The organism is Streptococcus plurextorum DSM 22810 (assembly GCF_000423745.1).
GTDB lineage: Bacteria > Bacillota > Bacilli > Lactobacillales > Streptococcaceae > Streptococcus > Streptococcus plurextorum.
Genome location: NZ_AUIO01000008.1, coordinates 1 through 91,467 on the forward strand (window position 1 = coordinate 1; position 91,467 = coordinate 91,467).

General features: G+C 40.7%; 84 protein-coding genes and 2 pseudogenes. 63 read left to right on the forward strand and 23 right to left on the reverse strand.

Annotated elements, in window-relative coordinates; translation table 11 throughout:
- Nucleotides 1–603, forward strand: a 603-nt coding sequence (locus tag G575_RS0106715; RefSeq protein ID WP_027972060.1) for a DeoR/GlpR family DNA-binding transcription regulator, incomplete at its 5' end; no start/stop codon positions are given.
- Nucleotides 604–684: 81 nt separating this feature from the next.
- Nucleotides 685–1,455, forward strand: a pseudogene (gene lacD, locus G575_RS11260) (tagatose-bisphosphate aldolase); the annotation flags it as partial.
- Between the two features lie 84 nt (nt 1,456–1,539).
- Here lacD and G575_RS0106725 read toward each other — a convergent pair.
- From G575_RS0106725 to G575_RS0106750, 6 genes are all read right to left on the reverse strand, one after another.
- Nucleotides 1,540–2,295, reverse strand: coding sequence for a helix-turn-helix domain-containing protein (locus tag G575_RS0106725; protein ID WP_027972061.1), 756 nt, complete (start codon nt 2,293–2,295; stop codon nt 1,540–1,542).
- A 105-nt stretch (nt 2,296–2,400) separates the two neighbouring features.
- Nucleotides 2,401–3,042, reverse strand: a complete 642-nt coding sequence (gene bglS / locus G575_RS0106730; RefSeq protein WP_027972062.1) for a beta-glucanase — start codon at nt 3,040–3,042, stop codon at nt 2,401–2,403.
- 21 nt (nt 3,043–3,063) lie between these two features.
- Nucleotides 3,064–4,338: a beta-glucanase gene (gene bglS, locus G575_RS12590; protein WP_027972063.1), complete on the reverse strand. Its 1,275-nt coding sequence runs from the start codon at nt 4,336–4,338 to the stop codon at nt 3,064–3,066.
- Nucleotides 4,339–4,373: 35 nt separating this feature from the next.
- Nucleotides 4,374–5,219, reverse strand: coding sequence for a carbohydrate ABC transporter permease (locus G575_RS0106740; RefSeq protein WP_027972064.1), 846 nt, complete (start codon nt 5,217–5,219; stop codon nt 4,374–4,376).
- 11 nt (nt 5,220–5,230) lie between these two features.
- Entirely contained in the window at nt 5,231–6,172 is a 942-nt protein-coding gene (locus G575_RS0106745; RefSeq protein ID WP_027972065.1) for a carbohydrate ABC transporter permease, read from the reverse strand.
- A 51-nt stretch (nt 6,173–6,223) separates the two neighbouring features.
- A complete protein-coding gene (locus tag G575_RS0106750; RefSeq protein WP_027972066.1) occupies nt 6,224–7,600 on the reverse strand; it encodes an ABC transporter substrate-binding protein in 1,377 nt (458 codons plus the stop codon).
- Nucleotides 7,601–7,974: 374 nt separating this feature from the next.
- On the opposite strand from G575_RS0106750, the gene G575_RS0106760 reads away from it, so the two are divergent.
- The 4 genes from G575_RS0106760 to G575_RS11265 all read left to right on the forward strand — a co-directional run bounded on the left by G575_RS0106760 (nt 7,975) and on the right by G575_RS11265 (nt 15,610).
- A complete protein-coding gene (locus tag G575_RS0106760) occupies nt 7,975–10,674 on the forward strand; it encodes a GH36-type glycosyl hydrolase domain-containing protein (RefSeq protein ID WP_027972067.1) in 2,700 nt (899 codons plus the stop codon).
- A gap of 12 nt (nt 10,675–10,686) precedes the next feature.
- Nucleotides 10,687–13,098 (forward strand): glycoside hydrolase family 94 protein, encoded by a 2,412-nt coding sequence (locus tag G575_RS0106765; RefSeq protein ID WP_027972068.1) that lies wholly within the window; start codon nt 10,687–10,689, stop codon nt 13,096–13,098.
- Nucleotides 13,099–13,116: 18 nt separating this feature from the next.
- Entirely contained in the window at nt 13,117–14,556 is a 1,440-nt protein-coding gene (locus G575_RS0106770; protein WP_027972069.1) for a 6-phospho-beta-glucosidase, read from the forward strand.
- Nucleotides 14,557–14,671: 115 nt separating this feature from the next.
- The gene (locus G575_RS11265) at nt 14,672–15,610 is read left to right on the forward strand and encodes an ROK family protein (RefSeq protein WP_051176970.1); all 939 of its coding nucleotides are present in this window, start codon (nt 14,672–14,674) and stop codon (nt 15,608–15,610) included.
- A 721-nt stretch (nt 15,611–16,331) separates the two neighbouring features.
- On the opposite strand, the gene G575_RS0106785 is transcribed toward G575_RS11265, so the two are convergent.
- The 7 genes from G575_RS0106785 to G575_RS0106815 all read right to left on the reverse strand — a co-directional run bounded on the left by G575_RS0106785 (nt 16,332) and on the right by G575_RS0106815 (nt 21,371).
- The gene (locus tag G575_RS0106785; protein WP_027972070.1) at nt 16,332–17,597 is read right to left on the reverse strand and encodes a tyrosine-type recombinase/integrase; all 1,266 of its coding nucleotides are present in this window, start codon (nt 17,595–17,597) and stop codon (nt 16,332–16,334) included.
- An 88-nt stretch (nt 17,598–17,685) separates the two neighbouring features.
- Nucleotides 17,686–17,934, reverse strand: coding sequence for a MerR family transcriptional regulator (locus G575_RS0106790; RefSeq protein ID WP_024408500.1), 249 nt, complete (start codon nt 17,932–17,934; stop codon nt 17,686–17,688).
- Complete coding sequence (locus tag G575_RS0106795; RefSeq protein ID WP_027972071.1) at nt 17,927–18,532, reverse strand: replication protein; 606 nt, start codon at nt 18,530–18,532, stop codon at nt 17,927–17,929. Before G575_RS0106795 ends, G575_RS0106790 begins: the two co-directional genes overlap by 8 nt.
- 206 nt (nt 18,533–18,738) lie before the next feature.
- Nucleotides 18,739–19,344, reverse strand: coding sequence for a DUF502 domain-containing protein (locus G575_RS0106800; RefSeq protein ID WP_027972072.1), 606 nt, complete (start codon nt 19,342–19,344; stop codon nt 18,739–18,741).
- The gene (locus G575_RS0106805) at nt 19,341–20,441 is read right to left on the reverse strand and encodes a P-loop NTPase family protein (RefSeq protein WP_027972073.1); all 1,101 of its coding nucleotides are present in this window, start codon (nt 20,439–20,441) and stop codon (nt 19,341–19,343) included. Before G575_RS0106805 ends, G575_RS0106800 begins: the two co-directional genes overlap by 4 nt.
- Nucleotides 20,441–20,761, reverse strand: coding sequence for a hypothetical protein (locus G575_RS0106810; RefSeq protein WP_027972074.1), 321 nt, complete (start codon nt 20,759–20,761; stop codon nt 20,441–20,443). The genes G575_RS0106805 and G575_RS0106810 overlap by 1 nt, the downstream gene beginning before the upstream one ends.
- Before the next feature lie 181 nt (nt 20,762–20,942).
- Nucleotides 20,943–21,371: an RNA polymerase sigma factor gene (locus G575_RS0106815; protein WP_027972075.1), complete on the reverse strand. Its 429-nt coding sequence runs from the start codon at nt 21,369–21,371 to the stop codon at nt 20,943–20,945.
- Between the two features lie 310 nt (nt 21,372–21,681).
- Here G575_RS0106815 and G575_RS0106820 point away from each other — a divergent pair, with 310 nt between their 5' ends.
- The 3 genes from G575_RS0106820 to G575_RS0106830 all read left to right on the forward strand — a co-directional run bounded on the left by G575_RS0106820 (nt 21,682) and on the right by G575_RS0106830 (nt 24,975).
- Nucleotides 21,682–22,839 (forward strand): hypothetical protein, encoded by a 1,158-nt coding sequence (locus G575_RS0106820; RefSeq protein WP_027972076.1) that lies wholly within the window; start codon nt 21,682–21,684, stop codon nt 22,837–22,839.
- 76 nt (nt 22,840–22,915) lie between these two features.
- A complete protein-coding gene (locus G575_RS0106825; protein WP_027972077.1) occupies nt 22,916–23,665 on the forward strand; it encodes an ABC transporter ATP-binding protein in 750 nt (249 codons plus the stop codon).
- Nucleotides 23,659–24,975: an FtsX-like permease family protein gene (locus G575_RS0106830; RefSeq protein ID WP_027972078.1), complete on the forward strand. Its 1,317-nt coding sequence runs from the start codon at nt 23,659–23,661 to the stop codon at nt 24,973–24,975. The genes G575_RS0106825 and G575_RS0106830 overlap by 7 nt, the downstream gene beginning before the upstream one ends.
- 285 nt (nt 24,976–25,260) lie before the next feature.
- Here the strand turns inward: G575_RS0106830 and rpmG are convergent, their stop codons facing one another.
- The gene (gene rpmG, locus G575_RS0106835; protein WP_002262412.1) at nt 25,261–25,410 is read right to left on the reverse strand and encodes a 50S ribosomal protein L33; all 150 of its coding nucleotides are present in this window, start codon (nt 25,408–25,410) and stop codon (nt 25,261–25,263) included.
- Between the two features lie 15 nt (nt 25,411–25,425).
- Complete coding sequence (gene rpmF / locus G575_RS0106840) at nt 25,426–25,602, reverse strand: 50S ribosomal protein L32 (protein ID WP_027972079.1); 177 nt, start codon at nt 25,600–25,602, stop codon at nt 25,426–25,428.
- A 233-nt stretch (nt 25,603–25,835) separates the two neighbouring features.
- On the opposite strand from rpmF, the gene G575_RS0106845 reads away from it, so the two are divergent.
- Nucleotides 25,836–26,951 carry a vitamin B12 independent methionine synthase gene (locus tag G575_RS0106845; RefSeq protein WP_027972080.1) on the forward strand — a complete coding sequence of 372 codons (1,116 nt, stop codon included), beginning with the start codon at nt 25,836–25,838 and terminating at the stop codon, nt 26,949–26,951.
- 57 nt (nt 26,952–27,008) lie between these two features.
- Here the strand turns inward: G575_RS0106845 and G575_RS0106850 are convergent, their stop codons facing one another.
- Complete coding sequence (locus G575_RS0106850) at nt 27,009–27,908, reverse strand: MurR/RpiR family transcriptional regulator (RefSeq protein WP_027972081.1); 900 nt, start codon at nt 27,906–27,908, stop codon at nt 27,009–27,011.
- A gap of 180 nt (nt 27,909–28,088) precedes the next feature.
- On the opposite strand from G575_RS0106850, the gene G575_RS0106855 reads away from it, so the two are divergent.
- From G575_RS0106855 to G575_RS0106920, 14 genes are all read left to right on the forward strand, one after another.
- The gene (locus G575_RS0106855) at nt 28,089–29,453 is read left to right on the forward strand and encodes a PTS transporter subunit EIIC (protein ID WP_027972082.1); all 1,365 of its coding nucleotides are present in this window, start codon (nt 28,089–28,091) and stop codon (nt 29,451–29,453) included.
- A 46-nt stretch (nt 29,454–29,499) separates the two neighbouring features.
- Nucleotides 29,500–30,924: a 6-phospho-beta-glucosidase gene (locus G575_RS0106860; protein ID WP_027972083.1), complete on the forward strand. Its 1,425-nt coding sequence runs from the start codon at nt 29,500–29,502 to the stop codon at nt 30,922–30,924.
- 72 nt (nt 30,925–30,996) lie between these two features.
- A complete protein-coding gene (hisS, locus tag G575_RS0106865) occupies nt 30,997–32,271 on the forward strand; it encodes a histidine--tRNA ligase (protein WP_027972084.1) in 1,275 nt (424 codons plus the stop codon).
- A gap of 80 nt (nt 32,272–32,351) precedes the next feature.
- On the forward strand, nt 32,352–32,792 hold the full coding sequence (locus G575_RS0106870; protein ID WP_027972085.1) for a low molecular weight protein-tyrosine-phosphatase: 441 nt from the start codon (nt 32,352–32,354) through the stop codon (nt 32,790–32,792).
- Nucleotides 32,773–33,189: an MORN repeat-containing protein gene (locus tag G575_RS0106875; protein ID WP_051176972.1), complete on the forward strand. Its 417-nt coding sequence runs from the start codon at nt 32,773–32,775 to the stop codon at nt 33,187–33,189. Before G575_RS0106870 ends, G575_RS0106875 begins: the two co-directional genes overlap by 20 nt.
- Nucleotides 33,186–34,961 carry an acyltransferase family protein gene (locus tag G575_RS0106880; RefSeq protein WP_027972087.1) on the forward strand — a complete coding sequence of 592 codons (1,776 nt, stop codon included), beginning with the start codon at nt 33,186–33,188 and terminating at the stop codon, nt 34,959–34,961. The genes G575_RS0106875 and G575_RS0106880 overlap by 4 nt, the downstream gene beginning before the upstream one ends.
- A gap of 124 nt (nt 34,962–35,085) precedes the next feature.
- Nucleotides 35,086–36,837 carry an aspartate--tRNA ligase gene (aspS, locus tag G575_RS0106885; RefSeq protein WP_037622814.1) on the forward strand — a complete coding sequence of 584 codons (1,752 nt, stop codon included), beginning with the start codon at nt 35,086–35,088 and terminating at the stop codon, nt 36,835–36,837.
- The gene (locus G575_RS0106890; RefSeq protein ID WP_027972089.1) at nt 36,830–37,771 is read left to right on the forward strand and encodes a YitT family protein; all 942 of its coding nucleotides are present in this window, start codon (nt 36,830–36,832) and stop codon (nt 37,769–37,771) included. The genes aspS and G575_RS0106890 overlap by 8 nt, the downstream gene beginning before the upstream one ends.
- 25 nt (nt 37,772–37,796) lie before the next feature.
- Nucleotides 37,797–38,672, forward strand: coding sequence for a YitT family protein (locus tag G575_RS0106895; protein ID WP_027972090.1), 876 nt, complete (start codon nt 37,797–37,799; stop codon nt 38,670–38,672).
- Nucleotides 38,673–38,690: 18 nt separating this feature from the next.
- Nucleotides 38,691–39,566, forward strand: coding sequence for a YitT family protein (locus tag G575_RS0106900; protein WP_027972091.1), 876 nt, complete (start codon nt 38,691–38,693; stop codon nt 39,564–39,566).
- A 245-nt stretch (nt 39,567–39,811) separates the two neighbouring features.
- Entirely contained in the window at nt 39,812–41,200 is a 1,389-nt protein-coding gene (abc-f, locus tag G575_RS0106905; RefSeq protein ID WP_027972092.1) for a ribosomal protection-like ABC-F family protein, read from the forward strand.
- A 204-nt stretch (nt 41,201–41,404) separates the two neighbouring features.
- Nucleotides 41,405–42,868, forward strand: coding sequence for an ABC transporter permease (locus G575_RS0106910; protein WP_027972093.1), 1,464 nt, complete (start codon nt 41,405–41,407; stop codon nt 42,866–42,868).
- Nucleotides 42,869–42,890: 22 nt separating this feature from the next.
- Nucleotides 42,891–43,565 carry an ABC transporter ATP-binding protein gene (locus G575_RS0106915; protein WP_027972094.1) on the forward strand — a complete coding sequence of 225 codons (675 nt, stop codon included), beginning with the start codon at nt 42,891–42,893 and terminating at the stop codon, nt 43,563–43,565.
- Entirely contained in the window at nt 43,558–45,126 is a 1,569-nt protein-coding gene (locus tag G575_RS0106920) for a PASTA domain-containing protein (protein WP_027972095.1), read from the forward strand. The genes G575_RS0106915 and G575_RS0106920 overlap by 8 nt, the downstream gene beginning before the upstream one ends.
- 240 nt (nt 45,127–45,366) lie before the next feature.
- Here the strand turns inward: G575_RS0106920 and G575_RS0106925 are convergent, their stop codons facing one another.
- A complete protein-coding gene (locus G575_RS0106925) occupies nt 45,367–48,651 on the reverse strand; it encodes a DUF6359 domain-containing protein (protein ID WP_027972096.1) in 3,285 nt (1,094 codons plus the stop codon).
- A gap of 425 nt (nt 48,652–49,076) precedes the next feature.
- Here G575_RS0106925 and G575_RS0106930 point away from each other — a divergent pair, with 425 nt between their 5' ends.
- Both G575_RS0106930 and G575_RS0106935 read left to right on the forward strand, forming a co-directional pair.
- A complete protein-coding gene (locus tag G575_RS0106930; RefSeq protein ID WP_027972097.1) occupies nt 49,077–49,778 on the forward strand; it encodes an ABC transporter ATP-binding protein in 702 nt (233 codons plus the stop codon).
- 8 nt (nt 49,779–49,786) lie between these two features.
- Complete coding sequence (locus G575_RS0106935) at nt 49,787–53,110, forward strand: FtsX-like permease family protein (RefSeq protein ID WP_037622817.1); 3,324 nt, start codon at nt 49,787–49,789, stop codon at nt 53,108–53,110.
- A 254-nt stretch (nt 53,111–53,364) separates the two neighbouring features.
- On the opposite strand, the gene argS is transcribed toward G575_RS0106935, so the two are convergent.
- Nucleotides 53,365–55,056 (reverse strand): arginine--tRNA ligase, encoded by a 1,692-nt coding sequence (gene argS / locus G575_RS0106940; protein WP_027972099.1) that lies wholly within the window; start codon nt 55,054–55,056, stop codon nt 53,365–53,367.
- Nucleotides 55,057–55,223: 167 nt separating this feature from the next.
- On the opposite strand from argS, the gene argR reads away from it, so the two are divergent.
- From argR to nrdG, 32 genes and pseudogenes are all read left to right on the forward strand, one after another.
- Complete coding sequence (argR, locus tag G575_RS0106945) at nt 55,224–55,658, forward strand: arginine repressor (RefSeq protein WP_027972100.1); 435 nt, start codon at nt 55,224–55,226, stop codon at nt 55,656–55,658.
- 10 nt (nt 55,659–55,668) lie between these two features.
- Nucleotides 55,669–58,209, forward strand: a complete 2,541-nt coding sequence (gene mutS, locus G575_RS0106950; RefSeq protein WP_027972101.1) for a DNA mismatch repair protein MutS — start codon at nt 55,669–55,671, stop codon at nt 58,207–58,209.
- 381 nt (nt 58,210–58,590) lie between these two features.
- On the forward strand, nt 58,591–59,034 hold the full coding sequence (locus G575_RS0106960; protein ID WP_027972103.1) for a LytTR family DNA-binding domain-containing protein: 444 nt from the start codon (nt 58,591–58,593) through the stop codon (nt 59,032–59,034).
- Nucleotides 59,031–59,474 carry a DUF3021 domain-containing protein gene (locus G575_RS0106965; RefSeq protein WP_027972104.1) on the forward strand — a complete coding sequence of 148 codons (444 nt, stop codon included), beginning with the start codon at nt 59,031–59,033 and terminating at the stop codon, nt 59,472–59,474. Before G575_RS0106960 ends, G575_RS0106965 begins: the two co-directional genes overlap by 4 nt.
- Nucleotides 59,475–59,547: 73 nt before the next feature.
- Nucleotides 59,548–61,479, forward strand: a complete 1,932-nt coding sequence (gene mutL, locus G575_RS0106970; RefSeq protein WP_027972105.1) for a DNA mismatch repair endonuclease MutL — start codon at nt 59,548–59,550, stop codon at nt 61,477–61,479.
- Nucleotides 61,480–61,548: 69 nt separating this feature from the next.
- Nucleotides 61,549–61,728 (forward strand): hypothetical protein, encoded by a 180-nt coding sequence (locus G575_RS0106975; protein WP_027972106.1) that lies wholly within the window; start codon nt 61,549–61,551, stop codon nt 61,726–61,728.
- Nucleotides 61,725–62,960 (forward strand): MDR family MFS transporter, encoded by a 1,236-nt coding sequence (locus tag G575_RS0106980; RefSeq protein WP_027972107.1) that lies wholly within the window; start codon nt 61,725–61,727, stop codon nt 62,958–62,960. The genes G575_RS0106975 and G575_RS0106980 overlap by 4 nt, the downstream gene beginning before the upstream one ends.
- A gap of 14 nt (nt 62,961–62,974) precedes the next feature.
- Nucleotides 62,975–63,742 carry an elongation factor Tu gene (locus G575_RS0106985; RefSeq protein ID WP_027972108.1) on the forward strand — a complete coding sequence of 256 codons (768 nt, stop codon included), beginning with the start codon at nt 62,975–62,977 and terminating at the stop codon, nt 63,740–63,742.
- Nucleotides 63,723–64,394 (forward strand): CPBP family intramembrane glutamic endopeptidase, encoded by a 672-nt coding sequence (locus G575_RS11660; protein WP_051176976.1) that lies wholly within the window; start codon nt 63,723–63,725, stop codon nt 64,392–64,394. The genes G575_RS0106985 and G575_RS11660 overlap by 20 nt, the downstream gene beginning before the upstream one ends.
- 12 nt (nt 64,395–64,406) lie before the next feature.
- A complete protein-coding gene (gene ruvA / locus G575_RS0106995) occupies nt 64,407–64,997 on the forward strand; it encodes a Holliday junction branch migration protein RuvA (RefSeq protein WP_027972109.1) in 591 nt (196 codons plus the stop codon).
- Nucleotides 64,998–65,004: 7 nt separating this feature from the next.
- Nucleotides 65,005–65,565, forward strand: a complete 561-nt coding sequence (locus G575_RS0107000; RefSeq protein WP_027972110.1) for a DNA-3-methyladenine glycosylase I — start codon at nt 65,005–65,007, stop codon at nt 65,563–65,565.
- Between the two features lie 115 nt (nt 65,566–65,680).
- Nucleotides 65,681–67,195: a glycosyltransferase family 39 protein gene (locus tag G575_RS0107005; RefSeq protein WP_051176977.1), complete on the forward strand. Its 1,515-nt coding sequence runs from the start codon at nt 65,681–65,683 to the stop codon at nt 67,193–67,195.
- A gap of 1 nt (nt 67,196) precedes the next feature.
- Entirely contained in the window at nt 67,197–68,120 is a 924-nt protein-coding gene (locus G575_RS0107010) for a glycosyltransferase family 2 protein (protein WP_027972112.1), read from the forward strand.
- Nucleotides 68,121–69,368: 1,248 nt separating this feature from the next.
- Complete coding sequence (gene relB, locus G575_RS0107020) at nt 69,369–69,656, forward strand: type II toxin-antitoxin system RelB/ParD family antitoxin (RefSeq protein WP_027972113.1); 288 nt, start codon at nt 69,369–69,371, stop codon at nt 69,654–69,656.
- Nucleotides 69,646–69,882, forward strand: a complete 237-nt coding sequence (locus G575_RS11280; RefSeq protein WP_051176980.1) for a hypothetical protein — start codon at nt 69,646–69,648, stop codon at nt 69,880–69,882. Before relB ends, G575_RS11280 begins: the two co-directional genes overlap by 11 nt.
- 111 nt (nt 69,883–69,993) lie before the next feature.
- Nucleotides 69,994–70,731: a response regulator transcription factor gene (locus G575_RS0107030; protein ID WP_027972114.1), complete on the forward strand. Its 738-nt coding sequence runs from the start codon at nt 69,994–69,996 to the stop codon at nt 70,729–70,731.
- Nucleotide 70,732: 1 nt separating this feature from the next.
- The gene (locus G575_RS0107035) at nt 70,733–72,076 is read left to right on the forward strand and encodes a sensor histidine kinase (RefSeq protein WP_027972115.1); all 1,344 of its coding nucleotides are present in this window, start codon (nt 70,733–70,735) and stop codon (nt 72,074–72,076) included.
- A 377-nt stretch (nt 72,077–72,453) separates the two neighbouring features.
- On the forward strand, nt 72,454–72,633 hold the full coding sequence (locus G575_RS12170) for a hypothetical protein (RefSeq protein WP_156874729.1): 180 nt from the start codon (nt 72,454–72,456) through the stop codon (nt 72,631–72,633).
- A gap of 21 nt (nt 72,634–72,654) precedes the next feature.
- The gene (locus G575_RS11935; RefSeq protein WP_083958875.1) at nt 72,655–72,828 is read left to right on the forward strand and encodes a class IIb bacteriocin, lactobin A/cerein 7B family; all 174 of its coding nucleotides are present in this window, start codon (nt 72,655–72,657) and stop codon (nt 72,826–72,828) included.
- A gap of 291 nt (nt 72,829–73,119) precedes the next feature.
- Nucleotides 73,120–73,780 (forward strand): annotated as a pseudogene (locus tag G575_RS11940) (nicotinamide-nucleotide amidohydrolase family protein).
- A 31-nt stretch (nt 73,781–73,811) separates the two neighbouring features.
- Nucleotides 73,812–74,963 carry a recombinase RecA gene (recA, locus tag G575_RS0107055; RefSeq protein ID WP_027972118.1) on the forward strand — a complete coding sequence of 384 codons (1,152 nt, stop codon included), beginning with the start codon at nt 73,812–73,814 and terminating at the stop codon, nt 74,961–74,963.
- A 116-nt stretch (nt 74,964–75,079) separates the two neighbouring features.
- Nucleotides 75,080–75,478, forward strand: a complete 399-nt coding sequence (spx, locus tag G575_RS0107060) for a transcriptional regulator Spx (RefSeq protein WP_027972119.1) — start codon at nt 75,080–75,082, stop codon at nt 75,476–75,478.
- Between the two features lie 118 nt (nt 75,479–75,596).
- Nucleotides 75,597–75,866: an IreB family regulatory phosphoprotein gene (locus G575_RS0107065; protein ID WP_027972120.1), complete on the forward strand. Its 270-nt coding sequence runs from the start codon at nt 75,597–75,599 to the stop codon at nt 75,864–75,866.
- A complete protein-coding gene (ruvX, locus tag G575_RS0107070; protein WP_027972121.1) occupies nt 75,863–76,282 on the forward strand; it encodes a Holliday junction resolvase RuvX in 420 nt (139 codons plus the stop codon). Before G575_RS0107065 ends, ruvX begins: the two co-directional genes overlap by 4 nt.
- 37 nt (nt 76,283–76,319) lie before the next feature.
- Nucleotides 76,320–76,625, forward strand: a complete 306-nt coding sequence (locus tag G575_RS0107075) for a DUF1292 domain-containing protein (RefSeq protein WP_027972122.1) — start codon at nt 76,320–76,322, stop codon at nt 76,623–76,625.
- A 245-nt stretch (nt 76,626–76,870) separates the two neighbouring features.
- Complete coding sequence (locus G575_RS0107085; RefSeq protein WP_051176983.1) at nt 76,871–78,475, forward strand: glycosyltransferase family protein; 1,605 nt, start codon at nt 76,871–76,873, stop codon at nt 78,473–78,475.
- A 113-nt stretch (nt 78,476–78,588) separates the two neighbouring features.
- On the forward strand, nt 78,589–80,730 hold the full coding sequence (gene nrdD, locus G575_RS0107090; protein WP_037622821.1) for an anaerobic ribonucleoside-triphosphate reductase: 2,142 nt from the start codon (nt 78,589–78,591) through the stop codon (nt 80,728–80,730).
- Nucleotides 80,731–80,746: 16 nt separating this feature from the next.
- Nucleotides 80,747–81,196 (forward strand): GNAT family N-acetyltransferase, encoded by a 450-nt coding sequence (locus tag G575_RS0107095; protein ID WP_027972125.1) that lies wholly within the window; start codon nt 80,747–80,749, stop codon nt 81,194–81,196.
- Nucleotides 81,197–81,201: 5 nt separating this feature from the next.
- On the forward strand, nt 81,202–81,342 hold the full coding sequence (locus G575_RS12175) for a hypothetical protein (RefSeq protein ID WP_156874730.1): 141 nt from the start codon (nt 81,202–81,204) through the stop codon (nt 81,340–81,342).
- 15 nt (nt 81,343–81,357) lie between these two features.
- Nucleotides 81,358–82,290: a DUF4299 family protein gene (locus G575_RS0107105; protein WP_027972126.1), complete on the forward strand. Its 933-nt coding sequence runs from the start codon at nt 81,358–81,360 to the stop codon at nt 82,288–82,290.
- A 56-nt stretch (nt 82,291–82,346) separates the two neighbouring features.
- Nucleotides 82,347–82,877 (forward strand): GNAT family N-acetyltransferase, encoded by a 531-nt coding sequence (locus tag G575_RS11285; protein ID WP_037622823.1) that lies wholly within the window; start codon nt 82,347–82,349, stop codon nt 82,875–82,877.
- 120 nt (nt 82,878–82,997) lie between these two features.
- On the forward strand, nt 82,998–83,597 hold the full coding sequence (gene nrdG / locus G575_RS0107115; protein WP_027972127.1) for an anaerobic ribonucleoside-triphosphate reductase activating protein: 600 nt from the start codon (nt 82,998–83,000) through the stop codon (nt 83,595–83,597).
- A gap of 20 nt (nt 83,598–83,617) precedes the next feature.
- On the opposite strand, the gene yaaA is transcribed toward nrdG, so the two are convergent.
- The 5 genes from yaaA to rnhC all read right to left on the reverse strand — a co-directional run bounded on the left by yaaA (nt 83,618) and on the right by rnhC (nt 89,248).
- Nucleotides 83,618–84,343 (reverse strand): peroxide stress protein YaaA, encoded by a 726-nt coding sequence (yaaA, locus tag G575_RS0107120; protein WP_027972128.1) that lies wholly within the window; start codon nt 84,341–84,343, stop codon nt 83,618–83,620.
- Between the two features lie 51 nt (nt 84,344–84,394).
- The gene (zupT, locus tag G575_RS0107125) at nt 84,395–85,189 is read right to left on the reverse strand and encodes a zinc transporter ZupT (protein ID WP_027972129.1); all 795 of its coding nucleotides are present in this window, start codon (nt 85,187–85,189) and stop codon (nt 84,395–84,397) included.
- 71 nt (nt 85,190–85,260) lie between these two features.
- Entirely contained in the window at nt 85,261–87,672 is a 2,412-nt protein-coding gene (gene recD2, locus G575_RS0107130; protein WP_027972130.1) for an SF1B family DNA helicase RecD2, read from the reverse strand.
- Between the two features lie 44 nt (nt 87,673–87,716).
- Nucleotides 87,717–88,313, reverse strand: a complete 597-nt coding sequence (lepB, locus tag G575_RS0107135) for a signal peptidase I (RefSeq protein WP_027972131.1) — start codon at nt 88,311–88,313, stop codon at nt 87,717–87,719.
- 38 nt (nt 88,314–88,351) lie between these two features.
- The gene (rnhC, locus tag G575_RS0107140; RefSeq protein WP_027972132.1) at nt 88,352–89,248 is read right to left on the reverse strand and encodes a ribonuclease HIII; all 897 of its coding nucleotides are present in this window, start codon (nt 89,246–89,248) and stop codon (nt 88,352–88,354) included.
- An 85-nt stretch (nt 89,249–89,333) separates the two neighbouring features.
- Between rnhC and zapA the strand changes: the two genes are divergently transcribed.
- The 5 genes from zapA to G575_RS0107165 all read left to right on the forward strand — a co-directional run bounded on the left by zapA (nt 89,334) and on the right by G575_RS0107165 (nt 91,398).
- A complete protein-coding gene (gene zapA, locus G575_RS0107145; protein ID WP_027972133.1) occupies nt 89,334–89,651 on the forward strand; it encodes a cell division protein ZapA in 318 nt (105 codons plus the stop codon).
- Nucleotides 89,652–90,194 carry a CvpA family protein gene (locus tag G575_RS0107150; protein ID WP_027972134.1) on the forward strand — a complete coding sequence of 181 codons (543 nt, stop codon included), beginning with the start codon at nt 89,652–89,654 and terminating at the stop codon, nt 90,192–90,194.
- A 238-nt stretch (nt 90,195–90,432) separates the two neighbouring features.
- Nucleotides 90,433–90,825 carry a DUF1310 family protein gene (locus tag G575_RS0107155; protein WP_027972135.1) on the forward strand — a complete coding sequence of 131 codons (393 nt, stop codon included), beginning with the start codon at nt 90,433–90,435 and terminating at the stop codon, nt 90,823–90,825.
- A gap of 4 nt (nt 90,826–90,829) precedes the next feature.
- On the forward strand, nt 90,830–90,973 hold the full coding sequence (locus G575_RS12180; protein ID WP_156874731.1) for a hypothetical protein: 144 nt from the start codon (nt 90,830–90,832) through the stop codon (nt 90,971–90,973).
- Between the two features lie 26 nt (nt 90,974–90,999).
- A complete protein-coding gene (locus G575_RS0107165; RefSeq protein WP_027972136.1) occupies nt 91,000–91,398 on the forward strand; it encodes a DUF1310 family protein in 399 nt (132 codons plus the stop codon).
- Nucleotides 91,399–91,467: the final 69 nt, after the last annotated feature.

Below are 91,467 nucleotides of genomic sequence, written 5' to 3' on the forward strand. Positions count from 1 at the left end.
GCTAGAAGTAATAAGGCTTTTCAATATCGGGAATATTCCCATTCTGAGAAACACATTCAGAATAAGGAAGCCAAGCAAGAGATAGCAGAAAGGGCTGCACAACTGATAGAAGATGGAGACACGGTGTTCTTAGGTCCAGGAACAACAGTGGCCTTTTTGGCTGAGGCCATTAAAAATCCTCGCCTAACAGTCATCACAAACTGTATGCCTGTTTTTACCATCCTATCTCAAAAGAAGACCGAGGAGTTTCAAGTCTTTCTTCTGGGGGGAGAATATCGCCAAGTGACAGAATCTTTTGTAGGAGAAATTACCAATACTAGTTTAGAAAAAATGCGATTCAGCAAGATTTTCTTTTCATGTAACGGACTTAAGGGAACTGATGTTATGACCTCTACCCTAGCTGAAGCCTATACGCAAAATATTGCCATTAAACATTCTTTAGAAAAATATCTACTGCTGGATGCCTCGAAAATTGGAAAAGATGATTTCACTTCCTTTTGTGATTTGAATGATGTAACTGCTCTAGTGACCGATATGACTGCAAAGGATGAAAATTACCAATCATTACATAACCACATTGAAATCATTTCTACAAAATCATAATGTTATAAAAACCAACAGCTAAATGTTGGTTTTTTGTTTGTATGCAAAAAAATAAAACAAAACATGTTGACTTTTCTGTAAGATCCTGAATTTGGTTTGCCAGCTTCGCGCGCCCGTGACGAACAGTGCAGTTTGCTTTTGGCTTATGAAAAAACTGGCTATGATACCAGCTCTACTAGTCGCTTATCAGATTGCCTAGTAGAGTGGTCTGTAAAACGACTAAAAGAAGAAGGGGCAGATGCGATTAAGTTTCTACTCTACTATGACGTTGATGGTGATCCATACGTCAATCTTCAAAAACATGCCTATATTGAACGCTTAGGTTCAGAATGTCAGGCAGAAGGTTTGCCATTCTTCTTAGAAATTTTGAGCTATGATGAAACGATTGAAGACAATGCCAGTGTGGAATTTGCAAAAGTCAAACCTCGAAAAGTAAATGAGGCTATGAAAGTATTTTCGGATGAACGTTTTGGAGTGGATGTTCTCAAGGTAGAAGTACCTGTGAACATGAATTTTGTAGAAGGCTTTGGAACAGGGGAAGTCGTCTATACAAAAGAAGAAGCAGCTGAATATTTCCGTCAACAAGAAGCATCCACTAACTTGCCCTATATTTATCTAAGTGCAGGTGTTTCTGCTAAACTCTTCCAAGATACTCTGGTGTTTGCTCATGAAGCAGGTGCAAAATTTAACGGTGTTCTCTGTGGTCGTGCGACGTGGGCGGGTGTTGTGCCAGTCTATATTGAACAAGGTGAAGAAGCTGCGCGTGAATGGTTACGTACTGTTGGTCGTGAAAATATCGAGGGACTTGATGCAGTTTTGTCTCAAACAGCAACTTCTTGGCTAGAAAAATAATTGAAAAAATAACCATTTTCTTAAAAGAAATGGTTTACATTTTCTGAGAATATGCAAAGAATTTCATGTTGAATTAGTGCTTTCTCAATCCGTTGGCCTCTTCCACTCCACCTGATAATGGCTATCTTGATATTTTTTCGGTGTCATGCCAACAACAGCCTTAAACTGCTGGATAAAGTGACTTTGGGAAGAAAAAGAAAGATAGTTGGCAATGTCAATCATAGACTGTGAGCTAAATTGTAATAAATCTTTAGCCACTTCTATCTTTTTATCACGTACATAGGTGCTTAAAGGGACCCCTACTTCTTTTTTGAAGAGGCGAGAAAGGTAGCTGGCTGATACGCCAAGCTCAATCGCCAGTTCCTCCACGGTAATTTTTTCTTTAATATGACTATAGATGTAATCCTTACAGGTTGCGATATGGCGCGAAGTAATGTCTTCTTGCAATTTTTTACGCATTCTTTCAGTATAGTCAATTACCATTTCATCGTGTAAACTTTGAATATCTTCTACTGTATGAAGATCATCTAATTTTTGGATGTAAAAATCACTAAGACGAAAAGATTGTTCCATTTCCATGCCATTTTGACCACATAGTCGTGTTATCATGGCTGTCGTAATGACAAAATGGTATTTCATATTGGTCACAGGATTGCGGGATAGTCGCCCGACACCTTCATTATCCATAAATCGTTCCTGTTCACAATTTCTCCTAACCACTTCGATATCACCGGTAGATACTGCTTGATAGAAAAGGTATTCTTCAGATAATGGTCGATGCATTAATTCATCTAAATCATCGTTAATATCAAACAGTTTCCACTTTTCCCTTTGATGCATGCCATCACCTTCCTTCTTACGATAGTGAAAACACTCTCATTTTATCATAGTTTAAGTTATTTGAAAACATTAAAAAGAAAAGCTTCCTAACGAAGCTTTTCAATGTTATTGGCGGGTATATTGAATCCAGTCGTAGATGGCTGATAGTGGCGTTTCTCCATCATAAGGTCCCAACCAGTCATCAACACCAATTCCAGGCCAAACATTCATCATAATTTTACCGGGAGTCTGTGGGATATCTTGAGTGGCTGTATAAATTGCTTTCCCATCAACATACCAAGTAATATAATCTTTTTGCCAATCAAACCCATAAGTATGGAAGGATTTCGAAGCATCAAATCCAAGATTATAGAGATATTCATGCTTTCCTACCCCATCTGTAAAATAGTTAAACTGAACTTGGTTGGTGTCCTTACCAAGAAATTCGATATCAATCTCGTCCCAAGGGTTGCCATCGCTTGGCCCTGTATAAGTAAAGAATGATGACACGACTCCTGAGTTTTTTATCGGTTTCATACAAACTTGATAATAACCATAGTGGAAAAAGTCTCTGGTGCGCCACTCACCTCCTGTGTAGGCTCCTGAGGCATCCTGATCGATTTTCAAGGACAAAATCCCATCTTGAAAAAGGACATTTTCTGGTTCAAATCGGCAATCAAACATGTGACCATTTGATCCCGTTCTAAGTTCCATGGTCTTCTCATTGTAGGCTTCAAAATGCGTCTTGAACTGCTTTTTATCTTCCATAGGTTCACTTTCTAGTGGTAATTAATGGTGATTTTTGCGAAGTGGCAACAGTACCAAACCTGCTACTAGGGACAGGAATCCTAGGATGGTCAAGCTAGCATTTTCCTTTGTTCCTGTTTTTGGAAGAGTAGCTACTGCGCCTTGTGTTGTCGGTGTCTTGTCTGTTACAGGAGACTTTTTATCTGACTTGTCAGTATTAGCTTCTGGTTTTCTTTCAGGGTTCTTGTCGTTGTCAACAGGTGATTCAACGTCTGAGGTCTCTCTTCCTTTGTCATCTACAACTGGTGGCGTATTCGGTGTTTCAGTGCCTTTGTCATCTACAACTGGTGGTTGCTCAAGAGTCACTGGTTCTGTTGCTGTATAGCGCATCCAATCATAACTTGCTACAAGCGGTGTTTTCCCATCAAATGCTTGCAACCAATCATCTACACCGGTTCCTGGCCATGCATTCATCATGATTCTACCAGGGGTCACTGGGATATTGTCAGTGGCTGTGTGCACCGCTTTGCCATCGACATACCAAGTAATGTAGTCTTTTTGCCAGTCAAAAGCATAGGTGTGGAAAGCTTCAGAAGCATCGAAACCTAAATCGTACACATATTCATGCTCGCCATGACCATTTGTGAAATAGTTGAATTGAATCTTGGTGGTATCTTTTCCTAGAAACTCAATGTCAACTTCATCCCAAGGATTGTTGTCGCTTGGTCCTGTGTAAGTAAAGAAGGAGCTAACTGTTCCAGGATTCTTAATCGGTTTCATGCTGACTTCGTAGGTTCCATAGTGGAAGAAGTCTTGGGTACGCCATTCACCAGAAATAAATTCCACTGGTGCATTCACATCTGTCCCTTGATCCAGAGTCAGAGTCATCACCCCATTTTCAATCTTGACCTTGTCCGGTTTCCAAACAGCTCCGAAAGGATTGCCATTCCACCAGTCAGCTTTGGCCATAGTCCTTTCATCAAAAGAGTCAAAATTAGTGCTATACTCTGTGGCGAGAGCTGGCGCTATTTCTTCTACCGTCTCAGCTGAGACTGCTTCTGTGACTTCGGTTGTTGATTCAACGTCACCTGCTGTTGTTTCGCTTGGAGCAGCTTGGACGGGTTCAGTAATTTCTGTGCTGTCAGGTGTTGCCGCCTGGTTTTCTGTTGGAAGAGTTTCAGCCGGTGTTTCCCTTGTCTCGCTTGTCGCCACTGTCTGAGGCGTAGAATCTTCTGCTGAAACAACTACGGCACCTGCGTGCAGGCTACAAATGGTAGCTGTTGCGCAAAGCCATTTTAAAACTGTTTTCTTTGACATAAAAACCTCGCTTAAAAAATTTTTTGATAACAAGATTATTCTTTAACACCACCGAGGGTAACACCTGCAATGATGTATTTTGAAAGAAGGAGATAAACAATGATAATTGGGACGATTGCCACCAAGATCATGGTGTAGATTTTCCCCATATCAAAGTTCATGTAGTCAGCACCACGCAAAGTGGCAACCAAGATTGGCACGGTCATCTTGCTCTTAGATTGAATAACCAAGGCTGGAATGAAGTAGTTATTCCAAGAACCGACAAAAGTAAAGATAGCTTGTACGGCAATGGCTGGCTTCATAAGTGGCAAGACGATGGTGTTGAAAGTTCTAAATTCACCCGCCCCATCAATTCGAGCAGCATCCACCATAGAAAGGGGTAGGGAGGACTGCATATAACTATACATGAAGTAGAAAACTGCTGGGGAGGCGATGGATGGGATAATCATTGGCAGAAGGGTATCGTACATGCCCATTTGTGTAATCAGTCGCAAGAACCCCATAGAAGTAACTTGAGTAGGCATGACGAGGATTGCCATAATAAAGGCAAAGGCAATTTTTTTGAGTTTAAAATCGTAAACGTATAAACCATAAGCTGTTAGGGCTGAAAAATAGGTACAGATAGCTGCTGTCGCCCCAGAAACTAAGAGACTGTTAAAAATGCCTCGAAACATTGGAAAGGTTCCATCGTTGGCAACCTTTTTCAGATTGTCAAAAAGATGGGTACCTGGTAAAGCTGAGAAACCCCTCTGCAATTCTGCGTGAGAATGGGTAGCATTGATAATCAAAATGTAAAAGAAGAAAAGGCACATAAATGACAGAGTTATGAGTACAAAATGTGCCACAAGACGCCTGATGCGGTTTTGTGCATTTGTTGACATGTGCTGACCTCCTATGCCTTTTTAGCCTTGTGTTTTATTTTTTCTCGTCCCGCTTTGATTTCGTTGTTGGTCATCTTATAGACAAACCAGCATAGAATAGCGCTGACGATAAAGAGATAGACTGATAATGCTCCTGCCATACCGTAGTTCTTGCTCTTTAGGTGATTGTTTAAAAACATGATAAGGGTTGTCGATGTTCGGTCTGGTGCTCCTTGACCATTGGTCAAGATTTGTGGGACATCAAACATCTGCAAGCCACCAATGATTGAGGTGATAAGGGTATAAGCAAGGATTGGACGAATCATTGGAAGGGTAATATAGAAGAAACGTTGACGACTGTTGCATCCATCTATCTCTGCTGCTTCAAAAATATCCGGACTAATTCCCATGATGGCCGCCATTAGCATGATGGTACTGTTTCCAAACCACATGAGGAAGTTCATAACTGCAACCAGCGAGCGTGTCCCAAGCGCTGTCCCCATAAAGTCAACTGGCTCCTTGAACCAACCCAAAGATGTCATGATTGAGTTGATTGGTCCATTTGTTGAGAAAAGGGTAAAGAAGAGCATGGCAAAAGCTGACGCCATAATCAGGTTTGGCAGATAAATAATGACCTTGTAGATTCCTTGTCCCCGTAGCTTCAATCGAGCATCCACAAACCAGTTAGCTAGTAAAAGCGCAATCCCAATCTGAGGAATAAAGCCCATCAGCCACATAATCATCGTATTTCCAGCATATTTTAAAAGGTCTGAATCTAAGAGTGCCTTATAATTGGCTAAACCAATAAAATTTGGCCCGATTTCTCTAATCCCAGATCGATAATATTCATAAAAACTATAGCGAATGGTTTCAACCAGAGGGATAAAGGAAAAGATAAAGAAAGTTGCAAAGAAAGGTAAGATGAAAAGATATCCCCATTTCCCGTAATTAATACGTTTACGTTTTTGTTTCATTCTATTACTCCTTCAATAGATCTGCGGTGCTATCACACACCGCAGTTTCTTTTAGTCTGGCCATTTCACTTCCGTGATTTCTGGGTAGCGTTCTTTAATGGCAATTTCAAAGTTTTCTTTTGCTTTTTCAAAACTTACTTTATCTTGTAGGTAATCGTTGAAGCTGTTTTGAATCAATTCAACACTACCTTGGTCATAGGCTGATAGCGGTGCAATCTTGATGTTCTCAGCAACTGGTGCAAAATATTCAAAGGCATTTTGGCCACCCAGGAAGTCTGATTTAAAGTTATCCTCTTTAGCAGCTTCTTGCATGCCTGATTGAGTATTGGTGAAGTCAAGATAGTCTTTTGAGATCTTCAAGAGGTTTTCTTTTTCACCAGTTAAGGCCATGATGATGTCCTTGACGTGTTTTGGATTGTCTGTACCAACAGCTCCGTGGATGTAAGAACCGCCCCAGTTGTATTCTTGTGGAGGAGTTGTTACTGCCCATGAGCCTTCAGCACCATCCCAGTTTGGTTTCAAGACAAAATCAATACCCCAAGCAGGGAAAAGGAAAGCGAAGGTCTTAGATTGTGATCCCATTTCCTTATTCCACTCGTCTGTCCATTGACCCTTGACAGTCTTCGTAAAGTAGCCTGCGTCTAGCCATTCTTTGGAATCTTTTACCCATTTCATAATCTCTGGTCCAACGTTAAGTGTTGTTTCACCTGCTTTTACCCAAGGGTTTTTAATGCTATTACCATAGAGGCGGAAAGTGTCTGCTGGAGAGGCGAAGATTGTGTATCCTTTGTCTTTTAGGACTTTTGCAGTTTCTTTTGCACTTGCCCAATCGCCAACCTTTTTACCAACTTCGGCTGGATCATCTGTTCCAAACACTGCCTTGGCAATGTCGCGACGATAAACGATAACACCTGGAGTTGTTTGCCATGTCGAACCACGTTGAACCCCATCTTCGTCAGAAGCCGTAACTTTTGTAAAGCTATACTGGTCAGCCAAATCCTTGTCTGGATCAATACCCAGCTCTTTCAAAGGAATAGCTGCGCCAGCTTCTTTTGAAGAATATTTATTGACATAGTCGGTCTCTGACAAGAAAATATCAACCTTACTATCTGCGTCTGCTGACTCTTGGTTAATCAGGGCTTCGTCGAGTTTTTGTTGATAAACACCATCTTGGTTAGGATTAACGATCCAATGAATTTCTGTACCATCTTTCAGCGTTGTTACTGTACCATCTTTGGATGTTTCTTTCACTTCTGGATAAACAGCTTCTACACGTTGACGGAACTCATCGTTCCAAGAATAGACGTTGATGACTTTACCTTCTTCAACATTAGCCACCGAAGATTCTTTTTTTGAATCTGATGAGCATCCAGCTAGAACACTCGCGGCTAAAGCCACAACAGCGAAAGCGCTTACTTTTTTGTTCATAATAAACAGTCTCCTTGATCTCTGGGAGAACTCCCTGAGTTATTTTTTACACTTATACTATAACAACTCTGGCAAAACTGTTATATTACTTTTTTTAACAAAATATCATATTTTTGACTAGAGTTTTATTTTTTATTATTTTGAATCAAAAAAATCTTTTAAATATTATTCTAAAGAATCCACTTTATATTAAGGAATAAATAGCCTCTTCTTCCTTACCTATAACTTTAAAAATACTGCCTACTATCTTAATGAATGACTTATACGCCTCAATAGATGTCATTATTATGATATTTTGTTCTCCTTTATTGTTTTTTTTTCTAAAAAGTTACTTTACAATTACTAGTTGTATCACAAGTATCAAGGAGGTTTTTATGAAAACGCTAACATTTATTGGTGGACAGGGCGACTTTACCATTCAGCAACCTGAAAATTACAGCGCCCTTTACTTTCCACTTGCCTCTGAAGTTGGCCTTAAAAGTGCTATCACTCCCTTTCTAGGAGGAGATGCCAAGATAGACCAAGAACATTTCTTACTGGAACCTGTTAGTGTAGATAATCTTCACAATAACCGATCAACACGCAACTTCTGGATAAAAACCGAAGATGGAACATTATCCTCTGCGACGGGAGTATCTGCCGCCCAAGAAGCACAACGCTTTGGTTCTCGACAAGAAGAGAGCCAGTTGACAGCAGGCTTTATGTGGCAACAAATAAAACGAAAGTTGAATGATGGCAATCTCTCTACAACTATAACATCATTTATTCCCGCTGATGAAAATGTAGAGATTATGCTGGTTAGTGTGAAAAATATAGCTGAAAAAGCACAAAATTTGACCGCTACAGCAGCCATCCCGATTTTTGGTCGGAGTGCCGATAATATTCGAGATCACCGAAATGTCACTTCTATGCTCCATCGCATCAAGACTGATCGAGATGGTGTCTATGTTACTCCAACCATGTCGTTTGACGAACGTGGACATCGCCTCAATCATCATACTTATTATGTACTAGGGTTTGGAGAGGATAACGACAAGCCCCAGACTTTCTATCCAACAGTAGAATCTTTTATTGGTGAAGGTGGGTCTCTCACCCAGCCAAGAACATTACTGGAGGGAAGCAAGGGGCAAGATGCTGGATATGCCGTTGATGGACGTGAGGCCATGGGAGCATTTAGTTTCGAACCCTTTACTCTAGAAGCTGGACAAAGTAAAACCTTTGTCATCCTTATGGGGATTAGCGAGACTAAAGCTGATATTCAGCATATTCGAGATAAGTTTCATACCCTTTCTGATGTTCATAACAGCTTAGATGAAACCAAACAATACTGGCAAGAGAAATTAACCGTCGGTTTTAAAACAGGTGACAACTCATTTGATCAGTTTATGAAGTGGGTGTGCTTCCAGCCATTTCTGAGACGTATTTTTGGCTGTTCCTTCCTACCACACCATGACTATGGTCGCGGCGGCCGTGGTTGGCGAGACCTATGGCAGGATTGCTTATCGCTCCTTCTGATGGAACCTGATAAGGTTGGTCAGATGATTGTCAACAATTTCAAAGGGGTTCGCCTTGATGGCACCAATGCTACTATCATCGGTGAAGGTGATGGTCAATTTATTGCCGACCGCAATGGTATCAGTCGTGTTTGGATGGATCATGCTCTCTGGCCCCTCATGACAACAAAACTCTACATCGACCAAACGGGAGATATTGATATCTTAACGAAGTCGGTCTCTTACTTTAAGGATGCCCATGTTAGGAGGGGAGGTGGTCTTGATGATTTATGGGATGAAGCCTATGGCAACGAACAAAGAACTACTAATGGCGATGTTTATGCTGGAAGCCTTTTGGAGCACTTATTAATTCAGCACTTAACTGGCTTTTACGAAGTCGGTCAACACAATATCTATCGTCTTCGTGGAGCTGACTGGAATGACGCTCTTGATATGGCGAATGAAAATGGTGAGACTGTGGCCTTTACAGCTGCCTATGCTGGAAACTTACTTGATTTAGCCTCTCTGATCCAACAGCTCGAAAAACTTTCTGATCTTAAATCCATCGAATTGTTAGCCGAGGTGGGACTTCTTTTGAAAAAAGATTCTGATATTTATGATCAGGTCACTCGAAAGCATCAAATTTTAGATCTCTACACAAAGAGTTGTCAGCATGATGTGAGTGGTCATAAAGTGAGTCTACCTTTATCTGAAATAGCTATCAATCTCATTCAGAAAGCCAACTGGCTGCGGCATTTCCTACAAAATAATGAGTGGGTTGATATAGATGATAAGAACGGTTGGTACAATAGCTACTATGACAATCACGGCAAACAGACAGATGGACCTCATTCCAACGGAATGCGGATGATGTTGACAGGACAAGTCTTTAGTATCATGAGTCATGTTGCTACAGATAGTCAGATTAAGAAAATAATCCACAGTGCTGATCAGTTGCTCTATCGTAAAGAGGTTGGAGGCTACCGTCTCAATACTGATTTTAAGGAAGTTAAGATGGACTTGGGACGCATGTTTGGCTTTGCCTATGGCGAAAAGGAAAATGGAGCTGTCTTTTCTCATATGACTGTCATGTATGCCAATGCTCTCTACAAACGTGGCTTTGTCAAGGAAGGGTGGAAAGCTTTGAAGTCCTTAGCTGATACTAGTTTAGACTTTAATACCAGCCATATCTTCCCTGGTATCCCTGAATATTTCCGAACCGATGGTCGTGGTGTTTACCACTATCTAACAGGTGCTGCCAGTTGGTATATGCTAACCATGGTCACAGAAGTTTTTGGTATTCGTGGTAAATTAGGAGACCTCATCTTTTACCCTAAATTAACTGCTGACCAGTTCGACGATAAGGGCACCGCTACTATTCAGACTACCTTTGCAGGTAAACGCTTTGTTGTTACCTATCTCAATCCGTCCGATAAGGATTTTGGTCGTTACATTATCAAACAAGCAACTTATAAGGGAGAAAATCTCCCTATTGCGGATGATGCCTATGTCTACTTTTCGAAAGAAAAACTCCAACAACTTGATGACTCCCTTCATCAAATTGTCATTACTTTACAATAGAGGAATAATATTATGAAATACGGTTACTTTGATGATATCAATCGCGAATATGTCATTGACAGACCTGATACACCCACTCCTTGGGTCAACTACCTAGGTTCTCCAGAGTACGGGGCAATCATCTCTAACAATGCAGGTGGTTATAGCTTTGCGAAATCTGGAGCAAACGGTCGTATCCTACGTTATATTTTCAATAATTTTGACCAACCCGGTCGCTACATTTACCTCCGTGATAATGATAGCAAAGACTTCTGGTCAGCTTCTTGGCAACCTGTCGGAAAAGACGTAAAAGATTATCTCAGTAAGTGCCACCACGGACTTGGCTACACTAAAATGGTAGCAGATTATGCCGGCATTCATTCAGAAGCCACTTACTATGTCCCAAAGGGAAAGAGTTACGAAGTTTGGGCTGTTGAAGTCACTAATACTTCCGCACAAACCCGTCATCTGACCTTAACTGGTTATGCTGAATTTACCAACCATAGCAATTACGAGCAAGATTTGGTCAATCTCCAATATTCGCTTTTCATCTCGAGAACTCAATTTCAAGATAATCGTGTCGTACAACAAATTCACGGGAACCTCAATACCTTGGAAGAAGATGAACAAATCGATGAAAAGAATGTTACCGAACGTTTCTTTGGTTTAGCCGGAAATCCTGTCTCTTCTTATTGCGGAGATAAAAAAGCTTTTCTAGGCACTTACAACGGTTATGACAAACCTGTTGGCGTAACAACTGGTGACTTGGGAAACATTGATAATTATAATGAAAACGCCTGTGGTGCTCTCGCTAGCCAGATAACACTTGCTCCTGATGAAAGTAAAATGCTAGTCTTTATTTTAGGAGAAAAAAGCTCTCAAGAAGCTAGTCTCATTATCAAAAACTACGAAAAAGCAAAAGAAGCTGTAATAGCTGAAATTGATGACCTTCGTGCTGAATGGCAAGGACGCCTAGAAAGTCTGCAAGTCAAAACGCCTAGTCCCGTCTTTGATACCATGATTAACACCTGGAATGCCTATAACTGCTACATGACTTTTATTTGGTCACGTGCTGCCTCTCTTATTTACTGCGGGCTTAGAAATGGCTATGGTTATCGTGACACCGTGCAAGACATCCAAGGAATTATCCATTTAGCCCCTGAAATGGCAGCTGATAAAATCCGTTTCATGCTGTCTGCCCAAGTCGATAACGGTGGAGGCCTTCCACTCGTCAAATTTACCCATAACCCTGGACATGAGGATACCCCCGATGACGCTTCTTATGTCCAAGAAACGGGGCACCCAGCCTATCGTGCAGATGATGCTCTCTGGCTCTTCCCAACCATTTACAAATATATCACGGAATCTGGTCATATGGATTTCTTGGATGAAGTCATTCCTTATGCCAATAAGGGACAAGCTACTGTCTATGAACACCTCAAAGCTGCTATTCAGTTTTCAATGAATCACTTAGGTCCCCATGGCATGCCTGCAGGGCTCCATGCCGACTGGAACGATTGCTTGCGCTTAGGTGCCAAAGGCGAATCATCATTTGTCGCCTTGCAATATTACTACGCATTGAGCCTTTTAAAGATTTTTGCAACCCACAAAAAAGATGAGGATTATTTAGACTTTCTTGAGACTGAACAAGAGGCTATGAGACAAAAGATCCAAGAGCTCTGCTGGGATGAAGACCGTTTCATTCGTGGTTATACCGAGGCCGGAGAACGTATTGGAGAGCGCAATGCTCCTGAAGCCAGCATGTGGCTCAACCCTCAAAGCTGGGCTGTTATTAGTGGTCTGGCCGATAATGCTCAGGCTGACTTGGCTATGGATAACGTTTTTAATCAACTCAATACCAAATACGGGGCTATTCTGATGAACCCACCTTATCATAAGCATGCCTTTGAAGGAGCTTTAGCGGTTATTTATAACCAAGGAAACAAGGAAAATGCTGGAGTGTTTTCACAATCTCAAGGCTGGCTGATCCTCGCAGAAGCTTTGCGTGGAAACGGAGACCGTGCTTTTACCTACTTTATGGAAAATGCTCCAGCAGCCCAAAATGAGGAAGCAGACATCCGTCAATTAGAGCCATACTGCTATGGACAATTTACTGAAGGACCAGCCAGCCCACATCACGGACGATCACATGTTCATTGGCTAACCGGGACCGCTTCAACTGTCATGGTAGGATGTGTAGAGGGCATCCTAGGTCTTCGACCAGATCTCGGTGGCTTACGGTTAGCTCCTGCCATTCCAAAAGAGTGGGATCACTTCTCTATGGATAAGATTTTCCGTGGTAAAACCCTCCATATTACTGTAGAAAATCCCGAACATAAAGAATCTGGCTTTACAAAGCTTATACTCAATGGTACTGAGTTAGCAGACGCTTACTTACCAGATGAACTCCTTAAAGTTGAAAATACTATTACTCTCATACTATAACGAAAGTGAGGCTATCACATGACAACTTATCCTGAATTTCCTAAAGGTTTTCTTTGGGGCGGTGCTACTGCTGCCAACCAATTAGAAGGGGCTTATGATGTCGATGGACGGGGACTAGCTAATGTCGATGTCGTCCCAATCGGAAAAGATCGCTTTTCTATCATTACCGGTCAGAAAAAAATGTATCATTTTGAAGACGGATACCTCTATCCAGCGAAAGAAGCTATCGACTTCTACCATCACTATAAGGAAGATATCGCCTTGTTTGCTGAGATGGGATTTAAAACCTATCGGATGTCTATCGCTTGGTCCCGTATTTTCCCAAAAGGCGACGAGTTAGAACCAAATGAGTCAGGCCTTCAATTTTACGAAAACGTCTTTAAAGAACTACACAAATACAACATCGAACCTCTCGTTACCATCACTCACTTCGATTGTCCCATGTATTTAATCGAGCACTATGGTGGTTGGCGTAATCGTCAATTGATCGACTTTTACAAACGCCTGGTAACGACCCTTTTTACCCGCTATAAAGGCTTAGTGAAGTACTGGCTAACCTTTAATGAAATCAATATGATTCTCCACGCTCCATTTATGGGCGCAGGCCTCTATATTGAAGAGGGTGAAGACGCCAATCAGGTCAAATACCAGGCAGCCCATCACGAGCTAGTCGCATCTGCCCTAGCAACAAAAATTGCCCATGACATTGACTCGGAAAATAAGGTTGGCTGTATGCTAGCTACAGGTCCTTTTTATCCAAACACCTGCAATCCTAATGATGTTTGGGCTGGCCTTCAAGAAGACCGTGAAAATTACTTCTTTATTGATGTTCAAGCTAGGGGAGAGTATCCCAACTATGCTAAAAAGAAATTTGAGCGCCTCGGACTAACCATAGACATGACAGACGAGGATTTGAAACTGCTAAAAGACAATACTGTTGACTTCGTTTCTTTCTCTTATTATTCCAGCCGTGTGGTGTCAGCTGACCCGAAAAATCTAGATAAAACGGAAGGCAACGTCTTTGCCTCTGTTAAAAACCCTTACCTCTCAGCATCTGAATGGGGCTGGCAAATCGATCCTCTAGGACTTCGTATCACACTCAACACCATCTGGGATCGCTACCAGAAACCGATGTTTATTGTCGAAAACGGACTTGGTGCTGTTGATACTCCCGATGAAAATGGCTATGTTGAGGACGATTACCGTATTGACTACCTTAGAGACCATATCATTGCGATGAATCAGGCTATCAATGAAGATGGCGTGGAACTCATAGGGTACACCACTTGGGGATGTATAGACCTTGTTGCGGCTAGTACAGGGGAAATGTCTAAGCGCTACGGCTTCATCTACGTAGATCGTAATAACGACGGTACAGGAAGTTTTAAGAGAAGCAAAAAGAAATCCTTCAACTGGTACAAGAAAGTCATTGCCACTAATGGTAGCGACGTTGACTAGACGCCAATAAAATGAAAGTAAAACCGTTATAACATTGTTGAGGGATAAGACTTTAACTGGTGCTACCTTCTATAGCATCAGTTAAAGTCCCCTTATTGCGGTTAGAGTATCTGATATGAAACATTATTTAGCTATTGATGTGGGGGGGACACATATTAAATATGCCCTCATGCAAGAAGATGGTGCTATTATCTCCTCTGATAAAACGGTTACCCCTAAGCGTTCTTTGGAGGCCTTTTTAACGAGCCTTTTTGACATTATCACACCTTATCAAGAAGAACTTTCTGGGGTCGCCTTTAGTGTTCCAGGAAAGGTTGATACTCATACAGGAACCATTTACTTTGGAGGAGCTCTCACCTATTTGGATCGACTTTGTTTAAAACAAGTCATACAAGAACGTTATAATCTACCAGCAAGTGTTCAAAATGATGCCAAGGCTGCTGCTTTGGCTGAACTCTGGCTAGGAAGTCTTAAAGGGGTATCTGACGCTGCTGTTATCGTACTTGGAACCGGTGTCGGGGGTGGCATTATCCTTGACGGACAGTTGCGTATGGGCCCTCACTTCCAGGCTGGGGAACTTAGCCTATCTGTTTTGGAAGCTAGTAAACCTGAAGTTGAAAAAATGGTGGGGTTCATCGGTTCAGCTGTTCTGATGATTGAAAAAGTTAATCAAGCCATTGGGCATCCAGACCTTAAAGATGGTCAGACAGCTTTTCAGGCTATTTCAAAAGGGGATACACGCGCTTTACCTATTTTTCAGACCTACTGCCGTCAGATTGCCTACCTCATCTTGAACCTCCAAGCTTTCTTAGACCTTTCAACTTATGCCATTGGCGGAGGAATCAGTTCACAGCCACTGTTAATCGAAGAGATTAATCGTCAATTCTCAAAGGTTATCGAAGGCTCACCCCTTCTTAGTATGAATGTAGCTGATTTGGCTATCATTCCAACCCACTTCGGTAATGATGCCAACCTTTACGGCGCTCTTTATCAGTTTTTAGAAGAGCACAACAACTTATCAACTGACAAAACAGTATCAATAACAGATAAATAGTTGCTCTCGTAAAGTGAATCTGTTAAAATTTGCCCCTCCAAACAAGCCACTAAAGAACGCCCCAGCTATGCTAAGGCGTTCTTTAATATGCCATTTTGGGTAGTTTCAGAGTTTACATAGTTCAAAAAACATGTATTTATTGGTAATTTTTCTCGTTTATATGAATTTGCTTGATAGCAAATCTAGTGTATCACTGCCATTTGCTATAGATTCATTTATAAAAAATGAGACTGATGAAAAGGTTTTGAAGAAGATGTTTTTTGCAATAAATACAAAATTTCTAAACTTAAAATGTCAAACGTCCTTTTCGGTTATAAAAGATAATTTAAAATATATTGATTCAAAAGTTAGTCAAGTTATTATAGAAAGTCCTCTGTTGAAAAGTGAATGTTATGACAGACTTTCTAAAGAAGTTATTTAGATTTTAAAACCCACTGACTTTAATCAGCCAGTGGGTTTTATTACTTATCCGAATCAAAAACTTATTTCAAAAAAGGTAGTGAAAAAGGTAGTGATTCGACTGATTTGTACTGCAATGTAATGAAAGTTCATCTTTCAAAAATCGCTTAAAATCAAGGTTTCTACCGTCTATTGACGTGTAGTGAATCCCTATTTCACCTCAGTAAAGGTTAAGTATTATCTATTTTAGCTGTTAGAAACGTTTATATATCAACGTTTTTGTAATGTTCCTTAGTAAAAGGTAGAGTGAATGGTAGAGTAGTTATTGCGTTAGTTCAGCAATCTTATCAAGATAAATACCCACAGCTTCTAACTTTCGTTGAGGTGCTAATTCAGCGTAAGTATCCATTGTGGTTGAAATTGATTTATGTCCCATTCTGACTTGGAGTTCTTTCCAGTTTGCACCAGCATTAAGCAACATTGAAGCATGAGTGTGTCGGAATAAATGGAAACCATAATCTGGTAATCCTAGACCTGCTAATCTATTCTTGAGAGTTGTTCGCTCGTTTCTATCACACATATAGTTTCCGTATATTGTTGGGAAAATCAATTTTGTTTCAGGTCTATTGTGTAATTTAAGATATTCGTTCATTTCATTGTGAAAATCTCGAAGTTCTTCAAGTATAGATAAAGGAACTGGAATAGAGCGATTGCCTGCATCGGTTTTTGGAGTTGCTTTACAGATGACTTTCCCTTTTGTTCCAGTCTTTTTGTTAGCGGTTTTCCAAAGTAATGTTTTGTTGACACCAATAGAGGATTCTTCAAAGTTCAAATCATCAATTGTCAATGCCAGTAACTCATTTATACGCAAGGCTGAAGCTAAGAGTGTGTTACAAATCAACTTAAACCGTCGATTGGCTCTACTGTTATCTAAACTTTCAAGATAATTAAGCCACCTAGCGAGACTATCATCATGTAAAACCATGATACGTTGCTTGCTAGACTTGGGCTTGGGTGGAATCTTGATAGTGTTGACAGGGTTAGAGGTCAGACCATAGTTAGTAATGCCATAGTCAAAAATATCTTTCAACTTATGGATGACAGCACCGAAATCTTTTGCACATCCCTTATTTGCACGCTTCACACCAGATTCAACTGATTTTTTTGATTTCTTTGCTAGGTCATTTAACCATAGCTGAATATCGGCAGATTCAATTTTATCTGGTTTGTAATCTCCGAATTTAGGAATAATATAATTATCTAGGTAGCCCCTTACCCTATTTAATGTATTGTGTGAACTAACCCAAGTTTGATAAGCTTGAAACCAAGCTTCGGCTAAATCTTCCAGCGTATTAATAGGCACATTCTCTTTTCGAGTAAATCCATTTCTTTCAAATTCTAAGCGAGCTTGAATAACTTCTCTATCAAGTTGCTTAAGTGTTTTTGCAGTAATAGTTGTTGTGACTTGTTTGCCAGTTTTAACATCTTTACCAAGAAATGCTCCTTTTAGCGTATATGAAATGGATTTATCTTTTTTGATTTTTTTAATGACTTTTTTGCCATTATGGATAATTGTTTCAGTTTCCATATTTGCCTTTCTTCAGGATATTGAAGCAGGCTAAAATAGTTACCACTCTTTCTTTTAGATAATACTATTTTAGCACAAAACTTCAACATTAGGAGTTCAAGAAGTCAATAACATCGTCTAATAAATAGAAGACGGTTCGAGTTCCCTCTATAGGAGGTTCTAATCTTTTTAATCCTTTTTGTTCCCAAGTTTTTAGTGTGTTTGGAGAGATATTTAGTTGTCTTAGCAATTCTCGTTGCTGAATTATCTTTAGTGGTCTGCTCTGTTCTTTGATTTGAATGAGCTTGATAAGTGTTTGCAATAACTGTTCAATTTGTTCTAACTTTTCGTTATTCATCGTTGTCTTTCTCCTCTGTATTGGCAGTCTGTAACCGATTTGGATTATGCCGTCGTGAATCTAAATACTTAGCAAAGAAATAGGTACGTTCAATAATGAGTCCTAACAAATTTGTATTGTTTGCTCGTGCATACCAAACTAACTCTTCAAATTCGGTAAAGTCGTTTTCTTCGATAATATCAACCACTTCATGAATAAAATCTGAGGTTTTCACTTCCATTAAGAATTTATCCAAATCAAAGCCACAACCAACTTCAATATCTTCGATACTATAGGGGGTCTTCTCTGGATTCTCAGCATGTGTAAAATAGTCAAATAAACCTGTTGGAGACATAACAACCTCGACATGTGCTGGACCGTTTAGTTTATCGCTGATGATATTTGATACTTGGGAATAACTTTTTAGTGAATCAAAGAAGAATGCACCGTGTTTGTGTGATTTTTTGAACTCTCCTGTTTGTCTGTTCACATCTTTGTTGTGCCAAGGGCTAAGGATAAATGGAATATGGAGTTCTTCCAAGATGTTTAAATAATCCTCAGGCGCACTCTCTTCGTAGAATAAGAAAGTCCACTTTGAGGAGCGTTGTTCTTTTGCCATAGGCAATTACCTCGCTTTGCTATATCTTTTCTATATATAGGAGATTTTGGGTATACTTTTCGGAATTTTTTGGACAAAATTTGTGATTATTGATTATTGAGCTATTGGGGGTCGTAGTAACCCCAAGAGCTCATGGTTGAATAGAACATAATAAAAAAAGGGGGGGCTGTTTGGCTCTTGCTAATGCAAGCCACAGCCCCCAAAGATTAACGTTTTTTACCAATGAACCATAATTGATTGCGGACTCGAATAGGAGATGAGAAATAGTAATCAGTATGCTGACTAGCAATTTCCTCTTTTAATAGTGCTTCCATATCCTTTAGAATTTTTTGTCCCTGTTGGTCTCTTGGAACTTTGATGAAGATAGTGACAGAATCAGTCTGAATATCAACCATACATTTACGGACAGCTCGATTAAATCCGTTGTTTACAGGGGTTGATGTTGGTACAGTCTGATGTTCAGGACTTGTTACTTTCTGTACTTTTTCACGTTGAAATAAGAAATTTCTAAGAGAAAAAGTATGATAAACAGATTTCACATAGTTCATAAGTGTGTCTGTTTTCCACCGTTTGACAATTTCTATTCCAATCAATACTAAGGATAAGGACAAGCAAATGAGAGCTAGTCCGTAACTAATAGAACTGATTTTATCAGTAATAGTCATGACAGTCTCCAACTTGAACAGAGTATTGGTATTCAATTGAATAGATAGACTATTGAAAAGCCAACCGAACAAATACAAGATAGGAGCGATGAGAAGCAGATTCAGAATGAAATTGAAACTTCTCATGAAATAGGTTTTAGTTGTCATAGGATACCTCGTTTAGTGTAGTAAGTTGGGCAGAGCAGAGGCAGAACCTGATAGGGGTGTTCATTATCAATAACTTGAATGATACCTGTACCATGTCCAGTTGGAATAACAATCCCTTCAGGGTCTAAGTCAGGAAATAAAAATTGGGTGGTTTTCTGATTTATATTTCCAATTTGTAATAGTACGTTTACTTGTTCCCTTACTGATATGGGAATCGTATTGTGGTCAAAACGTTGGCTAACTAAGAAGAGATGAATTTTAGTTGCTCTCCCTAACAAGGCAATTTGTGAGAGCAAGGAGAAAAAGGCTTCTTTGATGTTCTTATTGACTCCCTCTGATAGAGCAAGCACTTCATCAATGACAATGGTTAGATGGGGAAATTGATGGTTAGGATTATCATACAAGATAGCTTGCCTTTTCTGAATGAGAGTTGCACACTGACTTAGTTGTTCATTAACCTGTGAAACAAAATCGGATTTTGAACGATTTTCGACAGGGTGGATAACCGCAATGTGATTTTCTCTAGCCCATCGGCTTGGGGTGTCGAATTTAGGGTCAATAATTATCAAGTCAGACATATGCTTCAGGACACTCAAGAAGTAAGTGATAGCGTACGATTTTCCTGAACCCGAATTTCCAGCAATAGCCCAGTGATTTACCTTATCTAAATTGAGTTCAAAGTTTTTCATGATTGGGATTTTTCCCTGCGGTAAGTTAGCTGAAAACTTATCTAATTCAGGAATTACAAGACGTTCTGAAATTCCCTCCTTCCATGGGAAAAAGAGACCACGTTGTACGTGTAAATCATCTGTTTTAAGGGGGATAAAATAGGTCGCATTTTGCTTCAATAAGGTATATTGAGGGTATAGGGAAGCGTTAGCAATCAGAAAGATTTTCTTGTACAAGTCATCATCAAGGATGTAGGCACACGGAAGGCGAGGGACAAAGACAAAGCCGTCTTCTTGGATAATTATGTTAAAGGAATTAGTATAGCTGGTTTCTCCCTGCATTAAAGCCCCCAGAGCCATGTTTAGGCTCTGGAGCAGATAAGATTGCAGGAAAGTTTGGTTCAGCACATCATGAGATTGTGAAACCATTATCGAACCTCCTTAATACCACTCGCCTTGAAGTAAATATTGTATTTTACTTCGCAGGCTTGTAGTGTATCAAATTGAATCATGGATTGAAAAGCTGGTAGCTTAATGGAATCTTCAAACTTGACTTGGAAAGGGTCTTGCCCTTCTTGTACAAACCATGCTTTATAAGCTACGATTTCTCCTGTCGGCTTGCCATCTTCAAATCGTTGTTGTGGTTCAAGCTCGGAACTAAGTGAGAAAATCGGTTGTTTTTGACTGATGATTTTGTCAGCCAATGAAGTGGTATAACCACCTTTTGTGGTTTTCATTTTGAATGCCATCGGCAGTTCCTCCTGTGTAATAGAAAATAATGTGAATGAGACGTGCTCGGTTTTTATCATGAGCTGGATACTGTATCTAGGTCATATCCATCACCTCCTATATATAGGAGATTCAGAATATGGTTTTCGGAATTTTTTTGAAAAAAACTAGTAGTCTTTTTGTTGACTACTAGTTAATCTATTATGATTGCATTTTTTTAAGAACCTGCTTACAGGATTCCTTGTAGTACTTTTTAGCAGTCTTATCAGACCGACCAATTAGTTGACTAGCTTTTGTAACATTTAGACCATTTTCAAATATAGCTTTAAAAACGATACGATGTTTCATATCCAATTCAGAGATTGCTTCTTGAAACAACTGTTCATCAATCTGTTCTATAATATAGTCTTCGCTAGAATAGGAATCGCTCGTGACCAATTCTTGAAGTGTGGTTTCACGTCCATCTTCGGATACTACAAAGTCTAAGCTAGATACTTGATGGTATCTCATTTTACGTTGATAGTTTTCTTCTTGTCTGTCCATATCATCTAGGACTTTTAACCAAAATTCTTGTTCATGTGGTTCAAGACCAGCTACTAATTCAAGATTTGTAGGGTAGTGGATTTGCATATCTGCCTCTTTCCAACAGCCCAATTTTAGGAGCGGAAAGAAGCGAATATGAGCAAAAATTGAATGCCTATAGGTGCAAAATGGCACACCAAATGACGGCGAAACAATTCTATACAAGATATAACCTTTATTGCTATATCATCATATCTGTTTCATTCCGTTCCATTTGGTGGCCACCATTTGGGACTGTATTAAATATTTCTGCAAGATTTCTCTTACACTATTATCTTACTCAAAATTTAATGAGGTTGTTTATTATGCTCTTTGTAAGAAAGTGGTAAAATATAAATGAGTAGGAGGCAGAAATCGCATGCTATCTAAAGAAGACAAACAAAAAGTAAAAGAGATTATAGAAGCTAATAAATGGTATACATATGAGGAAGCTGAGTCTGAGTTGAGAAAGCATTGGAATTCTGATAACGATAAAGATGGTGATTACTTAACCATGAAACGTAGTCAGATTCAAAAGATATTGCGTTCAGACATTATCGGCACTTATTTGGAAATTCATAAACGAAAAAAAGACCAGTCTGACGATGACTGGTTTATGAAAACTATTTATGGTTGGTCTCAAAAAGAACAATTTTATCTAGATTATAGCGATGGAACAGAAAAAGAGTATTATGAGAAACTACATGTATTTCCCAAATATGATAAGCTTTTTTTGGATTCGGATTTGGAGCAGAGTATAATTTTATCAGCTTTTGATGAATTGCTGAATGATGTTGATAAAGTTGAAATGAGGGAGATTTATGAGGAACTGAATGGCTCATTTGGCAAAGGCAAAACTCCATTTTTAATGACAGAACCATATCTTTTTGCATTGAAACACGAAATAGAGAGGCGACAATACCCTACAAAAATTCTTTATCTTGACCCACATTCGCCCAAAGAAATCCTTTCTAGGCTGTCAGAAAAATCAACCCAGGAAAGCTTCCAAACCGAAATGTTTTCTGTGATAGATGAATTCATTCAAAATGTTAATGATAAAGTATTTATTCATCAATCAGCACGAGATGTTGAAAAGCAAAGATTTCAAGAAATTTTAAGTTTTTTCAAAAAATGGAAATTCATTTATCCCTCACAAATAATGGCATTAGAGAGTGTGCTAATAAATGAGGGGCTTCTTGAAAAATTCAATCATACTTTTCAAATGTTTAGCCAACCGTTTGAATATGTGATTGATGGTAATAACATCAAAAATAAGCTAATTAAAAAATATTTATCAGAAAATGCTGAATCGCTCTCTAGAGATGAATTAGTTCAAGAGCTAAAACAATCTATTTATTCATTTGAAAAATATGAACTGACAAAATTTGAAAATGCTTTATCAAAAGATACAGAATTTATAAGTGATTCAGCTATGTTCAGACATAAGATTTCTAGGCGAATACATCAAATATTGCGAACACTAGAGGTTGATTCTATTTTGTTTGATTCACTCAACAATGCAGGGATTCATGAATAGTATTAATGTATTTTTAATTTAGTAAATCATTAACCGAAAATAACATTTAGTAAAAAATTAAAATTAGGAGGATACTATGTTTAATAATGTAGCTGTTAATGCAATTGACCTAACAAAAGATTTTCTACTGGAAAAAAATAAGAAGGTGTCGGTACTAAAGGGAGTGACATTATCCGCGGATTATGGTGAATTTATCTCCATATTAGGTATCAGTGGCTCAGGAAAGTCAACTTTGCTAAATTGCTTAGCAAGTTTATCAGAGCCATCTAGTGGCGAGGTTGTTATAAATGGTGTGAATCCATATAGGCTAAAAGATGGCAAACTGGCTAAATTTAGACGTGAAGACATTGCTATTATTTTTCAAAATTATAATCTAGTTCCTGCTCTACCAGCATTGGAAAATGTTACACTACCTCTAAGACTTTCAGGGAAGACTGCCGATAGGAATCAAGTAAAAACCTTATTGGATAATCTGAATTTTAAAGCCGACCTATCGTCATTAGTATCAACACTATCAGGAGGAGAACAGCAGAAGGTTGCTATTTCTCGTGCTATTTTATCAGATAGTAAGGTTATTTTTGCTGATGAGCCGACTGGTGCTTTAGACAGTATTTCTAGGAAATTGATTTTTGAATCGCTTAGAAAGATGGCTGATGAGGGGAAGTGTGTTTTAATGGTTACACATGACATTGAGCTTGCATCTAAAACAGATAAAGCATTTATTTTAAAAGATGGTTACATTTCGCAAGAAATTACTAATCCATCAGCTGAAGAACTTTATCAGGCTCTTGAAACTATTGGCAAGAGAGGTGAGAGTATATGTTAAGACTTATTGTGTATCAGTTTCAGTATTCAAAGAGACAATGGTTTGGGACAATTCCATTATTACTTGTATCTAGCCTAATTGTTGGGACATCTTTATTTGGCATTACTAGCTCATCAAGAATTTCAAATATCAATGCTTCGCAACTTTTTCAGATGTTGATTATATTTGGAGGTATTACTCTATTTTTTCTCATTTCAAATAATATAAGATTGCTAATAGACATATTTAAAAAGGACTATGAGTTATGGACTATCTTAGGTGCGAGTAAATCTCAGCTATCTTTACTTGTAGCTGGTCAATTTTCCATAATGGCAGTCATTGTTAGCAGTTTTGGGACAATCCTTTCCTTCGTTGTGACAGATAGTTACTATAAATTTTTACAAAATTTATTAGGAAGAGATGAATTACCTGATTTGGTTATTACATCCAATATTCAGACTGTATTATTGAGTATTTTAATAGTACCAACAATTGTTGGATTAGGAGCTTATTTTTATTCTATTCGATTATTAAAAAAAGAATCAAATTCAAAATCAAATGGTAGAAATTGGAGAGTTAAAGCGACTAAGTTTATTAATGTTTCTGTTCGTCTATTCTTATGGTTATTGTGTATAGGTATTATTATTTCAGCAGGTTTTACCAATAATAGAGAAGTGATTGTGACACAATCTGGTATGATTTTATTTTTATTGATTACTCATATATTAATTATTCAAGTTCTATCTCCGTCCACCCAGATTTGTTTAATAAAATTATTAATGAAGATTCTCCCATCTGAAAATTATGCAATCAATACAAGTTTTTGGAACCTACTATACAATCCTAGTTATTTGAAGAGTATACAGACTTCGATGACTATGGGGATAACTCTCATTTCTGGATTCATCCTCTATACCAGAAATATGTACTCATTTATGAATACTATAAATAGTGTCCACGAAGCAAGAGCCTCCTTCATTGCCTATCTATCTGCACCAATTGTGCTTATTATTACTAGTTTTATTTCTATCACAATATTATCTTCTAATAAAGACATTGAAGATATTAGACAGTTACAAATATTAGGCATAACAAAATTACAACTTTTTAAAATACGCATTGCAGAAGCAATAATGCACTCAATAATAATTTCATTTGTCTCTGTAATTTTTAATGCTATTGTGTTAATGTTAGTTCGCTTTATAGGGCAACGTTTAGGGCAGAGTTTAGCAGAAATAGCAGGTTTTTGGCAACCTAGCCTTATTATTCTTTGTTTGTTAGTTATCTTTTATTGTATTACAAAGGGGTTTTATTTATTTAAAGATAGATAAATTGGAAAAGTTACAGAGAGGATTACAATGTCAAGTGATAAAATTTTTGAAATACCTATTGTAACTTGAAATATAAAAGCTCTGTAAAAATATAAAAAATCAAAAAGCCCTGCCATCGAAATGATAGCAGGGCTTAACTTCAATATCCAAATGATATATTTATCTAAAAAAGGTAGAGTAAAAGGTAGAGTTTTTATTGATTTGTACTGCAATGTAATGAATTTCAAAAAATCAAAAACCGCATAAAATCAATGTTTTGACGCCTGTTGACGTGTAATGAAACCCTTACTTAACCTCGGTGAAAATCACGTGCTTACGCAATTTTGGTGAGTATTTTTTCAATTGAAGACGGTCTGGAGTGTTACGTTTGTTTTTTGAAGTAAGGTACAAACGCTCACCAGATTCTTTGTGTTCAAGTGTAATATTTACGCGCATGGTATCTCCCTTCTATTATTTAGCTGCTTTAGCGATTTTACGTCCTTTGTAGTATCCTTTCAAAGATACACGGTGAGAACGTGAGTAATCCCCAGTAGTTTCGTCAAATTGTACTGATGGAGCAGTCAATTTGTAGTGTGTACGACGTTTGTTTTTCTTCGCTTTTGAAGTGTGACGTGCAGGTACTGCCATTTTCTTTAGTTTCCTTTCAAGTGTCTGTTTTAGCTTTCGCCAACTTTAACAGTATAGCAAATCTTTTTTGTAAAGTAAAGTTACTTGACAGATTTTTTTGCTCTTTTTGAAAAATAGCAGAGCAGGTCTTTTGTTATAGTTATTTTCTATATAAAAATATAGAAAAGATATAATTTACACTTATATCATTTTTGAGTAAAATGAAAATACAACATATTTTCAAGGAGATTATCATGACAAAGACACAATTTCATTTTGATCACGTAGGCAGTTACCTGCGCCCGCAGGCTCTTAAAGAAGCGCGTGAGCAATTTGCTAAAGGGGAAATTTCAAAAGAGGAGCTTTTAACCACTCAAGACCAATTGGTAAAAGATTTGGTACATCACGAAGTTGAAAATGGCCTTAAGGTTGTTTCTGACGGTGAGTTTGGACGTTCTTGGTGGCATCTAGATTTCTTGTGGGAGTTGACAGGTTTTGAAGCCTATTTGCAAGAGGATTCTTATAAATTCCATGGTGCTAAGACGCGCACAACCAATGTTCGCTTAAATGGTAAGGTAGCTGAAAACCCTAATCACCCATTTTACCGTGATTTTGAGTATTTAAAATCCATCACACCAGAGGGCATCACGCCAAAAATCACTATCCCGAGCCCGTCTTTGGTTATCAATCGTGATCACCGTAGTGACTTGTATGCTGACTACTATGATAGCTGGACAGACTTTCTTGACGGTCTAGCACAGGCTTATCAAGACACTATCAAGCGTTTTTATGATTTGGGTGCGCGTTATGTGCAACTAGATGATACGACATGGGCTTATTTGATTCAACAACTAGAAGACCATAAAGAACAACCAGAAGAGCGCCGTGTGTTTGAGAAAATCGCAGAAGATGATGTCTATGTCATCAATAAGGTTTTGGATGGGCTACCAGAAGACCTCACAGTGGCAACACACATTTGTCGTGGAAACTTTAAGTCAACTTATCTGTTTGAAGGTGGCTATCACACCATTTCAAAATACCTTGGTCAGCTCAACTATGACATTTTCTTCCTTGAGTATGACGATGAGCGTTCAGGAGACTTTGCTCCGTTAGTAGATATTTGGAATGGTCGTGATAATGTTGAGTTGGTGCTTGGAGTTATCACTTCAAAAGATCCTACTTTGGAAGATGTGGATGCGATTGTGACGCGCATTCAAGAAGCAGCGCAGCTTGTTCCTCTAAAAAATCTGGGCATTTCGACGCAGTGTGGCTTTGCTTCAACTGAAGAAGGCAACATCTTGACAGAAGAAGATGAGTGGAGAAAATTACGTTTGATTAAGACCATTACAGATAAGGTCTGGGGAGAATAGTATAGCGAAAAAAGTCAATCTTCTTTTCGTTTGTGACGGTGGGAAGATTGACTTTTCTTATGACTTTTCTTGCCTGCTCTCTTTTTCCATTAAGAGTTGGGAGTCTGATGGGCGGGTAACTTCGACGTGACGAGATGATGTCTTTCTAAGATCGGCATTAGCCTGATAATTTTGTGCAAAAATACCTGAGTAGAGAACGTCTAGTAGGTAGCTGATGGCGGAGTCGTTAGCAAAGGTTGCAATTTTGGAATACAGACGCTCGCGTGTGGATAAGCGGAGAATTACATCTGCTTGTTTTGACAAGGTGCTTTCTCCGATGTTGGTCATGAGAATAACAGGAACATGATTGCGTTTTAATAGTTTCATCACACGGCGTAGAGGCTCTGTTTCTCCTGAGTAGCTGATGACCAGTGCACAGTCTTTTTCAGAAGCTAGCGTTGCACCGAAAAAAATATCTCCATGATAGTCGTAGACCGTGGTAGCTTGACGGATGCGACGCATGTTGTACTCGAATTCTTTTGCAAGTAGGATATTGTTACCAATAGCAAAGACGTGGCAATGCTCTGCTTTGTTAATCAGTGAAATCGCTGCGTTAAGGCTTTTCCCGTTGTTGAGTGACAAGGTGTCTTTTATAGCATCTTGTTTCACTTGGGCGATGTTTTTGGCGATGGTTAGGATATGGTCAGTAGCTGCAAAGGGGTAGTTGACATCAATATCCGTAGCATGATTAGCCAAATAGTCCCGCTCTAGGATAAGGGCGTTTTTGAGGTCGTTCCAACCTGAATAACCGAGTTTCTTAGCGATTTTAACGGTCAGAGATTTGGAGGTAAAGGTAGCATTAGCAATCCCTTGGGTTGTCAGGTTTTCTAGCTCGGCACTTTCCCCTAAAAGGTAGTCAATAACCAGCTGTTCGCTGGGAGAGAAGATGATGTTTTCGATTTTCTCATGTAATAGCATAGCTAGGCTCCTAAGTTAATTTTTGTAAACGCTGTTTACAGATTAAAGACTAAATAAAATGAAATGTGTGAACGTTGTTCACAAAACGCTGAAAGGGCTTTCTTGCCACAGGATAACATGGTAAGATTAATTATATCAAAAGAGGAAAAGGTTTACCAAACCTTTGAGAAAGGAAATTATATGGATTATAAAGCATTGGCGACTGATATTTTATCAAAGGTCGGTGGTAAGGAAAATGTCAACAGTCTAACGCACTGTGCGACGCGCTTGCGTTTTGTCTTGGCAGACGAAGCCAAAGCAGATGAAGAAGCGCTAAAAGCAACAGCGGGTGTTGTGACAGTGGTAAAAAGTGGAGGACAGTTCCAAGTGGTTATCGGAAGTGATGTGCAAAATGTCTACAATCCGTTAACAGACCTGATTGGCACTCCAAAAGATCACACGGCAGCTAATACCGAGGAGCATCAAACTATTGGTCAAAAAGTCTTGGCTGCTATTTCAGGCATCTTTACACCAATCTTACCTGTTATTACGGCAGCGGGTATGATAAAGGCTGTTCTGTCATTGTTAGTTGTCTTTAAAGTTGTGACGGCAGATGATACTAACTATCAGATTCTTAACTTTATCGGCGATGCTGGTTTTTACTTCCTTCCGGTCTTTCTTGGAGGAACAGCGGCTCGTCAATTTAAGGCAAATCCTTATCTTGGGATGTTGATTGGTGCGATTCTTTTGCACCCAACGTTCTCAGCTATGGTAGTTGCGGCTAAGGAGTCAGGTGATAGCCTAGGTTTGTTTGGGTTGCCAATCACACCAGCTGGCTACTCCTCAACGGTTATTCCAGTAATCTTGTCTGTTTGGTTTATGTCTTATGTGGAGCGTTTTGCGGATAAGATTTCACCAAAAGCTATTAAGTTCTTCTCGGTACCTTTGATTGCAGCCTTGACAACTGCAGTTGTGGCGCTTGTTGTTCTTGGTCCTGCTGGTTCAATTTTGGGAACTTGGTTGGGAGATTTCTTCAAAGCCCTTGAAAAACTTGGTCCTTGGGTAGTACCAACGATTGTCGGTATTTTCTCTCCTTTCCTTGTTATGACAGGGACGCACTACGGATTGGTGTCTATTGGTATCAACAACCGTATGACCATTGGTTATGATACGATTGCGCAGCCTGGTATGCTTGCTTCAAACGTGGCGCAAGGTGGTGCAGCGCTAGCTATTGCCATCAAATCAAAAGATACGGATAAAAAAGCCCTTGCTTCATCAGCAGGTATTACAGCTATCTTTGGGATTACAGAGCCTGCGCTTTATGGTGTGACGCTTCAAAATCGTGCTGCACTTATCGGAACCATGACAGCTGGAGGTATTGGCGGTTTCTTCCTTGGTATTATGGGTGCTCGTAACTTTGCGGGTGGCTCACCTGGTCTTTTAACCATCGCTTCTTACATCGGTGAGGATACTCTTAAGTACTTCTACACAGCGATTACGGGGCTTGTTCTTTCTGTTGTGATTTCATTTATCGTTACCTTTATTTTGTATAAGGACGAAGCATAAACACTAGGGCTGATTATCAGCCCTTGCTTATTGGAAAGGGATTGTTATGAGTTTACCAAAGAATTTTTTATGGGGGGGAGCGACTGCTGCCAATCAACTTGAGGGAGGCTTTGACAAAGGCGGACGAGGTCTAGGTTCTGTCGATGTTATTCCCAAAGGAGAGTATCGTTTTCCTGTGATGACCGGAAAGTTAGCTTATCAGGATGTGCCAGAGGGGCAATATTACCCATCACGTGAAGCCATTGACCACTACAGTCATGTCAAGGAAGATGTGGCTTTGATGGCGGAGATGGGCTTTAAAGCCTATCGTTTCTCGGTGTCTTGGTCGCGGATTTTTCCAACTGGGGAAGAGGCTGAGCCTAATCAAGAAGGTCTTGCTTTTTATGATACCTTGATTGGCGAATTGCTGGCGCATGGTATTGAGCCAGTCATCACAATCTGCCATTTTGATGTGCCTTTGGCTTTGGTGGATAAATATGGTTCTTGGAAGCGTCGTGAAATGATTGATTGTTATGTCAAGTACGCTGAAACGCTCTTTACTCGCTATAAGGGTAAGGTCAAATACTGGATGACTTTCAACGAAATCAATATGCTCATGCATTTGCCGTTTATGGGCGCAGCTATTTCCTTTGAAGAAGGGGAAAATCGGACGCAGGTGCTTTATCAAGCTGCTCACAACGAATTGGTGGCGTCGGCTAAGGCGGTTATACTTGCAAAGAGTATTGATCCAGAAAATCAAGTGGGGTGCATGTTAGCTGCAGGGCAATTTTACGCCGAAACAGCTCATCCAAACGATGTTTTAGAGGCCAATGAGAAGAATCGTGAGAACTTCTTTTTTGGAGATGTTCAAGCGCGTGGTTATTACCCTAGTTATGCCGTGAAGTTCATGGAACGTGAAGGTATCGTGCTTGAGAAAGCAGATGATGACGATGCAGTATTGCGTGAGGGGACAGTCGATTTTATCGGTTTTAGTTATTATTCTTCGCGTATGGCAGGGACCCTCAACCAAGACGCCAAGCGCACAGAAGGAAATGTCTTTGCCACTCTGCGTAACAACTACTTAGAAGCTAGCGAGTGGGGCTGGCAGATTGACCCAGTGGGCTTGCGCATCACGATGAATGCTCTTTATGACCGCTATCAGAAGCCTCTTTTCATTGTTGAAAATGGTCTGGGAGCCAATGATGTGCTGGAAAATGGTACGGTTCAGGACGATTACCGAATTGCCTACCTTGAAGCCCATATCAAAGAAATGATTAAGGCGGTTGAACTGGATGGCGTTGATTTGATTGGCTATACGCCGTGGGGTTGGATTGATTTAGTGTCTGCCTCTACTGGTGAGATGAAGAAGCGCTATGGCTTTGTCTATGTCGATAAGGACAATGACGGCAACGGAACTCTGAGACGTTATAAGAAGAAATCTTTCGACTGGTACAAAGAGGTCATTGCAAGCAATGGCGAAAATCTCAAATAGAGATAACCTCTAGTGAAAACTAGAGGTTTTTGTGGTAAAATGAAGAGGATTTAGTTGTAAAGGAAGATGGAAATGAAACTACAAAAACCAAAAGGAACGCAAGATATTTTGCCACAAGAGGCAGCCAAATGGCAATATGTGGAACAAGTTGCACGTGAAACATTCAAAAAGTATAACTGCGGAGAAATCCGTACTCCGATATTTGAGCATTACGAGGTGATTTCACGCTCTGTGGGAGATACGACGGATATTGTTACCAAAGAAATGTATGATTTTTATGACAAGGGTGACCGTCATATTACCCTTCGACCAGAAGGAACAGCACCGGTAGTTCGCTCGTTTGTGGAAAACAAGCTCTTTGCCCCAGAAGTGCAAAAGCCTGTTAAAATGTACTATATGGGGTCTATGTTCCGCTACGAACGCCCACAGGCTGGTCGCTTGCGCGAGTTTCACCAAATTGGTGCGGAGGTTTTTGGCTCAAAAAATCCAGCGACAGACGTCGAAACCATCGCCATGGCCTACCAGCTTTTCACAGAGCTAGGCATCAAGGGCGTTACATTACATCTCAACACGCTTGGAAATCCTGAGAGCCGTAAGGCTTATCGTCAAGCTTTGATTGATTACTTGACACCGTTGCGTGAGAGTCTATCGAAAGATAGTCAGCGACGCTTAGATGAAAATCCTCTGCGCGTGCTTGATTCAAAGGAAAAAGAAGATAAAGTTGCGGTGGAAAATGCGCCGTCTATCCTTGATTATCTTGACGAAGAGAGTCAGAACTACTTTGACAGTGTCCGTGAGATGCTGGAACTCCTCAGTATTCCTTATGTCATTGATACTAACATGGTGCGTGGTCTGGACTATTATAACCACACGATTTTTGAATTTATCACGACAGTAGATAAGTCTGAGTTGACCATCTGTGCTGGCGGTCGCTATGATAGTCTAGTTGAGTATTTTGGTGGACCTGAAACGCCTGGTTTTGGTTTTGGACTTGGTATGGAGCGTCTCTTGCTTGTTTTGGAAAAGCAGGGCATCCAACTACCGATTGAGACAGATTTAGATGTTTATATCGCTGTGCTTGGAGATGAAGCCAATGCAGCAGCTTTGCAATTAGTCCAAGCGATTCGCAGACAAGGCTTTTCTGCAGAACGTGACTACCTCAATCGGAAAATTAAGGCCCAGTTCAAATCGGCAGATAATCTCAAAGCTAAAACCATTATCACCCTGGGAGAAAGCGAGATTCACAGTGGGCAAGTCCTTTTGAAAAATAATGTCACACGCCAAGAAATCACAGCTTGTCTAGATGACTTATACACAGATTTTGAGCGCTATTTTAATGAGATTTAAGAAAAGAGCCTAGGCTCTTTTCTTATTTCCAAATGCTTAAAATTTGATATAATAGAAGGGCAGATAGTGAGGTCTTGAGAATGAAAAAAGTTTGTTTTGTGTGTCTTGGGAATATTTGTCGTAGTCCAATGGCTGAGTTTGTCATGAAGGATATTGCTAAAGGAAGCCAACTTCTTATCGACAGTAAGGCGACTTCTAATTGGGAGCATGGGAATCCGATTCATGGTGGGACACAGAAAATTCTCACCAAATATGCTGTGCCATTTGATACCACGAAAAGCTCCCAGCAATTTAAAGCGAGGGACTTTGCCTATTACGACTATGTCATTGGTATGGATGCTCAAAATGTCCGGGACCTGAAAGCCTTGTCGGCGGGGCGTTACGATGATAAAATTGCCCTTTTTTGTGACGGAGGCGTCCCAGATCCGTGGTATACTGGTGATTTTGAAGAGACTTATACTCTCGTTAAAAGTGGTTGTCAGACTTGGCTGGAGGTAATAAATGGAGAACAAAATAGTTGATCAAGTGCTCTCAAAACTAAAATCATTTGATTGGAGCCGTCGTAAAATAGAATTGATTTCTGCAGTGGTCATTGTCCTTTTGGGGTTGGTTGTTTTGACTGTTCCTGTTAAAAGCCAAGGGACTCTAACCTTTAATAAGGGGAAAATTACCTATACAGGAGAGATTGTAAACTACCGTATGACGGGAACCGGGAAGTTAGTCTATGAAAATGGAGACGTTTATGAAGGTGGTTTTGATCGTGGAGTCTTTGAGGGGAAAGGAAAGTTCACATCACATCAAGGATGGACCTATGAAGGGCATTTCTCTAAAGGTTTGGCTGATGGTGAAGGGACTTTGACCACAAAGGCAAAGAAGGTTTATAAAGGGACATTTAAACAGGGGATATATCAGCAATGAGAATAAAATGGTTTTCCGTAGTCAGGGTAACAGGGCTGTTACTTGTTTTACTCTATCATTATTTTAAAACGCTATTTCCCGGTGGTTTTATCGGTGTTGATATCTTTTTTACGTTTTCTGGCTACCTGATAACGGCACTTCTTTTGGATGAATTTTCACGTAGTGGCAAAGTGGATTATAAATCGTTCTTGCGCCGTCGTTTTTATCGCATCGTGCCTCCTTTGGTGTTGATGGTATTAGTAGTGATGCCGTTTACTTTTTTTGTGAAAAGGGACTTTGTAGCTGATATTGGTCGTCAAATTGCGACAACCTTGGGATTCACAACGAATGTTTATGAGATATGGATAGGGGCTAATTATGAGAATCAATTTATCCCTCATCTCTTTTTGCACACTTGGAGTTTAGCGGTTGAGGTGCATTTCTACGTTTTGTGGGGGTTGGTGGTTTGGCTGATTTCACGGCGGATGAAGCGTTCTGCGCAGCTCAGAGGGATTCTCTTTTTGACGTCGGGAGCTTTTTTTATCATCAGCTACTTGACGATGTTTGTCGGTGCTTTTCTAACGACTAATGTGTCCAATCTTTATTTTTCAAGTTTAGCGCATGCTTTTCCTTTCTTTGCAGGGAGCTTTTTGGCGACTATAACAGGGATTTCAGATATTCCTAAAAATTTCCAACGGCAGATAGCTAATAGACCACTGAAGCATCTTTTTATTGCTTTAGGGATTAGCTCTGCGATGCTTTTGCTCTTAAGCTTGTTCCTAGACTATAATCATATGTTCACTTATCTTCTAGGATTTTTAGCTGCGAGTGCCTGTGCTTGTGTGATGATTTATTGCACACGTATACTGCATGACAAATGGCAAGGTTGGGATGAGCCAAAAGCTCTGACCTTCTTGTCTGATACGAGCTACGGTGTTTACCTGTTTCACTGGCCTTTTTATGTCATTTTTAGCCAGTTTATGCCTTTAGGGTTTACCGTCTTTTTTACAACAGTATTTTCACTGGTTTTTGCAAGTCTCTCTTACTATGTTATTGAGCCGATTCTAATCGGTAAAGAACCAAGTATTTTAGGGGTGAACTTGGACTGGAGGGCCTATAAGAAGCCTCTTGTTGTGACATTGACGGGATTGGTACTTGTCACTCTAGGCATTACCTTATTTGCTCCTAAGGTCGGCTCTTTTGAGACTAATCTTATCGGAGATCGTTTGACTCAAGCCAATACCAATTTAAGCCGTACACACACCTTGGCGGCTGGAGATGCAACTGCTATTAGTGATATTGTGATTATTGGAGACTCTGTGACGCTACGAGCTAATGATGCTCTGGTAGCCGCTCTTCCAGAAGCTCAGATTGACTCAGAAGTCAGTCGTAATTTCGACCTTGCCTATGATGTTTTTAAGAATCAAGTAGATAATGGCTCGTTAGCTAAGACGGTAGTTATTGCTGTTGGTGTCAATTCTCTCTATAACTATAAGGAAGATATCGACCAGTTTGTAGAGGCTCTGCCAGAAGGACACCGACTGGTTCTTGTGACGCCTTATAATTCGAAGGATGGACGTGTCTTAGAGGTTCACAATTATGAATTATCATTAGAGGAAAAATACAGTTATGTGACTGTTGCGGACTGGTATCAGGCTGCTCTTGACAATCCAAAGATTTGGAATGGATCAGATGGCGTGCATTTCTCAGATGCTACCACAGATGGTGCCAAGTTATATGCTCAAACAATCGAAAAAGCTATTGAAGCAGCAGCTAAAAAAGCAGCAAAATAGCAAGCCTGTGTGAGTTTACTCTGCCATTTAACAAAAATCAAAAAAACTCTGCTCATGAGGGTGGGGTTTTTGTGTGCTTTCTGCTATAATGGAGAGGAATAACATTTGAGTAAGGAAGAGAATTATGACAAAACGTTCTATGTATGCTGGTCGCGTGCGCGCAGAGCACATCGGTCAGGAAATCACCCTTAAAGGATGGGTGGGTCGTCGTCGCGACTTAGGTGGATTGATTTTTATTGATTTACGTGACCGTGAGGGAATCATTCAGTTGGTGATCAATCCTGAGGAAGTTTCTAGCGACCTGATGACGGTTGCAGAAAGCCTGCGTAATGAGTATGTTATCGAAGTGACAGGTCTTGTGGTTGCGCGTGAGCAGGCAAACGATCATTTGCCGACAGGAGCTGTTGAGCTAAAGGTGACTCGCTTAACAATCCTTAACCAGGCAAAAACGACACCTTTTGAAATTAAGGATGGTGTTGAAGTATCTGACGACAACCGTCTCAAGTACCGTTACTTGGATCTGCGTCGCCCAGAAATGCTTGAAAACTTTAAGTTGCGAGCTCGTGTGACACACTCTATCCGAAACTATCTTGATGGTCTTGAGTTTATTGATGTGGAAACACCTATGTTGACCAAGTCAACACCAGAAGGTGCGCGTGATTACTTGGTGCCATCACGTGTCAATCAAGGGCATTTCTATGCCTTGCCACAAAGCCCTCAGATCACTAAGCAGCTTCTTATGAATGCTGGTTTTGACCGCTATTATCAAATTGTCAAATGCTTCCGCGATGAAGACTTACGTGGAGACCGTCAACCGGAGTTTACACAGGTCGACTTAGAGACGTCTTACCTCAATGAGCAGGAAATCCAAGATATTGTTGAGGGCATGATTGCTAAAGTGATGAAAGATACCAAAGGTATTGAGGTCACTTTGCCATTTCCACGCATGAGCTATGACGTTGCCATGAACAGCTATGGTTCGGATAAGCCGGACACTCGTTTTGACATGTTGTTACAAGACTTGACAGAGCTGGTTAAGGGTGTTGATTTCAAAGTCTTCTCAGAAGCTGAAAGCGTCAAGGCTATCGTTGTGAAGGGCAATGCAGACCGCTACTCGCGTAAAGATATTGACAAGTTGACAGAGTTTGCTAAGCAGTTTGGCGCTAAAGGTCTTGCTTGGGTCAAAATGGCCGAAGGAAGCCTGGCAGGTCCAGTTGCTAAGTTCTTGACAGTCATTGAAGATAAGTTGACAGCACATTTACAGCTGGAAGAAAATGACATGGTGCTCTTCGTGGCAGATAGCCTAGAAGTGGCTAATAACACTTTAGGTGCTTTGCGTAGCCGTATCGCCAAAGAGCTTGACATGATTGACAACGCTAAGTTTAATTTCTTATGGGTGGTTGATTGGCCAATGTTTGAGTGGTCTGAGGAAGAGGGCCGCTACATGTCTGCTCATCATCCTTTTACCCTACCGACAGAAGCGTCAGCTCATGAGCTTGAAGGCAATCTTGCAGATGTACGCGCGGTTGCCTATGACATCGTTCTCAATGGTTATGAACTTGGTGGTGGAAGTCTTCGTATCTACAAACGCGATATGCAAGAGCGCATGTTTAAAGCTCTTGGCTTTACTGCAGAGGAAGCAAGTGAGCAATTTGGTTTCTTGCTTGAGGCTATGGACTTTGGCTTCCCGCCGCACGGTGGTTTAGCTATTGGTTTGGACCGCTTTGTCATGATTTTAGCTGGTAAGGATAATATCCGCGAAGTGATTGCCTTCCCTAAAAACAATAAAGCAACTGATCCAATGACTCAGGCACCAAGTGTAGTCGCAGATAAACAACTGGAAGAATTGGCTCTTCTTGTAAAGGAACATGATTAAAAAAACAACCTTTTGGAAAAAATTGAAATTTTTTGTGCGTCGTTGGGCTAAGAGGTTAGGTCTCTGGCAGGCGCTCAGAAGCATATCAAGAGAGAAGTACGATGAGCGCATCTCGGCTTCTCTTTTGTATGGGCTTTTATCAGCGATTGCTGTTAATTGGTTTTTTGAACCAGGCCATGTTTATTCGAGTGGGGTGACAGGGTTATCACAGGTAATTTCTGCTATAAGTTTGCGCAGCTTTGGTTTCCAAATTCCTGTTGCGGTAGCTTTTTACGCGATAAATCTTCCCTTGCTGATATTAGCATGGAAACAAATTGGGCATAAATTTACCATCTTTACTTTCATCACGGTAACAATGAGTTCGGTCTTTATCCAGTTTGTTCCGGAAATCAGTTTGACACCAGATCCCTTAATCAATGCGGTTTTTGGCGGCTTAGTCATGGGGATAGGAATTGGTTATGGACTCAAGTCAAGGATTTCTAGTGGTGGCACAGATATTGTCAGTTTAACCATACGTAAAAAAACAGGGCGAGATGTTGGTAATATTTCGCTAGTGGTGAATGGTATTATCATGCTGTTTGCAGGGGCTCTTTTTGGTTGGCAATACGCCCTTTATTCCATGATCACCATCTTTGTTTCAAGTCGCGTCACAAATGCTATCTATACCAAGCAAAAGAAGATGCAAGCGATGATTATTACGAGTTGTCCAGAAAAGGTCATCAAGATGATTCATAAGCGGTTGCATCGTGGGGTGACTTCTATCAATGATGCGGAAGGGACCTATAATCATGAGAAAAAAGCGGTGCTTTTGACGGTTATTACACGAGCAGAATTTTACGAATTTAAATACTACATGCAAAAAACAGATCCTAATGCCTTTGTCTCAATTTCTGAGAATGTGCAGATTATCGGACGCTTTGCAGATTTTGACTAAGGATTATGTAGGTTAAGGAGATCAGATGACTTCACAGCACTCACATGTCAAAAATGTTTGCTTCATTATTATGGGGGCGGCGATCTACGCTTTTGGTTTTGTCTACTTTAACCTTCCCAACAATATTGCAGCCGGTGGGCTTGCCGGTCTAACAATGGTTTTTCATGCTTTATTTGGTATTGATCCGACCTATACAGGTTATCTCATCAACCTCCCTTTAATCTTTTTAGGAGCCTATCTTTTTGGTCGAAAAAGCATGGCCTATACCTTGCTAGGTATTTTTTCCATGTATGGGTTCGTTTGGCTCTTTCAACGCCTGCCAATGGTTATTGATTTGCGCCAAGATGCTTTGGTGGTTTCTCTTTTTGCGGGGATAATTGCAGGGCTTGGAGGCGGTTTAGTCTTTCGCTATGGTGGGACTATTGGTGGCTCAGATATTATCGCCCGTGTGCTTGAAAAGCAAACAGGGATTCAGCTCAATCAAGTCTTGCTGGCTATTGATGTCTTTGTTATGACTGTTTCACTCACTTATATCAATCTTAATCAAATGATGTATGCCTTGATTGCGAGTTTCATGTATAGTCAGGTGGTCAAATTGGTGGAAAATGGTGGCTACGCCCTTCGAGGCTTGTTTATTATCAGTGAGCAGCATGAGGACATTGCCAATCATATCATGACAAATTTAGGGCGAGGGGTCACCTATTTTAGAGCCGGTGGTGCTTACACGAAGTCGGATAAGCAAGTGCTTTACGTGGCTCTTAATCCTATGGAGACGAGAGAGTTAAAAACCTACTTGTCAGAAATTGATCCAGGTGCCTTTGTAGCTATTTCTAGTGTTGATGAGATTGTCAGTCCAGAGTTTGTTGTTAGTAAGAGTAAATACCGAAATCGTGGAAGGTAAGGGATAAGGAGAGTGTCTATGCATCAACATGATATAAAAATTACCCCTCGAGTGCTTATTTTAGTGGCGATTGGGGTAGCAACGTATACGTTTGGTTTTGTTAATTTTAATATGGCAAACCATCTCGCTGAAGGTGGCGTAGCCGGGATTACTTTAATTATTCATGCTTTGACTGGAATAAGCCCTGCCTATACGAGCCTTTTCATCAATATTCCTCTCTTTATTTTAGGGGCTAGGGTTTTTGGGAAAAAAGCCTTGCTGTTAACCATCTATGGAACAGTGTTGATGTCGATTTTTATTGATATTTGGATGCGCATCCCTGTGACATTAGATTTAAATGGTGATTTTCTGATTGCAGCCCTTTTGTCAGGTATTTTTGCAGGTCTAGGAAGTGGTCTTGTTTTTCGCTATGGCGCAACTACTGGCGGAACAGACATTGTGGGGCGTCTTATCGAGGAGAAAACAGGTCGGCAGTTGGGGCAAACGCTACTCATCATTGATGCCATTGTTTTGTTAGCTTCCCTGACTTATATTGATGTCCGACACATGATGTATACCTTGATAGCTAGTTTTGTGTATAGCCAGGTATTGACCATGGTTCAAAATGGGGGATATACCGTCCGCGGGATGATTATCGTTACGAAAGAATCGGAGAAAGTGGCTAGCCATATTCTTAGGGATATCAATCGTGGAGTGACCTATTTGAAAGGTGAGGGAGCCTACTCGGGTCATCAACATAATGTTCTCTACGTTGTTTTGAATCCAAACGAAGTCATGGAAGTCAAGCGAATCGTCGCTGATATTGATAAAGACGCCTTTGTGTCTATTATCAATGTGGATGAGGTTGTTAGTTCAGACTTCATTATCCGACGCAAGAAATACGATAAAGCTTGATTTTATTAACTTAGCGTGTTAGACTAAAGAAAATTAAAGTGAGGTTGCAATAAAGTCATGATTAACAATTAAGAACTCATTGTCAGCTCAACTCTTGTAGAACCGATGGTCAAACAAGGGGAGAGTGTGTCTTGAGGGAGTTGTTAGCATGGCTTTTTGCGTGTCCAAAAATAATCAGTCAATTGATCATAACTATTATGGCTGATAAAAAGCCATTCCCTCTTCTAACAAAGAAGGAGAATCATATGGAAGTCATTCGATTAGAAAAAATAGTAAAGGACATCCCAGAGCGGCTCTTGTTTGAGTGTGACTCTTTGCATCTTTTGGCGGGGGAAAAAGTGGGTTTGGTCGGTGAAAATGGAGCCGGTAAGACCAGTCTCTTGCGCCTTCTGATAGGAGAAGACAAGGATTACAGTGGCAAGGTCTGTTTGCTACCTGATTTTGCTTATGTTCCTCAGTTAAAAATCACGTCACAGCAATCCGGTGGCGAACAGGCTATGGAACTTTTACGTGAAGCAGTGAGACAAAAACCTAGTCTACTCATACTAGATGAGCCAACAGCTAATTTAGATCGGGATAATCGTCGGTGGTTGATAAAAGCTTTGCAAGGATATCGAGGCTCGTTATTGGTGGTGAGTCACGATCGCGATTTCCTCAATCAGGTGACGACTATCACTTGGTACTTGGAAAATAGTAGTATAAGAGTCTATCAGGGAGCCTATGCAGAGGCTTTGAAACAACGTCAAAAAGACCGCGATAAGCAGCTTAGAGATTACCAAATCTACCAAGAAAAAATCAAACAGCTACAGGATGCGCTATTGGCTAAAAAAGAAAAGGCCCAGAAAATGACCAAGAAGAAAAAATCGGTGTCAAGTTCCGACTGGAAGGTCAACTCAAAACTGGGGAACTACGACGGCAAGGCTAAAAGTATGGCTCAGGCAGCCAAGACGATGGAAAAACGCATTAAGCAATTAAAGGAAGTCAGTCCCCCTAAAAAGGAAGCTTGGGCAAATATTCGACTGATAGGAGAAGTGTCAAAGCAAGCTCATACCTTGATGCGTTTGACTCCAGGGGAAGTCAAGGTGGAGGAACGGCACTTGTTTTCCTATCCAGAGCTGGCTATCCGACTAGGTGATAGGATTGGACTAGTGGGCGCTAACCAAGTCGGGAAGACTACTTTTGTCCGTCAACTACTGCGTCAGTCCTTGGATGGGTATTATGCAAAAGGTCTTGAGGTATCCTATTTTTCTCAAAATATGAACAAGCTAGAACTAACTCAATCCGCTGTTGAGAATGTTGCTACGACCTCTGCTCAGGGGCGGGCGACTATTCTGAATTTTCTTGCCATGCTTAATATTCGCTATGATAAAGCGCAAAAGAAAGTTGAGTATCTGTCTGGCGGGGAGCGGATGCGTGTGCAGTTGGCGAAGTGTCTTTTATCGGATAACAATTTTCTTATTTTAGATGAGCCGACTAATTTTTTGGATGTCATTGCGATAGAGGCTCTGGAAAAAGCCCTAAAGACCTATCAAGGAAGTCTGCTCCTTATTTCTCACGATCAGCTATTTATCGATCAGTTAGCCAATCGTATTTGGGAGATCAAAGGTTGTCATTTGTCAGAAATTACAGGATGATGATCGTAAAACCGAAGTAAAAAATGAGTAAATTGTTAAAAAATCAGAAAAACAAGACTTTTTATAGCTAAAGTGAAATTGTGAGTCATTTTAAAGGTTGGAAGCATTTTCCTGTAAATGCTTGACTTTCTAAAAAGATAGGTTTATATTTTATATATAAGAGTGTCTTAATAAATTTATCATTTACGATAGAAGGGGGTTCCTATGAACTTTTTAAAACGTGCATGGCTAAGTGTCAGTCGCAGGAAGGGTAAATCACTTTTACTATTTACCATTATTTTCATTCTGGGAAATGTGATTGCGGGGGCTGTTTCAATTCAACAAGCCACACAAAATGTTGAAAAGACGATTAAAACTCAGATGGGTGCCGCAGCTACGCTTCGTCCAGATTATGACAATATGAGTGAGAGCGATTTTGCTGAAATGGGGCAACTTGACAAAGAGACGCTTGAAAAAATTGGCGCTTTGCCTTACGTCAAGCATTATGAGTCTGTCATGCAAGGCTCTATCGGCGCTAGCGATAGTGTCAAACAGTATGTGGCTGATCTTTTTGCGGAGGATTCTTTCTACAGCTCGGGAGATTCTGCTCATTATGCGTTCATGATGCGTGGTGCTAGTTCTTCTAAGATTATCGCCTTAGAAGAAGGGCAAATCACCCTGACCTCTGGACGTGCCTTTACGGATGAAGAAGTCAAATCAGGCAAATATGTTACGATCATCTCTGAAAAATTAGCAGAAATGAACAACTTGAAGGTGGGAGATACCGCGACCTTTAAGAACTATGTCATGGAGTTTGGTAGTAATGAAATCAAAACGGAGACAGATTATCCACTCGAAATTGTCGGTATCTATCGCAAAAATGTTACAGATAGTCAAACAACGACTAGTGACAATGCAGAAGCTGCCAAATATATGAAGGCTGACGAGGAAATGCGTAGCGCTAACCTCATCTATGTTCCGAACAAAGTTGTCGAGGATGTTGGTAATGAACAGGCAGCTGCTTTTCAGGAGGCTACAGGCGAGTCAACAGCTTCCAGAAGTCAGTACATTGGAGAGCCACTTTTCGTGCTCAAGAATCCAGATGATCTTGAAAAATTTAAACAAGAAGCACAGGCTTACTTGCCTAAATTCTTTATCGTTAGTGCAAATTCTGACAACTACGATACCATTGCCGCACCAGTCAAATCCATGTCTAAGCTAGCTGGCTATGTCCTATATGTCGCTATCGGAGCAACGGTGCTCATCATCACTTTGGTTGTTCTACTCTTTTTACGTGACCGAAAACACGAGCTTGGTATTTACCTCTCTCTTGGAGAATCACGGAGCAAAGTTGTTTTGCAAACACTTGTAGAAGTCTTTATGATTGCTATAGTAGCTTTGACCTTATCTGTCTTTACAGGGAACCTTATTGCAAGCGGTTTGTCTGATACATTGATCAACAGTCAGCTCAACTCGACAAATCAAATGGGTGGCACCGTTATCTATGCGGGCCTCAGTGAATTAAATGTCTCGACAACACTTGATGATGTCATGAGTCAGTATCGGGTGAGTCTTGATTTGGGCTATGTATTGGCGATGTATGGTATCGGTCTAGGGACTGTACTTTTGGCAACCATTATACCAATGACTTACATCACACGTCTTAATCCAAAACGTATCATGATGTAGTTTGAAAGACAAGGAGTTTGATATGGCAATATTAGAAGCACAAAAACTGTCCTACTTCTACCAAGACGGGGAAAATCGTCGCTATATTTTAAGAGAGACGGATGTCCAGTTTGAAAAGGGGCGGTTCTATACTATTTTAGGACAATCTGGTTCAGGAAAAACAACGCTATTATCCCTTCTGAGTGCTCTTGAAAGCCCAAAAGAAGGCAAGGTTCTCTACGATGGAAAAGATATTAAGGAAATAGGCTACGAGACTTTCCGTAAGAATAAAATCGGGATTGTCTTCCAGCATTATAATCTGATTCCATACATGACTGCGGTCGAGAATGTTATGGTTCCTATGGCTATCACAGAAAACGAGTTGCCACAAAACAAGGATGAAGTGGCCTACAATTTATTAGATTATATCGGCATTGTCAAGAGCAAGGCAGACCGTCAGGTCAACCGTCTATCAGGGGGAGAGCAGCAACGTGTGGCAATCGCACGTTCTCTGGCCACTAATGTCGATGTTATCTTAGCAGATGAGCCTACTGGAAATCTGGACGAAGAGATGGAGCGAGAAATCGTTGACATTTTCAAAAAGCTAGCTCACGAGCACAATAAGTGTGTGGTTGTCGTTACCCACTCTCAGGAAATTGCGGAAATGTCTGACCAGACCTACTATCTTAAGAAAGGAAAATTAAGAGCAGATGAGTGATTTTTTGTCTAAATTCTCTGGCAATAACTACGATGAGTTGTTGAAAGATGATAAGGAAGTTAAGCAAAAGGAACTTCCTACTTCGACTTCTGAACGTTCTTTTTATCAGCGCTCAGAACGGCTAAGACAGGCTTCTCAAGCTGTTGAGGATAGCTTGGCCCTCTTGGAAGAGACTGGCGGCTATAGTTCTTCTAGAAGGTATTCTGCTGAAAAGCAAGAGCGTATTGATCAATTTTTCACTTCTCAAGCTGAGCAAACAGACGACGCAGAGACAGCAGACATCAAGACTCATGAAAATGAAAGATATAGAAGCTCTAGACGAGAGGATTTCCACGAAGAGACAGAGATTGACCCAGATTATCAGAAGAAAAAGCGCAAGCGCTATGCCATGATCAGTGCAGGTGTTCTAGGTATCTTGTTAGCAGGCATCTTTCTCTTTTATCAGATGACTCATGTAACAGTGCCTAATTTTGTCGGTAAGACAGTGACAGAAGCGCGTCAATGGGGAAATGATAATGGGGTGGAGATCGTTTTAAAGCAGGAATACAATCTCAAATATGATGCCAATGTGATTTTTTCACAGTCCACAAAAACAGGGAAAAAAATGTCTAAAAACGATAAGTTGGAAGTTACAGGCTCACTTGGGGCAGATCCTGAGGAGCAGTTAGCTCTACCTGATTTTGAAAAGTTGTCTTATTCAGATGCAAGCAAGTGGATTGAAGAAAATAAGGCAGAGAATCTTAATCTGACCCAGGTTTATAGTGATACTGTTGAAAAAGGGAAGTTTATCAAGCTAGAAATTGCCAATTCGATTCCATCGAGTGACTATACTCGAGGCACTAAAGCGACATTGACTTATTCTAGAGGTCAAGAAGTTCTTGAAGCTAATATTGAAGTGCCTGATTTTGTCAATAAAACAAAAGCGGATGTAGAGAGTTGGGGCAAATCTAACGGCATTGATGTGACGTTTGAAGAAAAAGCTAGCTCTAGCATTGCTGCTGGAACTGTTTTAGGTCAATCGGTTGCTGCTGGCGAAAAAGTGGCTAAAAAATCTAAAATGACGGTTCAAGTTTCAGCTGGTAAAGGTGTGACAGTGCCAGATTTTGGCACCTTAACCATGTCCCAAGCTTCTAGCGTATCTGGATTGTCCGTTATTGTTCGACAAGTCTATGGAGATGCCCCATATGGAGCACTAATCTCCCAGTCACAAAAAGCAGGTACTGAACTCACAGAAAAGGACGACAGAAATGTTGAAGTCGTCTATTCTGCAGGGTCTCCATATATTCGTGATTTATATGGAAAAAATGAAGGCGATTTGCAACAATACTTTTACAATGAGTTTAGGTCAAAAGGGGCTCAGATTTACTTTACCAGCTACTATGTCAACTCGGATCAGCCAAAAGGCACCGTAGTGACACAAAATGTCAAAGAAACCTGGTTGCCACTAAATTACACCGTTGAAGTGGGAATTAGTAATGGTGCTTATTTTACCGGGACAATTACCCCACAAAACAATAGTAGCTCAAGCAGTAGCAACAGCAGTGAGAGTGAAAGCAACTAACTAAACTTAGCGCTATAGCGATTTGTAGCTTTAAAGCATTCAAGGGGATGAGCGCCCCTTGTGTTGGATTGAAGAAAAGGTTCCTTTGGAACAATTTCTTCAATCTTTTTCTTTGTCGCCAAACAGCAAAAAAACTCCCAGAAACATATTACGATCAATGTTTCTGGGAGTTTTATTAACCTTATTTTTAAAATGACTACAGTGTCAGGAGTTGTCTGTGGTCTAGGTTATAACATTTACCTATCTTTTCTTAGGTCGGAAAGCCAAAAGACCAGTGAGTACAATAATCATTGATCCAAGACCAATCAAGACTAGGGTTTCAGCATCTCCTGTTTTTGGAAGGCCTTTTTTAGTCGATGTCTTTTTGGTCTGGCTAGTGGTAGTTGTTTGAGAGATTGTCTGTTGAGACTGGCTAGTTGAACCATTTTCTAATGCTTGCTTGCTTGATGTCGATGTGCTTGTGCTCGGGCTTGTTGTTGAACTACTTGGAGTTGTCTCTGTACTTGCCGTAGTTGTCGCGCTACTTGTTTCAGAAGCTTCTGTGCTTGCACTAGATGATTCAGTTGTCGTTGTATTTCCTGCCTCAGTTGTGGTTTCGGTAGTGGCTGTTGAGCTTGTCTCTGAAGCACTTGTCTCAGAGCTACTGGTTTCTGGGTTGGTTACCTGACTGCGGGTTTGACTGCTTTCAGAAGACGTCTCGCTAGAGCTTTGTTCTGGTGCAGCGGCAAGGCTGAGTTGAAGCAACAGTGGGTCATGGTCAGAAGCTCTGCCATGTTGCTCCATAAAGGCCGAATTGACATGAACCATATCAAACTCATAGCTGTTAAGAAGGTTGTTTGACACGAGCATGTTATCTAGAGATTGGTTGTTTCCATTATAGAAATAAGAGAAACGGTCTGCAGCATCGTGACGACTCACCAAGTTTGTCATACCACCAGTTTCCAAAATTTGAATCGTTTTGGTGAATTCATAATCGTTGAAATCTCCCAGCATGACAATGTTAGCATCAGGATTTTGAGCAGTAAAATCAGCAATGATTTGAGCCAGAGCATGACGTTTGCTTTCAGAGCCAAAAGTTACAGGTTGGATGCTACCGTAGAGGCCGTAATCTCCGCGTTTAGAATTGAGGTGGTTAGCGAGAACCACGACTTTCTCACCATTAAAGACAAATTCTGCCGCAAGGGTTTTACGGACACTTTGCCAAGCAGGGTTGGTAGGGTTGATACGTCCAACGCTATGGCTAAGGCCGTCTGCTGTCCAAGATACGGCATCGGTTGCGCTACCTTTAGGTTTATTGGACAGGCTAACGCGGTCTGGGTTGTAAAGGTAGCCTAGGCGAATGTTTCCACCTGCGGCTCCGCCATCTTGGTTATTTTCTGGTGCAATATCGATATAGGTATAGGTTGGTCCGCCAGCAGCTGCGATGGCTTGAATCAGACGGTTGGCACTTTGTGTAGCATCTGTGTTGCCACTATCAGTTGCACCGTCATTGTCTTGAACTTCTACAAGGCCGATAATATCTGGCGAGTTGAGGTCATTGACAAATGATTGTGCAATGCGCTGTACCTTAGCATCTGAAGTACTGCTCGTATTGGCAGAGAAGTTTTCGATATTGTAAGAAGCGATGCTCAATTTATCCGGTGATTTGACGAGACTCGTTTTTTCAGGAGTTATCCCGCCGTCTGTGAAAGTTGGTAGAGTCTTATCGTCGACATAAACTTTATAATTGGTGTAACTATAAGTGACAGGGCCATAAATACGTCCTGTAAAGTAGTCGCCAGATTTATAAGTGCCACTACCACTCTTCAATTGAATTGGGATGATGTCTGTGTTATTGCCATCAGGTCTCAGTGACACCCCGCCGACATTGTTGGTTGGGGTTGTGCTATTTCCAGAGAGGACATAGATTTCCTTATTTTTCATTGGGCCGATGACTTTAGCATCGTCTATGGCAACGACCATTCCTTCTAAGGATTCCCAAAAATCAATAGCATCTTCTGAAGGGTCAAAGGTCGCAAAACCATCGTTGTCAATGATATTACTTGGGAAAACACGATCAGTGCCTAAAAGCACAGGTGCGGGAACATCGGCTGTGTCAGTCTTGTCAATTTGACTGGCTACGATTTGTGTGGTCGCAAGGTCTGTTGTAAAGCGCTCGTCGTAACCTCTACCGATACGTTCTTCGACGGTACCTGTGATGGTTAAGACATCTCCTACAGCAACAGAGGTTCCTAATTGTCCAGAATAAATGTTGATACCATCAGAAGTATTAGGGTTGCCGTCTGCTGTTAGGTCTTGAACATAGAAATTGTTGTTAGCAGCGATGTAAGTGACGACAACGTCTTTTGTGGTTACTTTGCGGTTTTCGTATGGAGATTTATGATTTTCTCCTTGGATTTGGCTGACGGTCAATGTTTCAGAGACACCTGAGTCAGGCTTAGCTTTTGTAACGACTTCAAAATGGCTAAGATCAAATGGTCGGATTTGAGGAGTGGCGGTTGTTCCTGCCAGAATACCGGTCAGGTTGATAACATCACCTTTATCGATAATGGTTAAGAGATCAGCTGTTTTAAAACCAGTCCTGCTATCCAATTTAACGCTAATGGTATTGCCATCGCTATCGGTAGCTGTAAAGGTCGAATTATTGAAGTGATCGCTGTTGATAGTGCCAGCCGTCAGGTTATTGAGTTTTACAAGGGTTGCACTAGGTGCGCTAGCGATTGTTGGAATAGTGGTTTCAGTAGTTCCAGTAGCTACAGGGGTGTTTAACAGCTGATGATTAGTAATCGTTGCTAATTGTAGCTCGTTGTTGTAGGTGCTTAGGGTACCTGTTAGTTGGACAACATCGCCGATTTTATAACCTAGAGGATTGTTAGAACCAGGATAGACGTATAGACCTGCCCCAGAATCATCCTGGATATAAAAACCGTTTCCTCCCCAGCCACTCACAGCACTAATGATTTTGCCATAAACAGTGTAGCTGCTTCCAACTTGTCCTTGACGAACAGTGGCAATAGCAGTTGTATTAGTTGGAGTGGTAATAATCGGAGGCGTTACCGCTGTTGTTTCAGAACTTGTTGTTGAGGTTGTGCTGGTTGTTTCAGTTGTTGTATCGATGACAGTAATTTCTTTTGTCGATTTAATCCCGATACGACCAAAATAAGATTCGCTAGTACCAGTAATACGGACATATTTCCCAATCAGACTAGGGTTGTCAACGATATTGAAACTTGAGCGAATAGCTCCTGACGGCAGCTGGACAGGGATGGTGTCCTTAGCAGCGGCAGTTGGTGTTGCTCCGAGAGCTAGGTTAGTATTAACCGTTGCGTAGGCAGATCCAGATGTGTTAAGCGATCCGGTGATATAGCCTTCTACAGTCACTTCGGCCTTGGTCGGAGTTGCGATGATGCTATAATCAGGAACACTGATGGCGTGAACGAGATGTCCTGAGTTGGCGGATAAGAGAGCTAAGGTAGCTAAGACCGTAATGCTCTTGCGAATAATCTTCGAATAAGATGTTTTCACAGTAGTTACTCCTTTGTTTAGTCTAATGAAAAGTGTATGAAACAACACATTCATTATAACAAAAAAAGAAACGGAAATGAACCGTTTTCTTGACAAAAAATGAGAAAAACAGTTAAAAACCAAATATTTAAACGAACAAATGAAACAGTTTCTGTAAAAATGTATGAGAATTTCCTGTTTACAAGCCTGTCAAAAATATGTTTCGGTATTTTCAGGAAAGTTTTCAGTTATTGCGCTATGGCATGAAAGCGATGATGTATGGGTGGGAAATGTGATGGCTATCATTAAATAAGGGAGGTTTTCCCATTTTCTTTGATGACATCAAGATATTGTCTATTTTTGCAATTATGACTTTAATCGTTGCTATTCTCATGCGCTGGTTATATACTATAAGTGAGCTTACATTTAAACCAGAAAGGACGCTTATGGCATATATAGAGGTAAAACACGCTTCAAAGCGTTATTTGGTTGGGGAAACCATCATTTCGGCAAATGAAGATGTCAATTTTGAGATTGAAAAAGGTGAGTTGGTGATTATTTTAGGCTCATCTGGTGCAGGGAAATCAACCTTGCTCAATATTCTAGGCGGTATGGATACCACTGATGAGGGGCAAGTTATCATTGATGGAGTTGATATTGCTAGCTTTTCTTCTCATCAAAGAACCAATTATCGTCGCGATGATGTTGGTTTTGTCTTTCAGTTTTACAATCTAGTTGCCAATTTGACGGCTAAGGAAAATGTGGAGCTGGCTGCTGAGATTGTCAAGGATGCTATGGATCCTGTTGCCATTTTGACCGAAGTTGGCTTAGGGCACAGGTTGGATAATTTTCCAGCGCAGCTATCTGGTGGTGAGCAGCAGCGGGTTTCTATTGCGCGTGCTGTGGCAAAAAAGCCGAAAATTCTGCTCTGCGATGAGCCTACAGGAGCCCTAGATTATGAGACGGGTAAACAAGTACTACAAATATTGCAGCATTTGTCGCGTCATCAAGGAACGACCGTCATCATTGTTACTCATAATTCTGCCCTGGCTCCTATTGCAGATCGTGTCATCCACATGCGGGATGCCACGGTCAAATCGGTCAAGATGAATGCTAATCCACAGGATATCGCTAGTCTAGAATATTAGGAGGTGCCATGAGACGTATTTATCGAAAAGATATCTTACAAGCCTTTAGCAAGTCAAAGGGGAGGTTGTTTTCTATCTTTTCGCTGATGGCTATTGGGGCGATGGCTCTGATAGGGTTAAAAGTGACAACCCCAAACATGCAAAGAACAGCGCAGCAATTCATTGATGAGACAAATATGATGGATCTGGCTGTTATGTCTGATTATGGGTTGAGCAAGGAGGACGTCACAGAACTTTCAGAGATAGAAGGAGCGACTGTTGAATTTTCCTACCTGACGGATGTGACTATTTCTGGTAAACAAGATGCTGTTCGTCTTTTCTCTATATCTGAGCAGGTTTCCAAAGCCCGACTCTTATCTGGCGCAATGCCTACAGCGTCAAATCAGATTGTCCTTTCTGAGAATCTCAAGGCATCTTATCAGATAGGGGATCGCATTTCCTTTGCGCAAAACGAAAAGGGTATCCTGAGAACGACAGATTTCACAGTCACAGGGTTCGCTTCATCTGCGGAGATTTGGGATAATGATAGCATGGGCCAATCCAGTGCAGGTACAGGAGAATTGTCTGCCTACGCTTTTGCCTTAGATAAAGCCTTTGATTCCCCTGTTTACATGATTGCTCGCATTTCCTACCATGATTTGGAGAATAAAGCCTATTATCAAAAGGACTATGATAAGTTGCTAGATCAGCATCAGTCTGATTTAGAGTCGCTTTTGCAGGATAATGGTAGCGAGCGCTTAAAAGTGATTAAAACAGACGGCCAAAGGGCTATTGACAAAGGTTATCAGGACATTGCTGATTCAGAGAAACCATTAGCTGACGCAGCGAAAGCTATTTCTGATGGCGAAAAAGCCTTGGCAGATGGTCAACATCAATTGGTCCTGGCTAATCAGCAGCTTATAGAGGGGCAGTCTCAGCTTTTAGCTAACCAAGAGGAACTCAGTCTAGCTCGTCAACAACTAGAGGCTTCAGCAGAACAATTAACAGTTGCGAAAAGTCAATTAGATACCGCAAAAGCAGAGTTAGATGGCAAACGCATAGAGCTTGAAGCTGCTAATCAGGCCTTGAATGAAGCAAGAGCAGGATTGGACAGTGCTCAAGCAGACTTGATCCAAAGAGGTCAGGAGCTAAGTGAGGGATGGCTTCAGTTAGAAGAAGCTAAAAGTGACTTACATTTTCAGCGTGAGGCTCTTTTGGCGGCAGGTCAGGAACTTGAGAATTTTCCAGATCTTATCGCTACTCAATCCCTATTAACAGCTAAAGAAAGTGAGCTAAATGAAGCACAGAGACATTATGAGCTTGGTTTACAAAACTACCAAGTGGGTCAAGAAACTTATTTAAGCAATTTGGCAGCTTATGAGTCTGGTCTTGCACAATACACATCTGGTCAATCTCTCTATAATCAAAACCTTGCTCAATACGAATCGGGTCAGGCAAGCTATCAAGCTGGGATGGAGCAATATCAGAGTGGCCTTTCTCAGTATCAGTCAGCCCTATCTCGTCTAGCTACTTGGCAAGCAGCACTAGCGGCTAACCAAGAGACATTCACTCAAGAACAACAGAGACTTGAGCAGGCAAAGCAAGACTACACGAATCAAAAAACTCAGGCTGAGGCAGAAATAGTCAAAGCTAAAGAAGACTTGTCGAAGGCTCAGAAAGACCTGGATAAGCTGACTGTACCAAACTATACCAGCTATACTCGGGCAACACTACCTGGTAGCGAAGGCTACAATACTTACACAACTGGTGCTCAATCGGTATCGGCAGTTGGGGATATCTTTCCAGTCGTTCTTTATTTGGTGGCAGCCTTGGTCACCTTGACCACTATGACACGCTATGTGGATGAAGAACGTACTAATGCAGGAATTTTCAAAGCCCTGGGCTATAGCAATCATCACATTATTGCCAAATTTGTCATCTACGGTTTGGTGGCTAGTTTATTAGGGACAGTCGTTGGTATTTTAGCAGGTAACAGTGTCTTGTCTCCAATCATTGGAAATATCCTAACTAAAGGGACGGTAATTGGAGCAGCTCACTCGTACTTCTATCCAGAATGGTTATGGCTTGCTATAGGTTTGGCTGTAGTTTCAGCAGTTTTACCAGCCTATATGGTAGCCAAACGAGAGCTAACACAGGAAGCAGCTTACTTACTTCAAGCTAAACCGCCTGTGGCGGGTTCTAAGATTTTTCTGGAGAGAGTGCCTTTTATATGGAGACGCCTTAGTTTTACCCAAAAGGTTACAGCTCGCAATATTTTTCGCTATAAGCAACGCATGCTCATGACGATCTTTGGTGTGGCAGGTTCTGTAGCCTTGCTCTTTACTGGTCTTGGGATTCAGTCCTCTATTTCTGGTGTTGCAGACACTCAGTTTGGTGACATCATTCGTTACGATATGATTGTGGTTGGCGAGGAATTAGAGGCGCAGCTACTAACATCGGCTGACATCAAGGATTCTCTAGCTGTTACCTATCAACTTTTGACAGAGCAGGTAGCAGATAAGGATGTCTCGATTAACCTTCTAATCAGCAATAGTCAGCTATTTATGGACTACCTGTCATTACGTGATCCAGCCACAGGAACTCCCTTACTTTTGGATAATAGCGGAGCTATTATTAGTGAAAAGTTAGCCCAACTATATGGTATCAGGACAGGTGATCGGGTTAAGTTGCTGTTGGATAATCGAGTCGTTTCCATCACCGTATCAGGCATCGCTGAAATGTATGCCGGTCATTACCTGTATATGACAGCAGATTACTATGAAGAGTTGCTTGGCAAAAGTGCTTCTCAGAATGCTTATCTGGTCAAATTAAACAGTGACTCTGATGACCAGGTTAAGACTCTAGCTGCAAATCTTCTATCAAAGGATAAGGTGATAGCCGTGGTTCAAAATACCGCTCTGGCCAATACCATTCACACAGTGGCAAATTCTCTGCAATCGGTTATGGTCATCCTAATCGTTCTTTCCATTTTATTAGCACTGGTCATTCTTTATAATTTAACCAATATCAATGTCGCTGAGCGGATTCGTGAGCTCTCTACCATTAAGGTACTAGGGTTTCACAACAATGAGGTCACCATGTATATTTACCGTGAGACGATTAGTTTGTCTCTGATTGGCATTGTGACAGGTCTAGTTGGTGGTCGCTTGCTGCATCGTCTGATTCTTGGGATGATTGGCTCTAGTCAAATCATGTTTAAGCCAAGTGTTGCTTTATATGTGTATCTGGTACCGATTTTCGCCATAACTGGTATCTTAGCCCTGCTAGGAATCTATGTCAGTCGTACCCTCAGAAAAGTGGATATGTTAGAGGCCTTAAAGAGTGTTGAATAGTAGAGGACTAGTAGATAAGTGACTAGCCTCGTCATAGCAATATGAGAAAATGATTCTAAAAATGACTTGTCAAAAGATTTTGACAAGTCATTTTGCTTTTAGGGCTTTTCTTCAATTTGGATACTGGACAAAAAGTCTTAAAAGTAAAAAATAGCTTAGAATGACGTCATCAGAAACGTTGATTCTAAGCTATCTTTAATTACTCAAAATTAAATCGCAGTGAGAACATTTTAGTGTTTGTCAGCCTTTATTGATTACATCTCATCAGGTGCTTCGACACCGAGTAGTCGTAAGGCTTCTTTTAGGACAGTTGCTGTCGCGTAAGATAGGGCTAAGCGACTGTCACGCTCAGGACTTTCGTCAAGAATGCGCGTGTGAGCATAATACTTATTGAAGGCTTGTGCTAGATTGATAGCAAATTTGGCAATGATGGAAGGTTCAAAGTTATCGGATGCACGATTGATGGCATTTGGAAATTCTTGAATCAGTTTGATGATTTCCCAACTTTCTGCATCGCTCAAACTGTAAGTAGCATTAGCATCTGCCACAAAATTTGCCTTACGTAAAATAGACTGAATACGCGCGTGAGCGTATTGGACGTAAGGACCAGTTTCACCTTCAAAGGAGACCATGGCTTCAAGGTCAAAATCATAACCGTTCATGCGGTCTGTCTTGAGGTCGTAGAACTTGATAGCACCGACACCCACGGCATGTGCCACGGCCTCTTTATGAGGCAGATTTGGATTTTTAGCTTCAATCTGGGCTAGCGCACGGCTGACAGCTTCTGCAACTGTTGGCTCAAGTAGGATGACATTTCCTTTACGAGTTGATAGTTTTTTCCCTTCTTTTGTCACAAGACCAAAAGCCACGTGATGCATGTCATCTGACCAGTCATATCCCATTTCTTTAAGGACTGCTTTGAGCTGCTTAAAGTGAGCGCTCTGCTCATTTCCCACCACATAAATAGACTTGGCAAAGTCGTAGTGACGTTTGCGGTAAAGGGCAGCGGCTAGGTCACGAGTGATGTAGAGTGTTGCACCGTCTGATTTTTTGATTAAAGCAGGGTGCTCAATGCCGTATGATTCAAGGTTGACCACTTGGGCTCCTTGAGATTCTTGGAGTAGGCCTTTTTCAGTCAACAACTCAACAATTTCGTCCATTTTGTCGTTATAGAAGGCCTCGCCGTTGTAGCTGTCAAAGCTCACATCAAGTTCGTCATAAAGGCGGTTGAACTCAACCAAGCTCTCATCTCGGAACCATTGCCAGAGGGCAGTTGCTTCAGCGTCTCCAGCTTCGAGTTTTCGGAACCATTCGCGGGCTTCTTCGTCAACGGTAGGGTCATTTTCAGCTTCTTCGTTGATACGAACATAGAGTTTTAACAACTCAGAGATAGGGTTTGCCTCAACAGCTGCCTTATCGCCCCACTTTTTATAGGCAACAATCAACATTCCAAATTGTTTTCCCCAGTCGCCCAAGTGGTTGATACGAACAGGTTTATAACCTTGTTTTTCGACAATATTAGCCAAGGCATCTGCAATCACTGTTGATCTTAAATGACCGATAGAAAATGGCTTTGCGATGTTTGGGCTAGACATGTCAAATGCGATATGGCGCCCTTCTCCAATGGTTTGGTCTGCGTAATGGCTACCAGAAGCAATCACCTGAGATAAGACCTGAGCAGAAATCTGCGCCTTATCAAGGAAGAAATTGATGTAAGGACCAACAGCTTCCACTTTTTCAAAGTTGGAGGTATCAATCTTAGCAACAATTTCACTAGCAATCACATTTGGTGCTTTGCGCCAGCTTTTTGCCAAAGAAAAGACAGGGAAAGCCAGATCTCCCATGCTGGCATTTTTAGGTTTTTCTAATAAGTTTAAAATCGTTTCGAGCTCTAGTTCCGGTACAGCTTTTAGAATCTCGGCTGCAATTAGTGATTTTGTATCCATAGTGTCCCCTTGAAATTTTGTCGTTCCCTATATTTTACCACAAATGGGACAGGAATGCAGAAAAGATTATTTGATGCAAATACTTCTGAAATGCCTATTCTAGATTTGTATATTTTTTAAAAATCTAGTATAATTTCAAGGGATTAAACTATTAGAAAGCGATTATTATGAACAAGGTAGACCGTCACAAACTCATCAAAGAAATCATTCAAAAAGGCCATGTTGGTACCCAAGAGGAGATTAAACAAAACCTCCAAAAGCAAGGAATTTCGGTGACTCAAGCGACCTTATCTCGTGATTTGCGTGAACTGGGCCTATTAAAACTACGTGATGAACGTGGCAAACTCTACTATAGCTTGGCAGAAGCTGTTGTGTCTCAATTTAGCCAGGTTGCTCGAACTTATATTCGTCGTGTAGCGCGTGCAGGCTTTATGTTGGTATTGCATACAGAGCTTGGTGAGGCGGATGTTTTGGCTAATATTATCGACAAAGATGCCACTGACAATATTTTAGGAACTGTTGCGGGTGCCGATACCCTTCTTGTTATTTGCAAGGATGAAGCAATCGCAAGTGAATACGAAAAAGACCTACTGGCCAAGTAAGGAGGCGAAGATGGCAGCTGAAAAAATTTCGCCAGGCATGCAACAGTATTTGGATATTAAAGCAGAATATCCAGATGCTTTTTTGCTTTTCCGGATGGGTGATTTCTACGAACTTTTTTATGAAGATGCGGTGAAAGCAGCACAGATTTTGGAGATTGGACTTACCAGTCGTAATAAAAATGCAGAAAATCCGATTCCTATGGCAGGTGTCCCCCATCATTCTGCTCAGGCTTACATTGATGTGCTAGTAGAATTGGGTTATAAGGTGGCTATTGCTGAGCAGATGGAAGACCCTAAAATGGCTGTGGGAGTGGTTAAGCGAGCAGTTGTTCAGGTCATTACCCCTGGAACAGCCGTTGATAGTAGTAAACCTGATAATAGTAGCAATTTCTTAGTGGCTATTGATCAGAAGGGAGAAGACTTTGCCTTATCCTATATGGATGTGTCGACAGGTGAGTTTTTTGTGACTAAGTTAGTTGATTTCGCTGGTGTATGTAGCGAGATTCAGAACCTCAAGGCTAAGGAAGTGGTAGTGGGATTTGAGCTGTCGGAAGACCAACGAAAAATCCTGACGAAACAACTTAACCTACTTATCTCGGAGGAATTTGAGTGTCATAGCGATAATCATTTGCTTGATCAGAGCCTAACAGCTTTAGAACGTTCGGTTTCAGAAAAGTTACTGTCTTATGTCCATAAGACTCAGATGAGAGAGCTCAGCCATTTGCAAAAAGTCATGCCTTATCAAGTGAAAGATTTTATGCAGATGACTTACGCTACCAAGTCTAGCTTGGACCTTATCGAAAATGCTCGCACTAGTAAAAAGCATGGCAGTCTTTACTGGTTACTTGATGAGACAAAGACGGCTATGGGCATGCGCCTTCTTAGAAATTGGATCGATAAGCCCTTGATTTCTCTTGAGAAAATAAGAGAGCGCCAAGAGATTATTGCTTTGTTTTTGGATCATTTTATTGAGCGAAGTGATTTGGCTGAAGGGTTAAAAGGGGTCTATGATATTGAGCGTTTGGTCAGTCGCGTCTCTTTTGGAAAAGCGACTCCCAAAGATTTGCTTCAGCTAGGTCAGACCTTAGCCCAGGTTCCTTATATTAAGGCTCTTCTAGAAAGTTTTCAGTCAGCATCTCTTGATCAGTTGGTTCAGCAAATTGATACCTTACCTGAACTAGAACATTTAATCAGCTCTGCTATTGACCCAGAAGCACAGGCGACAATCTCTGAAGGTGGCATTATCAGGACTGGTTTTGATGAGACCTTGGATAAATATCGTCTGGTCATGAAAGAGGGAATGACCTGGATTGCGGAAATCGAGGCCAAAGAACGTGCTGCGACAGGAATCAATGCGTTAAGGATTGATTATAATCGTAAAGATGGCTATTATTTCCATGTGACTAACTCCAATCTCTCGTTGGTCCCAGATTATTTTTTCCGAAAAGCAACTTTGAAGAATTCTGAACGTTTTGGAACGGCAGAGCTTGCGAAAATTGAGGGAGAAATGCTAGAGGCAAGGGAGCAATCTGCTTCGCTGGAATATGATATTTTCATGCGCGTGCGGGCTCAAATCGAGCGTTACATTGATCGCTTGCAAGGTCTGGCCAAAGCTTTGGCAACTGTTGATGTTTTACAGAGCCTTGCACAGGTCGCTGAGACCAATCATTATGTCAGACCGACTTTTAACCAAGAGAGCAAGATTGCCATCACAAAAGGTAGACATGCCGTTGTCGAAAAGGTCATGGGGGCTCAGACCTACATCCCAAATAGTATTGCATTTGCGCCAGAGACTAAGATTCAGCTTATCACAGGGCCTAATATGTCGGGTAAATCGACTTATATGAGACAGCTTGCCCTGACTGCTATCATGGCACAAATGGGGTCGTATGTTGCGGCAGATTCTGCTGATTTGCCTATTTTTGATGCCATCTACACTCGCATCGGTGCAGCGGATGATTTGATTTCAGGGCAATCAACCTTTATGGTTGAGATGATGGAAGCTAACCAAGCCATACAGCGAGCCACATCCAACTCTCTTATTCTATTTGATGAGTTGGGGCGTGGGACGGCCACTTATGATGGCATGGCGCTTGCTCAGTCCATTATTGAGCATATTCATGATAAGGTTGGGGCAAAGACCATGTTTGCCACTCACTATCATGAGTTGACAGAGCTGTCAACAACCTTGACAAGTCTTGTCAACGTCCATGTGGCTACTTTGGAGAAAGATGGTGAAGTCACTTTCCTGCATAAGATTGCTGAAGGTCCAGCCGATAAGTCCTACGGGATTCATGTGGCTAAGATTGCGGGGATGCCAGAGGCTTTATTGCAACGGGCAGATCGTATTTTGCAGACGCTTGAAAACCAAGCTCCTACTGCACCAACTAACCCAGCTCAGTCAGTAGTGGCAGAACCGTCTGGTCAAATCGACCTCTTTGCAGACACCCCTTCTCACCCAGTCCTCGATGAACTGGCTAATCTTGACATCTACAACATGACCCCAATGGAAGTCATGATGGTAGTAGCAGAATTGAAGAAGAAACTATAATCATTTAGTTTGCTTTATTACTTCGGCGAGCGAGGAAACGTTGTTTCCTTATTTCCAACTTCAACCTCGCTCTTGCATTTTTAGGCTCAGGCTGAAATAGTTCCCCAAACTGTTTTGCTCCACTGGAGTGTTTGACCTCGATTTGCCGTACTCCAGTTATATCTGCGGTTGTTGACGCGAATTTTGTTCGCTTTATTTCCAACCTCCAACTATCTCCCAGACAGTTGGAGCGAGTACTAAAAGCAGACTAAAAGACTATACAATGAAAGTCAGGACTCTTGTTCTGGCTTTTGCCGTTTAGTGCAGGAAATTGACCACATAGCCAAAAGCTCTTGAAAGCTCAGGAGAAAAGGTGTTTAATAGGGACAGAAAGGAGAAAAGATGAAAGTAAAACTGACTATTGATTCTAATGTAGTTGAGGATATTGTCCATATAGAGGCAAAGGAAAAGACGACTAAAATTGAATCTTTGCTGACCTTTATCAACAATTTAGGGAATAAGCCTGATAAACTAACCCTTAAAAGAGAGGATGACATCTACAAAGTTGCTGTCAAGGACATTTACAACTTTGTTATTGAGAATCGTGTGGTCATGGTAAAGACAGCCCATCAGACCTATAAGACCAGCTTGCGTCTTTACCAGATTGCCCAGCAGTTGCCAGAGGAATTTATCCAGATTTCCCAGTCAGAAATTGTCAACCTCAATGCCCTAGATCATCTAGAATTGACAACAAATGGTCTGGTTAAAATTTACCTGAAAAATCAGGAGGTGACCTATTCGTCACGCCGTTATTTGAAAAAAATCAAGGAGGTCTTAGGACTATGAAAAAATACCTACTATCAGCATCGCTTGGTGTGACCATTGGCACCACTATATCCCTCTTTTTCTCAGCGCTTTTTGCAGAAGGGCATTTCTATCCTGTTAATCCCAAGTCAACAGCAGGAATCTTTTATTCGGAACACTTGACAGACTTGTCAACTATGTTGATAGCTGTTGTCATTTGGGCTGCTATAGGTGTTTTTTTCCGCGTAGCGGATAAAATTTTTGAGACGTCATGGAGCTTACTCAAGATGACCGTGTTGCATTTTATCACAACGGTGATAGGCTTTACCGGACTAGCTATTCTTGCCGGTTGGTTCCCTTTGAGTCTAGGCAATCTGCTCTTTTTCTGGGCAATCTTTGTCCTTATCTATGCCATTATTTACGGTATTAATTACCATCAAATGAAAAAAACCATTGCTAGTATTAACCAGCAATTAGGTTAGAAGAAGACCTTCTCAAATGAGAAGGCTTTTTATGATATAATAATCCTATCTAAGAAGAGACAAAGGATAGACTATGAGTAAGATTATCGAATTGCCAGAAGTTCTGGCCAATCAGATTGCCGCAGGTGAAGTGGTTGAAAGACCGGCCAGTGTCGTCAAGGAACTTTTGGAAAATGCCATTGATGCGGGTAGTAGTCAGATTACCATTGACATTGAAGAGGCAGGTCTTAAAAAAATTCAAATCACAGACAATGGTGAAGGCATGTCGCAGGAGGATGTGGTCTTATCTCTGCGCCGCCATGCCACTTCAAAAATCAAAAGTCAAGCGGATCTTTTTAGGATTAGAACTCTGGGTTTTCGTGGAGAAGCCATGCCTTCAATCGCCTCTATCAGTCGTATGACGATTGTTACTGCCACAGAAGGTGAGGAGCATGGGACCTTGCTTATTTCAAATGGAGGGAATATTGAGAGGGTTGAACCTATTGCCACACCGATTGGTACAAAAATCACTGTTGAAAATCTCTTTTTTAATACTCCTGCACGCTTAAAGTACATGAAAAGTCTGCAGGCAGAGCTTGCTAATATTGTTGATGTGGTTAATCGTCTAAGTCTGGCGCATCCAGAAGTTGCTTTTACCCTTATTGCAGATGGGCGTGAAATGACAAGAACCTCAGGGACAGGTGATTTGCGTCAGGCGATTGCAGGTATTTATGGTCTTAATGCGGTTAAGAAAATGGTTGCTATTTCAGCTTCGGATTTGGATTTTGAGGTTTCAGGCTATGTTAGCTTGCCCGAACTGACGCGTGCCAATCGCAATTACATTACCATTTTAATTAATGGGCGATACATCAAAAACTTCCTCCTCAATCGTGCCATCTTAGACGGGTATGGCTCAAAGCTCATGGTGGGTCGCTTTCCATTGGCTGTCATTGATATTCAAATCGATCCCTATCTTACCGATGTCAATGTCCACCCGACTAAGCAGGAAGTTCGTATTTCTAAAGAAAAGGAGCTGATGCAGCTAATCAGCTCTGCCATTGCTGAAAGCCTGAGAGCTCAGGATCTGATTCCAGACGCTCTTGAAAATCTGGCAAAATCAAGTGTTAAACGAACAGAAAAACCTGTTCAGACCAGTCTTTCACTTCGGACAGCAGAGATTTATGATAGTAGAATTGCTAGTAATGGAGACCTTGTCGAAGAAGAAAGAGAGACCTTTGAGGTTGACAGTGATGTCAAAGAAGTTGACAATGGTGTCAAAGCTCAGTTATCCCTTAAGCGGGCAGAGCGGGGCTTGTTTAATGCAGATAGCGAACATGGTCATCTGGATTTTAAAAACAAAAGAAAGATGAGTCAGATCCTTGAAAGTTTAGAAACTGAGGAGAGGTCGTCCTTTCCTGAACTTGATTATTTTGGTCAAATGCACGGGACCTACCTTTTTGCCCAGGGAGAGGGTGGTCTTTATATCATCGATCAGCATGCGGCTCAGGAGCGGGTCAAATACGAATATTACCGCGAAACGATTGGTCAGGTCGACAGTTCCTTGCAGCAACTCTTGGTTCCTTATCTCTTTGAATTTTCAGCCTCAGATTTTCTTAATCTGCAGGAAAAGATGCCCCTGCTTAATGAGGTTGGTATCTATTTAGAGCCTTTTGGGGATAATACCTTTATCCTGCGCGAGCACCCAATCTGGATGAAAGAAGAGGAGATTGAGTCTGGTGTATATGAGATGTGTGACATGCTACTCCTGACTAATGAGGTATCCATCAAAAAATACCGTGCCGAGCTGGCCATTATGATGTCTTGTAAGCGTAGTATCAAAGCGAATCATGCTTTAGATGACTATTCAGCTCGTCATTTGTTGGTGCAACTGGCACAATGTCAAAATCCATACAACTGCCCACATGGACGGCCGGTTCTTGTCAATTTTACCAAGACTGATATGGAAAAAATGTTCCGTCGTATTCAGGAAAATCATACCAGTTTGCGAGACCTAGGCAAGTATTAGTTTTAGCGCGTAACCACCTTTTGGGTGGTTTTGTGTTATAATAGATAAAATTATTCTCGGGAGATTATGATGTTAAAACGTTTAACCATTGTTTTTGGTTTTTTCTTGGTGACAACTGGTTTATTTATCGCATATAAAAATTTTTTGGGTCAAGAAAATTACGCTTGGTATGATGGCATTGGCATGTCTGCTTTAGCCACCTTTTTTTACTGGGTATTAATTAGTGCCTTGGAAAGGAAGAAGAAGTGAAAGCATTTTTTGAGCTCCCCAAACAACTTCAATGGCGTTTGGAATTGAGCTTTTTATCGGTGATTTTAGGCTCTGCTATTTTCCCGTTCATGTCCATGTATTACGTGGGGTATTTTGGTGCCTTTATCACAGGAATCTTAGTTATCGTGACCCAGGTTTGTAGTTTTTTTGCCATTTTGTACGGTGGGCATTTGGCTGATTCCATAGGTCGTAAAAAGGTAGCTGACTTGGGAAATCTTGGCGTGGTTTTTGGCTATATTTTAACCTTGTTTGCCAATATTCCTGGTCATGTAAAACCGATGTGGACCTTTGTCGGTATCTTCATCGTGGAAATCATGTCAAATTTCAATAATCCTGCCTATAGCGCTATGATTATCGATCTGACAGATGAGGGGAATAGGCGCTACGTTTACACCATCAATTACTGGCTTCTGAATGTCGCTGTGATGCTGGGTTCAGGGATTGCTGGCGCCTTCTATGACCATCATTTCTTTGAGCTATTGCTTGCGATGACAGGCATTGCGCTCTTTACCTATCTCATCATGCGTTTCAAATTCACAGAGACCCGCCCTGATGATTTTGTCTTTGAGCATGGCAAAGGGATTTTGTCGACTTTTGCTAATTATAGTGATGTTGTTAAAGACCGTGCCTTTATGGTTTACACTGCTGGAACCATTCTTTTTGCTAGTGTTTGGGCGCAGATTGATAATTATTTGGCGGTGCATTACAAGACCGTTTACCAGCCAGAGACTCTCTTTGGGGTTGAAGTGACTGGGGCAAAATTGCTGAGCTTAACCGTACTAATCAATACCATCATGATTGTGCTTTTTATGACGACAGCCAATCGGCTGACGCGGCAAATGAAGTTGATTCCGCAACTGGTGCTGGGGTCTGTCATTTTTGCTAGTGGGCTCTTCTCTGCTTTTACTTTCAAGAGTTTACTCCCTATTCTCTTTTCAGCAGTGGTTTACACTATTGGCGAGATGATTAATGTCCCTGCCAGTCAGGTTTTACGTGCTCAAATGATGGATGACAATAAAATCGGGTCTTATTCTGGTTTCATTTCGATTGCCCAGCCGCTTGGCATTGTCTTAGCTGGCGGTATGGTATCGCTTAGCCAGTTTACAGGTCTTTTAGGAGTTCAATTAGTCTTTATTCTTGTTGCAACGGCAGGCATTTTCCTTGTTGTCAAAGCAGCTAAAATGCATGATCGCAGGTCATCGTCAAGATAAGATATGGGGGAGTTATGGACTATTTTTATGCCGTTCAGGACGAAAAACAATTAGCCAGTTATCAAGAGTTTGTTCGCACCTACGCCACAAAGATAGAAGATTACCTTGCTTTTCTGCGTGAGGTTTACCAAGTCGAAGAGCTGCCTAAAGCGATTATCTGGTCTGATGTTGAGATGGCAACCAGGTACTTGAGGGAAAGTCCTGTTCCTGCCTACACCAATGCTGTTCGCATGGTCATGACCCCAGACAAGAAAGTTTGGCAGGAGCTCTATGACAAACAGCTGGAAGACTACGAGTCTAGTCAACAACTCGAAAAGCTGCGTCAGCATTACCAAGCATTGACTAATCGTCATGTGCTACAGATTGTGGGGCATGAGCTAGCGCATTGGAGTGAGCTGTTCTTGGACGATTTTGAGGATAGCCGTGAGACGGATATCTGGTTTGAAGAGGGAATGGTTGAGTATATCAGCCGACGCTACTTTTTGACAACAGAGGAATTTGACGCTGAAAAAGAGGTTAATCAAATCTTAGTGAAGCTCTTCCAGGACAAATACGGCTGGCACTCTTTATCAGCATTTGGTCAGAAGACTTATGAAGGCTCTTATGCTGCTATTTTTTATGAATATTGGCGAAGCTTTTTAGCAATTGATCAGTTGGTGGAGCGTTTAGGCTCCATTCAAGCTGTTTTTAAGGCCTACCATGCTTGGGCAGAGACTGATAAAACTGTTTCACTGTTAACTTGGTTTGAATTGGAGGAGGCTTATGAGGGCAGAAAATCGTAACGCTTTTGTTTTCATTTTGTTGTATGGACTATTATTTCAATTACCTATTGAGCTTATGTTTGGTCTATCAGTTTATCAGGTGAAACTACTTATGCTTGCCAAGTATTTGGTGCTTGGTATAGTGGGCTACCATCTTTTTTCTGCTAGTTTAAAACAGGATTTTGGGCTAATCAAATCCTACAAACGGGTCTTTGTTCTTCACATGATGGCTTGTCTTTTAGGCTACGTCCTCTTAAATGCCCTATCTAGTGGTTTGGTGTCGTTTTTAATGGACTTTTTTGGACTAGGAGATGCTCCTCTTCAAAACGATGTGAACATCCAGACAACGGCTCAACTCATATCGCCGTACCTCTTTCTGCTCTTTGTTGGCATCATCGGCCCTTTTGTGGAGGAATTGGTTTTTAGACGGGCAATGATGGGTCGGTTGAAGCCTTATTTCCCTCCAGTAGGGGCGCTGATTTTCCAAGCCTTGTTATTTGCTTTGGCTCACGTTCATGTCTTGGAACTATCCCAATTCATTCAGGTTATCCCACATTTTGTCATTGGTCTTTATTGGGGATATCTCTATCAGAAGACGGAGAACATCTATTATCCCATGGGGATTCACATGGTGACCAATACCTTATTATTTTGTTTTACTTTTTTGACTTAGAAAGCAATTATTATGTACGAATATATCAAAGGAAAACTGACTAAAATTACAGCTAAATATATCGTTGTTGAGGCGGGAGGTCTCGGCTACAGTATCATTGTTGCTAACCCTTACAGCTTTTCGGATAAGGTTGGATCGGATATTCAGATTTACCTACATCAGGTCATTCGAGAAGACGCTCATCTTTTATTTGGCTTTCATACGGAAGATGAAAAAGAAGTCTTTCTAAAACTCATCTCGGTTTCAGGAATCGGTCCGACCACAGCGCTAGCCATTGTTACCGTTGATGACAACGCAGGACTAGTTAACGCTATTGATAATAGTGACATCAAGTACCTGATGAAATTTCCCAAAATTGGGAAAAAAACAGCCCAACAGATGGTGCTGGACCTGGCAGGCAAGTTTGTCGAAGCGCCTAGTGATAGTGGTAAAGCTTCAAAACAAACCCCAGTCGGGAACCCAGATCTCGATGAGGCAATGGAAGCTCTTCTTGCACTAGGCTATAAAGCTACAGAACTCAAGAAAATTAAAGCTTTCTTTGAAGGTACGACCGAAACAGCTGAAAACTATATCAAGTCAGCTCTGAAAATGTTGATGAAGTGAGGTGTCTATGTCACGATGCTCTTGGGTTAAGTTGAATAACCCCTTGTATCTTGCCTACCATGATGAGGAGTGGGGAAGACCTCTGCATGATGAGCAGGCTCTTTTTGAATTGCTCTGTTTAGAATCCTATCAGGCTGGTTTATCCTGGGAAACTGTCCTTAACAAGCGTGAAGCCTTTCGCCAGGCTTTTTATGGTTATGATGTGGAAAAAGTGGCGGATATGACCGATGCGGATCTTGACAGCCTGCTTGACAATCCTGACATTATTCGCCATCGCGCAAAGCTCTATGCGACAAGAGCCAATGCACAAGCTTTTCTTAAGGTTCAAAAAGGATTTGGGAGTTTTGATAACTATCTCTGGTCTTGGGTAAACTTTACACCTCTTGTCAATAGTGTTGACAACTATCAAAATGTCCCAGCTAAGACCGAGCTGTCTGAAATCATCTCCAAAGATCTCAAAAAACGCGGTTTCAAATTTGTTGGGCCGGTCTGTGTCTACTCGTATTTACAAGCGGCAGGACTTGTCAATGACCATGAAAAGACTTGCGCTTATCAAAATACCTACTGATTTAAAGTTCAGTAGGTACTTTTTGTTGGAGAAGGTTTAAGGGGGTGAGGTCTTACTCTGTCAAGGAGAGGATTCGATTCTTTTTTGACCTAAGAAATCCTGCTGACGAGGAGCGATGCTAGAAAGATATGGAGTAAGGTGCTATAATAAACGTATGTATAGCATATTCTTTCATTTTATCCAGAAAATCATGTTGCTGTTGACAGCCTTTTGGCTTTGGACGACGATACACCATTTGTTTGTTTTGTCTCCCTGGCTGGGGCTAGGCTTGTTACTAGTCTTGGGGTTGGCTTGGTACAAGAAAGAGCATCTCGAGCCTGGACTGAAAAAACTTTTTGCCTATAAAAAAACACTTTTGGTACTAGCTATCCTCTTCCAAGTGGCGATTATTCTTTCGGCCAATCTCTTAGTTCGAAGGGATGCGGCGGTGGTGCTAAATGGTGCCTTGGAACTAATTGAGCCTAGCTCGATTTCCAACTACCTAACGAGAAACCCCAACAATCTCTTTCTTTTCTTATATGAGCGTTTTTTCTATAAGCTTTTTGGGCTTAATGCCATTTGGGTCTTACAAGTTTTAGGACTAATTTATATCAATAGCACAGCTTGGATTCTCTACAAAACAGGAAAATTGTTCAGTCAGAGGGTAGCTGATTTAGTCTATCTCTTCTACCTCCTTCTCATGGGCGTCTCCCCATATGTCATCCAAACCTATACGGATATTGCGGGGTTACCCTTCTTAGCTCTTCAGCTTTATTTGATTTTGGTGGCAATTAAAGCAGAGCAGGCATCTAGTCGGTCTATGCTTATTCTAGGATTAGTCACTGCTTTAGCTATGAGCTTCCGCCTGACAGGCATTATTTCAATCATCGCCTTTTTTATGCTCCTTTTTTTGAGTAAAGAATGGAAAAAAATGGCTAAGTGCTTGCTTATTTTTGGCTTGAGTTTTGGCATTAGTTACGGTTTACAAACCTATCTCCAATCGGCTCAAACAGAAGTTGTTATTGTCAAAAATGAAAAATTGTCTAAGTCCTGGTTGACCTTTATCAATTTAGGATTGACCTATTCAGGAACGGATCAGGAAGATATGAAGCGCGGGCTTTTACAATATATTCCTGAGTCGGAACATGACAACTATAATAACGGTATGTTTGCTAATGAAAATGAGCTAAAAGAGATTAAACGCCGTTTGAAAGGCTACACCTTGGTGACCTTTTCAGAACACTTGCTTTATAAATTTAGCCGAACAGTCTATGACGGGACGCTGAATTGGATTTATCTAGATCCCGATAAGGAGAAATCCGCTTTTATTTCTCCTCTTTACCAGTACACCAAGGATAATGCAGTGGCAGAATGGCTCCGTCAAACCATTATCCAGAAAGACGGCAAGAATTTTGACCTTTACAGGCTAGTCAAACAGCCGATTTGGGTCGTGGTTAGCCTGGGATTGTTTCTAGCCTCCTGGTCTTACCGCAAAGATAGACGGGTGAATGTTTTGCTGCTCTCTGTTTTTGGAGGCATCTTATTCCTAATGATTTTTGAAGGAGGCAAGGCTCGCTATCTCTTACAATTTTTACCACAAATCCTTCTCCTAGCTAGTCTGGGCTGGGCAGGAGTGAAAAAGGAGAACTAATATGATTTCAATCATTGTTCCTTGTTTTAATGAGGAAGAAGCTATCCCCTACTTTTATGAAGCCATGGAGAAGGTCCGTACAAGTATGGAGGAAGAGTTTGAGTACCTCTTTGTTAACGACGGCTCAAAAGACCAGACTCTGTCTGTTCTGCGGGGATTAGCTAGTCAGTATAACCGAGTCCACTATATTTCTTTTTCACGCAATTTTGGCAAAGAGGCGGCTCTTTACGCGGGCTTGAAAGAAGCAAGTGGTGACTTGGTCACCGTCATGGATGTGGACTTGCAGGATCCACCAGAGATGCTGATTGAGATGAAGGCTATGTTGGAAGCCAATCCTGACTTGGATTGTGTTGGGACAAGACGGGTCAACCGAGACGGTGAGCCACCTATTCGTAGTTTTTTTGCTAATGTGTTCTATCGAATGATGAATAAAATCAGTCAGGTAGATGTTGTGGACGGAGCGCGCGATTTTCGTCTCATGCGTCGGCACATGGTTGATGCGATTTTAGAAGTTTCAGAGTACAATCGTTTTTCCAAGGGAATCTTTGCCTGGGTTGGTTTTGAGACGGAGTACCTTCCTTATCAAAATGTGGAGCGTGTCGCTGGACAGACCAGCTGGTCTTTCTGGAAATTACTGTCTTACTCGATTGAAGGCATTATTAATTTCTCAGATGTCCCATTGAATTTGGCTTCCTATCTTGGTTTTTTCACCTTCCTGCTCTCATTGCTACTGATGGTAGTTGTCGTGGTTAAAACCTGGATCTTTGGAGACTCGACCATTGGATGGCCGTCAACAATTTGCATTATCTTATTTTTAGGTGGTCTACAATTGATGACCATAGGTATTTTAGGAAAATACCTCTCCAAAGTCTTTATGGAGACCAAGAAACGGCCCATCTATCTAGTTAAGGAAAGAAGCAAGTAGTTTTCCTGTGATGAAACATGCGGAGTGTTTCTCAGAGTAAACTAAAAAATTGAAGAAAACGGTCTAAAATTGACACTTCCTTCAATCTCAAAGGTCCTAGAGGGGCCTTTTTTCTTTGTAAACTTTCCATAGTCCTAACGCATAGCTTTCTTCCAAAAAACAATGTGATTATACGCTACAAAAGATCATAGCAAGTTGAAACCATTGTATCGTAATAGTGTCAGAAAGGAAGTGACATCATGAAAGAACGATGATTCCGAACAAGAGATACTGCCATTTCCTCTACTTTTGTGAGAGAATTAAGGGAGAGTAGATTGTCTATTCGTGTTGACAGAGAAAGAGATGGTTGATAAAATAATTCAAAATATTGCAATAATGATAGGTGGATTATCTCTTTACTTTGATGAAGAAAATGGCTGATTTTTTGGCGAGCAATGCTATCAGTTATCAGCTGATTTAGTATCAGGAACAGCAGGTATATTGCCAGTGATAAAAAGCTACCAAGCCTTTAAAAGAGGAAAATTGGTTCCCAGTTATTTTTTTGAATCGTGATCGTGAATCGACTTTATTTGAGGAGAAATGGTTATGAAACTGTCTGATTTTATCAATAAAAAATATTTTTCGTTAGTTCTGGTTTTTGGGGTTTTGACGAGTTTTGATACGCTTGTTAGTATGAAAAAAGACGGATTTCACCAAAAGAAATTCGTTTTTTTGTAGAAAATGGTCATTCATTACTGATTTCAGTCATTAGTTACCCTATCTTAAAAAAATGCTGATTTTATTGTTTTTTTGGGATCTCTATAACTTTCGATGTAAAAGGGATAATTCCTTTTCATTGCTGATTTCGATATAAAAGGGATAATTTTCGATGTAAAAGGGCAGGCGAGGATCTGTCAGACGTCTTGGATCAAATACTTAGATACCATTCTCAGGGAGCTATAAGAGGCTCTCTGAGCGTTACAGATAGCTATCAAATCGTGAGTGGTAAAAATAGTTCTATCACGTATAATAGATACATGTTTTCAGAAGAAAAATCATAAAAAACGAACAAATAGAGAAATTTCTCAGTTTTGCTTTATGGTTAAGTTGTAAAAGGTAACCGAAATCCCTTGTGCCAGTAGGGAATAGGAAATTTTGTATGTTTCTAGAAAATTATTCTTTTTCGGAAAAATGTCTAAAATAGTCGTTCCTTTGTTTTTTGTTATACATTGTGTTATACTTGCCACATATACAACAAAGGAGTACAAAATGGCAACTTTAACAAGAGATAGACAGTATAATTTCAGAGTAAACGCTGAAATGCTAGAGCAAGCAAAGTCAGTTTTAGAATCAAAAGATATTTCAGTCTCTGACGCTCTAAATTTGTTTTTGAAAAATGTAGCAGTAACTCAACAAGTTGATCTTAAAACTGATGACGAACTTGAAAAAGAGCAGCTTTTTAAACAACTACAGGCAGAGGTGCAAAATAGTATAGATGAAATGAACGCAGGTACCTACTACACAGAAGAAGAGTTGAGGGCCAGCCTTGGAATCTAAAACATATAAAATCAACTACTCAAAACAAGTTCAGGAAACACTTAGAAAAACAAAAAGTTACATTGAAGATCTATCTAAATCTAGCGAAATAGCGAGCAAGAAAATTGCTGAAATCGTTGATAGTCTAGATATTCTGAAAATTTTTCCTGAGGCCGGATTTGATGCGTATGAAAAATATCAAAAGGTTATCGTTGAAGGTCAAGTTACACGTGGTACGTGGTATTAATAATTCGACAAAGTCAATTTTATTTTTTGGTGACCAAGTGGGAAGTATTCCTTATTCACGCTATAAGAAAAAAGAATTACTTGCACTTTGGAAACAAATATAGGAGATTTTATGTTAAATATTTTTATTTTAGAGGATGATTTTCTCCAGCAGTCTCGATTGGAGAAAGCCGTATTATCGTGTGTCGAATCAACAGCAGTAAAATATAAAACATTAGAAGTTTTTGGGAAACCTAATCAATTATTGGATGCTATTCAGGAAACAGGGAATCATCAATTTTTCTTTTTGGATATCGAGATAAAAGGTGAGGAGAAGAAGGGGATGGAGATTGCACGTGAGATTCGTGAACGTGATCCTTATGCTGTTATTGTATTTGTGACAACTCACTCTGAATTTATGCCAGTGACTTATCGTTATCGCGTATCAGCTTTGGATTTTATTGATAAAGGGTTATCAAATGCTGAGTTTCACAAGGCTGTTTCAGATGTTTTGGTACATGCTTTTGAAAATATTGATCATACAGTAGCTGAAAATTCATTTGTTTATAAGACAGAAAATGCTCACGTTCAAGTTCCATTTAGCGATATTTTATATTTTGAAACGTCTACAACAATCCATAAAGTAATATTAAAAACTAAAACAGGCCAACAAGAGTTTTATGGTCAGATTTCAGATATTGCAAAGGAAGATGAACGTCTATTTCATGCGCATAGAGCTTTTGTTGTAAACCCAGCGAATGTTACAAGGATAGATCGAACAAATCATATTATTTATTTTGAAAATGGAGATTCATGCTTAGTGTCAAGATTAAAGCAAAAGGAGTTAGTGAATTTGGTGGAGAATAAGTAACATGGTATATTTTTCTCCTATTGAGGATATTATTTTCTTTTTAGATATGTTAATCCGCCTGATGATTTTTGAACAAATTAGTGGATTGGAACTATCTGTAAAAAAGAAATTCATAATATCATTCATTTTAACAATCATTCTCTATATATTATTTGGTGGTAGATTTTATTATCTTTTAGAACCTTTAGCTCTGATAATGGTGATTCCATTTTTTAAAACAAAGTGGAATATGATGCAAAGGATATTTTATGGCTTACTTCCAATGATTATTGGAGATATGTTTCAACGAATAATAGGCCTTTATATAAGATTTTTATTGGATATAAGCATTAGTGATTTCAATAATAGTATTCTATTTAGTTTAATTCTCACTTTATTATTAATTCCATTTTACACTTATTTTTTTAAAGGATTAAGAATTGAATCTAAGTATCTTCAGGTAGATACTGAAGATAGAGAATTATCACCAATTTTTTGGGGACTTAATATTCTTTTTATTACTTATTTTGTGTTAATACGTGGTAATTTAATATTAGAGATTGCAATAGAGAGTGGATTGATTAATATTAATTGGGATACTTATTTTATTAGAACGAACATTCTATTAATTTATTTTGTCTTATTTACCATTGGATTATTATATTTGAATTATATTGAAAAAGATAAAAAAGATAGAGAACTTCAGGATTTAAAAGATCGACAAGTAGCAGATTTGTCTCAATATAGCAACCACGTTGAATCTTTATATCGAGAAATTCGAAGCTTTAGGCATGATTATACCAATATCTTGGTTAGTTTAAGTGAGGCTATTGAAAATGAGGATATCAGCCTTATTAGAAGTATTTATAATTCTGTTATTGCGGATTCAGATAAAAAATTTTATAAGGGAAAATATGACATTGCTAGGTTGTCCAATCTTCAAAATCCTGCCATGAAGAGTCTTTTATCTGCTAAAATGATTGAAGCCCAACAAAAGGGAATAGATATATCGGTTGAAATTGATGATGTAATTGATACTCCTGATATGGAATTGATTGATTTTATTACTATGATTTCTATTTTAATGGATAATGCCATAGAGGCTGCAGAGAGATGTCAGGATGCTAGCATTATATTTGCTTATTTTCAAGATCAACAACGAAAAATTCTATTGATCGAAAATACAACGCTTGAGGAAAAGGTTAATATTGATGTTATCTATCAATATGGTTATTCTAGTAAAGGAGATAATCGTGGAATTGGTTTGGCAAATGTAAAAAATATTGTTAACAAGTATCCTAAAATCAGTTTATCAACCAATAGTCATCAGTATAGATTTTCTCAAGAATTTATTTTTATTGAATAAAGTAGAAAAGGTTAGTTATAACTAACCTTTTCTCTGTCTTGTAGGGGTTTTAGGACTAAATAGATTATCAAAAAACGAAAATCCATCTCCTCCAGTAATTTGTTTAAGCTCGTTAGTTGGAATTAAAGATTGTTTATAGATTTATTGTTCAGATAGGTCTATTTTTCTATGTAAAAATAGCAGAAATTTTATCATTTTCAATAAAAAATGGTTATTCATTACTAAAAAATGACATTTCATTACTTCTTTGATAAAAAATGTAATCGTTATCGTATACTGTGTATGTAAACAAAACAACAACTAAAAATTAAGTAGAGCTGTTAAATAAAAAATATAGAGGAAATCTTTGCTATTTTAAAAAATTGGGAGAATAAATTATGAAAGAGTTGCATAATCATATTCCAGAGATCAGTATAGCTGCAATATCTTTACTGATACCTACATTATATGTATTGGATGATTTAGAAATTATCTCATTTGATTTTCCAATTAATCCTCTAGTAGCTTCGTCGCTATGTCTAATAGCATTATTGTGGGTGTTAACTTTAAAAGAATAAAATATATGGAGGAATATTAGAATGAAACATTTTACTCAACTTAACTCAGAAGAACTAGTAGCTATTAATGGAGGAGTTGTCATTGGAATAGCAGCTGCAACCTTAATCACTACTGTTGTGGGAGGATCATTTACTGCCGGCTATGTTTTTGGAAAAGATTTGGCTAATGGAAATCGTCGTAGAGCAGGTAAGTAGGGAAATTGAAAAATTTATACATATAAAAAAGCTGTATAACAGCTTTTTTGTTTTCCTTGATTTTTATCATAACGAATTGTTCAATAGATCAACCTTACTTTACGATTCGTTATTTTGGGAAATTTTTTAATTAGTTTATGACTAACAGACAGGCGGTCCTGTTTTTTACTCTTTAATTTTATAAAGCGATTATTTGGTGCCTATCCTAATCAGAGATGATTTTCAAGCTGTCGTTCGTATTACTTTTTGCTATAATAGCTTCATACTACGAATAGTCAAGTAGGAGGTTTTATGAAGGCTGAAATCATTGCAGTAGGAACGGAGATTTTGACAGGCCAGATTGTTAACACCAATGCTCAATTTCTATCGGAGAAAATGGCCGAGCTGGGAATTGATGTGTACTTTCAGACGGCAGTGGGGGATAATGAAGAGCGCCTCTTGTCTGTTCTTGAGATTGCTGAAAAACGAAGCGATTTAGTGATTTTGTGTGGCTCTCTTAAAGGACCAAGCAAAAACCCTGACAGCTGCAGAAAGTTTAACAGCAGGGTTGTTTCAGTCGAGCATTGCTGATATAGCAGGTGCGTCCCAGGTCTTTAAAGGCGGTTATGTGACTTATAGTTTACAACAAAAAGCTGCGATGCTTGAGATTTCAGAAGAAGATTTGCGACATTACGGTGTGGTTTCTAGCTTTACAGCTGAAAAAATGGCAGAGCAAGCAAGACGCCTTGTCGACAGTGATCTTGCCATATCTTTGACAGGAGTAGCAGGTCCAGATGAGTTAGAAGGTCAACCTGTGGGGACGGTCTTTATCGGTTTGGCGACTAAAAAGGGTGTGGTCAGCCGTCAGATTAGAATCGGTGGACGGAGTCGAGCAGACGTTCGTTATATTGCAACACTTCATGCCTTTCATCTTGTGCGTCAGGCTTTATTATCTGACGAGAATTTTGTATAATAGAGAGAATATTTAAAAAGAGGTATAGACATTGGCTAAGAAAACCAAAAAAACAGAAGAAATCACTAAAAAGTTTGGTGATGAGCGCAGAAAAGCGCTTGAAGAAGCTTTGAAAGGCATCGAAAAAGACTTTGGTAAGGGTGCCGTTATGAAATTGGGTGAGCGTGCAGAGCAGAAAGTTCAAGTGATGAGTTCGGGTTCTCTGGCGCTTGACATTGCACTTGGTGCAGGTGGCTATCCGAAAGGACGGATTATCGAGATTTATGGTCCAGAGTCATCTGGTAAGACGACGGTTGCCCTTCATGCGGTTGCTCAAGCACAAAAAGAAGGCGGTGTTGCAGCCTTTATCGATGCCGAACACGCTCTTGATCCGGCATATGCTGCGGCGCTAGGGGTCGACATTGATGAGCTTCTTCTATCTCAGCCAGACTCTGGTGAACAAGGTCTTGAAATTGCAGGTAAATTGATTGATTCAGGTGCCGTTGATTTGGTCGTGATTGACTCGGTAGCAGCACTTGTGCCTCGTGCAGAGATTGATGGAGACATCGGAGATAGCCACGTTGGCTTGCAGGCACGTATGATGAGCCAAGCTATGCGTAAACTAGGGGCTTCTATCAATAAAACCAAGACCATTGCCATCTTCATTAACCAGTTGCGTGAAAAAGTAGGTGTCATGTTTGGTAATCCAGAAACAACACCAGGTGGACGAGCGCTAAAATTTTATGCCTCAGTTCGCCTAGATGTTCGAGGAAGCACGCAAATCAAAGGAACCGGTGATCAGAGAGACCAGAGCATCGGTAAGGAAACCAAAATCAAGGTTGTTAAAAACAAAGTGGCGCCACCTTTCCAAGTGGCAGACGTGGAAATCATGTATGGCGAAGGCATTTCCCGCACAGGAGAGTTGCTCAAAATCGCTTCTGACCTTGACATCATTAAAAAATCAGGTGCTTGGTTCTCTTATAACGATGAAAAAATTGGTCAAGGCTCTGAAAATGCTAAGAAATTCTTGGCTGAAAATCCAGAGATTTTTGACGACATTGACCGTAAGGTGCGTTTGCATTATGGTCTTATAGAGGCTGATGAGCAAGAGCAAGCAGCAAATCAAGAAAGCCTTCAAACGACAGCTTCTGAGGGAGAAGAATTGGTATTAGACCTCGAAGATGCTATCGAAATTGAAGAGTAAGCTAGGGGTTAAAGCTTGGTTCTGTATCGATATTTCATTTAAAATAGGTCTAAAGACCTATGAATTTACAAGGAAATATGATAGAATAATAGGTATCATGTGAAAGGAGACGGAACATGATTACTATTTATACAGTTTCAAGTTGCACAAGTTGCAAAAAAGCAAAAACCTGGCTCAATGCCCATAAATTGCCATATAAAGAGCAAAATTTAGGCAAAGAACCTTTAACTCGTGAAGAAATCTTAGACATTTTAACAAAAACAGAAGACGGTGTTGAGAGCATTATCTCTTCAAAAAATCGTTATGCTAAAGCCCTTAAGTTTGATATCGAAGATTTGAGTGTCAATGAGGTCATTACCCTGATTCAGGAAAATCCTCGCATTTTGAAAAGCCCAATCCTCGTCGATGATAAGCGCCTACAGGTGGGCTATAAAGAAGATGACATTCGTACCTTCTTACCGCGGGCTATCCGAAATGTTGAAAATGCCCAAGCTCGTATGCGAGCTGCTTTATAAGCGATTGAGACCACTAGTGACATACTGGTGGTTTTATCGTTTGCAAAGTGAATGCTTGTGAAAATGTCAGGAATACGCTATAATGAAGCTAGAACTGAGATAGAAAGAAGGTGTCTTTATGGGATTTACAGAAGAAACTGTCCGCTTTAACCTCCATGATTTGAACCGAAAGGAAATCAGCGAGACATTGACAAGCGTGTACCGTTCTTTAGATGAAAAGGGCTATAACCCGATTAACCAAATCGTTGGTTACGTATTAAGCGGTGACCCTGCTTATGTCCCTCGCTATAATGATGCCCGAAATCAGATTCGTAAGTATGAGCGAGACGAGATTGTCGAGGAGCTGGTGCGCTACTACCTCAAAGGAAATGGAATTGACCTCAAATGAGAATCATGGGATTGGACGTAGGATCAAAAACCTGTGGCGTTGCTATCAGTGACCCGCTTGGTTTTACGGCGCAAGGGCTTGAAATCATTAAGATTGATGAGGAGAAGGGCGAGTTTGGCTTTGAACGCCTAGGAGAGCTGGTCAAGGACTACCGAGTTGACAAATTTGTCGTCGGACTTCCTAAAAATATGAACAATACGGAAGGTCCTCGAGTTGAAGCTAGTAAGGCCTATGGTGAAAAAATAGCAGAGCTCTTTCAGCTACCTGTTGAATATCAGGATGAGCGTCTGACGACCGTTCAAGCGGAGCGTATGCTGGTCGAGCAAGCTGACATCAGCCGCGGTAAGCGCAAAAAGGTTATTGATAAGCTAGCCGCACAGCTCATTTTGCAAAACTATTTAGATAGACATTTTTAATGGTATAGGGGAATGCCCTACTAGAAAAGGAGACATCATGTCACATAATCACAACCACGATGATGTTGAATTGATCACTCTTGTAGATGACCAAGGCAACGAAACACTTTTTGAAATCTTGATGACCATTGATGGTCGTGAAGAATTTGGTAAGAATTACGTTCTTTTGGTGCCACATGGTGCAGAAGAAGATGCAGATGGCGAGATTGAAATCCAAGCCTACTCATTCACCGAAAATGAAGATGGGACAGAAGGAGACCTTCAACCAATTCCAGAAGACTCAGATGCAGAATGGGATATGATTGAAGAAGTTTTCAATAGCTTCATCGACGAGAATGACTAGTACTTAAGCCCCTGATAGGGGCTTTTATTATGCTTTCAAAGATTTTTCGAGATATTCGAATAACCTCTATGAAAGGAGGTTATTGATGGTTTTGACGAAAAAAGACATTCGGTTTATTGCGGATTACAAAGCTAAGCGTCTCCATCGTTTCAAAGAGATTCTTCGGTATTTGGAATTAATGGATAAATTGACTAAAGGCTAGATTTTGTTATACTAGTAATGAATACAATAAAGGGGAAAATAGTATGTACGACACTCAAGAAATTGAGATTTCTCAAGATAGAACCTATAGCCGTCGCCAGCGCAGTGAAACCCGAAGAACGCTAGATACGGCAGAGAATCTAGGTGATGGAGACATTCGGAAAGCGATTCGTCCAAGGCGTTTTCGTATTGGAGCGGGACACCATGTTTGGATTTTGTTTCTTAGCTTGATTTTAACAGCGACGAGTGTCGTTCTCCCCTTCTTTGAAACTTTAGCCACAGATTTTCAACAGTTCAATCTCTATACTGGGGGAATGATGATGCGCAGTCAGTATCCTTTTAGTGATATTTTTGCCACAGGAGGATTTCTTTACTATACGCTGATTGGAATCAGTAAAGTATTGGGCAGTAGTCTCTATCTTTTATTGGTACAATTTTTAGCCCTTTATGTGGCAGGAGGCTATTTTTACAAGATTCTTTTATATCTTGTAGATGATGCCTCTTCAAGCATGGTTGGGACAACGGTCTTTTATTTAGCCAACTTTTCGTTAGGATTTGGTGGTCTTTATCCTATGCAGTGGGCCATGCCTTTTCTTCTAGCAGGGTTGTGGTTTTTGATACGTTACTTTGCTGGGATTGCTAAGGATGAAGGGTTTATTGGTTATGGTTTAAATGCTGCGCTTGCTATCGTATTAGAACCAAGAACCTTGCTTTTTTGGCTAGTTGCCTTTTTATTCCTATCATTATTTAATATCTCCAAGAGTCGTTGGGCACGTGGATTTTATCAGAATTTAGGGATTGTCTTGGGGTTGATGCTTGTTCTTTATACGGTAGGTTATTTTATCTTTAACTTAGAATTGTTAATGCCGTCCCTATCGCAGGCTGTGGTTTATAATTTTTCACAGTTAGCATGGGGGGATGGTCTACTGTGGCAAACGGCTCTTTGGCAAATAGGTGCGCTCTTTTTTACGGGTGGGTTGCTTGGTTTATTGATGCTTCCTATACAGTTCAAAAAGTTTCAGCGCGATCGGGTCTCTCTGGCCTTATTTGGTGTTGTGACCCTCTTATATCTTGTTTGGATGGCATTATCACAAAGTTGGGCACTCTACCTCTTATTGCCAGCTTTGCCATTTGGCCTACTCTTAACGATTAGTAGTTTAGATGCTATTAGTAAGAGAAGACTGGCTCAAAAGAATTCGCATCGCTCTAAAGACGAACCAAGCCTTTGGAGAAAATTGCTGATGAGTCACCTTGCAGGGCCCTTAGTTTTGGTTGTACTAGGTTTTGCTCTGCCATTTTACCAAAACCTACAAGACATTACCTTGGATAGGGAACGGGCTCAATTGGTGACCTATTTGGAAAATGATATGGCAGCTGTGCAAGAACTTGTGGTTGTAGATACTAACGCAGAAATCTATCTATCAAGTGATAGGCGCTCTTCAACGGCTTATCCTGTGTCGACTCTTTATCAAAGCTCTGCTTCTAATTTGGCGGCTTTTGAAGATGAATTTTTAGGAAGTCAGTCGGAAATAGTGATTGTCAACAAGGCTGTTAACCTATCAAAAACGATTGCGGATCGTCTTGATAAGAGCTATGAGGCAATCACTCCTGCGGGAATTGAGGAGTTTACCGTCTACCAATTGAAATAGCTTACAATCAATATCTTGTGGTGAGATAAAGTTTTTACCACAAGATATTGATTTTTTTTGTGCACGTGCTATAATAGATGTGTTGAAAATTTAAAGAGAAGTGAGTGTGCGTTATGGTCATCAAGACAATTACTGTGATTAAGCGTGACGGCAGATTAGCTGCTTTTGATACGGATAAAATCTATCAAGCCTTAGTGCGAGCAAGTAATGAATTAACGCCATTGACCCCATTGATTGAAGCCAAGTTAGAGGGGATTGTCTCTAGTATCGTAGCTGAAATCAACGATCGCTTCCAAAAAAATATCAAGATTTATGAGATTCAAAATATCGTCGAGCATGAGCTTTTGCAGGCTGGCGAATATGCTCTAGCCCAACAGTACATCAATTACCGAACCGCACGTGATTTTGACCGCGCAAAAGCTACGGATATCAACTTTTCTATTGATAAGTTGCTCAACAAAGATCAAACGGTGGTCAATGAAAATGCCAATAAAGACAGCGACGTCTTTAATACGCAACGTGATTTGACCGCAGGTATTGTTGGCAAGGCGATTGGGCTAAAGATGTTGCCGCCTCACGTTGCCAATGCTCACCAAAAAGGTGATATTCACTATCATGATTTGGATTACAGCCCATACACCCCCATGACCAACTGTTGCCTTATTGATTTTGAAGGTATGCTGAAAAATGGCTTTAAGATTGGGAATGCTGATGTTGAAAGTCCTAAGTCCATTCAGACTGCGACAGCACAAATTTCACAAATCATTGCCAATGTTGCTTCTAGTCAGTATGGTGGTTGTACCGCAGATCGTATCGATGAATTTTTAGCGCCATATGCAGAGCTAAACTACAAGAAGCACCTGGCAGATGCATCCGAATGGGTCGTCGAAGATAAGCGTGAAGCTTACGCTCGCAAGAAGACGCAAAAAGACATCTACGATGCCATGCAGTCTTTGGAATACGAAATTAATACCCTCTTTACCTCAAATGGACAAACCCCTTTTACCTCCCTTGGTTTTGGCTTAGGAACGTCCTGGTTTGAACGTGAAATTCAAAAAGCCATTCTTAATATCCGCATCAAGGGGCTGGGTCGTGAAGGGCGCACCGCTATTTTTCCAAAACTCATCTTTACGGTCAAACGTGGGCTCAATTTAGAGGAGGGTACGCCAAACTACGATATCAAGCAACTGGCTTTGGAATGTGCGACTAAGCGCATGTACCCTGACATGCTAAGTTATGACAAGATTATTGACCTCACAGGGTCTTTCAAGGCGCCGATGGGGTGCCGGTCATTTCTCCAAGGGTGGAAAGATGAAAACGGTGTGGACGTGACATCTGGGCGTATGAATTTGGGTGTTGTCACTGTCAATCTCCCACGCATCGCTCTTGAGTCTGATGGTGATATGGCTAAGTTCTGGGAATTGTTTACAGAGCGTATGGCTATTGCTAAAGATGCTCTGGTTTATCGTGTGGAGCGCGTCAAGGAAGCGACACCAGCCAATGCTCCGATTCTCTATCAGTATGGCGCTTTTGGTCAAAGGCTTGAGAAGACCGATAAGGTTGATGAACTCTTTAAAAATCGTAGAGCTACGGTCTCACTAGGCTATATCGGGCTTTATGAAGTCGCTACGGTCTTTTATGGTTGGGACTGGGAAAAAAATGCTGACGCAAAAGATTTTACAATTGACATCGTTCGCAAGATGAAAACTCTTTGTGCAGCTTGGTCAGATGAATATGGTTATCACTTCTCTGTTTATTCGACCCCGTCAGAAAGTTTGACGGATCGTTTCTGCCGTTTGGATACAGAGAAATTTGGCTTGGTTAAAGACATTACTGATAAAGAATACTACACCAACTCTTTCCACTATGATGTCAGGAAAAATCCGACACCATTTGAGAAGTTGAATTTTGAAAAAATTTACCCTGAGGCTGGTGCTAGTGGTGGTTTTATCCACTATTGTGAATACCCTGTTCTTCAACAGAATCCTAAGGCACTTGAGGCAGTCTGGGACTATGCCTATGACCGCGTGGGCTATCTGGGGACTAATACCCCTATCGATAAGTGCTATAAATGCTCTTATGAAGGAGATTTTGAACCAACAGAACGAGGTTTCAAGTGTCCAAGTTGCGGTAATACTGATCCTAAAACAGTTGATGTGGTCAAGCGAACCTGTGGCTACCTAGGCAATCCTCAGGCAAGACCCATGGTCAATGGACGCCACAAGGAAATCTCTGCAAGGGTTAAGCATATGTAGGGTGCAGGAGCGTGAGATGATTGAGTTAAGAAAAGTTACAGAAGATAATTACCGTCAGATTTTAGAAATGGACGTGTCAGAAAATCAGAAAACCTTTGTGGCGCCAAATGTCCGCTCGCTTGCTGACGCATGGCTGTACAGAGAAAATGGCGATGTCTTTCCTTACGCCGTCTATGCTGACGCGCAACCTGTCGGTTTTCTCTTGCTGGAAATTGACGAGGAAGAAAACACCTATCTGATTTGGCGGCTGATGATTGACCAATCTTTTCAAGGTTTGGGATATGGCAAAGCAGTTGTCGAGGAAGTCATCAGACAAGCAAGGCAAGCTGGTTTTCAAAAAGTACGTGTAGACTATGTCAAAGCCAATCAAGGCATGTCTGATTGGCTAAAAGGATTTGGATTTCAGCAGATTGGTCAAGACGAGAGAGAAATTTGGACAGAGTTGTCCGTAAAAAAACAGGAGTAAGAACAATGGGAAAATACCAATTAGATTATAAAGGCATGCAACTGGTGGAGAAGTTCCACGAGAAACATTCTAAGGTGAAGAATGATAAAAAAGCGCGCGTGCAGGAGCTTTTGAAGAAGGCACAAGTTAAGAAGAAAGGATCTTGATAGGGGAACTAGATTATGCCGGTCATTTTCAAAGTCAAGAATAAAAGAAAGTTGTTGTCTTTTCAAGAGGTGCTATCTGTCTCTTCAATGCTTCAACTGATTCCAGGACTGTCGCAATATTCGTTTGATAATAATATGGAAAGTTGGGACTTTCTAAATGCTAAACTAAGCGAGTTAGAAGCGTTGTGGCTAGGAGTGGAGACTAAGAGTAGTCTAGGTTTTTATGTGAGCTATGATGTAAAAAGTAAAGAATATGTTGTTGAATTAAGTTATTATGCTACTGAGATTGACTGGACTATTGCGCTAAGATACCTATCTGCTTTAGCTGAAAAAGTTGGAAATCCGATTTCAATTGGTGCTGAAACATTAACAGCTACAGAGATTATTGATTATCAATGTGAACAAACAATGCTTGCTGGTTTAAGGAACTTGCTAGAACGAATTGAATCTGACGAGATATATTTAAAGGGCATCAAGCGTCCAATTATATTAGGGAACAAGATGAGAGAATTGCTTATAGGTAGTGACTCGCCCTTAGATGCTCTTGGAGAATTAATTTACAATACGCAATACCCAAATGTCTATGTACACCAGCAAACTTTTCATTATAACTCTGGAGAAAAAACGATTTATGGGAATTATTCCATTGGAGAAGAGCTGAAAGTAGTTCTGCCTAGCGTTCCGTTTGTAGAGGATAAAAACAATCACCACCTAGTAGGACATCCTCTGACACATTGGACGATGACTGTTACACTTTTAAACGAAGCTGGTGACTATGAGCTGTATAAGGTTTGCGAGTATAATTCGTTTGTACAGCAGATTCCATCCGATAAGTGTCAATTTATTGATGATAATTTTATGATAGTTAATGCCTTGACAAAGGTAGAACTTGATGACATTATTGAAAAATCAGAGCTGCTAGATAAATATGGACAGTTTATCAGTTAGAATTTTTTGGTCTATCAGAGGGAGTTCGCTCCCTTTTCTTGTCAGGAGGAAATGCTATGCTAGAACTAAGACGACCAACTTTATCAGACAAAGAAACCGTGCTTGACATGATGGCTGAGTTTGAGGTGACAGGCTCGCGCTCTGATGGTGGTTTCTGGGACAAGGAGCATTTTAATTACGAGGATTGGTTGGCTAATAATGCTGATGCTGAGATGGGAATTGGTATTCCTGACGGTTGGGTTCCGGCTATTCAGTTGGTTTCGTTTGTGGATGGCAGAGCAGTTGGTTTTTTACATCTGCGCCTAGCTTTAAATGCTAATTTACTCGAAAAAGGCGGGCATATCGGCTACTGCATTCGACCGAGTGAACGCAAGAAAGGCTACGCTAAGGAGCAATTGAGGCAAGGTCTCGAGCTTGCCGTCCAAAAAAATCTCTCTCGAGTGCTTGTGACCTGTGATAGCACAAATCAGGCCAGCAAAAGAACCATTCTCGCCTGTGGCGGTGTTCTAGAAGATATCCGACAAGGAACAGAGAGGTATTGGCTCCAGCTATCAGATAAGATTCACAATGAAAGGAATAGCGTTTAGTTGGCTTTTGATACTGTCGCTTAAGGGGGTATTTGAGCCAAAAGTGATTGAGATGACGTTTTGCTAGCGCATGAACGACCTGTTTTGATATCACTTTTTAACGCTATAGGTATCTTGAAGATGAATAATCCCAAGCCACAAGAGTGGAAATCTGAAGACTTAAGTCAGGGACGTATCATTGACTACAAACCCTTTAATTTTGTCGATGGAGAAGGGGTTAGGTGTTCGCTTTATGTAGCGGGTTGTTTGTTTCACTGCGAAGGCTGCTACAATGTAGCCACCTGGTCCTTCAAAGCTGGACAACCTTACACAGAAAAACTTGAAACGCAAATCATGCAGGATTTAGCGCAACCTTATGTGCAGGGGCTGACGCTTTTGGGTGGTGAGCCTTTTCTGAACACAGGCATTCTCATCCCCTTGGTTAAGCGCATCCGAAAAGAGTTGCCAGATAAGGACATTTGGTCTTGGACGGGCTATACCTGGGAAGAGATGATGCTTGAAACAGAAGACAAACTGGAGTTGCTTAGCCTCATTGACATCTTGGTGGATGGACGTTACGATCGGACAAAGCGCAATCTCATGTTGCAATTTCGGGGCTCATCGAACCAGCGTATTATTGACGTTAAAAAATCGCTGGCGCAAAACCAGGTGGTTATCTGGGACAAGCTCAACGACGGCAAGCAAACTTATGAGCAACTTAGCCGTGACCAACTCATCTAAAAAAGGTTTGAGCTAACTGCTCAAACCTTTTTGGTATAGATGAGTTGATGGGGTGTGGATATATCTTCTTGATACGTAAATCCTGCAAAGGTTAGCGCTTTTAGGTCTTCGATAGACCTGACTTGCTTTTCGACGGCCGCAGTCAAAAACGCACCACGAGCTTTTTTGGAAATGGTGGAATGGGTCTTGAGTTGACCCTTTTTTTCTTCCATAAAGCTGATAGTGGTAAAGGTTTTTCGGATGCTGGGTGAGAACACCTCCTCAAATTCACTGGATAAAAGTGAAATGATCTGCTTTTGTTTGCCAGCAAAAGCATCGTAGTCCTCTCGCCAATAGCTTTTTAGCGATTGGCCCTTTATGGTCATTTTGGTATGGAAATCATGACGGTGCTCGGCTATGTTTTCAAAAACAGGAATGATACCATAAAGTGAGGAGGTGATGTAGGTGGTTTGCTCCAGGTAACGGGACTCAGCAGGGGTCAAGTCGCGTTTGATGTGGCGGTACATGAGACCATTAAAGAGGTGAAGTGCTGGGTAAGTGGAAGCTCTCCCTTCATCGATCTCTTGTAAGCGAGCTTCTTCCTTTTTGGCGGCTTCTTCTGTGATAGCGTAGGCTTTAGCCAGTTCCTCAAGGGTCATACGCCTCATTTCTTGGACGATGGCAGAGCTTTTTTCTGAGATGACTTGAGGGAAAGCTTGAGCTGGAATGTTCATTTCTTTTGCGGTTGGGATCAAAAAAGTTAGCATAATGTTATTGTAAAAAAGAAAGCCAACTTGGTCAAGCAAGCTGGCTTTTTATTAGATAAAGAGTAAGAGACTGATAGCCATGACAATCATGCCCGAAACAAGTCCATAAATGGCTAAATGGTGCTGTCCGTACTCCCTAGCAGCAGGCAGCAATTCATCAAGTGAAATAAACACCATAATACCAGCCACGCTAGCAAAAATAAGCCCATAAACCATATCATTCATAAAAGGCATGAGAACAAACCAGCCGACAAGGGCTCCGATTGGTTCTGCCAGCCCTGAAAGAAAGGAGTAGGTAAAAGCTTTCTTTTTAGAATGGGTTGCTTGATAAATGGGCACCGAAACAGCAATTCCCTCGGGGATATTGTGAATGGCTATTGCGACAACGATTGGAATGGCTAAGCTGGGACTTTGTAAGGCCGCTACAAATGTTGCCAGGCCTTCAGGGAAATTGTGTATGGCTAGAGCTAGTGCCGTCAGAAATCCCATTCTCATCAATTTCTGAGGAGGTTGGTTTTCCTCTTCAACCTTTTTAATTTCATGAGGATTTTCCTGGGAGGGGATTAGCTTATCAATAATAGCAATGACTAGCATACCTGCAAAAAAGGCCCCAACTGTGGCCCAAGAGCCCCCCTTTTCTCCAAGACTTTCTGTAAGGCTCTCTTTGGCTTTGGGAAAAATTTCAATCATCGACACATAGATCATAACTCCTGCGGAGAAACCGAGGCTGACAGAGAGAAAGGTTTTATTGGTTGATTTTGCGACAAAAGCAATCAGACTTCCAATTCCTGTACTGAGACCAGCAATGGCAGTTAAGAAAAATGCGGACAGAAGGTTTTGATTCATAAGAGGCCTTTCTAAAATGCGATACTTCATTATAAAACAAAATGCTTAACTGGTCAAATAGCTTTAAATGTTTATTTAAAGAAGGTCTCGATATCCGTTTCCGTTAGACCAATCATTGGATTGATCGTTTGCCAATTTTCCTCTGTTAGGCGATAGCTTTGAACTTGCGACCTATTGGGTTTGTCTAAGAGAGTTTTGTCTTCCTCATAAGATGGAGTGCCTTCTTTCTCCACTTCTTTCGTAGGCGTGATTGCCTGAAGGGAAGTGCTGTGATTGCTAAAGCGTTCCACCAAGTAGGTCTTACGGCTAGCGCCCTGATGTTTAACCGCGGCATCAAAGGCAACAAGCTCTCCGAGCATGACAAGCTTACTTTTGGCACGAGTGATAGCGGTGTAGATGAGGTTGCGCTGGAGCATTCTCCCACTTTGGCGAGTAATAGGGAGGATGACCACTTGAAATTCACTTCCTTGAGATTTGTGAATAGACATGGCATAGGCTAAGGTGATCTTGTGCCATTCGTTACGTGGGTAGGTGACCTCGTTGCCTTCAAATTGAATGCTGATTTCATCTTGCTTGCTATCTGTGTATTTTGCGGGCATGAGCTCAGTGATATAGCCGATATCTCCATTGAAGACATTCAACTCAGCATCATTAACCAGATGCAGCACCTTATCAGCTGGTCTAAAGACCTGCTCATTAAAAAGAAATTCCAGTTGCTCCTGTTTAGGATTGAGAAGGTTTTGTAAAAGGGTATTAAGGTTGGTGATGCCAGCTTGTCCACGGTACATCGGAGCAAGAATTTGGATATCTTGAGGGAGAATCCCACTTTTTAGAGCAGATTGGACAATTTTTTCCACCATTTCAGGGATGAATTGAACTTGGGCTTCCAAGTAGGATCGGTCCGCTTTTTTAGCTGTAAAATCAGTTGGCAATCTTCCTTCCCGCATTTGGCTTGCCAGGGTCACAACGGTAGAGTCTTCTGATTGTCTAAAGATTTTAGTCAAAGAGACTTGAGGGATATGTGCTATGGACAATAAATCTGCTAAAACTTGACCGGGACCAACAGATGGGAGCTGGTCACTATCTCCTACGATGATGACTTGAGTATGGCTTGCAATGGAAGCAAAGAGCTGATTAGCTAGCCAAGTGTCGACCATGGAAAATTCATCGATAATAATGAGTTCGCAGTCAAGATAGTCATCAATAGCTTGATAATCGTTATTTTGATCCCCGTTAAGGCCTAGATGGCGATGGATTGTAGCTGCGGGGAGACCCGTTAACTCGTTCATGCGACGGGCAGCTCGGCCTGTAGGAGCAGCCAAAGTGATAGGCACATCATTTTTTTGGGTATCAATACCGTGCAATTGACCGTACGCTTGGATGATGCCGTTGATAACAGTCGTTTTCCCTGTTCCTGGGCCGCCTGTTAAGATAAAAACCTTGCTGGTCAGAGCATCATGGATGGCTTTTTTCTGGGTCTGATCGTAGGTTAATTGAAAACTTTGCTCGATTTGAGCGATTTCTTTGGCAATTTTCTCGTCTGAAAGTTCTGATTCCAAAGGGGTTTCCATGATACGCGTCAAGTGCTTTTTGATACCTTCTTCGGCGTAGAAAAGGCTATTATCAAAGATGCGGGTGTCGACATTTTGCACCTTATCCTCGCTGATAAGGTTTTTTAATTCCTCCGCGACCAGGGCTGGGTCAAGCTCGATTTGTCGTGCCTCTTCCATGATATAGAGGGCAGCCTCTAAAAGGTCTTTAGCTTCGACGTAAGTATCCCCTTTTTCGAGTGAGGTTTCTAGAAGACTATGGACAATGGCTGCGCGATAGCGTTGAGGGCTATGCGCCTCAATACCTAGTTTCTCAGCGAGTTGATCTGCGGTTTTAAAGCCGACCCCTTGGACATCTTCTACCAATTGATAGGGATTTTCTTGAATAATATCCAGTGTTAAGTCTTTGTATTTGTCAAAAATCTCAAAGGCAATACGGTTAGTGATACCATAGTCAGCTAATTTTGCCAAAATCTGTTCCGTGCCATAATTGAGTTTAAGTTTGGCAATAAAGGCTTCGCGATTAACTGCAGAAAGGCCGCTAATACTAGCTAGTTTAGAAGGGTCTTCCAAAATCTTGTCGATAGGGTCATTTCCATAAAGTTCGAGGATTTTTTCGGCAGTCTTTTTACCGATGCCTTTAAAGTGCTCACTGGAAAAATACTTAACCAAGCCAGAAGAAGAGGGTTTAGCACGTTGGTAGCGTGAGACTTTCAGTTGTTCCCCGTATTTGGGGTGCTGTGTCAATTTGCCCCAAAAGGTATAGGATTCCCCTTCAATAACATCTGCGATGGTTCCTGTCACGATGAGCTCAAAGTCATCATAGTCACTGTCTGTTTCTTCAACATCAAGAAGAATGATTTTGAAGAAATTGCTAGCATTTTCAAAGATGATGCGATTGATTTCGCCTGAAAAAAAGAATTCGTTAGTCATATTTCCTATTAAAAAATCACAGACGGGCTGTGATTGTGAGTATGTTAATCAACGGTTCCAATTTGATCAAATGGCCAGAAACGGAACTTCACTTCGCCGATGATAGCGTCCTTGCTGAAGGTACCAACGCGTCGGCTATCGTTAGAGACGATGCGGTCATCTCCTAATAGGTAGTATTGTCCTTCAGGGACTGTAACGCTGAACTCGGTAGCACCTGTAGCATCAGTGGTGAAAGCAGCTGAGTTTGCTGCGTATTGTTGAAAGACTTTATTGTAGGAATAAGTGCTTTGAAGTTTGTCCTGGGCAAATAGTTTTTTGTATTCGTCTAGATAGGGTTCGTCGGTCTCTTCGCCGTTAACATAGAGGATATCATTTTTATAAGTGATCGTATCTCCTGGCATCCCGATGACGCGTTTAACGATTTTCTTAATCTTTCCATCTTCGCCAACCTCATCAGCCACGACAATATCGAAACGATCGATTTTGGCGATTTTGACCACAAAGAGGCGTTGGCTATCTGCTAAGGTAGGGTCCATAGAGTGCCCATCAACGGTAACGTTCATCCAAACGAATAGCCAAGAAAGAACCAGTGCTGACATGGTGAGGATAAAGAGTCCCCATTCTTTAATAAATTTCTTCATATTGTTTTATTTCGTAGAGCCTAGGCCCATATTCCTTTCTATTTAAGCAGAGCTATTGCTTTTTGGGTGTTGGCAAAGTGCAGTTTTGCCGCGTAATTCAACCCTTCCATGCCGTGGGTAGTGAGAATGTGACTGGCAACTTTATCAGCATTTGCCCCAGCACCGCTAGGGAGATGATAACCCAGGCGAGTCCCTAAATTCTCAAGATTTTCCAAGAAGAGTGCGCGTGCGATAATAGATGATACTGCAACGGCTAGATACTTGCCTTCTGCCTTTTCTTCAAAGGTCAAAGGGTTAGAAAAGCGGTTGTTTTCATGAGCAAGGTACTTGTCATAGTTTTTCTGACTGGTGAAAGCGTCAATGACAATTTTATCAGGCTTTTCAACTTCTTGGAGTAGCAGATAAATCGCTTGGTTGTGAAGGGCAACCTTGACGGATACGGCATTGTATTTTTGGGCCTTGCCGACAACTTCATTGTACTTGAGAGGGGCTAGCAGTAACGCTTTATGTGGGATTTTTTCCTTTAGTAGAGGAGCAATCTGTCGGATTTTGCTATCGGTTAAGTTTTTAGAATCATCGACCCCTAGTGATCTTAAGAAAGCATGGTCAGTAGCTGTGACGAGACTAGCGACAACGGCTATGCCCCCAAAATAAGAGCCATTCCCCACCTCGTCAGAACCAATCAAACGGCTCTCTTGAAGGATAGGAGTATCAGCTTCGCTATTTTCTAGAGGGTAACCAAATGACTGAGCTAACTCTAGGGCCTTGCTACCTTGGAAAACAATCTTACCTGAGGTGTAAACCAGAACAGTCGTTCCAGAAACCTTAGCAGCAAAGCTGACATAGGGATTTTTACTAGTGATTTGGCTATCTACCAACTGCTGGGGCAATGTCCTTGTCTGCCCTTCTCCCATCTGCATGACAATAGTATTCATGGTCTTATTGTATCATAAAGCTCAAAAAAGGTCATATTTTACCATTTTTTAATTTTGCGATATAATAGATGAAACGAGGTGTTTTATGACAACAAAAAACAGATACAAATTTACCTTTGGTGATAAGCCATTGACCCTGACAACTGACAAAGACAACCTTTTCATGGAAGAAGTGGAGCGAGTGGCGCGTGAAAAATACAAGGCCATTAAGCGAAATCTCCCAGAAGCTGATAATGAAACGATTGCTATTTTGATGGCCATCAATACCCTGTCAACTCAGCTTAGTCGTGAGCTTGTCTTTGAAGAGACAGAGCGTGAGCTTGAACGCCTACGTACGCAGAAAATTATGGACATACGAGATAAAACGAATCAGCTGGAACTAGAATTGAGCGAGGAAAATTAGATGATAGGCTTGCTCTTTTTATTGATTTTAGCTTGGCAGTTTTATATTGGTTACGTTCGAGGGATCGTGTTACAAGCCTATTATCTGATATCAGGCTTGCTCTCTTTGTTTATTGCAGGTTTGTCCTATCAGAAAGTAGCAGAGCAGATAACGCTTTGGGTACCTTTTGCCAATCCTAATCAGGAGACCAAGGTGTCTTTTTTTACAGAAGTTAACCTGTTTGACTTGGATAGGGTATTCTATGCAGGTGTTGCCTTTGCAGGTGTTTTTGCCTGTAGCTATTTGGTGTGTCGTTTGATTGGCGTTTTCTTGCATGTGATTGATTTGGATAAGTTTGATGCCGTTCAACTAAATGCCGTTAGCGGAGGCTTGTCTGTTTTATTTACCTTACTCTGCTTTAGTTTAGTCACAAGTCTTATGGCGACGCTTCCGATTAATGCTATTCAGGAATTTTTGGCAGGACATTTAACGACCAAATTGCTGATTGGTTTTCCCATTTTTTCTTCGATATGGAAATATTTTTGGGTCACTAGGATTTTTTAAAACAAAAAAGCTTCTGATTACGCTCACAAAATATGTAACTTCATCTTGAACTTACAGTGTATTTCAGCTTATTTACGGAGAGAATAGAATTTGTCTATATTCTAAACCACCAGTTCATTCATGAGTTGGTGGTTTTGATGATTGTCGTAAAAGCGTGTCATAATATATAGAGATTAGTAAAGAAGTAGTTTATGAAGCGAATATTTACATTAATATTATTAGTTATAGGAGGTAAACGATGAAAACATGGCAAAAATGGCTGTTAGGAATAACAATCGCATTTGTAGGAATAATTGGACTAGGAGTGACATATCAGATGAATAGACAGGCACAATTAAAAGAAGAAATGATTGAGATTGTCGAGAGCGAAGAGGCTAAGACATTATTTGAAAAAAAGTTAAAATCATGGGATCCCGAGGCGTTGACCGAATCAGGAAAAATTAAATCCTATGAGATAGACTCTAATACTTTGAATCCCAATCCAATGGGTGGATTTTCGGTGAAACTGTACATTAACGGAAATAAAGAGTGTTACTACAATGTTGGTTTAGAGTGGAGTACTCCAACTGGAGGTCTTAGAATCAGTGGCGGAGCTAAGTCTTCAGAATTACAAGAATTGATAGGAAGGTAATGATATGAGCGACTATACAGACTATCAACGTCAAAAGATTGCTCAACGTGAGTATGCGGAGTTTAAGTTTGGTGATGAGGTCAACATAGAGTTACAAAATGGCGAGGAACTCACCATCGGCTATGTTTCTGAAGTAGAGCGGTCATAAAAAGCTAATGGGATAGGAGGCAAACGATGAAAACATGGCAAAAATGGCTGTTAGGAATAGTTATCGCATTTGTAGGAATAATTGGAATAGGAGTGACATATCAGATGAATAGACAGGCACAATTAAAAGAAGAAATGATTAAAATTGTCGAGAGTGACGAGGCTAAGACATTATTTGAGGAAGAGTTAAAATACTTAGATCCCAAAGCATTGACAGAAGATGGCCTTATCAAGACTTATGAAATAGATTATGATAGTTTTAATAAAAATCCAATGGGGGGATTTTCGGTGCATCTTATTATTAATGACAGTTCTGATTTGTATATGAGGGTTAGTCTTGGTAAAGGTAACATACAAGGAGCTCTAGAGATTGAGAGCACGTACGAGTCAAGAGAGTTCAGAAAGTTCTTGCAGTTAGGAGATTAGCATGTATACAGATATACAAAGAGAGTTAATCACAAAAGAGAGCTATAAAGACTATGAGTTTGGAGATCC

Excerpts from the sequence above, each read along its gene's own strand:
- G575_RS0106855 (WP_027972082.1), top strand. The coding sequence starts at position 28,089 with ATGGATTATAAAGCATTGGCGACTGATATTTTATCAAAGGTCGGTGGT.
- nrdG (WP_027972127.1), top strand. The coding sequence starts at position 82,998 with ATGAATAATCCCAAGCCACAAGAGTGGAAATCTGAAGACTTAAGTCAG.
- G575_RS0106850 (WP_027972081.1), bottom strand. The coding sequence starts at position 27,908 with ATGCTATTACATGAGAAAATCGAAAACATCATCTTCTCTCCCAGCGAA.
- G575_RS0107030 (WP_027972114.1), top strand. The coding sequence starts at position 69,994 with ATGTTAAATATTTTTATTTTAGAGGATGATTTTCTCCAGCAGTCTCGA.
- G575_RS0107010 (WP_027972112.1), top strand. The coding sequence starts at position 67,197 with ATGATTTCAATCATTGTTCCTTGTTTTAATGAGGAAGAAGCTATCCCC.
- G575_RS0107155 (WP_027972135.1), top strand. The coding sequence starts at position 90,433 with ATGAAAACATGGCAAAAATGGCTGTTAGGAATAACAATCGCATTTGTA.
- G575_RS0107035 (WP_027972115.1), top strand. The coding sequence starts at position 70,733 with ATGGTATATTTTTCTCCTATTGAGGATATTATTTTCTTTTTAGATATG.
- G575_RS0106770 (WP_027972069.1), top strand. The coding sequence starts at position 13,117 with ATGACAACTTATCCTGAATTTCCTAAAGGTTTTCTTTGGGGCGGTGCT.
- G575_RS0106870 (WP_027972085.1), top strand. The coding sequence starts at position 32,352 with ATGAAAAAAGTTTGTTTTGTGTGTCTTGGGAATATTTGTCGTAGTCCA.
- G575_RS0106740 (WP_027972064.1), bottom strand. The coding sequence starts at position 5,219 with ATGTCAACAAATGCACAAAACCGCATCAGGCGTCTTGTGGCACATTTT.
- zapA (WP_027972133.1), top strand. The coding sequence starts at position 89,334 with ATGACAACAAAAAACAGATACAAATTTACCTTTGGTGATAAGCCATTG.
- G575_RS0106935 (WP_037622817.1), top strand. The coding sequence starts at position 49,787 with ATGAGACGTATTTATCGAAAAGATATCTTACAAGCCTTTAGCAAGTCA.
- G575_RS0106860 (WP_027972083.1), top strand. The coding sequence starts at position 29,500 with ATGAGTTTACCAAAGAATTTTTTATGGGGGGGAGCGACTGCTGCCAAT.
- G575_RS0107095 (WP_027972125.1), top strand. The coding sequence starts at position 80,747 with ATGATTGAGTTAAGAAAAGTTACAGAAGATAATTACCGTCAGATTTTA.
- G575_RS0106830 (WP_027972078.1), top strand. The coding sequence starts at position 23,659 with ATGTTAAGACTTATTGTGTATCAGTTTCAGTATTCAAAGAGACAATGG.
- G575_RS0106800 (WP_027972072.1), bottom strand. The coding sequence starts at position 19,344 with ATGACAACTAAAACCTATTTCATGAGAAGTTTCAATTTCATTCTGAAT.
- G575_RS0106930 (WP_027972097.1), top strand. The coding sequence starts at position 49,077 with ATGGCATATATAGAGGTAAAACACGCTTCAAAGCGTTATTTGGTTGGG.
- G575_RS0107105 (WP_027972126.1), top strand. The coding sequence starts at position 81,358 with ATGCCGGTCATTTTCAAAGTCAAGAATAAAAGAAAGTTGTTGTCTTTT.
- G575_RS0106725 (WP_027972061.1), bottom strand. The coding sequence starts at position 2,295 with ATGCATCAAAGGGAAAAGTGGAAACTGTTTGATATTAACGATGATTTA.
- G575_RS0106920 (WP_027972095.1), top strand. The coding sequence starts at position 43,558 with ATGAGTGATTTTTTGTCTAAATTCTCTGGCAATAACTACGATGAGTTG.
- G575_RS0106795 (WP_027972071.1), bottom strand. The coding sequence starts at position 18,532 with ATGGCAAAAGAACAACGCTCCTCAAAGTGGACTTTCTTATTCTACGAA.
- ruvA (WP_027972109.1), top strand. The coding sequence starts at position 64,407 with ATGTACGAATATATCAAAGGAAAACTGACTAAAATTACAGCTAAATAT.
- G575_RS0106975 (WP_027972106.1), top strand. The coding sequence starts at position 61,549 with ATGTTAAAACGTTTAACCATTGTTTTTGGTTTTTTCTTGGTGACAACT.
- G575_RS0106875 (WP_051176972.1), top strand. The coding sequence starts at position 32,773 with ATGGAGAACAAAATAGTTGATCAAGTGCTCTCAAAACTAAAATCATTT.
- G575_RS0106765 (WP_027972068.1), top strand. The coding sequence starts at position 10,687 with ATGAAATACGGTTACTTTGATGATATCAATCGCGAATATGTCATTGAC.
- G575_RS12170 (WP_156874729.1), top strand. The coding sequence starts at position 72,454 with ATGAAAGAGTTGCATAATCATATTCCAGAGATCAGTATAGCTGCAATA.
- G575_RS0107165 (WP_027972136.1), top strand. The coding sequence starts at position 91,000 with ATGAAAACATGGCAAAAATGGCTGTTAGGAATAGTTATCGCATTTGTA.
- G575_RS0106915 (WP_027972094.1), top strand. The coding sequence starts at position 42,891 with ATGGCAATATTAGAAGCACAAAAACTGTCCTACTTCTACCAAGACGGG.
- G575_RS0106815 (WP_027972075.1), bottom strand. The coding sequence starts at position 21,371 with ATGCAAATCCACTACCCTACAAATCTTGAATTAGTAGCTGGTCTTGAA.
- ruvX (WP_027972121.1), top strand. The coding sequence starts at position 75,863 with ATGAGAATCATGGGATTGGACGTAGGATCAAAAACCTGTGGCGTTGCT.
- G575_RS0106810 (WP_027972074.1), bottom strand. The coding sequence starts at position 20,761 with ATGGCATTCAAAATGAAAACCACAAAAGGTGGTTATACCACTTCATTG.
- G575_RS0107075 (WP_027972122.1), top strand. The coding sequence starts at position 76,320 with ATGTCACATAATCACAACCACGATGATGTTGAATTGATCACTCTTGTA.
- G575_RS11660 (WP_051176976.1), top strand. The coding sequence starts at position 63,723 with ATGAGGGCAGAAAATCGTAACGCTTTTGTTTTCATTTTGTTGTATGGA.
- recD2 (WP_027972130.1), bottom strand. The coding sequence starts at position 87,672 with ATGACTAACGAATTCTTTTTTTCAGGCGAAATCAATCGCATCATCTTT.
- G575_RS0106760 (WP_027972067.1), top strand. The coding sequence starts at position 7,975 with ATGAAAACGCTAACATTTATTGGTGGACAGGGCGACTTTACCATTCAG.
- G575_RS0106750 (WP_027972066.1), bottom strand. The coding sequence starts at position 7,600 with ATGAACAAAAAAGTAAGCGCTTTCGCTGTTGTGGCTTTAGCCGCGAGT.
- G575_RS0106965 (WP_027972104.1), top strand. The coding sequence starts at position 59,031 with ATGAAAAAATACCTACTATCAGCATCGCTTGGTGTGACCATTGGCACC.
- G575_RS0106880 (WP_027972087.1), top strand. The coding sequence starts at position 33,186 with ATGAGAATAAAATGGTTTTCCGTAGTCAGGGTAACAGGGCTGTTACTT.
- G575_RS0106825 (WP_027972077.1), top strand. The coding sequence starts at position 22,916 with ATGTTTAATAATGTAGCTGTTAATGCAATTGACCTAACAAAAGATTTT.
- G575_RS0106785 (WP_027972070.1), bottom strand. The coding sequence starts at position 17,597 with ATGGAAACTGAAACAATTATCCATAATGGCAAAAAAGTCATTAAAAAA.
- aspS (WP_037622814.1), top strand. The coding sequence starts at position 35,086 with ATGACAAAACGTTCTATGTATGCTGGTCGCGTGCGCGCAGAGCACATC.
- zupT (WP_027972129.1), bottom strand. The coding sequence starts at position 85,189 with ATGAATCAAAACCTTCTGTCCGCATTTTTCTTAACTGCCATTGCTGGT.
- bglS (WP_027972062.1), bottom strand. The coding sequence starts at position 3,042 with ATGGAAGATAAAAAGCAGTTCAAGACGCATTTTGAAGCCTACAATGAG.
- G575_RS11265 (WP_051176970.1), top strand. The coding sequence starts at position 14,672 with ATGAAACATTATTTAGCTATTGATGTGGGGGGGACACATATTAAATAT.
- G575_RS0106900 (WP_027972091.1), top strand. The coding sequence starts at position 38,691 with ATGCATCAACATGATATAAAAATTACCCCTCGAGTGCTTATTTTAGTG.
- abc-f (WP_027972092.1), top strand. The coding sequence starts at position 39,812 with ATGGAAGTCATTCGATTAGAAAAAATAGTAAAGGACATCCCAGAGCGG.
- G575_RS0106845 (WP_027972080.1), top strand. The coding sequence starts at position 25,836 with ATGACAAAGACACAATTTCATTTTGATCACGTAGGCAGTTACCTGCGC.
- rpmF (WP_027972079.1), bottom strand. The coding sequence starts at position 25,602 with ATGGCAGTACCTGCACGTCACACTTCAAAAGCGAAGAAAAACAAACGT.
- relB (WP_027972113.1), top strand. The coding sequence starts at position 69,369 with ATGGCAACTTTAACAAGAGATAGACAGTATAATTTCAGAGTAAACGCT.
- G575_RS0107065 (WP_027972120.1), top strand. The coding sequence starts at position 75,597 with ATGGGATTTACAGAAGAAACTGTCCGCTTTAACCTCCATGATTTGAAC.
- G575_RS0106910 (WP_027972093.1), top strand. The coding sequence starts at position 41,405 with ATGAACTTTTTAAAACGTGCATGGCTAAGTGTCAGTCGCAGGAAGGGT.
- argR (WP_027972100.1), top strand. The coding sequence starts at position 55,224 with ATGAACAAGGTAGACCGTCACAAACTCATCAAAGAAATCATTCAAAAA.
- G575_RS0107000 (WP_027972110.1), top strand. The coding sequence starts at position 65,005 with ATGTCACGATGCTCTTGGGTTAAGTTGAATAACCCCTTGTATCTTGCC.
- G575_RS0107150 (WP_027972134.1), top strand. The coding sequence starts at position 89,652 with ATGATAGGCTTGCTCTTTTTATTGATTTTAGCTTGGCAGTTTTATATT.
- G575_RS0107005 (WP_051176977.1), top strand. The coding sequence starts at position 65,681 with ATGCTAGAAAGATATGGAGTAAGGTGCTATAATAAACGTATGTATAGC.
- G575_RS12180 (WP_156874731.1), top strand. The coding sequence starts at position 90,830 with ATGAGCGACTATACAGACTATCAACGTCAAAAGATTGCTCAACGTGAG.
- rpmG (WP_002262412.1), bottom strand. The coding sequence starts at position 25,410 with ATGCGCGTAAATATTACACTTGAACACAAAGAATCTGGTGAGCGTTTG.
- yaaA (WP_027972128.1), bottom strand. The coding sequence starts at position 84,343 with ATGCTAACTTTTTTGATCCCAACCGCAAAAGAAATGAACATTCCAGCT.
- G575_RS0106985 (WP_027972108.1), top strand. The coding sequence starts at position 62,975 with ATGGACTATTTTTATGCCGTTCAGGACGAAAAACAATTAGCCAGTTAT.
- G575_RS0106895 (WP_027972090.1), top strand. The coding sequence starts at position 37,797 with ATGACTTCACAGCACTCACATGTCAAAAATGTTTGCTTCATTATTATG.
- mutS (WP_027972101.1), top strand. The coding sequence starts at position 55,669 with ATGGCAGCTGAAAAAATTTCGCCAGGCATGCAACAGTATTTGGATATT.
- mutL (WP_027972105.1), top strand. The coding sequence starts at position 59,548 with ATGAGTAAGATTATCGAATTGCCAGAAGTTCTGGCCAATCAGATTGCC.
- G575_RS0106790 (WP_024408500.1), bottom strand. The coding sequence starts at position 17,934 with ATGAATAACGAAAAGTTAGAACAAATTGAACAGTTATTGCAAACACTT.
- spx (WP_027972119.1), top strand. The coding sequence starts at position 75,080 with ATGATTACTATTTATACAGTTTCAAGTTGCACAAGTTGCAAAAAAGCA.
- hisS (WP_027972084.1), top strand. The coding sequence starts at position 30,997 with ATGAAACTACAAAAACCAAAAGGAACGCAAGATATTTTGCCACAAGAG.
- G575_RS0106820 (WP_027972076.1), top strand. The coding sequence starts at position 21,682 with ATGCTATCTAAAGAAGACAAACAAAAAGTAAAAGAGATTATAGAAGCT.
- G575_RS0106890 (WP_027972089.1), top strand. The coding sequence starts at position 36,830 with ATGATTAAAAAAACAACCTTTTGGAAAAAATTGAAATTTTTTGTGCGT.
- G575_RS0106745 (WP_027972065.1), bottom strand. The coding sequence starts at position 6,172 with ATGAAACAAAAACGTAAACGTATTAATTACGGGAAATGGGGATATCTT.
- G575_RS0107085 (WP_051176983.1), top strand. The coding sequence starts at position 76,871 with ATGTACGACACTCAAGAAATTGAGATTTCTCAAGATAGAACCTATAGC.
- bglS (WP_027972063.1), bottom strand. The coding sequence starts at position 4,338 with ATGTCAAAGAAAACAGTTTTAAAATGGCTTTGCGCAACAGCTACCATT.
- G575_RS11935 (WP_083958875.1), top strand. The coding sequence starts at position 72,655 with ATGAAACATTTTACTCAACTTAACTCAGAAGAACTAGTAGCTATTAAT.
- rnhC (WP_027972132.1), bottom strand. The coding sequence starts at position 89,248 with ATGAATACTATTGTCATGCAGATGGGAGAAGGGCAGACAAGGACATTG.
- nrdD (WP_037622821.1), top strand. The coding sequence starts at position 78,589 with ATGGTCATCAAGACAATTACTGTGATTAAGCGTGACGGCAGATTAGCT.
- G575_RS0106960 (WP_027972103.1), top strand. The coding sequence starts at position 58,591 with ATGAAAGTAAAACTGACTATTGATTCTAATGTAGTTGAGGATATTGTC.
- argS (WP_027972099.1), bottom strand. The coding sequence starts at position 55,056 with ATGGATACAAAATCACTAATTGCAGCCGAGATTCTAAAAGCTGTACCG.
- lepB (WP_027972131.1), bottom strand. The coding sequence starts at position 88,313 with ATGAAGAAATTTATTAAAGAATGGGGACTCTTTATCCTCACCATGTCA.
- G575_RS11285 (WP_037622823.1), top strand. The coding sequence starts at position 82,347 with ATGCTAGAACTAAGACGACCAACTTTATCAGACAAAGAAACCGTGCTT.
- G575_RS12175 (WP_156874730.1), top strand. The coding sequence starts at position 81,202 with ATGGGAAAATACCAATTAGATTATAAAGGCATGCAACTGGTGGAGAAG.
- G575_RS0106805 (WP_027972073.1), bottom strand. The coding sequence starts at position 20,441 with ATGGTTTCACAATCTCATGATGTGCTGAACCAAACTTTCCTGCAATCT.